The sequence below is a fragment of the Streptomyces sp. NPDC052721 genome (assembly GCF_040678315.1).
Lineage (GTDB): Bacteria > Actinomycetota > Actinomycetes > Streptomycetales > Streptomycetaceae > Streptomyces.
The window spans coordinates 110893-225077 of record NZ_JBFATL010000005.1 but is presented as its reverse complement, the minus strand read 5'-3'; the positions used below and the strand labels follow the sequence as shown (position 1 = coordinate 225077).

Annotated in this window: 93 protein-coding genes, 3 tRNA genes and 4 pseudogenes (2 of these 100 only partly in view); 43 read left to right on the top strand and 57 right to left on the bottom strand. The window is 72.3% G+C overall.

Features of this window, described 5'->3' with window-relative positions; translation table 11 throughout:
• From AB0L21_RS07805 to AB0L21_RS07785, 5 genes are all read left to right on the top strand, one after another.
• Positions 1 to 120 carry the end of an MmcQ/YjbR family DNA-binding protein gene (locus tag AB0L21_RS07805; protein WP_365699470.1) on the top strand. The gene continues 240 nt to the left of window position 1, outside the view, so 120 of the gene's 360 nt are visible here — the last part of the coding sequence; its start codon lies off the left edge, out of view; the stop codon is at positions 118 to 120.
• 47 nt (positions 121 to 167) lie between these two features.
• Positions 168 to 521, top strand: coding sequence for a cytidine deaminase (locus AB0L21_RS07800; protein ID WP_365699469.1), 354 nt, complete (start codon positions 168 to 170; stop codon positions 519 to 521).
• Between the two features lie 236 nt (positions 522 to 757).
• On the top strand, positions 758 to 1234 hold the full coding sequence (locus tag AB0L21_RS07795) for a hypothetical protein (protein WP_365699468.1): 477 nt from the start codon (positions 758 to 760) through the stop codon (positions 1232 to 1234).
• A gap of 171 nt (positions 1235 to 1405) precedes the next feature.
• Positions 1406 to 2734 (top strand): beta-xylosidase, encoded by a 1329-nt coding sequence (locus AB0L21_RS07790; protein WP_365782790.1) that lies wholly within the window; start codon positions 1406 to 1408, stop codon positions 2732 to 2734.
• 59 nt (positions 2735 to 2793) lie between these two features.
• Positions 2794 to 3804 (top strand): DUF916 domain-containing protein, encoded by a 1011-nt coding sequence (locus AB0L21_RS07785; RefSeq protein ID WP_365782788.1) that lies wholly within the window; start codon positions 2794 to 2796, stop codon positions 3802 to 3804.
• Here AB0L21_RS07785 and AB0L21_RS07780 read toward each other — a convergent pair.
• On the bottom strand, positions 3698 to 4036 hold the full coding sequence (locus tag AB0L21_RS07780; RefSeq protein ID WP_030657043.1) for a P-II family nitrogen regulator: 339 nt from the start codon (positions 4034 to 4036) through the stop codon (positions 3698 to 3700). The genes AB0L21_RS07785 and AB0L21_RS07780 overlap by 107 nt on opposite strands.
• Positions 4033 to 5346, bottom strand: a complete 1314-nt coding sequence (locus tag AB0L21_RS07775; RefSeq protein WP_365782786.1) for an ammonium transporter — start codon at positions 5344 to 5346, stop codon at positions 4033 to 4035. Before AB0L21_RS07775 ends, AB0L21_RS07780 begins: the two co-directional genes overlap by 4 nt.
• Positions 5347 to 5520: 174 nt before the next feature.
• On the opposite strand from AB0L21_RS07775, the gene era reads away from it, so the two are divergent.
• Positions 5521 to 6474, top strand: coding sequence for a GTPase Era (era, locus tag AB0L21_RS07770; protein WP_365699464.1), 954 nt, complete (start codon positions 5521 to 5523; stop codon positions 6472 to 6474).
• Here the strand turns inward: era and AB0L21_RS07765 are convergent.
• Positions 6471 to 7325, bottom strand: coding sequence for a helix-turn-helix transcriptional regulator (locus AB0L21_RS07765; RefSeq protein WP_365699463.1), 855 nt, complete (start codon positions 7323 to 7325; stop codon positions 6471 to 6473). The two genes, era and AB0L21_RS07765, sit on opposite strands and share 4 nt — an antisense overlap.
• Positions 7326 to 7460: 135 nt before the next feature.
• On the opposite strand from AB0L21_RS07765, the gene AB0L21_RS07760 reads away from it, so the two are divergent.
• The gene (locus tag AB0L21_RS07760) at positions 7461 to 8306 is read left to right on the top strand and encodes an NAD(P)-dependent oxidoreductase (protein ID WP_365782784.1); all 846 of its coding nucleotides are present in this window, start codon (positions 7461 to 7463) and stop codon (positions 8304 to 8306) included.
• Here AB0L21_RS07760 and AB0L21_RS07755 read toward each other — a convergent pair.
• Genes AB0L21_RS07755 through AB0L21_RS07745 form a run of 3 tightly spaced genes read right to left on the bottom strand, consistent with a single transcriptional unit; the run spans position 8301 to position 11039 of the window.
• Positions 8301 to 9623: a GH1 family beta-glucosidase gene (locus tag AB0L21_RS07755; RefSeq protein WP_365782782.1), complete on the bottom strand. Its 1323-nt coding sequence runs from the start codon at positions 9621 to 9623 to the stop codon at positions 8301 to 8303. The genes AB0L21_RS07760 and AB0L21_RS07755 overlap by 6 nt on opposite strands.
• 57 nt (positions 9624 to 9680) lie before the next feature.
• Positions 9681 to 9947, bottom strand: a complete 267-nt coding sequence (locus AB0L21_RS07750) for a protealysin inhibitor emfourin (RefSeq protein ID WP_365782780.1) — start codon at positions 9945 to 9947, stop codon at positions 9681 to 9683.
• A 21-nt stretch (positions 9948 to 9968) separates the two neighbouring features.
• Positions 9969 to 11039 (bottom strand): M4 family metallopeptidase, encoded by a 1071-nt coding sequence (locus AB0L21_RS07745; protein ID WP_365782778.1) that lies wholly within the window; start codon positions 11037 to 11039, stop codon positions 9969 to 9971.
• A 341-nt stretch (positions 11040 to 11380) separates the two neighbouring features.
• Between AB0L21_RS07745 and leuA the strand changes: the two genes are divergently transcribed.
• The 3 genes and pseudogenes from leuA to AB0L21_RS07730 form a co-directional block, all read left to right on the top strand.
• Entirely contained in the window at positions 11381 to 13102 is a 1722-nt protein-coding gene (gene leuA / locus AB0L21_RS07740; protein ID WP_365782776.1) for a 2-isopropylmalate synthase, read from the top strand.
• 186 nt (positions 13103 to 13288) lie between these two features.
• Positions 13289 to 13984 (top strand): TerB family tellurite resistance protein, encoded by a 696-nt coding sequence (locus AB0L21_RS07735; protein WP_365699457.1) that lies wholly within the window; start codon positions 13289 to 13291, stop codon positions 13982 to 13984.
• Positions 13985 to 13987: 3 nt separating this feature from the next.
• Positions 13988 to 14368 (top strand): annotated as a pseudogene (locus tag AB0L21_RS07730) (sialidase family protein); the annotation flags it as partial.
• A 14-nt stretch (positions 14369 to 14382) separates the two neighbouring features.
• Here the strand turns inward: AB0L21_RS07730 and AB0L21_RS07725 are convergent.
• Positions 14383 to 15345 (bottom strand): dihydrodipicolinate synthase family protein, encoded by a 963-nt coding sequence (locus AB0L21_RS07725; protein ID WP_365699456.1) that lies wholly within the window; start codon positions 15343 to 15345, stop codon positions 14383 to 14385.
• A pseudogene (locus tag AB0L21_RS07720) lies at positions 15346 to 15739 on the bottom strand (ABC transporter ATP-binding protein); the annotation flags it as partial.
• A 420-nt stretch (positions 15740 to 16159) separates the two neighbouring features.
• Here AB0L21_RS07720 and recO point away from each other — a divergent pair.
• Both recO and AB0L21_RS07710 read left to right on the top strand, forming a co-directional pair.
• Entirely contained in the window at positions 16160 to 16906 is a 747-nt protein-coding gene (recO, locus tag AB0L21_RS07715) for a DNA repair protein RecO (protein WP_014672589.1), read from the top strand.
• An 18-nt stretch (positions 16907 to 16924) separates the two neighbouring features.
• Positions 16925 to 17758 carry an isoprenyl transferase gene (locus AB0L21_RS07710; protein ID WP_365699455.1) on the top strand — a complete coding sequence of 278 codons (834 nt, stop codon included), beginning with the start codon at positions 16925 to 16927 and terminating at the stop codon, positions 17756 to 17758.
• 30 nt (positions 17759 to 17788) lie between these two features.
• Here AB0L21_RS07710 and AB0L21_RS07705 read toward each other — a convergent pair whose 3' ends face one another.
• The 4 genes from AB0L21_RS07705 to AB0L21_RS07690 are packed head-to-tail and all read right to left on the bottom strand — an operon-like array spanning position 17789 to position 20929.
• Positions 17789 to 18205, bottom strand: a complete 417-nt coding sequence (locus tag AB0L21_RS07705; protein ID WP_365699454.1) for a transcriptional repressor — start codon at positions 18203 to 18205, stop codon at positions 17789 to 17791.
• Between the two features lie 59 nt (positions 18206 to 18264).
• Positions 18265 to 19167, bottom strand: a complete 903-nt coding sequence (locus AB0L21_RS07700) for a metal ABC transporter permease (protein ID WP_365699453.1) — start codon at positions 19165 to 19167, stop codon at positions 18265 to 18267.
• A complete protein-coding gene (locus AB0L21_RS07695; RefSeq protein WP_365699452.1) occupies positions 19167 to 19937 on the bottom strand; it encodes a metal ABC transporter ATP-binding protein in 771 nt (256 codons plus the stop codon). The genes AB0L21_RS07700 and AB0L21_RS07695 overlap by 1 nt, the downstream gene beginning before the upstream one ends.
• An 11-nt stretch (positions 19938 to 19948) precedes the next feature.
• Complete coding sequence (locus AB0L21_RS07690) at positions 19949 to 20929, bottom strand: metal ABC transporter substrate-binding protein (RefSeq protein WP_365699451.1); 981 nt, start codon at positions 20927 to 20929, stop codon at positions 19949 to 19951.
• A 160-nt stretch (positions 20930 to 21089) separates the two neighbouring features.
• Here AB0L21_RS07690 and AB0L21_RS07685 point away from each other — a divergent pair, with 160 nt between their 5' ends.
• On the top strand, positions 21090 to 22472 hold the full coding sequence (locus AB0L21_RS07685) for a glycine--tRNA ligase (RefSeq protein WP_014672583.1): 1383 nt from the start codon (positions 21090 to 21092) through the stop codon (positions 22470 to 22472).
• A gap of 67 nt (positions 22473 to 22539) precedes the next feature.
• On the opposite strand, the gene AB0L21_RS07680 is transcribed toward AB0L21_RS07685, so the two are convergent.
• Positions 22540 to 23592: a chitinase gene (locus tag AB0L21_RS07680; protein ID WP_365782774.1), complete on the bottom strand. Its 1053-nt coding sequence runs from the start codon at positions 23590 to 23592 to the stop codon at positions 22540 to 22542.
• Positions 23593 to 23695: 103 nt separating this feature from the next.
• Complete coding sequence (locus tag AB0L21_RS07675; RefSeq protein ID WP_365782772.1) at positions 23696 to 25123, bottom strand: MFS transporter; 1428 nt, start codon at positions 25121 to 25123, stop codon at positions 23696 to 23698.
• Between the two features lie 177 nt (positions 25124 to 25300).
• On the opposite strand from AB0L21_RS07675, the gene AB0L21_RS07670 reads away from it, so the two are divergent.
• Positions 25301 to 26173: a helix-turn-helix transcriptional regulator gene (locus AB0L21_RS07670; protein ID WP_365782770.1), complete on the top strand. Its 873-nt coding sequence runs from the start codon at positions 25301 to 25303 to the stop codon at positions 26171 to 26173.
• A gap of 3 nt (positions 26174 to 26176) precedes the next feature.
• On the opposite strand, the gene AB0L21_RS07665 is transcribed toward AB0L21_RS07670, so the two are convergent.
• From AB0L21_RS07665 to AB0L21_RS07655, 3 genes are all read right to left on the bottom strand, one after another.
• A complete protein-coding gene (locus AB0L21_RS07665) occupies positions 26177 to 26860 on the bottom strand; it encodes a DUF6766 family protein (protein WP_365699447.1) in 684 nt (227 codons plus the stop codon).
• 87 nt (positions 26861 to 26947) lie between these two features.
• Entirely contained in the window at positions 26948 to 27394 is a 447-nt protein-coding gene (locus AB0L21_RS07660; RefSeq protein ID WP_365699446.1) for a hypothetical protein, read from the bottom strand.
• A 161-nt stretch (positions 27395 to 27555) separates the two neighbouring features.
• Positions 27556 to 29007 (bottom strand): MFS transporter, encoded by a 1452-nt coding sequence (locus AB0L21_RS07655; protein ID WP_365699445.1) that lies wholly within the window; start codon positions 29005 to 29007, stop codon positions 27556 to 27558.
• A gap of 180 nt (positions 29008 to 29187) precedes the next feature.
• Here AB0L21_RS07655 and dusB point away from each other — a divergent pair, with 180 nt between their 5' ends.
• Entirely contained in the window at positions 29188 to 30318 is a 1131-nt protein-coding gene (gene dusB, locus AB0L21_RS07650) for a tRNA dihydrouridine synthase DusB (protein ID WP_365699444.1), read from the top strand.
• Between the two features lie 102 nt (positions 30319 to 30420).
• On the opposite strand, the gene AB0L21_RS07645 is transcribed toward dusB, so the two are convergent.
• The 3 genes from AB0L21_RS07645 to AB0L21_RS07635 all read right to left on the bottom strand — a co-directional run bounded on the left by AB0L21_RS07645 (position 30421) and on the right by AB0L21_RS07635 (position 35912).
• The gene (locus AB0L21_RS07645; RefSeq protein WP_365782843.1) at positions 30421 to 31989 is read right to left on the bottom strand and encodes a CDP-alcohol phosphatidyltransferase; all 1569 of its coding nucleotides are present in this window, start codon (positions 31987 to 31989) and stop codon (positions 30421 to 30423) included.
• A 297-nt stretch (positions 31990 to 32286) separates the two neighbouring features.
• Positions 32287 to 34224 carry a glycogen debranching N-terminal domain-containing protein gene (locus tag AB0L21_RS07640; RefSeq protein ID WP_365782768.1) on the bottom strand — a complete coding sequence of 646 codons (1938 nt, stop codon included), beginning with the start codon at positions 34222 to 34224 and terminating at the stop codon, positions 32287 to 32289.
• Positions 34221 to 35912, bottom strand: a complete 1692-nt coding sequence (locus tag AB0L21_RS07635; RefSeq protein WP_365782766.1) for a hypothetical protein — start codon at positions 35910 to 35912, stop codon at positions 34221 to 34223. Before AB0L21_RS07635 ends, AB0L21_RS07640 begins: the two co-directional genes overlap by 4 nt.
• Before the next feature lie 120 nt (positions 35913 to 36032).
• Here AB0L21_RS07635 and AB0L21_RS07630 point away from each other — a divergent pair, with 120 nt between their 5' ends.
• The 5 genes from AB0L21_RS07630 (at position 36033) to AB0L21_RS07610 (ending at position 43833) form a co-directional block, all read left to right on the top strand.
• Positions 36033 to 37253: an ROK family protein gene (locus tag AB0L21_RS07630; RefSeq protein WP_365699441.1), complete on the top strand. Its 1221-nt coding sequence runs from the start codon at positions 36033 to 36035 to the stop codon at positions 37251 to 37253.
• Positions 37254 to 37671: 418 nt separating this feature from the next.
• Complete coding sequence (gene ppdK, locus AB0L21_RS07625) at positions 37672 to 40392, top strand: pyruvate, phosphate dikinase (RefSeq protein ID WP_365699440.1); 2721 nt, start codon at positions 37672 to 37674, stop codon at positions 40390 to 40392.
• A 468-nt stretch (positions 40393 to 40860) separates the two neighbouring features.
• Complete coding sequence (locus AB0L21_RS07620) at positions 40861 to 42108, top strand: sugar ABC transporter substrate-binding protein (RefSeq protein WP_365699439.1); 1248 nt, start codon at positions 40861 to 40863, stop codon at positions 42106 to 42108.
• Positions 42105 to 43007, top strand: a complete 903-nt coding sequence (locus AB0L21_RS07615) for a sugar ABC transporter permease (protein WP_365699438.1) — start codon at positions 42105 to 42107, stop codon at positions 43005 to 43007. Before AB0L21_RS07620 ends, AB0L21_RS07615 begins: the two co-directional genes overlap by 4 nt.
• Complete coding sequence (locus AB0L21_RS07610; RefSeq protein WP_365782764.1) at positions 43000 to 43833, top strand: carbohydrate ABC transporter permease; 834 nt, start codon at positions 43000 to 43002, stop codon at positions 43831 to 43833. The genes AB0L21_RS07615 and AB0L21_RS07610 overlap by 8 nt, the downstream gene beginning before the upstream one ends.
• 113 nt (positions 43834 to 43946) lie before the next feature.
• On the opposite strand, the pseudogene AB0L21_RS07605 reads toward AB0L21_RS07610, so the two are convergent.
• From AB0L21_RS07605 to AB0L21_RS07575, 7 genes and pseudogenes are all read right to left on the bottom strand, one after another.
• Positions 43947 to 44075 (bottom strand): annotated as a pseudogene (locus AB0L21_RS07605) (short-chain dehydrogenase); the annotation flags it as partial.
• A 136-nt stretch (positions 44076 to 44211) separates the two neighbouring features.
• On the bottom strand, positions 44212 to 44562 hold the full coding sequence (gene nirD / locus AB0L21_RS07600; protein WP_365699436.1) for a nitrite reductase small subunit NirD: 351 nt from the start codon (positions 44560 to 44562) through the stop codon (positions 44212 to 44214).
• Positions 44559 to 47168 (bottom strand): nitrite reductase large subunit NirB, encoded by a 2610-nt coding sequence (gene nirB / locus AB0L21_RS07595; RefSeq protein ID WP_365782762.1) that lies wholly within the window; start codon positions 47166 to 47168, stop codon positions 44559 to 44561. Before nirB ends, nirD begins: the two co-directional genes overlap by 4 nt.
• Positions 47169 to 48383 (bottom strand): FAD-dependent oxidoreductase, encoded by a 1215-nt coding sequence (locus tag AB0L21_RS07590; protein ID WP_365699434.1) that lies wholly within the window; start codon positions 48381 to 48383, stop codon positions 47169 to 47171.
• Positions 48384 to 48558: 175 nt separating this feature from the next.
• Positions 48559 to 49242, bottom strand: coding sequence for a class F sortase (locus AB0L21_RS07585; protein WP_365782760.1), 684 nt, complete (start codon positions 49240 to 49242; stop codon positions 48559 to 48561).
• A gap of 122 nt (positions 49243 to 49364) precedes the next feature.
• Positions 49365 to 49877, bottom strand: a complete 513-nt coding sequence (locus AB0L21_RS07580) for a hypothetical protein (RefSeq protein WP_365782758.1) — start codon at positions 49875 to 49877, stop codon at positions 49365 to 49367.
• Between the two features lie 268 nt (positions 49878 to 50145).
• On the bottom strand, positions 50146 to 51795 hold the full coding sequence (locus AB0L21_RS07575; RefSeq protein WP_365699431.1) for a M4 family metallopeptidase: 1650 nt from the start codon (positions 51793 to 51795) through the stop codon (positions 50146 to 50148).
• A 150-nt stretch (positions 51796 to 51945) separates the two neighbouring features.
• Between AB0L21_RS07575 and AB0L21_RS07570 the strand changes: the two genes are divergently transcribed.
• On the top strand, positions 51946 to 52374 hold the full coding sequence (locus tag AB0L21_RS07570) for a gamma-glutamylcyclotransferase family protein (protein WP_365699430.1): 429 nt from the start codon (positions 51946 to 51948) through the stop codon (positions 52372 to 52374).
• 1 nt (position 52375) lies between these two features.
• On the opposite strand, the gene AB0L21_RS07565 is transcribed toward AB0L21_RS07570, so the two are convergent.
• The 3 genes from AB0L21_RS07565 to AB0L21_RS07555 all read right to left on the bottom strand — a co-directional run bounded on the left by AB0L21_RS07565 (position 52376) and on the right by AB0L21_RS07555 (position 56599).
• Positions 52376 to 53236 carry an arylamine N-acetyltransferase gene (locus AB0L21_RS07565; protein ID WP_365782756.1) on the bottom strand — a complete coding sequence of 287 codons (861 nt, stop codon included), beginning with the start codon at positions 53234 to 53236 and terminating at the stop codon, positions 52376 to 52378.
• A 53-nt stretch (positions 53237 to 53289) separates the two neighbouring features.
• The gene (locus AB0L21_RS07560; protein WP_365782754.1) at positions 53290 to 55815 is read right to left on the bottom strand and encodes a molybdopterin-dependent oxidoreductase; all 2526 of its coding nucleotides are present in this window, start codon (positions 55813 to 55815) and stop codon (positions 53290 to 53292) included.
• Positions 55816 to 55918: 103 nt separating this feature from the next.
• Positions 55919 to 56599: an ElyC/SanA/YdcF family protein gene (locus AB0L21_RS07555; protein ID WP_365782752.1), complete on the bottom strand. Its 681-nt coding sequence runs from the start codon at positions 56597 to 56599 to the stop codon at positions 55919 to 55921.
• 153 nt (positions 56600 to 56752) lie between these two features.
• Here AB0L21_RS07555 and AB0L21_RS07550 point away from each other — a divergent pair, with 153 nt between their 5' ends.
• From AB0L21_RS07550 to dnaG, 4 genes are all read left to right on the top strand, one after another.
• Positions 56753 to 57541 carry a sirohydrochlorin chelatase gene (locus AB0L21_RS07550; RefSeq protein WP_365699426.1) on the top strand — a complete coding sequence of 263 codons (789 nt, stop codon included), beginning with the start codon at positions 56753 to 56755 and terminating at the stop codon, positions 57539 to 57541.
• A gap of 68 nt (positions 57542 to 57609) precedes the next feature.
• The gene (locus AB0L21_RS07545; protein WP_365782750.1) at positions 57610 to 58884 is read left to right on the top strand and encodes a deoxyguanosinetriphosphate triphosphohydrolase; all 1275 of its coding nucleotides are present in this window, start codon (positions 57610 to 57612) and stop codon (positions 58882 to 58884) included.
• Positions 58885 to 58988: 104 nt separating this feature from the next.
• Positions 58989 to 60254, top strand: coding sequence for an FAD-dependent oxidoreductase (locus AB0L21_RS07540; protein ID WP_365782748.1), 1266 nt, complete (start codon positions 58989 to 58991; stop codon positions 60252 to 60254).
• Between the two features lie 47 nt (positions 60255 to 60301).
• Positions 60302 to 62206, top strand: a complete 1905-nt coding sequence (dnaG, locus tag AB0L21_RS07535; protein WP_365782746.1) for a DNA primase — start codon at positions 60302 to 60304, stop codon at positions 62204 to 62206.
• Positions 62207 to 62212: 6 nt separating this feature from the next.
• Here the strand turns inward: dnaG and AB0L21_RS07530 are convergent, their stop codons facing one another.
• On the bottom strand, positions 62213 to 62578 hold the full coding sequence (locus tag AB0L21_RS07530) for a hypothetical protein (RefSeq protein WP_365782744.1): 366 nt from the start codon (positions 62576 to 62578) through the stop codon (positions 62213 to 62215).
• 147 nt (positions 62579 to 62725) lie between these two features.
• Between AB0L21_RS07530 and AB0L21_RS07525 the strand changes: the two are divergent.
• Positions 62726 to 63923, top strand: a pseudogene (locus AB0L21_RS07525) (RNA polymerase sigma factor).
• A 33-nt stretch (positions 63924 to 63956) separates the two neighbouring features.
• On the opposite strand, the gene AB0L21_RS07520 reads toward AB0L21_RS07525, so the two are convergent.
• From AB0L21_RS07520 to AB0L21_RS07505, 4 genes are all read right to left on the bottom strand, one after another.
• Positions 63957 to 65885, bottom strand: a complete 1929-nt coding sequence (locus tag AB0L21_RS07520) for an ABC transporter ATP-binding protein (protein WP_365782742.1) — start codon at positions 65883 to 65885, stop codon at positions 63957 to 63959.
• The gene (locus tag AB0L21_RS07515) at positions 65885 to 67618 is read right to left on the bottom strand and encodes an ABC transporter ATP-binding protein (protein WP_365782740.1); all 1734 of its coding nucleotides are present in this window, start codon (positions 67616 to 67618) and stop codon (positions 65885 to 65887) included. Before AB0L21_RS07515 ends, AB0L21_RS07520 begins: the two co-directional genes overlap by 1 nt.
• A gap of 106 nt (positions 67619 to 67724) precedes the next feature.
• Positions 67725 to 69164 (bottom strand): FGGY family carbohydrate kinase, encoded by a 1440-nt coding sequence (locus AB0L21_RS07510; RefSeq protein WP_365782738.1) that lies wholly within the window; start codon positions 69162 to 69164, stop codon positions 67725 to 67727.
• 34 nt (positions 69165 to 69198) lie between these two features.
• Positions 69199 to 69504, bottom strand: coding sequence for a YtxH domain-containing protein (locus AB0L21_RS07505; protein WP_365699417.1), 306 nt, complete (start codon positions 69502 to 69504; stop codon positions 69199 to 69201).
• Positions 69505 to 69661: 157 nt separating this feature from the next.
• Here AB0L21_RS07505 and AB0L21_RS07500 point away from each other — a divergent pair.
• The 3 genes from AB0L21_RS07500 to AB0L21_RS07490 all read left to right on the top strand — a co-directional run bounded on the left by AB0L21_RS07500 (position 69662) and on the right by AB0L21_RS07490 (position 70062).
• A tRNA-Asn gene (locus AB0L21_RS07500) sits at positions 69662 to 69734 on the top strand.
• Between the two features lie 6 nt (positions 69735 to 69740).
• Positions 69741 to 69813 (top strand) — tRNA-Asn (locus tag AB0L21_RS07495).
• Positions 69814 to 69988: 175 nt separating this feature from the next.
• Positions 69989 to 70062: transfer RNA gene (locus AB0L21_RS07490), tRNA-Ile, on the top strand.
• A 144-nt stretch (positions 70063 to 70206) separates the two neighbouring features.
• Here the strand turns inward: AB0L21_RS07490 and AB0L21_RS07485 are convergent.
• Positions 70207 to 70830 (bottom strand): hypothetical protein, encoded by a 624-nt coding sequence (locus tag AB0L21_RS07485; protein WP_365782736.1) that lies wholly within the window; start codon positions 70828 to 70830, stop codon positions 70207 to 70209.
• Positions 70831 to 71096: 266 nt separating this feature from the next.
• Between AB0L21_RS07485 and AB0L21_RS07480 the strand changes: the two genes are divergently transcribed.
• The 5 genes from AB0L21_RS07480 (at position 71097) to asnB (ending at position 78462) form a co-directional block, all read left to right on the top strand.
• Positions 71097 to 71882 carry a phytanoyl-CoA dioxygenase family protein gene (locus tag AB0L21_RS07480; protein WP_365782734.1) on the top strand — a complete coding sequence of 262 codons (786 nt, stop codon included), beginning with the start codon at positions 71097 to 71099 and terminating at the stop codon, positions 71880 to 71882.
• Between the two features lie 103 nt (positions 71883 to 71985).
• Complete coding sequence (locus tag AB0L21_RS07475) at positions 71986 to 73866, top strand: NAD(P)-dependent oxidoreductase (RefSeq protein WP_365782732.1); 1881 nt, start codon at positions 71986 to 71988, stop codon at positions 73864 to 73866.
• A 2-nt stretch (positions 73867 to 73868) separates the two neighbouring features.
• Complete coding sequence (locus tag AB0L21_RS07470; protein WP_365782730.1) at positions 73869 to 75275, top strand: MFS transporter; 1407 nt, start codon at positions 73869 to 73871, stop codon at positions 75273 to 75275.
• Positions 75276 to 75320: 45 nt separating this feature from the next.
• Entirely contained in the window at positions 75321 to 76580 is a 1260-nt protein-coding gene (locus AB0L21_RS07465; RefSeq protein WP_365782728.1) for a nucleotide sugar dehydrogenase, read from the top strand.
• Between the two features lie 46 nt (positions 76581 to 76626).
• Positions 76627 to 78462, top strand: coding sequence for an asparagine synthase (glutamine-hydrolyzing) (asnB, locus tag AB0L21_RS07460; protein WP_365782726.1), 1836 nt, complete (start codon positions 76627 to 76629; stop codon positions 78460 to 78462).
• Positions 78463 to 78714: 252 nt separating this feature from the next.
• Here the strand turns inward: asnB and AB0L21_RS07455 are convergent, their stop codons facing one another.
• Positions 78715 to 79479 carry an ANTAR domain-containing protein gene (locus AB0L21_RS07455; RefSeq protein WP_365782724.1) on the bottom strand — a complete coding sequence of 255 codons (765 nt, stop codon included), beginning with the start codon at positions 79477 to 79479 and terminating at the stop codon, positions 78715 to 78717.
• Positions 79480 to 79645: 166 nt separating this feature from the next.
• Between AB0L21_RS07455 and AB0L21_RS07450 the strand changes: the two genes are divergently transcribed.
• Both AB0L21_RS07450 and AB0L21_RS07445 read left to right on the top strand, forming a co-directional pair.
• Entirely contained in the window at positions 79646 to 79987 is a 342-nt protein-coding gene (locus AB0L21_RS07450; protein WP_365699527.1) for an STAS domain-containing protein, read from the top strand.
• Positions 79984 to 80937, top strand: a complete 954-nt coding sequence (locus AB0L21_RS07445; protein WP_365782722.1) for an anti-sigma factor RsbA family regulatory protein — start codon at positions 79984 to 79986, stop codon at positions 80935 to 80937. The genes AB0L21_RS07450 and AB0L21_RS07445 overlap by 4 nt, the downstream gene beginning before the upstream one ends.
• Before the next feature lie 19 nt (positions 80938 to 80956).
• Here the strand turns inward: AB0L21_RS07445 and AB0L21_RS07440 are convergent, their stop codons facing one another.
• The 3 genes from AB0L21_RS07440 to AB0L21_RS07430 form a co-directional block, all read right to left on the bottom strand.
• Positions 80957 to 81994 carry a rod shape-determining protein gene (locus tag AB0L21_RS07440; protein ID WP_365699408.1) on the bottom strand — a complete coding sequence of 346 codons (1038 nt, stop codon included), beginning with the start codon at positions 81992 to 81994 and terminating at the stop codon, positions 80957 to 80959.
• Between the two features lie 159 nt (positions 81995 to 82153).
• Complete coding sequence (locus AB0L21_RS07435) at positions 82154 to 82336, bottom strand: hypothetical protein (RefSeq protein WP_365782720.1); 183 nt, start codon at positions 82334 to 82336, stop codon at positions 82154 to 82156.
• Positions 82337 to 82678: 342 nt separating this feature from the next.
• Positions 82679 to 83170, bottom strand: a complete 492-nt coding sequence (locus tag AB0L21_RS07430; RefSeq protein WP_365782718.1) for a CU044_2847 family protein — start codon at positions 83168 to 83170, stop codon at positions 82679 to 82681.
• Between the two features lie 213 nt (positions 83171 to 83383).
• Between AB0L21_RS07430 and AB0L21_RS07425 the strand changes: the two genes are divergently transcribed.
• Positions 83384 to 86995: a S8 family serine peptidase gene (locus tag AB0L21_RS07425; RefSeq protein ID WP_365782716.1), complete on the top strand. Its 3612-nt coding sequence runs from the start codon at positions 83384 to 83386 to the stop codon at positions 86993 to 86995.
• Between the two features lie 19 nt (positions 86996 to 87014).
• Here AB0L21_RS07425 and AB0L21_RS07420 read toward each other — a convergent pair whose 3' ends face one another.
• The 4 genes from AB0L21_RS07420 to AB0L21_RS07405 all read right to left on the bottom strand — a co-directional run bounded on the left by AB0L21_RS07420 (position 87015) and on the right by AB0L21_RS07405 (position 91695).
• Positions 87015 to 88424 (bottom strand): carboxyl transferase domain-containing protein, encoded by a 1410-nt coding sequence (locus AB0L21_RS07420; protein ID WP_365782714.1) that lies wholly within the window; start codon positions 88422 to 88424, stop codon positions 87015 to 87017.
• Positions 88417 to 89901 carry an acyl-CoA synthetase gene (locus AB0L21_RS07415; RefSeq protein ID WP_365782712.1) on the bottom strand — a complete coding sequence of 495 codons (1485 nt, stop codon included), beginning with the start codon at positions 89899 to 89901 and terminating at the stop codon, positions 88417 to 88419. The genes AB0L21_RS07420 and AB0L21_RS07415 overlap by 8 nt, the downstream gene beginning before the upstream one ends.
• 77 nt (positions 89902 to 89978) lie before the next feature.
• Positions 89979 to 90584: a class I SAM-dependent methyltransferase gene (locus AB0L21_RS07410; RefSeq protein ID WP_365699401.1), complete on the bottom strand. Its 606-nt coding sequence runs from the start codon at positions 90582 to 90584 to the stop codon at positions 89979 to 89981.
• 10 nt (positions 90585 to 90594) lie between these two features.
• Positions 90595 to 91695, bottom strand: a complete 1101-nt coding sequence (locus AB0L21_RS07405) for a MerR family transcriptional regulator (protein ID WP_365782841.1) — start codon at positions 91693 to 91695, stop codon at positions 90595 to 90597.
• A 145-nt stretch (positions 91696 to 91840) separates the two neighbouring features.
• Here AB0L21_RS07405 and AB0L21_RS07400 point away from each other — a divergent pair, with 145 nt between their 5' ends.
• Positions 91841 to 92734, top strand: a complete 894-nt coding sequence (locus tag AB0L21_RS07400; RefSeq protein WP_365782710.1) for a hypothetical protein — start codon at positions 91841 to 91843, stop codon at positions 92732 to 92734.
• Positions 92735 to 92766: 32 nt separating this feature from the next.
• Here AB0L21_RS07400 and AB0L21_RS07395 read toward each other — a convergent pair whose 3' ends face one another.
• Positions 92767 to 93333, bottom strand: coding sequence for a hypothetical protein (locus AB0L21_RS07395; protein WP_365782839.1), 567 nt, complete (start codon positions 93331 to 93333; stop codon positions 92767 to 92769).
• 130 nt (positions 93334 to 93463) lie between these two features.
• Here AB0L21_RS07395 and AB0L21_RS07390 point away from each other — a divergent pair, with 130 nt between their 5' ends.
• Together AB0L21_RS07390 and AB0L21_RS07385 are read left to right on the top strand one after the other, a co-directional pair.
• Positions 93464 to 94237: an IclR family transcriptional regulator gene (locus AB0L21_RS07390; RefSeq protein ID WP_365699399.1), complete on the top strand. Its 774-nt coding sequence runs from the start codon at positions 93464 to 93466 to the stop codon at positions 94235 to 94237.
• Positions 94234 to 95079 carry an SMP-30/gluconolactonase/LRE family protein gene (locus AB0L21_RS07385; protein WP_365699398.1) on the top strand — a complete coding sequence of 282 codons (846 nt, stop codon included), beginning with the start codon at positions 94234 to 94236 and terminating at the stop codon, positions 95077 to 95079. Before AB0L21_RS07390 ends, AB0L21_RS07385 begins: the two co-directional genes overlap by 4 nt.
• A gap of 151 nt (positions 95080 to 95230) precedes the next feature.
• Here the strand turns inward: AB0L21_RS07385 and AB0L21_RS07380 are convergent, their stop codons facing one another.
• The 4 genes from AB0L21_RS07380 to AB0L21_RS07365 form a co-directional block, all read right to left on the bottom strand.
• Positions 95231 to 96625 (bottom strand): FAD-dependent oxidoreductase, encoded by a 1395-nt coding sequence (locus AB0L21_RS07380; protein ID WP_365782708.1) that lies wholly within the window; start codon positions 96623 to 96625, stop codon positions 95231 to 95233.
• Positions 96618 to 97847, bottom strand: coding sequence for an MAB_1171c family putative transporter (locus AB0L21_RS07375; RefSeq protein WP_365699396.1), 1230 nt, complete (start codon positions 97845 to 97847; stop codon positions 96618 to 96620). Before AB0L21_RS07375 ends, AB0L21_RS07380 begins: the two co-directional genes overlap by 8 nt.
• Entirely contained in the window at positions 97844 to 98476 is a 633-nt protein-coding gene (locus tag AB0L21_RS07370) for a toxin-antitoxin system, toxin component family protein (protein ID WP_365699395.1), read from the bottom strand. Before AB0L21_RS07370 ends, AB0L21_RS07375 begins: the two co-directional genes overlap by 4 nt.
• Before the next feature lie 192 nt (positions 98477 to 98668).
• Positions 98669 to 101623 carry a beta-galactosidase gene (locus tag AB0L21_RS07365; protein WP_365782706.1) on the bottom strand — a complete coding sequence of 985 codons (2955 nt, stop codon included), beginning with the start codon at positions 101621 to 101623 and terminating at the stop codon, positions 98669 to 98671.
• 74 nt (positions 101624 to 101697) lie between these two features.
• On the opposite strand from AB0L21_RS07365, the gene AB0L21_RS07360 reads away from it, so the two are divergent.
• The gene (locus AB0L21_RS07360; protein WP_365699393.1) at positions 101698 to 102156 is read left to right on the top strand and encodes an Rrf2 family transcriptional regulator; all 459 of its coding nucleotides are present in this window, start codon (positions 101698 to 101700) and stop codon (positions 102154 to 102156) included.
• Between the two features lie 213 nt (positions 102157 to 102369).
• Positions 102370 to 103020 (top strand): DUF4360 domain-containing protein, encoded by a 651-nt coding sequence (locus AB0L21_RS07355; protein WP_365782704.1) that lies wholly within the window; start codon positions 102370 to 102372, stop codon positions 103018 to 103020.
• Between the two features lie 17 nt (positions 103021 to 103037).
• Here the strand turns inward: AB0L21_RS07355 and AB0L21_RS07350 are convergent, their stop codons facing one another.
• From AB0L21_RS07350 to AB0L21_RS07315, 8 genes are all read right to left on the bottom strand, one after another.
• Positions 103038 to 104696 (bottom strand): histidinol-phosphate transaminase, encoded by a 1659-nt coding sequence (locus tag AB0L21_RS07350; RefSeq protein ID WP_365782702.1) that lies wholly within the window; start codon positions 104694 to 104696, stop codon positions 103038 to 103040.
• 102 nt (positions 104697 to 104798) lie between these two features.
• A complete protein-coding gene (locus tag AB0L21_RS07345) occupies positions 104799 to 105947 on the bottom strand; it encodes an aldose epimerase family protein (protein WP_365782700.1) in 1149 nt (382 codons plus the stop codon).
• A gap of 25 nt (positions 105948 to 105972) precedes the next feature.
• Entirely contained in the window at positions 105973 to 107217 is a 1245-nt protein-coding gene (gene mmsB / locus AB0L21_RS07340) for a multiple monosaccharide ABC transporter permease (RefSeq protein ID WP_365699389.1), read from the bottom strand.
• Positions 107214 to 108764 (bottom strand): multiple monosaccharide ABC transporter ATP-binding protein, encoded by a 1551-nt coding sequence (gene mmsA / locus AB0L21_RS07335; protein WP_365699388.1) that lies wholly within the window; start codon positions 108762 to 108764, stop codon positions 107214 to 107216. Before mmsA ends, mmsB begins: the two co-directional genes overlap by 4 nt.
• A 34-nt stretch (positions 108765 to 108798) precedes the next feature.
• On the bottom strand, positions 108799 to 109908 hold the full coding sequence (gene chvE, locus AB0L21_RS07330; RefSeq protein ID WP_365699387.1) for a multiple monosaccharide ABC transporter substrate-binding protein: 1110 nt from the start codon (positions 109906 to 109908) through the stop codon (positions 108799 to 108801).
• 141 nt (positions 109909 to 110049) lie between these two features.
• Positions 110050 to 111027 (bottom strand): hypothetical protein, encoded by a 978-nt coding sequence (locus AB0L21_RS07325; RefSeq protein ID WP_365782698.1) that lies wholly within the window; start codon positions 111025 to 111027, stop codon positions 110050 to 110052.
• 122 nt (positions 111028 to 111149) lie between these two features.
• Positions 111150 to 112154: an alcohol dehydrogenase catalytic domain-containing protein gene (locus tag AB0L21_RS07320; protein WP_365699385.1), complete on the bottom strand. Its 1005-nt coding sequence runs from the start codon at positions 112152 to 112154 to the stop codon at positions 111150 to 111152.
• Entirely contained in the window at positions 112151 to 113308 is a 1158-nt protein-coding gene (locus AB0L21_RS07315; protein ID WP_365699384.1) for a mandelate racemase/muconate lactonizing enzyme family protein, read from the bottom strand. Before AB0L21_RS07315 ends, AB0L21_RS07320 begins: the two co-directional genes overlap by 4 nt.
• Before the next feature lie 200 nt (positions 113309 to 113508).
• On the opposite strand from AB0L21_RS07315, the gene AB0L21_RS07310 reads away from it, so the two are divergent.
• Positions 113509 to 114185: the 5' portion of a hypothetical protein gene (locus AB0L21_RS07310; RefSeq protein ID WP_365782696.1), read on the top strand. It continues 202 nt past the right edge of the window; 677 of the gene's 879 nt are visible here — the first part of the coding sequence; it begins with the start codon at positions 113509 to 113511; its stop codon lies beyond the right edge, outside the window.

The following is a 114185-nucleotide window of genomic DNA, read 5'->3' as shown; positions in this document are numbered from 1 at the left end:
ACCGTGACGGTCGACGGGGGGCTGCCGGACCGGCTGGTCCGGGAGCTGATCGAGGACTCCTACGACCTGGTGGTGGCCGGTCTGCCGCGGGGCGAGCGGCTGCGGCTCGACCGTCCGTGAGCGCACCCGTGCCGGGTGGGTCTCCCGGGGCTTCGTATGCTCGGGGCATGACCGAGAGCAACGCGCTTGATCCTGAGGACCGCAAGATCGTCACCCTGGCCCGTTCCGCGCGGGCCCGCAACGGTGTGCCCGAGGGGGCGGCCGTGCGGGACGAGACCGGGCGCACGTATGTCGCCGGGTCGGTGGAGCTGGCTTCGCTGAAGCTCAGCGCGCTGCGTACGGCGGTCGCCATGGCCGTGGCGTCGGGGGCGCGGTCGCTGGAGGCGGCGGCCGTGGTGAGCGAGGCGGAGGCCGTACCCGGCGAGGACAGGGCTGCTGTCGCTGACCTGGGTGGTCCCAAGACGCCGGTTTTCCTGGCCTCGCCCGACGGCACTGTGCGGGGCACCGTTTCCGCCGGTTGAGCAGTTCGCCCACCGGCCCACCCGTCACTCTCCGCTGAGAAGGTGCCGACCGAACAGCAGGTCGGCCGGAATTCAACCTTGTTGCGGGCCTCCCGGTGCGCGTCAATGGGCCCATACGATCCGACGGGCCGTCAGATCCGCACCCCCGCGCAGCGTGCCCGCACCCGCCTGCGCAGGCCTCTCGTCCGTCGGCCGTCCCCACGGCACTCCCCACCACGAAAGGGAAGCGGATCCCCATGAGAGGCAAGCGCACGGCAACGGGTGCGGCACTGGTTGCCGGGGCCCTCGCGGTCACCGGACTCGCCTTCGCGCCCACCGCGGCCGCCGTCACCCCCCAGTCGGCGACCATCACCGCGAACTGCGGCATCTTCGGCGGTGGCACGGCCACGCTCACCGCCACCCAGAGCGGCGGCTCGGCCACCCTCACCCTCACCTCCACCGCGATCAAGACGCCGGTCGCGGTGGCCCAGAACTCGATCGCCTCCACGCTCACCATGGTCAGGGCGAGCGGCGGCACCACCGTCTTCAGCGGGACGAAGAACCCGGCCATGGCGAGCGGTGCGGCGGTCACCGTCGGCCCGCTCGGCGGCACCGTGGCCTCCGGTGACAGCCTGGAGGCGTACGGCGGCTCGCTGAAGATGGTCATCTTCGGCATCACCGTGACCTGTACCGCCTCGGCCAAGCAGTCGCCCGGCCCGTTCGTCTTCGACTGACGGAGCCGGTCCACGGCCGGCTGAACCGAGCGATGTGTTCCGGATGCCGCAGAAACTGATGATCCGTCAGATTTCTGCGGCATCTCCATTGACTTCTCACCCCAGCTCCACATCAATGCCCCCTGTCGGCGCAGATGAGCCGCTGCGCCCGCAACCCTCAGGAGGGGGCCCATGGGTCCGACACCCCGAAGAGCCCGACGGTGGCGCTGGGCGCCACTGCTCGGGGCGACCGCCCTCGCGGTCACCGCGGGCGGCGCGCTGGCCTGTCCGGCCGGCGCCGCCGGCACGAACGTGGACTTCGCCACGCACTGCATTCCGCCGGACATCGCCGGCATCCCGCCGATCGACGGCACCACCACCGCGAACGTGTCGGTGGACAAGACCAGTCCCAAGGTCGGCGACACGGTCACCGTGACCTACACCGTGGTCACGGCCGCCGCGAGCAACCCCACCGACCTGGCCCTGCCGGCCGACATCATGACCCCGACCGGGAAGGTGACGCTCGGCGGCGCCCAGAGCGGCGACATCACCGTCGCCGGACCGAAGAAGAACCCGCCGGTGCCGGGGAAGGCCGCCTTCCCGTCCTTCTCCATGACCGGCACCTTCACCGTCACCAAGGCCGGGCGGATCACCCTTTCGCCCGGCGACTACACCATCCACACCAGCTACATCCTGGAACTGGACACCCCCTGCACGGTCATCACCCCGCCCGCCCCGGTGTCGCAGACCGTCACCGCGACCGACGGCACACCCACCAACACCCGGGCCATCTCGCTGGGTTCCGCCTCCGGTGACCCCGGGGCCGGTGTCACCGTCAGCGGGACGAACTTCACGCCGGGCGCCACCGTCACCCTGGCAGGACGAGCCGGTGACACGCAGACCGCGGACACCGCGACCGTGACCGCGAACGCCCAGGGCTCCTTCAGCGGCTCCCTCGTCGTCAAGGACAAGGCGACGACCGGGATCGTGGCCTACGAGGGCGGCTCCTGGAACGCGGACAAGGGCGCCGGGCCCGCCGCCTACGTCGTCAACGACACCACGCCCGTCCCGGCCGGCAGCCAGAAGCTGACCACCACCGTCAAGGCGGGCACCCTGTCCATGTCCCAGGCCGGGGACTCCGTCGCCCTGTCGGCGGTCGACTTCGGCCGGGGCGGGGCCTCGGCCGGCAGCCTGAAAACGGTGACCGTCAAGGACTTCCGCGGCGGGCCCGCGGGCTGGTCCCTGACCGGCAAGGTCACCGACTTCACCGGGCCCGGCGCCAGGATCGACGCCGGAAAGCTGAGCTGGACCCCCGCCTGCACGACCAAGGCGGGCAGCCCCAGCACCTGCAAGGCCGGTTCGGCGGGCACCGTGGGCAGCGCGGGGGCGACCCTCGCGTCGACCCCCAACGGCACGCTCACCGGCGGTGAGTTCACCGTCGACGCCGGGCTGTCCCTGGACGTACCGGCGTTCACGCCTCCCGGCGCCTACTCCGGCGTGCTCACGCTCACGCTCACCTGAGCGTGCGGGCGTCCGCACCCGCCCGTTCCCCTCTCACCCGTCCGTGGGGGTCCGCACCCATGCGCAAGCTGTACGTCCTCCTCCTGGGCCTCGTGCTGGCAGGGCAGGCCGCGCCCGCCCGCGCCGCCGACAACGGCAGCTGGTCCGTGTACCCGGTCGCCTCGCCGATCGCCGCGCGGCCCTACTTCACCCTCTCCGCCGAGCCCGGCCAGACCCTCACCGACAAGGTCGCCGTCCAGAACAGGACCGGCCGGCCGCTCACCTTCCGGCTGTACGCGGCCGACGCCTACAACACCGCCCGGGACGGCGGGTTCGCGGTGCGGACGCTGAAGGAGAGGATGCGCGGGGTGGGCGCCTGGGCGAGGCCCGCGAAGTCCCGGATCACCGTGCCCGCGCACAGGACCGTCACCGTGCCCTTCACCCTGCGCGTCCCGGACGGTGCCGGGCCCGGCGACCATCCGGGCGCCATCGTCGCCCTCGACGAACACGTCGACCCCGGCGGCGGAAAGCTCGCGCTCGGGGTCCAGCGGGCCGTCGGCGCCCGCGTCTACCTGCGGGTCGGCGGGCCCGCGCTGCCCGCGCTCTCCGTCGAGCAGGTGCGGATCAGCCACCACCAGCCGCTGGTCCCGGGCCTCGGCGACAGCACGGCGACCCTCTCCTACACCCTGCGCAACACCGGGAACGTCACCCTCAGTCCCAGGGTGGAGATGAAGGCGCGCGGACTGTTCGGCCGTACGCTGCTCGACCGGCGGTTGACCCGGGTGCCCGCCGAGCTGCTGCCGGGGCAGCGGGTGCGGCTCACCGAGACCTGGCGCGGGGCGCCCCAGTTCGACCGGGGGGACGTCACGCTCACCGCGAGCGCCCAGGACACCCGGGAGTCGGCGAGCGCCGCCTTCCTCGCGCTGCCCCGGCTCCTCGTGGCGCTGGTGTTCGCCGCCGGGGCGCTGACCGGGGCGCTGCTGGTCAGAGCGCGTCGGGCCCGCGCTCGCCGGTCCGCACCCGGACGACCGTCTCCACGGGAACGGCCCACACCTTCCCGTCCCCGATCTTCCCCGTCTGCGCGGCCCTGACGATCGCGTCGATCACGTCGTCCGCCGCCGCGTCCTCCACCACGACCTCGATGCGCACCTTCGGCACCAGGTCGACCCGGTACTCGGCCCCCCGGTACACCTCGGTGTGGCCGCGCTGCCGGCCGTAGCCGCTCGCCTCGGTGACGGTCAGCCCGTGCACCCCCAGCTCCTGCAGGGCGGTCTTGACCTCGTCCAGACGGTACGGCTTGACGATCGCGGTGATGAGCTTCATGCCTGGGACTTGACCTTCTGGGCGGAGGGGGAGAGGACGGACGAGCTGACCGGGGCGCCGTGGCCCAGGACGCCGTGATCGTATGCGGTCTCGGCGTGCACCGTAAGGTCGAGGCCGGTGTGCTCCTGCTCCTCGCTCGCCCGCAGGCCCAGCACCTTGTCGAGCAGCTTGCCCAGGCCGTACGTCACCGAGAAGGCGTACACCGCGACGACGACCACGGCGAGCAGCTGCTTGCCGAGCGGGGCGAGCCCGCCGCCGTAGAACAGGCCCTGAGCCCCGCCGGTCATCGCCTTCTCGGCGAACAGGCCGATCAGCAGGGTGCCGATGACGCCTCCGACCAGGTGGACGCCGACGACGTCCAGGGAGTCGTCGTAGTTCAGCTTGAACTTCCAGCTCACCGCGTAGGAACAGACGACGCCGGCGGCGAGGCCCACGACCAGGGCGCCGAGCAGGGAGACCATGCCGCAGGACGGGGTGATGGCGACCAGGCCGGCCACCGCGCCGGAGGCGGCGCCCAGGGTGGTCGGGTGGCCGTCGCGCCGCTGCTCGACGAAGAGCCAGCCGAGCAGGCCGGTGCAGCCGGCGGCGAGCGTGTTGAGGAACGCGGCGGCGGCCAGGCCGTTCGCGCCGAGCGCGGAGCCGGCGTTGAAGCCGAACCAGCCGAACCAGAGCAGACCGGCGCCGAGGACCACCATGGGCAGGTTGTGCGGGCGCATGGCGTCCTTCTTGAAGCCCAGGCGCGGGCCGAGGACCAGGCACAGGGCGAGGCCGGAGGCGCCGGAGGTGATCTCGACGGGCAGACCGCCGGCGAAGTCCAGGGCGCCCAGCTTGTCGAGGATCCAGCCGCCGGGGCCCCAGACCCAGTGCGTCACCGGAACGTATACCAGGAGGGTCCAGAGCGGTACGAAGACCAGCCACGCCGAGAACTTCGTGCGGTCGGCGACCGCGCCGCTGATCAGGGCGGCGGTGACGATCGCGAAGGTCAGCTGGAAGGTGGCGAACAGGACGGCCGGGACCGAGCCGTGCACGCTGTCCGGGCCGAGTCCGCGCATCCCGGCCTGCTCGAGACCGCCGATCAGCCCGCCGCCGATGTCGTCCCCGAAGGCGAGGGAGTAACCGGCCGCCAGCCACACCACGGTGACCAGGGCGATCGACACGAAGCTCATCATCAGCATGTTGAGGACGCTCTTCGTGCGGACCATGCCGCCGTAGAACAGGGCGAGGCCTGGGGTCATGAGCAGGACGAGGGCGGTCGCGGCGAGCAGCCAGGCGGTGTCACCGGTGTTCACATGGGCTGCGGCGAGGGTCACGGGCGTCTCCAGCGGGTGGGGGCTGCGTCAGAGGGTCACCGGTGTGCGTTTCCGGTCGCGTACGGGTGTGTTTCCGTGACGTTTCGTTGCGTGCGGGTTTCCGGAAGCTCACGGCCCGGGGTGTCCGGTGGCCGTGGTGCGGCACCGCTCTGTGGATCAGGGAGAATGGGCGGCATGAGCGTTCGTACCCAGACTTCCGAGCAGCCGGCCGAGACCGTCCACCGCGCCGGCTTCGCCTGCTTCGTGGGCCGCCCCAACGCGGGCAAGTCCACCCTCACGAACGCTCTGGTCGGGCAGAAGGTGGCGATCACCTCCAACCGGCCCCAGACGACCCGGCACACGGTACGGGGCATCGTGCACCGGCCCGACGCCCAGCTGATCCTGGTCGACACCCCCGGACTGCACAAGCCGCGCACGCTGCTCGGCGAACGCCTCAACGACGTGGTCCGCACCACCTGGGCCGAGGTCGACGTGATCGGCTTCTGCCTGCCGGCGGACCAGAAGATCGGCCCGGGCGACCGGTTCATCGCGAAGGAACTGGCGGGGATCAAGAAGACCCCGAAGGTCGCCATCGTGACGAAGACCGACCTCGTCGACCCCAAGGCCCTCGCCGAGCAGCTGATCGCCATCGACCAGCTGGGCAAGGAGCTGGGCATCGAGTGGGCGGAGATCGTGCCGGTGTCGGCGGTCGGGTCCAAGCAGGTGGATCTCCTGGCCGACCTCCTGGTCCCGCTGCTGCCGGAGGGGCCCGCCCTGTATCCCGAGGGCGACCTGACGGACGAGCCCGAGCAGGTGATGGTGGCCGAGCTGATCCGGGAGGCCGCGCTGGAGGGCGTCCGGGACGAACTGCCGCACTCCATCGCGGTGGTCGTCGAGGAGATGCTTCCGCGCGAGGACCGGCCGGCCGACCGTCCGCTGCTGGACATCCACGCCAACGTCTACATCGAGCGCCCCAGTCAGAAGGGCATCATCATCGGGCCCAAGGGCAAGCGGCTGAAGGAGGTCGGCATCAAGTCCCGCAAGCACATCGAGGCGCTGCTCGGGACGCCGGTCTTCCTCGACCTGCATGTGAAGGTGGCCAAGGACTGGCAGCGGGATCCCAAGCAGCTGCGCAGGCTGGGCTTCTAACCGACGGTTCCCCGGGGGGTCATGTCCTGCGTCCCCACCACCCGCAGCAGCTCCAGCTTCTCGTGCGACTCGGTGCCGGGGCGGGCCGTGTGGATGATGAGGTGATGGTGGCTGTGGTGGCTCAGCAGGACCTCGCAGTCCAGTTCCAGCAGGCCCACCACCGGGTGCAGGAAGCGCTTCGTGCGCGGGCGGCGCAGGGACACCTCGTGTTCCTCCCAGAGCTGGGCGAACTCCTCGCTCTCCGCGCGGAGTTCGGCCACCAGAGCCGCCGGTTCCGGGTCGTCGGGGCGGGCCGCGGCCACCGCGCGGAGGTTGGCCACGTGGTCCCGGGCGTGGGCCGGAAGGTCCTCCGGCGGGAAGAGCGCGCGAGCCGTGGGGTCCAGGAAGAACCGGCGGGTGAGGTTCCGCTCGCGCGGCGGGCGGGCGAACACGTCCCCGACCAGCGCCTTGGCCAGCGCGTTCTGCGCCAGCACCGCACCGAAGTCCGTGACCACCTGCGCCGGTGAGTCGTACAGCCGGTCCAGGACCAGCAGCAGCCCTGGCCGGACATGGGCCGAGGCCGCGTCCCGGCGCGGCGGCTCCTCGCCCACCAGATGGAAGAGGTGGTCCCGTTCGTCGTCGGTCAGCCGCAGCGCCCGCGCCAGCGCCGTGAGCATCTGACGGGAGGGACGCGGGCCCCGGGACTGTTCCAGGCGCGTGTAGTAGTCGACCGACATCCCGGCCAGCGCCGCCACCTCCTCCCGGCGCAGCCCGGGGGTGCGGCGGCGGGCGCCGGGCGCCAGGCCCACGTCGGACGGTTCCAGACGGGTGCGGCCACGGCGCAGGAAGTCGGCGAGTTCGGCTCGGTTCACCCCTCCAGGCTGCGGCAGACCGGCCGGCTTATCCAGGGACTGTCGATCCCCCGATCAGGAGGTCTCTCCCGGCGGCGCCGCCCGTCGCCGAGGCTGGGCGCACCGAACGAGAAGCGACCGAGAAGGAGCACCACCATGCTGACCCTGGTCACCGGCGCCACCGGACAGGTGGGCCGCGGGTTCGTCCCCCGCCTGCTCGCCCAGGCCCGGCCCGGCGAGCGGGTGCGGGTGATCGTCCGCGACGAGGCCCGCGCCGCCGCCCTCGCCGAGCGCGGCGCCGAGGTTGTCGTCGGCGACCTGCGCGACACCGGCGTCCTCGGCAAGGCGCTCACCGGAGTGGACGCCGTCGTGAACATCGCGGCCTCCTTCCGGGGCGTGCCGGACGAGGAGATGCGGGCCGTCAACCGGGACGCCGCGCTGGAGCTGGGCCGGGCGGCCGTCGCCTCGGGGGTGCGGCGGTTCGTGCAGACCAGCACCATCCTGGTGTACGGCACCGGACGCGGCCGGCCGCACGTCGAGGACGACCCCACCGTGCCCGGCGGCCCGATGTGGATGACGTACCCCGAGTCCAAACTGGAGGCCGAGCAGGGGCTGCTGGCGCTGGACGGGCTGGACGTCCGGATCGGCCGCCTCGGCTTCGTCTACGGCGAGGGCGACCCGCACCTGCCGGGCATCACCCGCTGGACCGCGACCCAGCCGGCCACCAAGCGGCACCACCTGGTGCACGTCGCCGACACCGCCCAGGGCCTGCTGCGCCTGCTGTACGCCCCCGGCGCCGACGGTCGCGTCTACAACATCGCCGACGACGCCCCGGTCACCGCGCTGGAGATCCACCAGCTCCTCGGCGCGGAACCGCCGGCGGACGGAGTCGATCCCGACCCCTGGTACGGCATCGCCTCCACCGACCGCATCCGCCGCGAACTGGGGTACCGGCCCTACTTCCCGACCCTGTGGGCCGCGCGGGACGCCGGAGCCCTATGAGGGCAGGCGCTGGGCCCGCAGCAGTTCCCGGAACCAGTGGTAGGAGGCCTTGGGCGTGCGCTCCAGCGTCTCGAAGTCCACGTGCACCAGGCCGAACCGGCGGGCGTAGCCCTCGGCCCACTCGAAGTTGTCCATCAGGGACCACACGAAATAGCCGCGCACGTCCACCCCGGCCTCGATCGCCCGGTGCAGGGCCCGGATGTGGGCGTCCAGGTAGGCGATGCGGTCCTGGTCGTCGACGCCCCCGTAGGAGCAGCCGTTCTCGGTGATGACGACGGGCGGGAGCCGGTCGCCGTACCGCTCACGGAACCCGGTGAGCAGTTCCGTCAGCCCTTCCGGTACGACCGGCCAGCCGAAGTCGGTCACCGGCCGGCCCTCGATCTCCCGTACGGAGAAGGGGAGTCCGGCCGGCACCGCCACGCCGCCGAACTCGGTGTCGGTGCCCTGTGGGGCACCCACCCGCGTCGGGGCGTAGTAGTTGACGCCGTACCAGTCGACCGGCTCGGCGATCACCTTGAGGTCGGCCTCGACGTCCCCCGGCATCAGCTCGCCCGTGCCGTCGGGGTAGGCGCCGAGGATGACCGGCTCGGCGAACAGCCGGTTGAGCAGCAGGTCGTAGAAGCCGGCCGCCTCCAGGTCCGCCTGCTCCCGTGAGGCGGGCCAGGCCGGGCCGTGGGAGTTGGCGATGCCGATGTCCGTGGCGCCGGCCGCGCGCAGGGCCCGTACCGCGAGACCGTGGGCGAGGAGCTGGTGGTGGGCGACCGGGAGCGCGTCGAAGAGCAGCTGCCGGCCGGGGGCGTGGGCGCCGATCGCGTGCCCCAGGAGGGTGTGTTCGGCGGGCTCGTTGAGGGTGATCCAGGTGCGCACCCGGTCGCCGAGCCGGTCCGCCACCACCGGCACGTGGTCGGCGAACCGGGCGGCCGTGTCCCGGTCCAGCCAGTCCAGGTCCGCCGGCAGATCCCAGTGGAAGAGGGTCGGGACCGGCCGTACGCCGGCCGCGCACAGCTCGTCCACCAGGCGGTCGTAGAAGTCCAGGCCGCCGGGGGAGTTCACCCGGGGCCAGGAGACCGAGAAGCGGTAGGCGTCCACGCCGAGGCCGGCGAGGAGGGCCACGTCCTCCCGGTAGCGGTGGTAGTGGTCGCAGGCCACCGCCGCCGTGGAGCCGTCCCTCACCCGCCCGGGCTCGGCCGTGAACACGTCCCAGACGGACGGCTCCCGCTCCTCGGCCGCGCCCTCGATCTGGTGGGCGGAGGTCGACACACCCCACAGGAAGCCGGGCGGGAACCGAGGGATCGCCGTGCCTGCGTCAGTCGCCATGGCCGGATCATCCGTACCCGCGGTAACGGAAGTCAACGCCCCTGCGGCACACGGCCGTTACGCGCCCTCCTTCAGTACCCGCGAGACCAACTCCCGCTGTGCCTCGGTCAGTCGGGGATCGGCCGCGTACACCGTGCGGCCGTCCACCGTGATCTCGTAGTGGAAGCCGTCCGGGACGCCCGCCTCGGGCGCGCCCCGGCCGGACGCGAGGGCGCGTTCGGCCAGGGCCTGCCAGTCCTGGGCGTCGGGCCGGCCCGAGGTGTCCACCTCGGCCCGGCGCTCGATGCCCGCGAAACCGCCCGTGCGCCGCACTCGAATACGCATGGGTCCCTGTGTAGTACGGAACTACAGCGTCCGCACCCCGACCTGTTCCCACGCCTTCTGCACGGCCTGGAGTTCGTCCCCGGCGCCGTACCGCTCCCGGGCCGCCTTCACCGTCAGCGTGGCGAAGTCGGCGAAGAGGGCGTCCTCCTTCAGGTCGCCGCCGGTCAGCACGTCGTACCAGATCTGCCCGGCCTTCTCCCAGGCGTAGCCGCCGAGGGCGGTGGCGGCCAGGTAGAAGGCGTGGTTGGGGATGCCGGAGTTGATGTGCACGCCGCCGTTGTCGCGGCCGGTGCGGACGTAGTCCTCCATCTTCGCCGGCTGCGGGTCCTTGCCGAGGACATCGTCGTCGTACGCCGTGCCCGGGGCCTTCATCGAGCGCAGGGCGGTGCCGGTGACGCGCGGCGCGAGGAGCCCGGCGCCGATCAGCCAGTCGGCCTCGGCGGCGGTCTGGCCGAGGGTGTACTGCTTGATCAGCGAGCCGAAGACGTCCGACACCGACTCGTTCAGGGCGCCGGACTGGCCGTAGTACTCCAGGTTCGCGGTGTGCTGGGTGACGCCGTGGGTCAGCTCGTGCCCGATGACGTCGACCGGGATGGTGAAGTCGAGGAAGATCTCGTTGTCGCCGTCGCCGAACACCATCTGCTCGCCGTTCCAGAAGGCGTTGTCGTAGTCCTCGCCGAAGTGCACGGTGGCGTCGAGCGGCATCCCGTTGTCGTCGATGGAGTGCCGGCCGTACGCCTTGAGGTACAGCTCGAAGGTGGCACCGAGGCCCGCGTAGGCGCGGTTGACCGTGGCGTCGGAGCCGGGCTCGGAGCCCTCCTCGCGGACCGTGGCGCCGGGCAGGTCCTGGGTGTGCTCGGCGTCGTGGATGGTGCGGTGCGGCTGGTCGGCGGCGGCACCCGCGGGCGGGGCGACGGCGGGCGCACCGATCACCGTGGTCAGGCGGCGCTTGGTGCGCTGGAAGGCGTCGTGCTCCAGGGACCGGCGGGCCGGGCCGGAGAGCGCGGGGTCCTCGTTGCGGGCGAGCTTGTCGAGGACGTGCGGCGGCACGATCGTGCAGAAGACGGGCTGGAAGCCCCCGTTGGTCGTCATGCCCCGCACCATCGCACTCTGTGACGTGACTGTCACTACCTGCCACCATGATTGGTGAAATACCGGGACACGAAACGCAACAGAGCGTGACGGTGTGGTACGGCGATGTGGTACGGCGCACTTTTTGTCCCTTTTCGCCGTGCGGTCCCGCATACTGGGACAGGCCCGCGCGCCCCGAACGGCTCGGCTAGGCTGCGCAGCATCATGCGTTTCTGGCTGCTTCTCCTTAGCTGCCGCGGCGAGGGCCTGTAGTCGAGGCCGACTCCCTCCCCGCGGAGCTTGGCGTTGCGTCGTCGGCCGTCCACTCGGATATCCGGACATCCTGAGGAGCCCACGCCATCATGGCCAACCGCCAGCAGCCCAGCCCCATGCCGGTCCACAAGTACGGCCGCTACGAGCAGGTCGACATCCCGGACCGCACCTGGCCCGACCAGCGGATCACCACCGCCCCCCGCTGGCTCTCCACCGACCTGCGCGACGGCAACCAGGCCCTGATCGACCCCATGTCGCCCGAGCGCAAGCGGCGCATGTTCGACCAGCTGGTCAAGATGGGCTACAAGGAGATCGAGGTCGGCTTCCCCGCCTCCGGCCAGACCGACTTCGACTTCGTGCGCTCGATCATCGAGGAAGAGGGCGCGATCCCCGAGGACGTGACGATCTCCGTCCTCACCCAGGCCCGCGAGGACCTGATCGAGCGGACCGTGGAGTCCCTGAAGGGCGCCAGGCGCGCCACCGTCCACCTGTACAACGCCACCGCCCCGGTCTTCCGCCGGGTCGTCTTCCGCGGCTCCAAGGACGACATCAAGCAGATCGCCGTCGACGGCACCCGCCTGGTGATGGAGTACGCCGAGAAACTGCTGGGCCCGGAGACCGAGTTCGGCTACCAGTACTCGCCGGAGATCTTCACCGACACCGAGCTGGACTTCGCGCTGGAGGTCTGCGAGGCGGTCATGGACGTCTGGCAGCCCGGCCCGGGCCGCGAGATCATCCTCAACCTGCCCGCCACCGTGGAGCGTTCGACGCCGTCCACGCACGCGGACCGCTTCGAGTGGATGCACCGCAACCTCTCCCGCCGCGAGTACGTCTGCCTGTCCGTCCACCCGCACAACGACCGCGGTACGGCCGTGGCCGCCGCCGAGCTGGCGCTGATGGCCGGCGCCGACCGCGTCGAGGGCTGCCTGTTCGGGCAGGGCGAGCGCACCGGCAACGTCGACCTGGTCACCCTGGGCATGAACCTGTTCTCCCAGGGCGTCGACCCGCAGATCGACTTCTCCGACATCGACGAGATCCGTCGTACGTGGGAGTACTGCAACCAGATGGAGGTCCACCCGCGCCACCCGTACGTGGGCGACCTGGTCTACACGTCCTTCTCCGGCTCCCACCAGGACGCCATCAAGAAGGGCTTCGACGCCATGGAGGCCGACGCCAAGGCCAAGGGCGTCACCGTCGACGACATCGAGTGGGCGGTGCCGTACCTGCCGATCGACCCGAAGGACGTCGGCCGCTCCTACGAGGCCGTCATCCGCGTCAACTCGCAGTCCGGCAAGGGCGGTATCTCCTACGTCCTGAAGAACGACCACAAGCTCGACCTGCCGCGCCGGATGCAGATCGAGTTCTCGAAGATCATCCAGGCGAAGACCGACGCCGACGGCGGCGAGATCACGCCGAAGGAGATCTGGGCGGTCTTCCAGGACGAGTACCTGCCGAACCCCGCGAACCCGTGGGGCCGCATCCAGGTCAGGACCGGCCAGTCGACCACCGACACCGACGGCGTGGACACCCTCACCGTCGAGGCCACCGTCGACGGCGAGGACCGGGTGCTGACCGGCTCCGGCAACGGTCCGATCTCGGCCTTCTTCGACGCCCTGCAGTCCATCGGCATCGACGTACGCCTGCTGGACTACCAGGAGCACACGATGAGCGAGGGCGCCTCCGCGCAGGCCGCCTCCTACATCGAGTGCGCGATCGACGACAAGGTCCTGTGGGGCATCGGCATCGACGCCAACACCACGCGTGCGTCGCTGAAGGCGGTCGTCTCCGCGGTGAACCGCGCGACCCGATAGACCCCGCCCGACCGGCCCTTCCGGTGCCCTGACCGCTGGACACGGCGGCCGGGGCACCGTCGTTTACCGGCCACCGCGCCCCTCAGGTCACAGAAAGGTCTCTTCCGGGGTACTGACTCCACCTCGGTGATGTGGCTAACATCACGCCAGCACGGCGATGTTGCCGTGCGGTTACGGAGGTGCGACGTGCTGCCAGTACGGGGACGAGACGGCCGTGCCGCCAGGGCTGTGCGCATCCTGGGCACCCGCACCGCATGGACACCCGTGGGAGACGGCGAGTTCTTCTGCCCCGGCTGCGGCGGCGACCGCAACTACCAGCGGCTCACCGGACGGCGCCGGCTCACCCTGCTCGGCGTGCCCGTGCTGCCGCGCGGCACGGCCGGGCCGGTCGTGGAGTGCGCGGCCTGCGGACACCACTTCGGCACCGAGGTGCTGGACCACCCCACGACCCGCCGTTTCTCCGCGATGCTCCGCGACGCCGTGCACACCGTCGCCCTCGCCCTGCTCGCCGCGGGCGGCACCGGTTCCCGTACGGCCCTGGAGACGGCCGCCGCGACGGTCCGCGCGGCCGGCTTCGCCGAGTGCACCGAGGACCAGCTGGCCGCCCTGGTCGACGCCCTCGCCGCCGACACCGGCCGGTACTTCGAGCAGCCGTGCGGGACCGGGCTGACCATAGAGCTGCACGAGGCCCTGGACCCGCTCGCCCCGCACCTGGCCCCGGCCGGACGCGAGGCCCTGCTGCTCCAGGCCGCCCGCATCGCCCTCGCCGACGGCCCCTACACCCCCGCCGAACGCGACGCCCTCGCCACGGTCGGCGCGGCCCTCACCATCGCCGCCGACGACGTGACCCGGCTGCTGGCCGCGGCCCGGACCCCGTCCTGACCCCGGGACCAGAAGGGCACCGCTCCCGGCAACCGGCTCGACACCTACTCCGGCGACGGCGGCCGGACCCTGGACCGCCCCTACGCCGTCCAGCCGGCCCTGGACGCCGTCCCGGTGGTCCAGGGCAGCGTCCTCCAGCCGCGCGGCCCGGGCGCGCCCCTGCTGTTCTCCGCGCCCTCCGAGCCGACCGCCCGCCGTGCCCTGGCCCTCTGGGCGAGCACGGACGCCGGCCGCACCTTCCGCAGGCTGCTCACCCTCTCCGGCCGCCGGGCCGCCTACTCCGACCTGGTCCAGCTCGCCCCCGACACGGTCGGCGTCCTCTACGAGACCGGCGTCCAGGGACCGTACGAGTCCCTGGAGTTCCGCAGACTCCGCCTGCCGTAGGGGACGCGGGACCGTCAGTGCCCGAGCCCCTGGACCTCCTGGCCGTCGAGGCCGAGCAGGCCCGCCGCCGCCAGCAGCTTGCCGATCTGTTCGACCTCCGCGCCGGACAGCGGGACCTGCGGCTCGGCGGTCGCCGGGCAGTCGATGACCCCGCGCAGGTGCAGCGCCGCCTTGAACGCGCCCAGCGCCGCCGAACTGCCGCCCATCCGCGCGGGGTCCCCGACGCCGGTGATCCCGAACAGCGCGCACAGCCGCTCCTGTTCGGCCCGCGCTCCCTCCGCGTCGCCCGCCCGGCACTGGCGGTAGAGGCGCACATAGCCGTGCGGGTCGACGTTGGCCAGGCCCGGCACGGCCCCGTCGGCGCCCAGCGCCAGCGCCGCGTCGGTGATCAGCTCGGAGCCGGTCAGCACGCTGAACCCGGGGTGGGCGCGGGCGCCGGTGACCACGTCCCGGAAGGCCGCCAGATCCCCGCTGGAGTCCTTGACCCCGGCCAGTACGCCGTCCCCGGCGAGCCCCAGCAGCAGGTCGGCGGGGAGCTTGGTGTGCACGGCGACGGGGATGTCGTAGGCGATCACCGGGACCGGACTGGCGGCGGCGATCCGGCGGTAGTGGTGGACGATCTCCGACGGGTGGGTGCGGGCGTAGAAGGGCGCGGTGACGACGACGGCCTGCGCGCCCGCCGAGGTGACCGCGGCGACGTGGTCCAGGACGCGGGGGGTGGTCATGTCGATGGCCCCGGCCAGGACGGGCAGCCGACCGCCCACGTGCGCGGTCACGGCCGCCACCACCCGCTGGCGCTGCGCGTCCGTCAGGAAGGCCGCCTCCGACGTCGAGCCCAGCAGGAACAGCCCGTGCACCCCGGCCTCCACCAGGAAGTCCACCAGGCGGAGCAGCGAGGGCACATCCACCTCGCGCTCCGGTGTCAGCGGCGTGCAGACGGGCGGGACGACACCGGTGAGCGGGGCGGGAAAGGTCATTCACGGCTCCTGGCGCGCTAGGTCTCGGGTCGGCTGGTCCTCCTGAACAGGATGGTGGCACCGGTAGCGGTGTCCGGGCCGTGACGCGGCCGAGAAGTCCGCCATCGCCCCGGCGCAGACCTCGTCGGCCTTCCAGCAGCGGGTGCGGAACGGGCAGCCGCTCGGCGGGCGGGTCGCCGAGGGGACCGGCCCGGTCCCACGATCCGGCCGAGGCGCATGGTGATCACCCGGTCGCTCATCCGCCGTACCGTCGGGTGTCGTGCGAGACGCACACCGGGGCGAGACCGAGGCGCTCCTTCAGGTCGAGCAGCAGGTTGAGGATCTGCGCGCGGACCGAGACGATCAGGGCGCTGGTCGGCTCGTCGGCGACGACCAGGGCCGGGTCCAGGGCGAGCGGGCCGCGGCTTCGCGTACGGCACCGGACCACCGCGTCGGGCGCGCTGCGCTCCCACCGGGGGCACCCGACCCGGCGTGCGGCGAGTTCCCGGGCGGTCCCCGGCTCGCCTCCCTCGTGGTCCGCCTGCGGGAACGCGGTCCGTTCTTCACCGGCCTGTGGGACCAGCACCGCATCAGCGGCGGGTCGGGCGTCACCCAGGCGGTGCGCCACCCCGGTCCGGGCGGGTGTCCCTGAACCAGGGCGACCGTCCCCGCGGTGCCTGCCCGGGCGCCGTCGCGCGGTCGCTCGGTCGGCGGCCCGGGCCGGCAGGTCGCGCAGGGTCGTCTGCTCCTCGTCGGTGAGCCGCCCGAGGGTCCGCCGCGGTGGTGCCGCCCATACGTGCGACGGGACCGCCCCGGCATGGGCGAGAATGGAGCCATGAGTCTGTTCCGCGACGACGGCATCGTGCTGCGCACCCAGAAGCTGGGAGAAGCGGACCGGATCATCACGCTGCTCACGCGCGGCCACGGCCGGGTGCGGGCCGTCGCCCGGGGCGTGCGGCGTACGAAGTCCAAGTTCGGCGCCCGGCTCGAACCCTTCTCCCACGTCGACGTGCAGTTCTTCGCGCGGGGCAGCGAGCTGGTCGGGCGCGGGCTGCCGCTGTGCACACAGAGCGAGACCATCGCCCCCTACGGCGGCGGGATCGTCACCGACTACGCGCGCTACACCGCCGGGACCGCCATGCTGGAGACGGCCGAGCGGTTCACGGACCACGAGGGCGAGCCGGCCGTCCAGCAGTACCTGCTGCTGGTCGGGGCCCTGCGCACGCTCGCCCGGGGCGAGCACGCGCCGCACCTCGTCCTCGACGCCTTCCTGCTGCGCTCCCTCGCCGTCAACGGCTACGCGCCCAGCTTCGGCGACTGCGCGAAGTGCGGGATGCCCGGCCCGAACCGGTTCTTCTCCGTGGCCTCCGGCGGCTCCGTCTGCGTGGACTGCCGGGTGCCCGGCAGTGTCGTACCGTCCCCGCAGACCCTGGTGCTGCTGGGGGCGCTGCTTACGGGAGACTGGGAGACGGCGGACGCGTGCGAGGCGCGGTACGTCCGCGAGGGCAGCGGGCTGGTGTCCGCCTACCTGCACTGGCATCTGGAGCGCGGGCTGCGTTCGCTCAGGTACGTCGAGAAGTAAGAGGGAGACGAGAAGCACATGGTCGTACGCGGGATCCTGGGGCGCCAGCGGCGCGAGTACAAGGCGCCGGAGCCGCACCCGTCCGGTGCCCGCGCGCCCAAGCTCCCGGGTGAGCTGGTCCCGAACCACGTGGCGATCGTCATGGACGGCAACGGGCGGTGGGCGAAGGAGCGGGGGCTGCCGCGCACCGAGGGGCACAAGGTCGGCGCCGAGCGGGTGCTGGACGTGCTCCAGGGCTCCATCGAGATCGGCGTCCGCAACATCTCCCTGTACGCCTTCTCCACCGAGAACTGGAAGCGGTCGCCCGACGAGGTCCGCTTCCTCATGAACTTCAACCGCGACTTCATCCGCAAGACCCGCGACCAGCTCGACGAGCTGGGCATCCGGGTGCGCTGGGTGGGCCGGATGCCCAAGCTGTGGAAGTCGGTGGCGAAGGAGCTCCAGGTCGCCCAGGAGCAGACCAAGGGCAACGACCTGCTCACCCTGTACTTCTGCATGAACTACGGCGGCCGTGCGGAGATCGCCGACGCGGCGCAGCGGATCGCCGAGGACGTGAAGGCGGGCCGGCTCGACCCGTCCAAGGTCAGCGAGAAGACCGTCCAGAGGTACCTGTACTACCCGGACATGCCGGACGTCGACCTGTTCCTGCGGCCGAGCGGCGAGCAGCGGACGTCCAACTACCTGCTCTGGCAGAGCGCGTACGCCGAGATGGTCTTCCAGGACGTGCTGTGGCCCGACTTCGACCGCCGTGACCTGTGGCGGGCCTGCGTCGAGTTCGCCTCCCGCGACCGCCGCTTCGGCGGCGCGATCCCGAACGAGGAACTGCTGGCCATGGAAGGCGAGCGGAGCTGATCGGACGCCGGGTGCCGACGGCGCTCGGCCTCAGCCGGTCAGCGCCGCGCAGTCGGCACAGGTGCCGAAGATCTCCACCGTGTGGGCCACGTTGACGTAACCGTGCTCGGCGGCGATGGCCTCGGCCCACTTCTCCACCGCCGGGCCCTCCACCTCCACCGCCTTGCCGCAGGCGCGGCAGACCAGGTGGTGGTGGTGTTCGCCGCTGGAGCAGCGGCGGTACACGGACTCGCCGTCGGACGTGCGCAGGACGTCGACCTCGCCGGCCTCGGCGAGGGACTGGAGGGTGCGGTAGACCGTGGTCAGGCCGACGGAGTCGCCCTTGTGCTTGAGCATGTCGTGCAGTTCCTGCGCGCTGCGGAACTCGTCGACCTCGTCCAGGGCCGCCGCCACGGCTGCACGCTGGCGGGTCGCGCGGCCCTTCACGGGCGGTCCAGCGGTCGTCACCGTTGCCTCCTCACGTCTGCTGCTGCCCGGGCCATTGTGCCAGCCCGGGCTGTCGGCGGTCAGACGCCGACCTCGTCCCCGGAGCCCCGCGTGGCCGGAATCGCGCACTCCGCGGGGTCCCCGGCGGGCTGGGCCGCGGCGGCCGCGCGGGCGCGTCGCCGGGCCAGCGGGCCGGCCAGCGCGGTCAGCGCGAGGAACGCGGCGATGGTCAGCAGGACGATCGTGGCGCCGGGCGGGACGTCCTGGTAGTACGACGTGACCGTGCCGCTGACGGCCACCACCACGCCGATCGCCACCGCGATCACGAAGGTGACGGTGAAGCTGCGGCTGAGCTGCTGCGCCGCCGCCACGGGGACGACCATCAGCGCGGACACCAGCAGCAGGCCGACGACCCGCATGGCGACCGTGACGGTGACGGCCGCGGTGACCGCCGTCAGCAGGTTCAGCGCGCGCACCGGCAGGCCCGTGACCCGCGCGAACTCCTCGTCCTGGCTGACCGCGAACAGCTGGCGGCGCAGGCCCAGCGTGACCAGCAGGACGAACGCGGCGAGTACACAGATCGCGGTCACGTCGGACTCGGACACCGTCGACAGGGAGCCGAACAGGTACGACGTCAGGTTGGCGGTGGAGCCGCCCGGCGCGAGGTTGATCAGCATCACACCGCCGGCCATACCGCCGTAGAACAGCATGGCCAGGGCGATGTCGCCGCGGGTCTTGCCGTACCAGCGGATCAGCTCCATCAGGACCGCGCCGAGGACGGAGACGGCCGTCGCCATCCACACGGGGGACGTGGACAGCAGGAAGCCGAGGCCGACGCCCGTCATGGCCACGTGTCCGATGCCGTCGCCCATCAGGGCCTGGCGGCGCTGGACCAGGTAGATGCCGATCGCGGGCGCGGTGATGCCGACCAGCACGGCGGCCAGCAGCGCCCGCTGCATGAAGGCGTAGTTCAGGAAGTCCATCAGCTCAGCAGTCCCGTGCGGATCGGTTCGGCGCCCGCCGGTGCGTGCGGGTGTACGTGGTCGTGGCCGGGCAGCGCGTGCTGGCCGACCGCGCGCGGCGGCGGGCCGTCGTGCAGCACACAGCCGTCGCGCAGGACGACCGCCCGGTCGATCAGGGGCTCCAGCGGGCCCAGCTCGTGCAGTACGAGCAGGACCGTCGTACCGGCTTCCACCTGCTGCTTCAGGGTGCGCGCCAGGATCTCCTGGCTGGCCAGGTCGACACCCGCCATCGGCTCGTCCATGATCAGCAGCTCGGGCTCGGCGACCAGCGCGCGGGCGATCAGCACCCGCTGGTGCTGGCCGCCGGACAGGGCGTTCACGGAGTCCTTGGCGCGGTCCGCCATGCCGACCAGCTCCAGGGCCCGGCGCACGGCCTCGCGGTCGCTTTGGCGGAAGACACCGAAGCGGGTGCGGGACAGGCGGCCCGCGGAGACGATCTCGGTGACCGTCGCCGGGACTCCGCCCGCGGCCGTCGTGCGCTGCGGTACGTAGCCCACGCGCGCCCAGTCCCGGAAGGACCGGCGCGGGGCGCCGAACAGCTCGATCGTGCCGCTGTTCACCGGCACCTGGCCGATGATCGCGCGGATCGCCGTGGACTTGCCGGAGCCGTTGGCGCCGAGCAGCGCGACGACCTCGCCGCGGCCGACGGTGAGGTCGATGCCGCGCAGCACGGGGCGTGCGCCGAGTTCGGCGGTCACACCGCGCAGGGCTATGACAGGCTCGCCGGTCATCTCGTCTCCTGTCACTTGGCGCCCAGTGCCTGCTGGAGCGCCTTGAGGTTGGCCCGCTGGACCGCGAAGTAGTCCTTGCCGCGGGACTTGCCGGTGATGCCCTCGATCGGGTCGAGGACGTCGGTCTTCAGGCCCGCGTCGGTCGCGATGGTCTTGGCGGTCTTGTCGCTGACGAGCGTCTCGTAGAAGACCGTGGAGACGCCGTCGGCCCTGGCCATCTTCTCCAGGTCCCGGACGCGGGCGGCGCTCGGCTCGGACTCGGGGTCGAGGCCGTTGATGGCCTCCTCGGTGAGGCCGTAGCGCTCGGCGAGGTAGCCGAAGGCGGCGTGCGTGGTGATGAAGACCTTGCTCCTCGTGTCCGCGAGCCCGTCCCTGAACTCGGTGTTCAGGCCGTTCAGCTGCTCGACCAGGGCCGCGGTGTTCTTCTTGTAGTCGGCGGCGTGCTTCGGGTCGGCCTTCTCGAAGGCCTTGCCGACACCCTCGGCGACCTGGGCGTAGCGCACCGGGTCGAGCCAGATGTGCGGGTCCTTGCCGGTGGCTTCCTCGCCCTCGTGGCCGTCGTGCTCGGCCGCGTGGCCGCCGACCTCGTTGCCGTGGTCCTCCAGTGTGGTCAGGGAGGCCGCGTCGATCTTCGTCCTGACCGGGGACTGGGCCACCGCGTCGTCGACGGACGGCTGGAGGTTCTTCAGGTACAGCACCGCGTCGGACTCCTGGAGCGAGGCGATCTGCTGGGGGCTGATCTCCAGGTCGTGCGGCTCCTGGCCGGGCGAGGTGAGGGTGGTGACGTGGACGTGGTCCCCGCCGATCCGCTCGGCGAGGAAGGCCATCGGGTAGAACGACGCGACGACGTCGAACTTGCTCGTGTTGGCCGCGACCGCCTTGTCGCCGGAGCAGGCGGAGAGCGTGCCGATCCCGAGGGCGGTGGCCGCGGCGACCGCGGCGGCGGGTATGAGGCGCTGCGCGCGGGACCGGATGCGTCGTCGTACGTTCATGACAGTCATTTTCAACAAATATGGAAACCGTTGTCAACAACGCTCGTCAGGCGGTCTGGGCAGGGGCCGATTTGGTCGTGGGGGAGCCTGCGCCGGTAACCTGAATCATTCGCTGGAAGCATCTCGCTTCAACGCCCGTCGTCGTAATGAAGAGAGCACCGTGGCCGCCGACAAGATCGACACCATCGTCAGCCTGAGCAAGCGCCGTGGCTTCGTTTTCCCCTGCAGTGAGATCTACGGCGGACAGCGTGCCGCCTGGGACTACGGACCGCTCGGTGTCGAGCTGAAGGAGAACATCAAGCGCCAGTGGTGGCGCTACATGGTGACGTCGCGCGAGGACGTCGTCGGTATCGACTCGTCCGTCATCCTGGCCCCCGAGGTCTGGGTGGCCTCCGGCCACGTCGCCACCTTCACGGACCCGCTGACCGAGTGCACCGCGTGCCACAAGCGGTTCCGCGCCGACCACCTGGAGGAGGCGTACGAGGAGAAGAAGGGCCACGCCCCGGCGAACGGCCTCGCGGACATCAACTGCCCGAACTGCGGCAACAAGGGCCAGTTCACCGAGCCCAAGCAGTTCTCGGGTCTGCTCTCCACGCACCTCGGCCCGACCCAGGACTCCGGCTCGGTCGCGTACCTGCGCCCCGAGACCGCCCAGGGCATCTTCACCAACTTCGCCCAGGTGCAGACCACCTCGCGCCGCAAGCCGCCGTTCGGCATCGCCCAGATGGGCAAGTCGTTCCGCAACGAGATCACGCCGGGCAACTTCATCTTCCGCACCCGCGAGTTCGAGCAGATGGAGATGGAGTTCTTCGTCAAGCCGGGCGAGGACGAGCAGTGGCAGGAGTACTGGATGGAGCAGCGCTGGAACTGGTACACCGGCCTGGGCCTGCGTGAGGAGAACATGCGCTGGTACGAGCACCCGAAGGAGAAGCTCTCCCACTACTCCAAGCGCACCGCCGACATCGAGTACCGCTTCCAGTTCGGCGGTTCGGAGTGGGGCGAGCTGGAGGGTGTCGCCAACCGCACCGACTACGACCTCTCCGCGCACTCCAAGGCCTCGGGCCAGGACCTCTCCTACTTCGACCAGGAGGCCGGCGAGCGCTGGACGCCGTACGTCATCGAGCCGGCGGCGGGTGTCGGCCGCACCATGCTGGCCTTCCTGCTCGACGCCTACGTCGAGGACGAGGCGCCGAACGCCAAGGGCAAGATGGAGAAGCGCACGGTTCTGCGCCTGGACCACCGCCTGGCCCCGGTGAAGGTCGCCGTGCTGCCCCTGTCGCGGAACCCCGAGCTGTCCCCGAAGGCCAAGGGCCTCGCCCAGGCGCTGCGGCAGAACTGGAACATCGAGTTCGACGACGCCGGTGCCATCGGCCGCCGCTACCGCCGCCAGGACGAGATCGGTACGCCGTACTGCGTGACCGTCGACTTCGACACGCTGGAGGACAACGCGGTCACCGTCCGCGAGCGTGACTCCATGAAGCAGGAGCGCGTGTCGCTCGACCAGATCGAGGGCTACCTGGCCCAGCGCCTCGTGGGCGCCTAGTCACACCGCCGGATGCCGGGCGAGCCGCCAGCGCGGACTCGTCCGGCATTCGCGTGTCCGCCCCCGCTCAGCGGCCCTGGAGCGCCCTGACGTTGTCGCCGAAGGTCCAGTTCTTCGCGCCGTCCCAGTTGACCGACCACGTCATCAGGCCCTTGAGCGAGGTGCCGTAGTGCTTCCAGGCCTGGGAGACCAGGGACGGGGACATGTAGCCGCCGCCCGCGCCGGACTGGGCGGGCAGGCCGGGCACCTGCTTGTCGTACGGCACCTTGATCGTCGTACCCTGCACCACCAGGCCCTTGTTGAGGCAGTCGGTCTGGGCGGTGAAGCCCTGCACCGTGCCGGCCGCGTAGGAGTCGCCGGAGCAGCCGTACATGCTGCCGTTGTAGTACTGCATGTTCAGCCACCACAGGCGGCCGTTGTCCGCGTACTTCTTGATGACCGGCAGGTACGCGCCCCAGATGGAGCCGTAGGTGACGCTGCCGCCGGTGACGTACGCCGTCTCCGGGGCCATGGTCAGGCCGAAGCCCGCCGGCATCTGCGCGAGGATCCCGTCGATGATCCGGATCAGGTTGGCCTGGGACGTGGAGAGCCGGCCGATATTCCCGCTGCCGACCAGGCCCGTCTCGATGTCGATGTCGATGCCGTCGAAGTTGTACTTCTTCAGGATGGGGACGATCGTCGCCACGAAGCGGTCGGCCACGGCGGAGGAGCTGAGGTCGATACCGGCCGCCGCGCCGCCGATGGACAGCAGGATCGTCTGGCCGGACGCCTTGGCCGCGCACATCTCGGCCGGCGTGGCCACCTTCACGCCCGCGTCCATGCCGTCCTCCCACAGGGCCGTGCCGTCGGAGCGGATCACCGGGAAGGCCGCGTTGATCACGTTGTAGCCGTGGGCGGCGATGCGGGAGTCGGTGATCGGGGTCCAGCCGAAGGGCGGGTGGACCCCGTTGGCGGCGCCGTCCCAGTTCTCCCAGTAGCCCTGGAGCACCTTGCCCGCCGGCTTCGGCTTCACCGCGCAGGTGTCGGCGGCGGAGGCGGCGGGCGCGCCGGCGATCGCGAGCGGGGCGAGAACGGCCGCGGCGAGCGCGGCGGTGAGGACGCGCAGGGTACGGCGGAGCATGGGGCCTCCCGGTGGGGGATCGGTGAGGTGTCCTGTCGTAGACATGACAGTGCGCGTGGTCCAGACCTCTCGTCAATAGGTCTGGACCAAAAGCCCGCCGCTCTCAACCCACCGTCCGCGGCAGCCGCAGGCTCAGCAGCCCCGTCAGCACGATCCCGCCCAACTGCACCAGCAACGTGCTGACCAGCGCGTCCCGCATCCCCAGATGCGGCACCAGGGTCAGGAACAGCGTGCCCAGCGTGGCCACCCCCAGCGCCAGCGCCGACTGCTGCGTGGTGACCATCACCCCGCTGCCGACCCCGGCCCGCGCGGGCGGCACCTCGGACATCACCAGCCGCATGATGTTGGGCAGCTGGAGCGCCTGCCCCGCACCGGCCACCGCCGCGCCCGGCAGCAGGGAGACGACGTCCAGCCGAGGCCAGTCCCGCCACGCGGCCAGCACGATCAGCAGCACACCCACGCCCTGGAGCACGGACCCGGCCGTGACCACCCGCGTACCGAAGCGGGCGATCAGCCGGGGCCCGGCGAGGGAGACGAGCAGGAACGCCACGGCCATCGGCGCCAGCGCGAGCCCGGCCGGCACCGGACCGAGCCCGGCACCCTGCTGCAACGCCAGCGCGATCACGAACATGAACCCGCTGAAGCCGATGGAGAACGGCACCATCAGCTCCAGACCGCGCCGCATGGACGGCACCCGGAACAGGCTCGGCGGCACCAGCGGCGTCCGCCCCGACCGGTCCGCCCGCCGCTCCACCACCCAGAACGCGCCCGCCGCGAACGGGAACGCGGCCAGTGACAGCCAGGTCCACAGCGGCCAGCCGGCCGCCCGGCCCTCGGTGAGCGGCGCGAGCAGCGTCAGCAGGGACACCGCGAGCAGCACGGTGCCCGGCACGTCCACGGGCTCGGGGTGCTGCGACCGGGTCTCCGGCACGAACCGCGCGGCGAGCACGAGCCCCAGCACGACCACCGGCACATTGACGAGGAAGACGGCCCGCCACCCGGTCCCGGCGACGTCGGCGGCGACCAGAACCCCGCCGAGGATCTGCCCGGCCACCATGGACAGCCCGGCCGTGGCGCCGTAGAGGCTCATGGCCTTCGCACGGCGGGCGCCGCTCGTGGCGGACTGGATGGTGGCGAGCACCTGCGGCAGCATCGCGGCGGCCGAGGCGCCCTGCGCGACCCGGGCCGCGACCAGGCTCCAGGCCCCGGGCGCGAGCCCGCAGGCCAGCGACGTGAGCCCGAAGGCGGCCATCCCGGCGAGGAACAGCCGGCGCCGGCCGAACAGGTCCCCGAGCCGCCCGCCGAGCACGAGCAGCACGGCGTACGCGACCCCGTACCCGGCGACGACCAGCTCCAGCACCGACTCGCCCGCGGCGAGATCGGCGCCGATGGCCGGCAGGGCGACATTGACGATGAAGAAGTCGACCAGCGGCAGCGCCGCGGCCAGCAGGACGGTGAACAGCCCGGGCCCGCCGAGCGCGGGCGGCGCCGCCGTCGGCCGGACGGCGGGAGCGGTGACGGTTTCCCTCATGCTCCCGAGCCTGGAACACCGCCCAGGCTGGTACCAGAGTCTCCTCATCCTGGTAGCGGAACTACCCGGAACCACCCCGCGACGCACCGGATTCCGGGTCATGCTGGTGGCCGGCGGCCCTTGTCCTGGTACTGGAAGCACCTGGAAACAGGTTGGACCGCCCGGCACCCTGGACCTATGACGACCTCGGTCCAGGAAACCCGGGCGCAGCCCGCCCGGGGAGCGGAGATCCGCCGGCACGAGCTGGCCGCGTTCCTGCGCAGCAGACGGGAGCGCATCACGCCGGAGCAGGTGGGCCTGCCACGCGGGGCCCGCCGCCGCACCCCCGGGCTGCGCCGTGAGGAGGTCGCCCACCTCTCCGCGGTCGGCGTCACCTGGTACACCTGGCTCGAACAGGCCCGTGACATCCAGGTCTCCGTCCAGGTCCTCGACGCCCTCGCGCGCGCCCTGCGCCTGGACGCCAGCGAACGCGCCCACCTCTTCCAGCTGGCCGGCGCGACCGACCCGACCCCGGCGGCGACCTGCCCGAGCGTCACCCCCGCCCTGCGCGAGATGCTGACCGGGCTGGAGCCGATCCCCGCCTGCATCCAGAACAGCCGGTACGACATCCTCGCCTACAACCGCACGTACGGCCGCCTCCTGGGCGACCTGGACGCGGTCCCGCCCGAGGACCGCAACTGCATGCTCCTCGTCCACACCGACAAGGAGTGGCAGGCGGCGGTCGTCCACCTGGAGGAGACCCAGCGCCTGATGGCCGCCCGGCTGCGCGCCGCCCTGGCCGGCCACCTCGGCGAGCCCGCCTGGAAGATGCTCCTGAAGCGGCTGGAGGAGTCACCCGCCTTCCGCGAGAACTGGCAGCGCTACGAGGTGGTCGACACCCGCTCCAAGACCAAGGAGTTCCTCAACCCCTACGTGGGCCACCTCAGCCTGGAGCACACGGACCTGTGGCTCGCCCCCGAGGTCGGCGCCCGCATGGTGACGTACACGCCGAGGAACGAGGAGACCCGGGAGCGGCTGGAGAAGCTGTACGAGATCGCGTGCGGGCGCTGACCCTCAGCCCTCCACCCCGGTCGCGGTGTGGGCCGCGCCGACCGGCTTGGACTCGGGGGAGCCACGCTGGCGCAGATAGACGGAGAGGATGGCCATCGAGGCGACGGCCAGCAGTTCGGACTGCCAGTTCTGCAGGGTGCGGTCCCAGAAGTCGGCGCAGCCCAGGTACGCCCACCAGGAGATCGGCGACTGGAGCTGGCGCAGGTGTTCCTCGTTGTAGGCGGCGACGCCGGTGATGGACTGGGCGAGCCAGGACCAGAGGAAGATGGCGGCCATGACGACGCCCAGCGAGCGGGCGTACATCCGCTGCCGCCAGCCCGTGGCGGCGGCCCAGCGCGGGGACTCCGGGCCGGCGTGCTCGCCGACCTTCTGGTCCCGGTCGCTCTCCACCCCGGCCTTGTGCAGCTCCTTGGACTCGGGTGAACCGCGCTGGAGCAGCCAGACGGTGCCGAAGATGTACAGGAAGAACTGCAGGTACTCCGACTGCCAGTTCTCGGTGACGTCCACGGCGAAGTCGGAGGTCGCGAGGTAGTCGAGGAAGCCGACCGGGTGCAGCCCGTCGGTGGTGAGCCGGTTGTTGAAGTCGGCGTGGCCGGCCACCGCCTGCCCGGCGAGGGTGAGCACGAAGCCGGTGAAGAAGGCGAGGGTCAGGCTGTTGTGCTTCAGGAAGCGGGTGAGGCGGTTCACCGCTGCATCAGCCCCACGGCGGTGAAGTAGCAGAGCCCGGTGCCCACGGTCAGCAGGACCACGGTGAACAGGGTGCGCATGACCGGCTCAGCCCCCTTTCACCTTGCACTGGTACGGCTGCTCGGGCCGCGGCACGCAGCCCGCCGCGGTGATCAGCCAGCCGGCCGGGAAGGCAGACAGGAACAGGGTGTCGCGGTCCAGGACGACCTGTGCCTGCCGGCCGTGGACCCGGACGTCCCGTACGGCACCCCCGTAGGGGAGCTGTTCGCCGGGGAGGGCCTTGGCGCAGGAGGACTCGGCGGACTGCTCGACCTCCTGCCAGGTTGCCGGGGCGAGCGCCGCGCAGCCGCGGGGGCCGTCGGCCCGCCGGACGCTCTCCTCGAAGCGCACGGCGGCCCGGGACGCGGCAGCCTCCCGCTCGCCGAGCGTGGCGCAGCCGGTGAGGCAGACAGCGCAGACGAGCGCGGTCAGGCCCGTACGCCTCCAGCACGGCAAGGAATCCTCCACGGGGTCGGCGGAGCTGCTGCCGGACATCGTGAGCCGGGAACCCCACCGGACCCGGAAGCCGCGCCGCACCCCGCACGGACAACAGGGCGTTCGGACCAGGGACACGTGCGGCGGGGCGGGTGCCGGGCCTCAGCCGGGCGTCCGGGACCGGAGCAGGAACCTGAGCGGCGTCCCGCCGGGCTTTGGGGCTACGCCCGTTCTGCGGTTTCCGCGATCTGGCGTACCTCCGGTGACCGCAGGCTCTCGGCCGTGCGTTCGGCGGTGCGGCGGGCCCAGTGGCCGCTGGTCAGGAGGCCCAGGGTCAGGACGGCCAGGCCGCAGGCGGTGAGGATCCACCAGCCGGGGCGGGCCGCCGACACGAACACCTGCCGGTACGGGGACGAGCCGATGCCGGAGGCCAGGACGGCGCCGATGACCGCGACGCCGAGCGTCTGGCCCAGCTGCCGGCTGGTGGAGGCGACGGCGGCGGCGACACCGGCCTGGGCGCGCGGCATGCCCGACACGGCCGTGTTGGTGATCGGCGCGTTCACGAAGCCGAAGCCGATGCCGAAGAGGACGTAGCCGAGGAGGAGGGTGGCGTTGGAGGTCTCCGCCTCGAACGCGGCGAACAGGACACCGCTCGCGGTCATCGCCGTCCCCGCCACCAGGAGCGGCAGGCGCGGGCCGCGGCTGCCCACCAGGCGGCCGGACAGCGGGGCGCACAGGAACGTCGGCAGGGCCATCGGGAGCATCCACAGGCCCGCGTGCAGGGCGTCCAGGCCGCGCACGTTCTGCAGGTACAGGGTGGACAGGAACAGGAACCCGCCGAGGGCCGCGAACGCGCTGATGGCGATCACCGTGGCGCCGCTGAACGGGGCCGAGCGGAAGAAGCGCAGGTCGATGAGGGGTTCGTCGCGGCGGGGCTCGTACCGGAGGAGGGCCAGCAGCGCGGCCACGGCGACCACGGCGAACGGCGTCACCGGGCCGGCGCCCGACTCCGGTGCCTCGATGATCGCGTACGTCAGCGAGCCGAACAGGGCGATCACCAGCAGCTGCCCGACCGGGTCGGGGCGACGGGCCTTGGGCGCGCGGGACTCGGGGACGAAGCGGAGGGTGAGCAGCAGGGCCGCGAGACCGACCGGGAGGTTGACCCAGAAGATGGCGCGCCAGCTCACCGACTGCACCAGCAGCCCGCCGACCAGCGGACCCGCCGCCATGGAGATGCCGACCACCGCGCCCCACACGCCGATCGCGCGGGCGCGTTCCCGGGCGTCGGTGAAGGTGTTGGTGATGATCGACATGGCGACCGGGTTGAGCATCGAGCCGCCCACCGCCTGGACCATGCGGAAGACGATCAGCAGTTCCAGGTTCGGGGCGACGGAGCAGAGCACGGAGCCGACGGTGAACACCACCAGGCCCGCCATGAAGACGCGTTTGCGGCCGATCCGGTCGGCCGTGGAGCCCGCCAGCATCAGCAGCGAGGCCAGCACCAGCGTGTACGCGTCGATCGTCCACTGCAGGCCGGAGGTGGTGGCGTGCAGGTCGCGCTGCATCGAGGGCAGGGCCACGTTCAGCACGGTGTTGTCGAGGCTCACGATCAGCAGGCTCATGCAGCAGATCGCGAGCACGAGCAGGCGTCGGCGAGGGCTCAGCTCTGGCATGTGTCCCATCGTACGCCGAACTCAATAGTGCGTCTAACTAATGATTCATGCATGATCTTCGGGTGCCGGCCGGCGGAGCCGAGCCGGCGGACCGGGCACGGGACGCGTGAGGGACAATGGGTCCTTGCCCAGCGTTCCCGTGTCCGTCCTGTGCCGTAGATCCGTCCCGGAGTCCTGACGATGACCCACCCGCTCTCCATCGGCCCGCACGCCGTGACACCGCCCGTCGTGCTCGCACCCATGGCGGGGATCACCAACGCCCCCTTCCGCACCCTGTGCAGGGAGTTCAGCGGCGGCAAGGGACTGTTCGTCAGCGAGATGATCACCACCCGGGCGCTGGTCGAGCGCAACGAGAAGACCATGCAGCTGATCAAGTTCGACCCGAGCGAGCAGCCGCGCTCGATCCAGCTGTACGGCGTCGACCCCGCGACCGTCGGCAAGGCCGTCCGCATGATCGCGGAGGAGGGCCTGGCCGACCACATCGACCTGAACTTCGGCTGCCCCGTGCCGAAGGTCACGCGCAAGGGCGGCGGCTCGGCCCTGCCCTACAAGCGGAACCTGCTGCGGGCCATCCTGCGCGAGGCGGTCAGCGGGGCCGGTGACCTGCCGGTGACCATGAAGATGCGCAAGGGCATCGACGACGACCACATCACCTACCTCGACGCCGGCCGGATCGCCGTGGAGGAGGGCGTGACGGCCATCGCCCTGCACGGCCGCACCGCCGCGCAGCACTACGGCGGCACCGCCGACTGGGACGCCATCGCGCGGCTGAAGGAGCATGTGCCGGAGATCCCCGTGCTCGGCAACGGTGACATCTGGTCGGCCGAGGACGCGCTGCGGATGGTGCGGGAGACCGGGTGCGACGGGGTGGTCGTGGGGCGCGGGTGCCTGGGGCGGCCGTGGCTGTTCGCGGACCTGGTCGCCGCGTTCGAGGGGCGGGACGATTTCCTGCGGCCCACGTTGCGGGAGGTCGCCGACGTCATGGTGCGGCACGCCACGCTGCTCGGGGAGTGGATCGGTGACGAGTCCAAGGGCGTGGTCGACTTCCGTAAGCACGTCGCCTGGTACCTGAAGGGGTTCGCGGTCGGGTCCGAGATGCGTAAGCGGCTCGCGATCACGTCGTCCCTGGAGGAGTTGCGGGCGGGGCTGGACGAGCTGGATCTGGATCAGGCGTGGCCGGTCGGTGCGGAGGGGCCTCGGGGGCGTACGTCCGGCAACAACCGGGTGGTGTTGCCGGACGGGTGGCTGAAGGATCCGTACGACTGCGCCGGGATCACCGAGGAAGCGGAGCTCGACACGTCGGGTGGCTGACCGGCCCTGGCGCTCCGCCCCAGACCCCGCCCAAGGGGCTCCGCCCCTGGACCCCGGCCTCGCCCACCCACCACTCGACTCGGTCGGCTGGAAGGCGCCGCGTCAGTTCTTCTTCGGGTGGGGAGTCGAGCCGTAGGCCGTCAGGAAGCGGTCGCGGAAGGAACTCATCTTCCATACCGGGGCGTCGTGGGCGGGGCGGAGCCCGTCCGTCCAGTTCCAGTCGACGATCTTGTCCAGCATCCTGGGATCCTTGGCGACGATCGACACCGGCACGTCACGGCTGGCGTGGTTGCCGCTGACCCGGGCGATCGGCTGGTGGTCGCCGAGGAAGACCAGCACCGTGTCCTCGGTGCCGTACCGCTCCAGCCACTCGGTCAGCGCGGTCACCGAGTACCGCACCGACTTGCCGTACTCCTCGCGGGACTTGGTGGTGTCGGCGATGACGTCGGCCGGCTTGTTCCCCGCCGCCTGGATGCCCTTGAAGACCGAGCCGTCACCGAGCTGGTCCCAGCCCACCATCTTCGGGACGGGCGCCCAGGGCTGATGACTCGACGTCAGGATGAGCAGGGACATCCGCGCCTTGCCGTCGGCCGGCCGCTTGCTGTGCACCCGCTCCTGGTACTGCTGGAGCGCGTACTGGTCGGGCATGGTCGACCAGCTGAACTTCGGCCCCCGGTAGCCGAGTTGGAAGGCGTTGTAGACCTTGTCCAGGCCGTACCACTTCTGCTCCGGCCATCCCTTCTGCACACCCGGCATGACCCCGACGGTGTCGAACGCGCCGGTCTTCTTGAACGCCTCCGTCAGGCTGAGGTGGTCGCTGGCCATCACCGTGCGGTAACGCTGCTGATTGCTGATCCACAGGCCCGACATGGTGGTGGAGTGGCCGAGCCAGCTGCTCCCGCCGTACGTCGCCGAGGTCAGCCAGCCGCTCTTGGCGTGGAAGCCGGCCTTGGCCAGCGCCTTGGTGCGGACGTCGAGCGTGCGGTCCACGCCGGGCGCCATGATCGGGTCCTCGATCGCACTGCGGCCGTAGCTCTCGATGAAGGTGAAGATCACGTCCTTGCCGCGCAGATCGGGGACCAGCTGACTGCCCGGCGTGTTCCCGAACGCGTCGGCCCGGGCCACCTTCCGGAACTCCGCCTCGTCCTTCAGCGTGGCCGACACCCGGCGGGCCTGGACCTTCAGCGCGGTCGCGGTGCGGTCGGAGGCGATCGGCACGCCCGCTATCTGGAGCCCGAGCGAGGAACAGGTGATCCAGACGACCCCGGCGACCAGGGTGCCGCGGGTCGCGGTGCCGGGGTGCCGGGCGAGGAGGTCGCTCAGCCGCACCATCGCCAGCGCCAGCAGCACGAAGAGCAGCAGGACGACCACGATCAGTCCGGCCACCGCGGCGAGGGTGGCCGTCCGCCCGAGGGAGTCCTCCAGATACGACTCCGCGTCCCCGAACAGACTCCAGTCCAGTACGACGTTGAAGCTGCGGCCGAGGTACTGGTTGAACCCCATGTCCAGCGCGTTGAGCACGGTCATGGCCCCGAGCAGCACCCCGGACACCGCCGCCACCGCCACCCGGGGCCGCCGCGGCAGCGCGAGCAGCACGGCCGCCCCGATGACGGCCTCGGCGGGTATGCGGAAGAACTTCGCGGGACCCAGCCGGACGACCGTGTTGGGCATCACCAGCGCCGCGACGACAAGGGCCGCGGCGAGCACGGTGACGGTGACGGACAGGGCCCGCGCGACCTCCGGATGCCCCGCCCGCCAGCGCCTCCGCCACGCCGACCATGCGGCCCAGGGACGGCGGAACGTGCGTGCGGCGGGTTCGGAGACCTCTTCGGCCACGTCCTCCGCAGAGGCAGACTGGAGCGCGCTCATGCCTTCCCGTACGGCCCGCGGGAAGGCACCGTTCACGACGACTGGGCAAACACCTGGTCAATCCGGTCGGCGGTACGACAGTGCCCGGAAGACCACCCCTCAGGCGCCCCCGACAGCCGTCAGCAAGGCAAGCGGTGCGGCAGCCGACCGCGCCCCCCGCCCGCACGCATGCGGATACGGCACCGGCGAACCGTGCGGAGTACGCCCGTACCCCGCCAGCACCTCCGGCAACCGGTGCCCGCCCACCGTCGCCGCGTCGATCAGCGCATGGGCGACCGTACGGGCCTCGTCATGCAGCCCGTACCGCGCCAGGCCCAGGGCGATCAGCGCGTTGTCGTGGGGCCAGACGGACCCCCGGTGATGGGACAGCGGATGGTACGCGGCCTGGCCGGAGGCCACCGTGCGGACGCCCCAGCCCGAGAAGAAGTCCGGCTCCAGCAGCCGCCGGCCCACCTCCTCGCCGTACTCCTTGTCCAGCAGCCCCGACCACAGCAGATGCCCGGCGTCGGACGCCAGCGCGTCGATCTGGCGGCCCTGCTCGTCCAGCGCCAGCGCCGGGAAGGACTGCTCCCGCATCCAGAAGTCCCGCTGGAAGCGGTCCCGCAGGTCGGCCGCGGCCTGTTCCAGCAGTGCGGCGTACGTCTCGTCGCCCCACACCGTCCGCGCCACCCCGGCCGTGCGGCGCAGCGCGTCGTACGCGTAGCCCTGGGCGCCCGCCGCCATCACCGCGCCGGTGGGCCGGGTGCCGTCGGCGCGGCAGATCGCGCCGGGGGAGTCCTTCCAGTTCTGGTTGGCCAGGCCGCCCTCGTCGGCGCGGTAGACGAGATAGCCGCGCGAGGTCAGGCCGCCGTGGTCGAGCATCCAGCCGATGGCGGCCCGGGCGTGCGGCTCCAGACGCCGGGCCGGCTCCGTGTCCCCGGTCTGCTCGACGTACGCGCCGAGCAGGATCAGGAAGAGCGGAGTGGCGTCGACCGAGCCGTAGTAGCGGCCGAACGGCACCTGGCCGAAGTGGGCCAGCTCGCCGTGCCGTACCTCGTGCACGATCTTGCCCGGCTGGGCGACCGGGGACCGGCCGGTGCCGGTGGCCTGCGTGGCGGCCAGGGCGAGGAGCGTGGCGGCGGCCGGCCGGGGATGGTACGGCAGGACGAACAGGGAGGTGAGGAGCGCGTCGCGGCCGAGCAGGGTGAGGAACCAGGGCGCACCGGCCGCCGGTACGCGCAGGTCCTCGCCGTCCGGCCCGGTGGCCGGGACCTGGAGCGCCGCCAGGTCGGCGAGGCCCCGGGCGCAGGCGGCGGCCAGCTCCGGCCAGCCGGTCGGGAAGGCCACGCCCTCCATGAACCGGGCTTCCTCGGCGAGGAGTTGTTCCTGTACGGCGGCGGGGTCGCGGGGTACCCGCAGGGCACGCTTCTCGCCGTGCGGGCGGGCGATCACCCGCAGCAGCAGCTCGGTCGTGCCGTGGGGCGCGAGGTCGAGGGTCCACACCAGGCGGCGGGCGCCGGTGCCCGTCTCCTCCACGGCGTCGGGGGCCGGGTCGGCCGTGATCGTCGTACAGGACCGCCATTCGGCGCGCCGGTAGGTGAACTCGATGCCGTCGGGGAGGACTTCACGGGAGCGCAGGGCACCGGCCTTGGCGTAGGTGCGGTGGTCGGAGCGCAGTTCGAACTGGTCGGTGAAGTCGGCGTCGACGGTGAGCGCGAGCCGTACGGTGGTGGGCACCGGGCGGTTGCCGGTGACCTTCACGGACTCCACGAACGAGCTGTCCCCGACGGCCTGTTCACGGAAGAGGGTGTACGCCGGGGGCTCCTGCCGGCCGCCGCGCGGGACCAGCACACAGCGGGCCTCGTCCCCGTCCGTGACCGGGGTGAGCACCTCGGGCACCGCGCCGTCGAGGGTGAGCTGCCAGCGGCTGAGGTGCCGGGCGTCCCGGACGAACAACCCGTCCGGGGAGCTGCCGCCCCGCACCCCGCTGATGTCGCCACGGTCGCCCACGGCGGCGAAGGTGGCGCCTTGCACGAGCAGATGATGCCGGTCCGTCATCCCCGGTCCCCTCCTCTGTCACTCCTGTCGAACGTTCCGGTGTTCGTGGGGGGTACGACTCTTTGTGCGCTCTTGTCCAGATTTTGACGCGCGGGGTGTGCGGCCGGCCGGTGGCACAGGTCGAGCGCGAGGGCCGCCGTCCAGCTGAAGCCGGTGGCTCCGCAGGGTTCGCCGGTGTACGGGTCGACGTACTCCGCGAAATCGGTGGCGCCGGCGAGGTCCAGCACCGCCTGACGCAGGGCGTCGGCCGCCGCCGTCTCACCGTGTGTGCGCAGCCCGCGCTCCAGCAGCCAGCTCGTGTTGAACCAGGCCGGTCCGCGCCAGTAGCGGTGCGGGTCGAAGGCCTCGCCGAGGAGGTCGTAGCTGGGCACGAGCCGGGTGCGGTCACCGACCGAGAAGTGCGGCCCGCGCACGGTACGGACGAGGGCCGCGGCGATGCCGTGGGGGAGCCCGGGCAGGATCAACGGCACCAGACCGGAGACACCGCGCTCGGGGAGGAGACCGGAACCGTTGACGCGCGGCTCGCCCCCGGGGCCGGAAGGGGAGGCGCCGCGTTCGGCGACGGGGCCTGGCCCGGAGGCGCCGCGTTCGGTGACGAGGCCGGAACCGGAGGCACCGCTCCCCGCGGTGGAGGCACCACGCCCGGCGACCCGGCCGGACTCGGAGGGCCCGCGTCCGGACTCGGAGGCCCCGCGTTCGGCGGTGGCGCCCTCGCCCCGCAGGTCCCGGCACAGGAACATCCCCGCCTCCGCGTCCCACAGCCGCTCCACCAGCGTCGCCGTCAGCCGCTGCGCGCGGGCCCGGCGGGCGGAGCCGGCCGCGCCCAGTTCCTCGGCGATCCGCGCGAGCGCGTACTCGGAGGCGATGAGGAGGGCGTTGAACGCCGGATCCTCGACGGCGAACTCCCCGCCCCCGTCGGCGTACCCGGCGTCCCGGTAGTCCGCGGCCAGCCGCACGTACCGCCCGTAGTCCAGATCCGTCGGCCGGTCCCCGGCCGCGCCGTGGTCGAGGTCGGCGCGGCGGAAGGAGCGGGCGGGGGCGGGGCTGATCCGGGCGAGCGGGGCGTCCCAGCAGGGGCTGTTGTCCATGCCCTGCTCCCAGGGGTGGACGACGGACACCAGCCCGGCGCCGCCCAGGTCCCGGCGGTGCAGCAGGTACCGGTGCCAGGCGGCCAGCCGTGGGTGGACCCGGGCGAGGAAGCCGCGGGCCCTGGACAGCCCGGGGTCGGCGCGGTGCACCAGCCAGGCCGCCAGCGCGTGCACCGGTGGCTGCACGATGCCGGAGGTCTGTAGCGTGCGCGGGGCACCCGCGGTGCGCCCGGCGGTCGAGGAGCGCCAGAAGTCGGGGCTCGGGAAGTACGCGTCGAGCGGTACGGAGGGGTTGAACACGATGTGCGGGACGCGACCGTCGGCCCACTGGGCCGCGAGCAGCGTCTCCAGCTCCGTCTGGGCCCGCCGCGGCGCGACGTGCCGCAGCCCGATGGCGATGAACGCGGAGTCCCAGGACCACTGGTGCGGATACAGGTCGCGGGAGGGCACCGTCGACGCGCCGGTCCAGTTCGCCTCCAGCACCCGGGCGGCCCGCGCGTGCAGGGACGTCGTCGCGGCCGGGGCGGTGGCCGTGGGCGGTGGATCGTATGCCGTCTGGTACGGGGTGGAACGGGCAGTGAGCTGGGCGGTGCGATCCACTCGGGGCTCCCCGAAGACGTCCGGCCGACGCGGTTCGGCCCCGGCCACCGTAGGGTTACGTCTATTTAACACGCAAAACTCAGCATGTAATGCAAACTGGAGAAACACAAGGGGGTGCGCATGACCGGACGTCCGGGGAGGACCGGCAAGAGCGGAAGCCAGGCGGGTGCCGGCGATCTGCTCGAACTGGTGCGCAGCGGACGGGCCGTGACGCGCGGCGCGCTCCAGCAGGCGACCGGACTGTCCCGGGCCACCGTCGGCCAGCGCCTGGACCGGCTGTTCCGGGCGGGCTGGCTGCGCGAGGGCGCCGGCGGCCCGGTCGACTCGCCGCTCGGCGGACGCCCCTCCATCACCCTGGAGTTCGACGACTCCCACGCGGTGGTCCTCGCCGCCGACCTGGACACCCGGCACGCCCGCGCGGCCGTCCTCACCCTGACCGGCGAGATCCTCGCCGAGCACGCCGGCACGCTGGCGGTCGAGGACGGCCCCGACGCCGTCCTGGGCGAGCTGGGACACTGGTTCGCCGAGCTGCTGACCAAGGCCGGGCACCACGCCCGGGAGGTGTGCGGGATCGGGCTGGCGGTGCCGGGCCCGGTGGACAGCGAGACCGGCCGGGTGGTCCAGCCGCCGATCATGCCGGGCTGGGACGGCTACGACATACGGGGCCGCCTCTCCCGCGCCCTCACCGACCACACCGGGGCCCCCGCGGTCCCGGTCCTGGTCGACAACGACGCCAACCTCATGGCGTACGGCGAACAGCGCACCGGACACCCCGACTGCACGGCCTTCGTGCTGGTCAAGGTGTCGACGGGCATCGGCGCCGGGGTGGTCGTGGACGGCTCGATCTACCGGGGCGTCGACGGCGGCGCGGGCGACATCGGGCACATCCGGGTCGGCGCCGACGCGCTGTGCCGGTGCGGCTCGTACGGCTGTCTCGCGGCGGTCGCGAGCGGCGGTGCCGTGGCCCGGCGGCTGGCCGCGTCCGGGGTGCCGGCCGCCTCCGGCGCGGATGTGCGGGACCTGCTGGCCGCCGGGCACCCGGAGGCCGCCGCGCTGGCCCGGGAGGCCGGGCGGCAGGTCGGGGACGTCCTGGCGACGGTCGTGACCCTGCTCAACCCGGGCGTGCTGATGATCGCGGGCGACCTGGCCGGAACGCCCTTCCTGACCGGCGTCCGCGAGCTGCTCTACCAGCGGGCGCTGCCCCGCTCCACGGCCCACCTGGACGTGGTCACCTCGCGGCTCGGCGAGCGCGCCGGGCTGATCGGCGCCGGCGCGCTGGTGGTGGAGCACCTGTACGCGCCGGACCGGGTGGAGCAGCGGCTGTCGGAGATGGGTGTGTGACAGGGCTGTTTCCGCCGTCGGCCGGCGTCCGCCGAGCGGTCCGCATGGTGAAACGGAGCGGTCTGTGGCAGCGTGATTCTCGCCACCCTTGATAAGGGTTGCGCTCAGATGAGCGGATCAAGCGCGGCTGCACTTCCTCAAGGGGTGGCACTCGGTGCCACCCCTTGATCGTTCATCGATCGAAATCAGTCGTGCCGCGACCTGCTCATCTGAGCAGAAAACTGCACCTGTGGGCACTGCTGTCTTCAAGAAGTGAAAACATACGGCTGGCTTCGCTTGCCAAGCCTTGACTTTCGATCCGCTGGCGGACGGGTGGTTACAGGCGCATGACGCGCAAGTGCACGTACCCAGGAACCTTCGATCTGGGTATGTTCCTCGCCATCAGGGCAGCCACCGTGGCCTCAAGGAGTCGAGACCCGTGTCGGAAAACAAAGAACCCCAGGCAGCGAAGTTCGTTTACGACTTCACCGAGGGCAACAAGGACCTCAAGGACCTGCTCGGCGGCAAGGGTGCCAATCTCGCCGAGATGACCAACCTGGGTCTCCCGGTCCCTCCCGGCTTCACGATCACCACGGAGGCCTGCAAGGTCTACCTGGAGAGCGGCGAGGAGCCCGCGGCACTCCGTGACGAGGTAAGTGCGCACCTCGAAGCCCTCGAAGCGAAGATGGGCAAGAAGCTCGGCCAGGCCGACGACCCGCTGCTGGTGTCCGTCCGCTCCGGCGCCAAGTTCTCCATGCCCGGCATGATGGACACGGTCCTGAACATCGGCCTGTCGGACAAGTCCGTGCAGGGCCTGGCCGCCCAGGCCGGCGACGAGCGGTTCGCCTGGGACTCCTACCGCCGCCTCATCCAGATGTTCGGCAAGACCGTCCTCGGCGTCGACGGCGACCTCTTCGAGGAGGCCCTCGACAAGGCCAAGGCGGCCAAGAAGGTCACGGTCGACACCGACCTGGAGGCCGCGGACCTGAAGAAGCTGGTCACCACCTTCAAGAAGATCGTCAAGAAGGAGGCCGGCCGGGACTTCCCGCAGGACCCGCGCGAGCAGATGGACCTCGCCATCAAGGCGGTCTTCGACTCCTGGAACGGCGACCGCGCCAAGCTCTACCGCCGCCAGGAGCGCATCCCGCACGACCTGGGCACGGCCGTCAACGTCTGCTCGATGGTCTTCGGCAACCTGGGCCCCGACTCCGGCACCGGTGTCGCCTTCACCCGCGACCCCGCCTCCGGCCACCAGGGCGTCTACGGCGACTACCTGCAGAACGCCCAGGGCGAGGACGTGGTCGCGGGCATCCGCAACACCGTGCCGCTCGCCGAGCTGGAGCAGATCGACAAGAAGTCGTACGACCAGCTCATGCAGATCATGGAGACCCTGGAGAACCACTACAAGGATCTCTGCGACATCGAGTTCACCATCGAGCGCGGCCAGCTCTGGATGCTCCAGACGCGCGTCGGCAAGCGCACGGCGGGCGCGGCCTTCCGCATCGCCACCCAGCTGGTGGACCAGGGCCTCATCGACGAGACGGAGGCGCTCCAGCGCGTCACCGGCGCCCAGCTCGCGCAGCTGATGTTCCCGCGCTTCGACGAGCAGGCGAAGGTCGAGCAGGTCGCCCGGGGCATCGCGGCCTCGCCGGGCGCGGCCGTCGGCAAGGCGGTCTTCGACTCGTACACGGCGGTGAAGTGGTCCCGCTCGGGCGAGAAGGTGATCCTGGTCCGCCGGGAGACCAACCCCGACGACCTGGACGGCATGATCGCGGCCGAGGGCATCCTGACCTCCCGCGGCGGCAAGACCTCCCACGCGGCCGTGGTCGCCCGCGGCATGGGCAAGACCTGTGTCTGCGGCGCGGAGGAGCTGGAGGTCGACACCAAGCGCCGCCGCATGACGGTCCCCGGCGGACACGTCGTGGAGGAAGGCGACCTGATCTCCATCGACGGCTCGACCGGCAAGGTCTACCTGGGCGAGGTCCCGGTCGTCCCCTCCCCGGTGGTGGAGTACTTCGAGGGCCGCATGCACCCGGGCGCCGACGACGCCGACGAACTGGTCGAGGCGGTCCACCGCATGATGGCCTTCGCCGACCGCAAGCGCCGCCTGCGGGTGCGCGCCAACGCGGACAACGCCGAGGACGCGCTGCGCGCCCGTCGCTTCGGCGCCCAGGGCATCGGCCTGTGCCGCACGGAGCACATGTTCCTCGGTGACCGCCGAGAGCTGGTCGAACGCCTCATCCTGGCCGACACGGAGGAGGAGCGCGAGGAGTCCCTGAAGGCGCTGCTGCCCCTGCAGAAGAAGGACTTCGTCGAACTCTTCGAGGCGATGGACGGCCTCCCGGTCACCATCCGTCTCCTCGACCCGCCGCTGCACGAGTTCCTCCCGGACATCACGGAACTCTCCGTCCGCGTGGCCCTGGCGGAGTCCCGCCAGGAGCCGCACGAGAACGAGCTGCGCCTGCTCCAGGCCGTGCACCGCCTGCACGAGCAGAACCCGATGCTCGGCCTGCGCGGCGTACGCCTGGGCCTGGTCATCCCCGGCCTGTTCACCATGCAGGTGCGCGCCATCGCCGAAGCGGCGGCCGAGCGCAAGGCGGCCAAGGGCGACCCGCGCGCGGAGATCATGATCCCGCTCGTCGGTACGGTCCAGGAGCTGGAGATCGTCCGCGAGGAGGCCGACCAGGTCATCGCCGAGGTCGAGGCGGCGACGGGTACGAAGCTGAAGCTGGCCATCGGGACGATGATCGAGCTGCCCCGAGCGGCCCTCACGGCCGGCCAGATCGCGGAGGCGGCGGAGTTCTTCTCCTTCGGCACGAACGACCTGACCCAGACGGTGTGGGGCTTCAGCCGGGACGACGTGGAAGCCTCGTTCTTCACGGCGTACCTGGAGAAGGGCATCTTCGGCGTCAGCCCCTTCGAGACGATCGACAAGGACGGCGTCGGCTCCCTGGTGAAGGCGGCGGCCGAAGCGGGCCGTCGCACCCGGCCCGACCTCAAGCTCGGCGTCTGCGGCGAACACGGCGGTGACCCGGAGTCGGTCCACTTCTTCCACGAGGCCGGCCTGGACTACGTCTCCTGCTCCCCGTTCCGCATCCCGGTCGCCCGCCTGGAAGCGGGCCGCGCGGCCACCCAGTCGGCGGGCAGCGACCACCGCTGACCCACCCGGTCCCCGGAGCCGCCGTCGGTCCCCGACCCTCACCGATCGACGGCGGCTCCGGCGCACGAAAGAGGAGGGGCGACATCCCAGTGCGGGGGGTGTCGCCCCTCCGGTGCGTCCGCGTCACACACTCTGCTCGACGGCCTGGAAGATGCCGGCGTCGGTGTCGCACCGCCACTCGGGAAGCTCGCCCCAGCCGGCGACACACCCGGGCCTGAACGACAAAGGAACACCGGCCAGTCCTTCCGCGACACGGATCTGCTCCGGTCGGCGCTGACCGCGGCCCGACCGGCAGATCCCAACCCGGAGTTGTCGGCCGCCGGTTGGACCAGCCGGCGGGCGTGTGTGCCTGGGCCGGCGTCACCTTCGGCTCCGCACCGGCGACACACGGCCGCAACTCGTCTTTCGTAATCGGGCGGCATGGTTGATCGTTGGGCCGTGCATCGATGACGGACGTCAGGGGGCACGATGACGATCAGGCGTAGGGATCTGCTGGCCGCAGGGGTGGGTGCCGGGGTGCTCACGGCCTGTGGGTCCAACACCGGCCGGGGTGGCGGGGGTTCGGGGCCGGGGCTGGTGCAGTGGTACCACCAGTACGGGGAGCCCGGTACCGAGCGGGCCGTGCGGCGGTACGCCGCCGGCTTCGAGAAGGCGCGTGTCTCGGTGCAGTGGCGGCCGGGGAACTACGACCAGCAGACCGCCGCCGCGCTGCTCACCGACTCCGGGCCCGATGTCTTCGAGGTCAATGGACCCACCCTCGACCAGATCCGGGGCGGGCAGGTGCTCGACCTCACCGAGCTGGTGGAGGAGGTGAGGGACGACTTCCATCCGGCCGTGCTCACGCCGAAGACCCACGACGGCAGGGTCTACGGCATTCCGCAGGTCATCGACATGCAGATGCTCTACTACCGCAAAAGCCTGCTGAAGGACGCCGGTGTCGAGCCGCCCACCACCCTCGACGCCCTGGTGGACGCCGCACGCCGGCTCACCGGCGACAAGGTGAAGGGGCTCTTCCTCGGGAACGACGGGGGAGCGGGCGTGCTCGGGGGGACTCCCCTGTACGCGGCCGGATTCCAGTTCGTCGGCGACGACGGCAAGGCCGGCTTCGACGATCCCGCCGCCGCCCGCACCCTCGGCAAGCTGCACCGGCTGTACGCCGACAAGTCCCTGCTCCTCGGCGCGCCCAGCGACTGGTCGGACCCGTCCGCCTTCGTGCAGGGGCTGACCGCGATGCAGTGGACCGGGCTGTGGGCGCTGCCGCAGGTCCGCAAGGAACTCGGTGACGACTTCGGGGTGCTGCCCTTCCCGCGGGACGGCAGTCAGGGGCGGCCTTCCGTGCCCGTCGGGGCGTTCGGCGCCGCCGTCAGCGCCCGCAGCCGGCACAAGGAGGCGGCCAAGGAGTACGTGAAGTGGCTGTGGGTGGAACGCACCGACCTCCAGGAGGACTTCGCGCTGTCGTACGGGTTCCACATCCCCGCCCGGATCTCCCTCGCCGAGAAGGCCACCGCGCTCAAGGACGGTCCCGCCGCCGACGCCGTCCGCTTCACCACCGACCACGGCTACGCCCAGCCGCTGCTGTGGACCCCGGCGAGCCAGACCGCCTACCAGGACGCGCTCAGCCGGATCATCAAGGACGGGGCCGGTCCGGAGCGGGAACTGCGGGCCGTCGTACGGAAGGTGTCGGCCGAACTCGACCGTGTGAAGAAGACGTCGTGAGGCGGCGCGGGGCGCTCTGGTTCTGGGTGTTCGTCGGGCCGTTCGCGCTCGGGCTCGCGCTGTTCACGTACGTCCCGCTGCTGTGGAGCGTGTCGCTCAGCTTCTTCGACGCGCACAACACGGTCACGCCCACGCACTTCGTCGGGCTGGACAACTACACGGCCATGCTGCGGGACCGGGCGTTCGTGGACAGTCTGAGGACGTTCCTTCTCTTCACCGCCTTCATCGTGCCCGTCACCTACCTGTTCTCCCTCTCCCTCGCCCTCATGGTCAACCGTCTCAAGACCGCCCGGGCCTTCTTCCGGTCCGTGTTCTTCCTGCCGGCCGCGTGCAGTTATGTCGTGGCCGCGCTCATCTGGAAGATGTCGCTCTTCAACGGGGTGCGGTTCGGGCTCGCCAACACCGTACTGGGGTGGTTCGGCGGCGATCCCGTCGCCTGGCTGTCCACCACCGATCCGCCCTGGTACTGGCTGGTCGTCGTCACCGTACGGCTGTGGCTCCAGGCCGGGTTCTACATGATCCTGTTCCTCGCCGGGCTCCAGCGGATAGACCCGGCGCTGTACGAGGCGGCGGCCGTGGACGGGGCCCGGCCCGGCTGGACGGTGCTGCGGCACATCACCCTGCCCCAGCTGCGGGCCACCTCGGTCGCGGTGGTGCTGCTGCTCGTCGTCAACGCCTTCCAGGCCTTCGACGAGTTCTACAACCTGCTGTCCGACGCCCGGGGCTATCCGCCGTACGCCCGGCCGCCGTTGGTCTACCTCTACTACACCGCCCTCGGGCAGGGACAGAACCTCGGGCTCGGCAGCGCGGGCGCGGTGATCCTCGCGCTGGTCATCGCCGTCGTCACGGTGGGGCAGGCGCGCTGGCTGCGGCTGGGGAGGACGGACGCCGATGGATGACGCCCTGGTACGGGCCGGGCGGGCGCTGCGGCTGGTGCTGCTGATCGCGCTCGCCCTGCTCTTCCTGATCCCCTTCTACCTGCTCGTGCGCAACGGGCTGGCCAGTGAGAAGGACATCACCTCCCCCGAGTGGACCTTCTTCCCCCGGCAGGTGCGGTGGGGAAACGTCGGCGAGCTGTTCGGTGATCCGTCCGTGCCGTTCGCCCGGTCCCTGCTCAACTCCGCGCTGATCGCCGTCGCCACCACCCTCGGCACCCTCCTCCTCGCCTCCCTCGCGGGCTACGGCCTCGCCCGCATCCCCTACCGCCACGCCGACAAGGTCTTCTACGCCGTCCTGGGCACCCTGCTGGTCCCGGCGGCCGTCACCTTCGTGCCCAGCTTCGTGCTGGTGTCGTCGCTGGGCTGGATCTCCACCCTGCGCGGACTGATCGTGCCGACCCTGTTCCCGGCCTTCGCCTGCTTCGTCTTCCGGCAGTACTTCCTCGGCTTCCCCCGTGAGCTGGAGGACGCGGCGCAGGTGGACGGGCTCGGGTACTGGCGGACGTACTGGCTCGTCGTCGTACCCAACGCCCGTCCGGTGTTCGCGGCCGTCGGGGCCATCGTGTTCCTCGGCGCGTGGAACTCCTTCCTGTGGCCGCTGGTGATCGGGCAGGACCAGAGCGCCTGGACGGTGCAGGTGGCCCTGTCCTCGTTCACCACCGCCCAGGTCGTGCGGCTGCACGAGCTGTTCGTCGCGGCGGCCGTGTCGATCCTGCCGTTGCTGCTGGTGTTCCTGTGCTTCCAGCGGTGGATCGTGGCCGGGGTGGAGCGGTCCGGGATCGACTGAGGCGGCCGGACTCGGGACGTGGAGCCGCCGTCGCTCGACGGTGGAGACCCGGCCGAGCGGCACCACGGTGCGCACGCGCGCGGCCCGGCCGGCGGTGCCGGGCAGCCGGCCGGCACGCCGATCCGGGAGACGATGTTCACGATGGCGCCGCCGCTCGGCTGGGTGCGCATCCGCGCGATCTCGGCCTGGAGGGCGAGGAGGACACCGGTGACGTCGGTGTGGAGCATCCGGCGCCACTCCTCGCCGGGCGCCGCCGCCGAGGCGCACGCGCGGAGGGAGAACGGGGAGCTGCGGGGGCGCCGGGTGGTGCTGCGCACGGACCTGACCTGACCTGCGGCCGGCGGTCCGGTCCGTACGCCCCGCCCTGTCACGTCACCGCTACAGCGCCCGTACCTCGTACGCGGTCACCCGTACCGACTCGTCGTCCAGGCACTCCCCGGTGACCAGGTCGAAGCGCTGCTTCAGCAGCGGGGACGCCACGAACGGGCGGCCCTGGTGGGTGCCGGTCAGGCCGCGGGAGAGGACGGCCGCGCCGGTGAAGGGGTCGCGGTTGTCGACGGCGTACAGCCGGTCCGCGCGGTCACGGAAGAGGGCCACCTGGCGGCCGTCCGGCAGCAGGGCCGCCACTCCGCGGCCCGGGACCAGCAGGCTCAGGTCACAGACCGTGAACCAGCCGTCCGCCAGCTGGAGCTGGACCTTCAGGTCGGTCGTCTCAACTGCCAGGGTCATCGCTGGGCGCTTCCTTCCAGGACGTCGTCGGCGGGCCGCAGGCCGATGTTCAGCAGCGGCAGGTCGGGCTTGATCTGGTCGCGCTCGGGGACGAAGGAGACGACCGGGTCCGGGGTGTCCGGGGCGTTCACGAAGGACACGAACCGGGCCAGCTTCTCGGGGTCGCTGACGGTCTCCGCCCACTCGTCGCGGTAGTTCGCGACGTGCGCCCGCATCAGCTTCTCCAGTTCGTCGCAGATGCCGAGCGAGTCGTGCACCACCACGTCCCGTACGTGCTCCAGGCCCCCCGGGATGCGTTCCAGCCAGGTGCTGGTGCGCTCCAGGCGGTCGGCCGTACGGATGTAGAACATGAGGAACCGGTCGATCAGCCGGACCAGTTCGGCGTCGGACAGGTCCTGGGCCAGCAGGTCGGCGTGGCGCGGGGTGGCACCGCCGTTGCCGCCGACGTACAGGTTCCAGCCGTTCGAGGTGGCGATCACCCCGAAGTCCTTGGACTGGGCCTCGGCGCACTCGCGGGCGCACCCGGACACCGCCGACTTCAGCTTGTGCGGGGACCGCAGGCCGCGGTAGCGCAGCTCCAGGTCGATCGCCATCCGGACCGAGTCCTGCACGCCGTACCGGCACCAGGTGGAGCCCACGCAGGACTTCACCGTGCGCAGCGACTTGCCGTAGGCGTGGCCGGACTCGAAGCCGGCGTCCACCAACCGGGCCCAGATCAGCGGAAGCTGTTCGACGCGGGCGCCGAACATGTCGATCCGCTGGCCGCCGGTGATCTTCGTGTAGAGGCCGAAGTCCCGGGCGATCTCACCGATCACGATCAGCTTCTCGGGTGCGATCTCCCCGCCGGGGATGCGCGGCACGACCGAGTACGAGCCGTTCTTCTGGAGGTTGGCGAGGAAGTGGTCGTTGGTGTCCTGGAGCGCGGCCTGCTCGCCGTCCAGGACGTAGCCGCTCGCGCCGATCGTCGGGGCGAGGGAGGCGATGATCGAGCCGACCGCCGGCTTGCACACCTCGCAGCCGTCGCCGCCCCGGGCGCCCTCGCGGCCGTAGTGGTCCAGCAGTTCCTGGTACGACGTGACGCGCAGGGCCAGGACGATCTCGTACAGTTCCTCGCGGGTCTGCGCGAAGCAGCCGCACAGGCCCTTGTCGACCTCGACGCCGGACGCCTCCAGTTCGGCGGTGACCAGCTGGCCCAGCACCTTCACGCAACTGCCGCAGCCGGTACCTGCCTTGGTGCACTTCTTCACCTCGGGCACGGTCGTGCAGCTGTGCTCGGTGACCGCGCCGCGGATCGTGCCCTTGCTGACGTTGTGGCAGGAGCAGATGATCGCCTCGTCCGGCAGCGCGGACGGGCCGAGCTGGGCCCCCGAGCCCGCTCCGGCGGGCAGGACGAGCGACTCGGGGGAGATGGGCGGCACCGAGCCGGTGAGCGCGCGCAAGGTGCCGTACGCCTCCGCGTCGCCGACCAGGATGCCGCCGAGCAGCGTGCCGTCCGCGCCGATGACCAGCTTCTTGTACAGGCCCGCGCGGGAGTCGGAGTAGACCACGTCCAGGCAGTTCTCGGTGGTACCGTGCGCGTCGCCGAAGGAGGCCACGTCCACGCCGAGCAGCTTCAGCTTGGTGGACAGGTCGGCGCCGGTGAAGGAGGCCTCGTCGGCGGCGATGGTGGCCGCGGCCGTCTCGGCCTGCTCGTAGCCCGGCGCCACCAGGCCGTAGACCCGGCCGTCGGCGGCCAGCGCGCACTCGCCGATCGCGAAGACGTGCGGGTCGGAGACGGTCCGGCACTGCTCGTCCACCGCGATGCCGCCGCGCTCGCCGACCGTGAGGCCCGAGGCGCGGGCCAGCTGGTCGCGGGGGCGGACACCGGCGCTGAACACGACCATGTCGGTGGCGAGTTCGGAGCCGTCGGACAGCTTCATGCCGGTGACGGCACCGTCCGCGTCCGTCACGATCTCCTGGGTGCCCACACCGGTGTGGACGGTCAGGCCCATGTCCTGGATGGTCCGCAGCAGGGCCGCGCCACCGCCGTCGTCCACCTGCACCGGCATCAGGCGCGGCGCGAACTCCACGATGTGGGCGTTGAGTCCGAGCCCCTTGAGCGCGCCGGCGGCCTCCAGGCCGAGCAGACCGCCGCCGACCACGGCACCCGTCGTCGCCCGGGTCTTCGCGTACTCCTCGATGGCCAGCAGGTCCTCGATGGTCCGGTACACGAAGCAGCCGGTGGCGTCCTTGTTCGGCACCGGCGGCACGAACGGGTAGGAGCCGGTGGCCAGGACGAGGACGTCGTACTCCACGACCAGACCCGAGCGGGCGGTCACCGTGCGCGCCTCGCGGTCGATCGTCTCCGCCGGGTCGCCGATGTGCAGCTCGATGCCGTGGTCCTTGATGAACTCCCTGTCGGTCAGGGAGAGGTCCTCGGGCGTCCTGCCGGAGAAGTACGAGGTGAGCTGGACGCGGTCGTACGCCGGACGCGGCTCCTCGCACAGTACGACCACGCGGTGCGTGGCGGTCAGGCCGCGCTCGGCGAGCGCTTCGAGGAAGCGCTGGCCGACCATGCCGTGGCCGACGAGCACGATCGTGGGGGTGGCCCCCAGGGTGGCGGTCATTCAGGAGCCTCCATCGTTGGTGAGCAGGTGGAGCAGGGGGCCGTCGTCGGGGAGCGGCTCCGCTCCCTCCCAGGCGCGGGCGAGCGCGCCGACGGTGCCGAGTTCGCCGACGAGGACCCCGCCGACCAGACGGTCGTCGCGGACGACGACCTTGCGGTAGGTGCCCCGGGTGGCGTCGGCGATCCGCACGACGTCGTCGCCGGGGCGGGGTTCGGTCTCGCCGAACGCGGCGAGGTCGAAGGGGGAGTCGGGACCGGTGAGGGTCAGCCGGGTCAGGGAGCGGGTGCCGGTGTAGCGGGCGCGGGCGTCACCTGCCAGCAGCTCGGCGAGCGCGTCGGCCTGTTCCAGGGCCGGGGCGGCCAGGCCGTAGACCGTGCCGTCGTGCTGGGCGCAGTCGCCGATGGCGTGGATGCGCGGATCGGAGGTGCGCAGCTCGTCGTCCACGAGGACGCCCTTGTGGACGGCGAGGCCCGCCTGCTCGGCGAGACCCGTGCGGGGCCGTACCCCGCAGGCGAGGACCACGAGGTCGGCGTCGAGCGCGTATCCGTCGGCCATCTCGACCGAGCGGACCGCGCCGCCGACGCAGCGCACGTCCCGCACCCGGCACTCGGTGTGCACCTCGACGCCCAGCTCGGTCAGGTGCCGCAGCACCAGCCGGGAGGCGTCCGGGTCCAGCTGGCGCTCCATGAGCCGCTCGGCCTGCTGCGCGAGCACCACCTGGGCGCCGCGTACGGCGAGCGCGCGGGCCGCGGAGACGCCGAGCAGCCCGCCGCCGATGACGACCGCCCGCACCCCGGGCCGCACCGCCTTGGCGAGGCCCAGGCAGTCGTCCATGGTGCGGAACGCGTGGACGCCCTCGGGCAGCTGGTGGTCAGGAGTGAACAGGCCGCGCAGCGGGGGCAGCACCGGGTTGGAGCCGGTGGCCAGCACCAGCGCGTCGTAGGCGATCGACGTACCGTCGGCGCAGGCGACGGTCCGGGCGGCCCGGTCGATGCCGGTGACCCGGGTGCGCAGCAGGCCGGCATGCGGCGGGAGGGTGATCACCTCCGGGGCGTACCGGCCGGCCAGTACCTCGGCCAGCAGCACCCGGTTGTACGGCGCGTGCTCCTCCTCGCCGACGAGCAGCGCGGGCGTGCCCAGCTCGCCGAGCCGCCGGGCGAGCCGTACGCCCGCGAGGCCGGCGCCGATCACCACCACACGCGTATTCGAGGTCATGTCCCGAGCGTGCGGCCCCGACGTTACCCGGCAGCATCGCGTCTGTTTCCCGGGAGGAACGCTGCCCTCAGCGGACCGGGGCGGGGAGTGTGAGGGGGTTGCGCGGGGGCGGGGGAGGGTGTGAGGCGGCCGTTCGTGCCGTGTCCGGTGCCGGTGGAGACCTTGGTGACCGCCGTCAGCGGCTCGCCGTCAGGTGGGCGAACACCACCACGTTGCCCTGGTAGCCGGTGGTCTTCGAGTAGCCGCCGCCGCAGGTGATGACGCGGAGTTCGGGGCGGGGGGCCGCGCCGTACACCTTCTCGTCGGGGAAGTCGTGGGCCGAGTACACCTCCACCGCGTCGACGGTGAACACGGCCACGCTGCCGTCCCGGCGGTCCACTTCGATGCGGGCGCCCCGCTTCAGCGCGCCGAGGTCGTAGAAGACGGCGGGGCCCTCGGTGTTGTCGACGTGGCCGGCGACGATCGCGGTGCCCGTCTCGCCGGGGGTGGTGCCGGCCTCGTACCAGCCGGCCAGGTTCTTCTCCTTGGCGGGCGGCGCGTCCAGGCTTCCGGAGCGGGTGAGGGCGAGGCCCATGAGGGGCGCGTTCACCCGGATCGCGGGGATGCGGATGCGCAGGGGCGGGGACGGCGCGAGGCCGGGCGCCGCGGCCCGCGCACCGCCCGGGTCGGGACGGCCCTCGGCGGCGGACGGCTGCGGTGGGGTGTGCGGGCCGGTGCCGCCGCCCAGCAGCCACACGCCCGAGCCGAGGGCCACGACGGTGACGGCGGCTATGGCGGTGTCGCCGAGCCGGGCGGCCCTGGCGCTCCGAGCGCTCCCGCGGTTCCCGGCGGCCTCGCGGTTTCCGGCGGCCTCGCGCATGCCAATCCCCTCTCCCGGGGGCGCACCCCCAAAAGCCCCTTCCCCCTCCGGGCCGCGAGGGGCGTCGGACCCGGAGGGGGCGGGATGTGCGGTACCGGCGGACGGACAGCGGAGGGTGTCCGTCAGATCCCGTCGCCTCTCGCCCGGCGATGCAGGAGCCAGGTACCGCCCGCGGCGGCGACGGCCAGTGCCGCCACACCCGCCGCGGTCTGTACGGGGTCGGGGCCGAGTCCGCCGCCGACCCCCGTCTTCACGCTTCCTCGCGGCAGCACCTGCTGCTCGTGTGCCGCGGTCAATGCCACCACCAGGTCGCCCGCCACCTGCCGGTCGCCCTCGGCGCACCGGGCGACGATCTCGTACGTCCCCGGCTGCGCGCTCGGCGGCACCCGGAACTGTCCGATCGCCTCGCCCTCGTGCGCGGTGGGCGCCAGCATGAACGTTCCGGCACCGACCGCGCCCGCGTCCCCGGTCGCGGCCCCTGTGTCCCCGCACGCGGCGGTGTTCACCGTGACCTGGCCACCGGGTGCCACGGTCGCCGGGTACAGGTCCAGACGGCCGGTTCCGGCCGCGTGGGCGGGCGCCGCGGCGGTCACGGCGAGCGCGGTACCGGCCAGCAGACGGGCAGTGCGTCGCATGGTGCTCCCCAGAGCTTGTCCGACTCGTCCAGGGGTGCGCCCCTGCCCTACCGAGGTAAGTCGCAGTCGCGGGGATCCGCTTCCCGAGGCTGCGCCGGGAATGCGGTGAACGGGTGGCGCGAAAGGCCCCCCACACGGCCTAGCCGGAGCGCTTTCCGGCAGGTCAGGGCCGTGTGAGGGGCCGGGTGCGAAGAGCACACGATTGGCCCCCACCCGCCGGCCGCACCCCGTGCGCGGGGCGGCGGCCGGCCGGGGAGGCCGCGTCGGTTCAGTTGACGTTGACCGCGCTCCAGGCGGCGGCCACCGCGTTGTACTCGGTGCTGCCCGCGCCGTAGAGGTCCTTGGCCGCGTTGAGGGTGGCCGTGCGCGCGCCCGCGTAGTTGGTCGAGGAGGTCATGTAGACCGTCAGCGCCCGGTACCAGATCTTGCCGACCTTGTCCCGGCCGATGCCGGTGACCGTGGAGCCGTTGTACGTCGGCGAGTCGTAGCTGACGCCGTTGACGGTCTTGGCGCCGCTGCCCTCGGCGAGCAGGTAGGCGAAGTGGTTGGCGACGCCCGAGGAGTAGTGGACGTCCAGGTTCCCGACCGACGAAGTCCAGTAGTCCGCCGAACTCCCGTCCTTGGACGGCTTGTCCATGAAGCGCAGGGCCGCCTGGCCGAAGCCGGGCTTCACGATCTTCTCGCCGATGAGGTAGTCACCGGTGTCGGAGGAGTTGTTCGCGTACCACTCGACCATCGTGCCGAGGATGTCGGAGGTGGCCTCGTTCAGCCCGCCGGACTCGCCCGAGTAGGTCAGCGCGGCGGTCTTGGACGTGACGCCGTGGGTCATCTCGTGTCCGGCGACGTCGAGGGCGACCAGCGGTCCGAAGGTGGTGCCGTCACCGTCGCCGTACGTCATGCAGAAGCAACTGTCGTCCCAGAAGGCGTTGTTGTAGTTGCTGCCGTAGTGGACGCGGTTGTACGAGCCCTTGCCGTCGCCCGCGATGCCGCTGCGGCCGTGGATGTTCTTGTAGTAGTCCCAGGTCTCGTTGGTGCCGTACTGGGCGTCGACGGCGGCCGAGGCGCGGTCCGCGGTGGCGCCCGAGCCCCAGTGGTTGTCGGCGTCCGTGAACAGGGTCGCGGGGGCCCGGTTGAAGCAGATGCCGAAGACGCACAGGTCGGTCTTGTTCTCGGCGTCACCGGTGTAGGTGTTGCCGCGCGTCGGGTCCTTCAGCTGGTACGACGACCCGGACTGGGTCGACTCCAGCGGCACCGTCCCGCTGTACAGGGACTTGCCGTCGCCGGTGGCCGTCTCGATGCTGTCCCAGGCGTCGATCTGCGCTCCGGTGCGCGCGTCGGTCAGCACGGTCCGGGCGACGGGGTTGCCGAGCGAGTCCAGGCCGGCCGCGTCGGTGCGCCAGGCCAGCTTCGGGCTGCCGTGCAGGGCGTCGACCACCAGCACCGGCTTGGCCTTGGCCTGCTTCAGCGTGGTGCCGGGGTTGGCCGCGCGCAGGGCGCTCACCGCGAGACCCGCGGCCTTGGGACCGGAGACCCGCGGGGTGACGGAGGGCACGGAGATCGCCTGCCGGGTGGCGCGGTCGGCGCTGCGGTAGGTGCCGTCGGGAGCGAGATGGACGACGAAGTCGCCGCCGAGCACCGGGAGCTGACGGTAGGTGCGGTCGTAGCGGACGTGCTGGGTGCCGTCCTTGTCCACGACCACGTCCCGGACGCTCGTGTCCTGCGGGGCGGTGAGGCCCAGGGACGCCGCGTGGGCCAGGAGGGCCGACGCCGCGTTCTCGATCGCGGTGGCCCGGGCCGGTCCGGCGTCGGCGTGGGCGGCGGGGGAGAGGCTGACGGCCAGCAGGGTCGCGGTGGTCAGGGCGACTGCGGCGGTGGCTGTGCGGCGGGTTCCTCGGACGTGCTGCCGTATCCGGCTCATCTGTCTCCTCGGGGAGGCGCCAGGCTGGGTGTGGGGGTGGCGCTGACGTGTCACCGAGATTTAAGAGGCCATGACATGTCATGTCCATAGCGCGTTCATGGATCTTCGGGGAGATGTGTGGGGAGCCGGCGAGGGTCCAGAATCGTTTCCGTGATCGCCGAGGACCGCCGCCCCCTGCCCTTCTTCGTCTACGGCACGCTCCGCCCCGGCGAGGCCAACCACGACCTCTTCCTGCGCGGTCGCACCCTCGCCGAGGAACCGGCCCGCCTCACCGGTGCCGTGCTGTACGACGGCCCCGGCTACCCCTACGCCGTCGAGGAGCCCGGCGGTACCGTGCGCGGAGAACTGGTGACCGCCCGGCCCGAGGCGTACGAGGAGCTGCTGGCCGCCCTGGACCGGCTGGAGGAGTACGTGCCCGGCGACCCCCGCAACCTCTACGAACGCCTCGCCCGGGACGTCGTCCGCACCGCCGGCGGCACCGTCCGCGCCTGGGTCTATCTGGCCGCCCCGCGCGTCGCCGCCCGGCTGCGCGCCACCGGCACCCGCATCGCGGACGGCGACTGGCTCTCCCGCCGCTGAGTCAGGGCAGCAGGGTGACCCCCTCGGGCACCTCGATGCCGAACTCCTGCTCCACCACGCGCCGCGCCCGCGCCTCCTCGGTCAGCGTGCGCTCGGTCACCGTGCCGTCGGCGAGCGTCTCGGTGAACCGGGCGCCGTCCAGGGCGAGATGGCGGTCGGCGGTGGTGCGCTGCAGATAGGGACGGCGGGTGAACGGAGACCGGGGGTGGGTGCCGACGAACCAGTTGAACACCTCCAGGTCGGACGCGGCGAACGGCTCCTGGGTGAACGCGTACTGACCGGCCCACGGCCCCTCGCCCGGACCGCCCCGGGGGTCGTGGGCCTGCAACTCCCACAGCTCCAGCGGCCCGTCGTGCGGCAGCCGCACCAGCCGGTGCCGGCGACCGGCGCCCTCGAACTCGGTGCCGGTCACCAGCGGCACCGGCAGCAGCAGCGCGCCGGGCGCGCCGAAGCCGACGTCCGCGAGATACGGCAGCGGCTCGTCCGCCACCTCGACCCGGAGCATCGCGTGCGTCCGGGGCCGGCTCTCCGGCGTCTGCGCGCCCACCACGACCCGGCCGGCCAGGTGGGTCACCCGGAAGCCGAGCGCCTCCAGCGCCAGCCGGAGCAGGATGTTGTGCTCGTAGCAGTAGCCGCCGCGCCGGCCGTGGATCATCTTGGCCATCAGGTCGGCGGGCGCGAGGGAGGGAGCCGTGCCCCGCACCGGGTCCAGGTTCTCGAAGGGCAGCGACAGCGCGTGCGCCAGGTGCACCCCGCGCAGGGTGGCCAGGCCGGCCCGCCGCTCGCCCTTGAAGCCGATGCGGTCCAGATAGGCGTCGAGGTCGTACGGCTCGCTCTGCTCGGTCAGGTCGGTGTCGGACATGCTCCGAACCTATGCGAGCCCCGCCGCCCGTGCCGCGTCCGGCGGACCGGACCTCACTGGTCCGCTGGACCTAGGACCTCCACCCGCACCGCGCACGACTTGAACTCCGGCATCCGGGAGGTCGGGTCCAGGGCCGGGTTGGTGAGCGTGTTGGCGCGGCCCTCGCCCGGCCAGTGGAAGGGCATGAAGACGGTGTCCGGCCGGATGGCACCGGTGATCCGCGCCGGCGCGACGGCCCGGCCGCGCCGGGACACCACCGCCACCGGGTCGCCGTCGGCCGCCCCCAGCCGGGCCGCCAGCCGGGGGTGCAGTTCCACGAACGGGCCGGGCGCCGCCGCGTTCAGCTCCGCCACGCGCCGGGTCTGCGCCCCCGACTGGTACTGCGACACCACCCGCCCCGTGGTCAGCAACAGCGGATACTCCGCATCCGGCTCCTCGGCCGTGGCCCGGTGCACCACGGGCACGAACCGGGCCCGGCCGTCGGGCGTGGCGAAACGGTCGAGGAAGAGGCGGGGGGTGCCGGGATGCACGGCGGCCGGGCCGGGGCTTGCCACGGGGGTGCCGGGCAGCGAGCGGGCGTCGGCAGGGGCGCCGGCGGCGGTCGTCGGGTCGTCGGTCGCGGCATCGGCAGTGGTCCCGGCGTCCGCGGTGGGGTGGGCGGGCGCGGTGTGGCGAGCGATGTCGGCGGCTGTCGGGTGGGCGGGCGTGGTGTCGTGGGTGGTGCGGGCGGTGGTCGTCGGGTCGTCGGCAGTGGTCCCGGCGTCCGCGGTGGGGTGGGCGGGCAGCGTGTCGACGGTGGCGTCGGCGTTCCTGAAGTGGGCCGGCAGGGTGTCGGCGTCCGTCGCCGGGTCGTCCGGCAAGGTGTCCAGGATCGCGTCCTCACCGTCGGCCGTGGCGGAGCCGTCCTGCCCGGCCGCCACGTTTCCGTACGCGCCCGGTGCCGTTCCGTCGGCGGTGACGGGTGTCTCACCCGAACCCTCCGGACACGGCCAGAAGACGCCGTTCTCCTCGGTCAGGCGGCGGTAGGTGATGCCGGAGTAGTCCGCCGGGCCGCCGGCGCTCGCGCGGCGGAGTTCCTCGAAGATCTCCTCCGGGTCGGTCGGGAAGCCCTTCTCCACCCCGAGGCGGTCGGCCAGCTCATGGAGGACGTACAGGTCGCTGTGGACGCCGGGCGGCGGAGCGACGGCCTGGCGGCGCAGCAGCACGCGGCCCTCCAGGCTGGTCGTCGTGCCCGTCTCCTCCGCCCACTGGGTCACCGGCAGGACGACGTCCGCCAGTTCCGCCGTCTCCGAGAGGACGACGTCGGCCACCGCGAGGAAGTCCAGCGAGCGCAGGCGCTGCTCGATGTGGGCCGCGCGCGGGGCCGACACCACCGGGTTGGAGCCCATCAGCAGCAGCGCCCGGACGTCGGTACCGAGGGCGTCGAGGAGTTCGTACGCGCTGCGCCCGGGCCCCGGCAGGCTGTCCGGGTCCACGCCCCACACCCCCGCCACGTGCCGCCGCGCCGCCGGGTCGTCCAGCTTGCGGTAGCCGGGCAACTGGTCGGCCTTCTGGCCGTGTTCGCGTCCGCCCTGCCCGTTGCCCTGCCCGGTCAGACAGCCGTACCCGGAGAAGGGGCGGCCCGGACGGCCGGTCGCCAGGCACAGGTTGATCCAGGCGCCGACCGTGTCCGTGCCCTTGGACTGCTGCTCCGGTCCGCGCGCGGTGAGCACCATCGCCGCCTCCGGCTCGCAGAACATCCGTACCGCCTGGCGGAGCTGCGGCACCGGCACCCCGGTGATCCGCTCGACGTACTCCGGCCAGTGCGCCATCGCCGCGGCACGGGCCTCCTCCCATCCGGTGGTCCGCTCCCGGATGTACTCCTCGTCCGTGCGCCCCTCGGCCACCACCAGGTGCAGCAGGCCCAGCGCGAGCGCGAGATCGGTGCCGGGCCGGGGCGCGAGGTGCAGGTCGGCCTGCTCGGCGGTCCGCGTCCGGCGCGGGTCGACGACGATCAGCGTGCCGCCGTTCTCCCGCAGTTCCGTGAAGAACCGCAGCGACGGCGGCATGGTCTCGGCCAGGTTGGACCCGACGAGGATCACACACCCGGTCCTCGGGACGTCCTCCAGCGGGAACGGCAGTCCCCGGTCGAGACCGAACGCCTTCGTGCCGGCCGCAGCCGCCGACGACATGCAGAACCGGCCGTTGTAGTCGATCTGCGAGGTGCCCAGCACCACCCGGGCGAACTTGCCGAGCGCGTACGCCTTCTCGTTGGTCAGTCCGCCCCCGCCGAACACCCCGAGCGCGTCGGCGCCGTACCGCTCCCGGGTCGCCCCGAGCCGCTCGGCGATCCGGTCCAGCGCCTCTGGCCAGCTCGCCTCCACCAGCCGGCCGCCGTCGCGCACCAGCGGCGCGGTCAGCCGTACCGCGGGCGACAGCACCTCGGCCGCCGTACGGCCCTTGCCGCACAGCGCGCCCCGGTTCACGGGGAAGTCGGCGCGCTCGGTGATCTCGACGCCCCCCTGGGGCAGGGGCGTGATGTTCATCCCGCACTGCAGGGCGCAGTACGGGCAGTGGGTGGGCGTCGAGGTGTTCTCCATGCCGCCCAGCGTGCGTCGTACGTGTTACGGCCCCGGGTCGCCTCCGGTTACACCCCCGGCACGGCGACCTCCCCGCGCCGGCCGGCCGGCCGTGAGGCCGCGGTCACCGCCCGGCGGCCAGCGCCCGCGCCACCCCCGGCTCCTTCGGCCCCAGGAACCGCGGGTCCGGCCGGAAGACGGCGTCCAGCGCCGCCTTGCCCGCCGCGAACACCTCCCGCGTCCCGCCGTAGTACCAGGTCGCGTCGTGCTCGGCGTCGACCCCGACCCCGTACGACTCCACCCCCGCCGCCTGGCACAGCGCCACCGCCCGCCGGATGTGGAAGCCCTGGCTGATCAGCACCGCCCGGTCCACCCCGAAGATCTTCTTCGCCCGGACACAGGAGTCCCAGGTGTCGAACCCGGCGTAGTCGCTGACGATCCGCGCGTGAGGCACCCCGTGCTTCGTCAGGTAGGCGCGCATGGCGTCGGGCTCGTCGTAGTCCTCCCGGCTGTTGTCCCCGGTGACCAGCACCACCTCGATCCGTCCCGCCCGGTACAGCGTGGCCGCGGCGTCCAGCCGGTGCGCGAGGTACGGCGTCGGCTGCCCGTGCTTCCACAGCCCCGCCCCGAACACCACCGCGACCTCGGTGCGCGGCACGTCCGCCGTGGTCCGCAGCCGGTCCGCCGTCGACACGTACAGCCAGGCCGACGGCAGCAGCGCCAGCACACACCCGGCCATCACGGCCTGCACCAGCCGCCGCTGCCCGGTCCGCGTGCGCGGCCATCGCGGTCGACGGATCCTCATACGGCCCCCCAGTGATCGCTCCCGACCAAGGAGGACGCCACCGGCGCGGCTCCGGTTCACCTCACATCGGACGTCCGTGCGAGGTGAACCCGCGGTAAATACCCGTGACGGCCACGCAACGGGCGCGCAACGTGCTCCGGCCAGGATCGTTCCATGACGGCGTCGATCCCCCTCCGCACCAGCAGCCGGCTCGTCTCCCCGCTCGGCCGCCGCCGCCCGGCCCCGCCGGCCCTCGTGCTGGTCGCCCACGGCAGCCGGAACCCCCGGGCCCTCACCACCGTACGGGCCCTCATGGACCGGGTCCGCGCGCTGCGCCCCGGCCTCCCGGTCCACCTGGGCCACATCGAGCTGAACGAGCCCCTGCTCCCCGACACCCTCGCCGCCCTCGGCAGCACCCCCGCCGTCCTCGTCCCGCTCCTCCTCGGCCGCGGCTACCACGTCAAGCAGGACATCCCCGAGATGGCGGCGGCCTCACCGGTACGCGCACACGTGGCCACCCCGCTGGGCCCCCACCCCCTCCTCGCCGAGGCCCTGCACGCCCGCCTCCTGGAAGCCGGCTGGCCGGCGGCCATGGACGACACCGCCCGCCGTGAAACCGCGGTCGTCCTCGCCGCGGCCGGCTCCCGCGACCCGGACTCGGCCACGGACACCCACCACACGGCCCGCCTCCTCTCCGCCCGCCTGGGCGTCCCGGTGATCCCCGCGTACGCCTCGGCGGCGACCCCGACGGTGACGACGGCTCTGCGTGCCTTGGCGGCAAGGGGCCGCCACCGAGTGGCAGTGGCGTCCGGTTTCACGGCCCCGGGCCGCTTCGCGACGCAGTGCGCGCAAGCAGCGCCGTGGATCGCCTCGGCCCCTCTTGGCGCCCACGATGCGATGGCTCGTCTGGTCGTGCACCGCTACGACCAGAGCCTGGCAGAAGGGTCCACGGCAGCTGCCTGAAAGCCACCACGCACCCGCACCCGCCGGCGGAACCGAACATGGCAGACGATTAGGCTTACTGTCGACCCATGGAAGGCACCGCACTCTCCACGGCATACGACCCGACGTCAGTCGACCGCTGGGCCCCCGAACCCGACAAACGCCCGGGCCGCACAGCCTTCCAGCGCGACCGTGCCCGCATCCTCCACTCCGCCGCCCTGCGGCGTCTCGCCGGCAAGACGCAGGTGGTGACCCCGGGCACCAGAAGCCAGGTCTGGGACGCCAGTCCCCGGACACGGCTCACCCATTCCCTCGAATGCGCCCAGGTCGGCCGGGAGCTGGGCGCCGCCCTCGGCTGTGACCCCGACCTGGTCGAGGCGGCCTGCCTCGCCCACGACCTCGGTCACCCGCCCTTCGGCCACAACGGCGAGACCGCGCTGAACGAGTTCGCCGACGACTGCGGCGGTTTCGAGGGCAACGCCCAGTCCCTCAGGCTCCTCACCCGCATCGAGCCCAAACGGTTCACCGAGGACCGCTCCGTCGGCCTCAACCTGACCCGCGCCACCCTGGACGCCGCCACCAAGTACCCGTGGCCGCGCGGCACGCACCCCACCGACCCGGCGTCGCGGAAGTTCGGCGTGTACGAGGACGACCTCCCGGTGTTCGACTGGGTCAGACGGCACGCCCCCGGCACCCGCACCTGCTTCGAGGCGCAGGTCATGGACTGGTCGGACGACGTCGCCTACTCGGTGCACGACGTCGAGGACGGCCTGCACGCCGGCCACATCGACCCCAACTGCCTGCACGCCGAGCCGGAACGGCGGGCGGTGTTCGAGGTCGCCATCGGCCGGTACGTCCCCGTGGACACCGACCCCGCCGAACTCGACGCCGCCCTGGACCGCCTCCAGGACGAGGAGTGGTGGCCGCACGGCTACGACGGCACGGCGGTCGCCCAGGCCCGTCTGAAGGACGCCACCAGTCAGCTCATCGGCCGGTTCTGCCTGGCCGCCGAGGCCGCCACCCGCGCCGCGTGGGGTACCGGCCCGCTCACCCGCTACGACGCCGAACTCGTCGTCCCCCGGGGGACCCGCATGGAGTGCGCGGTGCTCAAGGCGGTCGCGGACCGGTACGTGATGCAGCGCGCGGAGCAGGAGCAGCTCCGCGCCGACCAGCGGGTCATCGTCGCGGAGCTGGCCGAGGCGCTGACCGCCCGCGCGCCCGAGGGCCTGGACCCCCAGTTCCGGGCGCTGTTCGACGCGGCGGACGACGACCGCGCGCGCAAGCGGGTGATCGTGGACCAGATCGCGTCCCTGACCGACGCCTCGGCGCTCTCGCTGCACGCGAGACTTACGGGGCATATGTGAGAGGAACATGACCCTGCGTGGCCTGATCGGGTCACACCCTCTTCCCGCATCACGCCGCGTGCGGGACGCTCGCATGTGGCGGCACCCTTACGAGGAGGCATCAAGTGGTCGACGCGGATCAGACATTCGTCATCGTGGGAGGCGGTCTCGCCGGCGCGAAGGCGGCCGAGACGCTCCGGACGGAGGGCTTCACCGGCCGCGTGATACTGATCTGCGACGAACGCGACCACCCCTACGAGCGCCCGCCGCTGTCCAAGGGCTATCTGCTCGGCAAGGAGGAGCGGGACAGCGTCTTCGTGCACGAGCCCGCCTGGTACGCCCGCAACGACGTCGAGCTGCACCTCGGCCAGACCGTGGACCGGATCGACCGTACGGCGAAGACGGTCCGCTTCGGCGACGACGGCACGATCGTCCGCTACGACAAGCTGCTGCTGGCCACCGGCGCCGAGCCGCGCCGTCTGGACATCCCCGGCACCGACCTGGCGGGCGTCCACCACCTGCGCCGCCTCGCGCACGCCGAGCGCCTCAAAGGCGTCCTGCACCACCTCGGCCGGGACAACGGGCACCTGGTGATCGCGGGCGCCGGCTGGATCGGCCTGGAGGTCGCGGCGGCGGCCCGGGGCTACGGCGCGGAGGTCACGGTGATCGAACCGGCGCCGACCCCGCTGCACGGTGTGCTCGGCCCCGAGCTGGGCAACGTCTTCGCCGAGCTGCACCGCGAGCACGGCGTCCGCTTCCACTTCGGCGTCCGGCTCACCGAGATCGTCGGCCAGGACGGCGTGGTCCTCGCGGCCCGCACGGACGACGGCGAGGAGCACCCGGCGCACGACGTCCTCGCGGCGATCGGCGCGGCACCCCGGGTCGCCCTCGCGGAGGCGGCCGGCCTGGAGATCGCCGACCGGGCGCACGGCGGCGGCATCGTCGTCGACGAACGCCTGCGCACGTCCGACCCCGACATCTACGCGGCCGGCGACGTGGCGTCCTTCCCGCTCGCCCTGTTCGACACCCGGCTGCGCGTCGAGCACTGGGCGAACGCCCTGAACGGCGGCCCGGCGGCGGCGCGCGCGATGCTCGGCGAGGAGGTGGTCCACGACCGTGTGCCGTACTTCTTCACCGACCAGTACGACCTGGGCATGGAGTACAGCGGATGGGCGCCGCCGGGGTCGTACGACGAGGTGGTGATCCGGGGCGACGCCGGGAAGCGGGAGTTCATCGCGTTCTGGGTGAAGGAGGGCCGTGTGCTGGCCGGGATGAACGTGAACGTGTGGGATGTCACAGAGCCGATCCAGAAGCTGATCCGTTCCCGGGCCCAGGTGAACACCGAGGCGCTCTCGGACCCGCACGTCCCCCTCGACAGCCTCACCTCATGACCTCCGCGAGCACCGGGACTGTCACCGCACCCCCGTAGAATTCACGCGTGGCAGGACGGATCAACGACGAGGACGTGAAGGCGGTACGGGACGCGGTCCCGATCGACGCCGTGGTCTCCGAGTACCTCCAGCTGCGCAACGCGGGCGGCGGCAACCTCAAGGGTCTGTGCCCGTTCCATGACGAGAAGTCGCCGTCCTTCCAGGTCAGCCCCAGCAAGGGTCTCTTCCACTGCTTCGGCTGCCAGGAGGGCGGCGACACCATCACCTTCGTGATGAAGGTGGACCACCTCTCCTTCTCGGAGGCGGTGGAGCGGCTGGCCGCGCAGGCCGGCATCACGCTGCGGTACGAGGAGGGCGGGTACAACCCGGCCCACCAGCGCGGTGAGCGCATCCGCCTGGTCGAGGCCCACAAGATCGCCGCCCAGTGGTACGCCGAGCAGCTCGCCACCAGCCCCGAGGCCGAGACCGGCCGGATCTTCCTCGCCGAGCGCGGCTTCGACCAGGCCGCCGCCGTCCACTTCGGCGTCGGCTACAGCCCCCAGGGCTGGGACCACCTGACCCGCTATCTGCGCGGCAAGGGCTTCACCGACAAGGAACTGATCCTCTCCGGCCTGGCCCAGGAGGGCCGCCGGGGCCCCATCGACCGGTTCCGGGGCCGGCTGATGTGGCCGATCCGGGACATCGGCGGCGACGTCGTCGGCTTCGGCGCCCGCAAGCTGTACGAGGCCGACACCGGCCCGAAGTACCTCAACACCCCCGACACGGCGATCTACCGCAAGAGCCAGGTGCTGTACGGCATCGACCTGGCGAAGAAGGAGATCGCGAAGAGCAGCCGAGCGGTGGTGGTCGAGGGCTACACCGACGTCATGGCCTGCCACCTCGCCGGCGTCACGACGGCCATCGCGACCTGCGGTACGGCCTTCGGCGGCGAGCACATCAAGATCCTGCGCCGGCTGCTGATGGACAACGGCTCGGCCCGGGTGATCTTCACCTTCGACGGTGACGCGGCCGGGCAGAAGGCCGCCCTGCGCGCCTTCGAGGACGACCAGAAGTTCGCCGCCGAGACGTACATCGCCGTCGCGCCGGACGGCATGGACCCGTGCGACCTGCGCCTCGCCAAGGGCGACGAGGCGGTGGCGGACCTGGTCGAACCGCGCACGCCCCTCTTCGAGTTCGCGCTCCGTCAGATCGTGAGCCGCTACGACCTGGACACCCCGGCGGGCCGCGCGGCGGCGCTGGACGAGGCCGCGCCGATCGTCGCCCGGATCAAGAACAGCGGCGCCCAGCACGAGGTCGCCGTCGAGCTGGCCGGCATGCTCGGCATCCTCGACACCCAGTTCGTGGTCCGCCGGGTGGCGCAGCTGGCCCGCTGGGCCCGCGACGGCAAGGGCCCCCAGCAGCAGGACCGGCGCCGCCCGGCCGACCGCCAGTGGACCGAGGCGCCCAGCCCCGCGAACTCCGGGCCGGCCCTGACCCTGCGCAACCCGGTGTTCGCCGCCGAACGCGAACTGCTCAAACTCGCCCTGCAGCGCCCCGAACTGGTCTCCCCGGCCTTCGACGCCTACGGCGTGGACGAGTTCACCGCCCCGCCGTACGCCGCCGTGCGCCAGGCCATCGCGGAGGCGGGCGGCGCCGAGTACGGCGTACCCGACCCGCAGGAGTACCTGGTCCGCGTCCGCGAGGCCGCGCCCGACGACACCGTGCGCGCGATGGTCACGGAGCTGGCCGTCGAGCCGATCCTGCGCCGCACGGTGGACGAGACGTACGCCGGCACGGTCCTCGTCCAGATCCGCCGCCGCGCCGTGGAACGCCGCATCCGCGACATCCAGTCCCAGATGACCCGCCTGTCCACCGCCGGCGACCCGGCCCAGCTGGCCGCCGTACAGAACGAACTCTGGGTCCTCCAGCAGTACGACCAGGCGTTGCGCGAGCGGGGCGCGGAGGCGCTGTGAGGGGGGCTAGCCCTGTTCGCGGGGCGGCTCGGGCGGGGTGACGCCGAGGTGGTCGGTGATCGCTCCGACCTGCGAGGTGAGCGTTCCGAGATGTTCCATCATCGCCACCTGACCGGACACGAGGGCACCGAGCAGTTTGCCGTGCTCCTCCAGGGTCTTGGTGTGTGCTTCCAGCACCTTGCCGTGCTCCAGCTGCGTATCCCGCAGGGCCCGGATCACCTGCATGTCCGCGCGCCGCTGCACCTGGAGAGCCGCGACGTCGCTGTCGGAGCCCACGGCCAGGTTCCGGGTCGTGGTGTGCTCCGCCATGACCTCGTCCACCCGCGCCTCCAGCGCCTCCAGACGCCGCCGCAGCTCTTCCATCTCGCTCATGCCTTCCATCTTCCCCCAGATCCACGCGGACCAATGGCCCGCAGTTGCCAATCGCATAGTCCAACGAGACGAGTAACCGACCGGTGACGGACCGGACGCAAAAAGTCACGGCACGACCCTCGTGGCGGGCTTGTGTCGTACTCCACACTGGGGGCGGTGCCCGAGCCTCGGAGCGCACGCTGCCGCACACCTTCAGCAGCGATCATCCTGGAGGTCGCCCCCCGTGCAGACCCAGACCCTCACCCAGACCGACAGCAGCACCAGCGCCACCGGCATCACCGCGGACGAGACGGACGCGGAGGCGGACGTGCTCGCGGCCGTGCCCCCGCAGAGCCGTGCCGCCCTGCATCCCGAGGAACCCCCGGAGCCGGCGGAGACCGAAGAGGCCGCCGAGCCGATCGAGATCCCGCCCGTCGCCCGGGTCGAATCCGGCGGGCCCTCCGCGGACCTGTTCCGCCAGTACCTGCGCGAGATCGGCCGCATCCCGCTGCTCACCGCCGCCGAGGAGGTGGAACTGGCCCGCCGGGTGGAGGCCGGCCTGTTCGCGGAGGAGAAGCTCGGCACCACCCCCGACCTGGACAGCGAACTCGCGCTGGACCTGGACCGGCTCGTCGTCATGGGCCGGATGGCCAAGCGCCGCCTCATCGAGGCGAACCTGCGGCTCGTCGTGTCCGTGGCCAAGAGGTACGTCGGCCGCGGCCTGACCATGCTCGACCTCGTCCAGGAGGGCAACCTCGGGCTCATCCGGGCCGTGGAGAAGTTCGACTACGCGCGCGGCTACAAGTTCTCCACGTACGCCACCTGGTGGATCCGGCAGGCCATGTCCCGGGCGCTCGCCGACCAGGCCCGCACCATCCGGGTCCCGGTCCATGTCGTGGAGCTGATCAACCGGGTCGTGCGGGTCCAGCGGCGGATGCTCCAGGAGCGCGGCTACGAGCCGACGGCGGAGGAGGTCGGCGCCCAGCTGGACCTGCCGCCCGAGCGCGTCGGCGAGGTGCTGCGGCTCGCCCAGGAGCCGGTGTCGCTGCACGCCCCGGTCGGCGAGGAGGACGACGTCGCCCTCGGCGACCTCATCGAGGACGGCGACGCGACGAGCCCCGTCGAGTCCGCCGCCTTCCTGCTGCTGCGCGAGCACCTGGAAGCGGTGCTGTCCACGCTGGGGGAGCGCGAGCGGAAGGTCGTCCAGCTCCGGTACGGCCTGGTCGACGGCCGCCCGCGCACCCTTGAGGAGATAGGCCGCATCTTCGGCGTGACCCGCGAACGGATACGGCAGATCGAGTCCAAGACCCTGAACAAGCTCCGGGACCACGCGTTCGCGGACCAGCTGAGGGGCTACCTGGACTGAGGGGCCGCCACCGTGCGACGGCCCCCCTCGTGCCTAATCGACCTCGGCCACCGCCTGCGCGAACTGGGCCTTGTACAGACGGGCGTACGCCCCGTCCGCCGCCAACAGCTCCGCGTGCGCGCCCTGTTCGACGATGGACCCGTTCTCCATCACGAGGATCGTGTCCGCGTCCCGGATGGTCGACAGCCGGTGCGCGATCACGAACGACGTACGGCCGGCCGCCAGCTTGGCCATGGCCTTCTGGATCAGCACCTCCGTCCGCGTGTCCACGGAACTCGTCGCCTCGTCCAGCACCAGGATCACCGGGTCGGACAGGAACGCCCGCGCGATGGTGATCAGCTGCTTCTCACCGGCGCTGACGCCCGTGCCCTCGTCGTCGATCACGGTGTCGTAGCCGTCGGGCAGGGTGCGGATGAAGCGGTCCGCGTGGGCCGCCCGGGCCGCCTCCTCGATCTCCCCGCGCGTGACCTCGCGCGAGGCGCCGTACGCGATGTTCTCCGCGATGGTGCCGCCGAACAGCCAGGTGTCCTGGAGCACCATGCCGATCCCGGCCCGCAGTTCGTCCCTGGTCATCTTCCGGATGTCGACCTCGTCCAGGGTGATCCGGCCGCCGGAGACGTCGTAGAACCGCATCAGCAGGTTGACCAGCGTGGTCTTGCCCGCGCCGGTCGGGCCGACGATCGCCACCGTGTGGCCCGGCTCCACCGTGAGCGACAGGTCCTCGATCAGCGGCTTGTCGGGGTCGTACCGGAACGACACATGTTCCAGGCGTACCCGCCCGCGCAGTTCCTCGGGCCGCTCACCCGGCACCGGATCCGCCTCCTGCTCCTCCGCGTCCAGGAGTTCGAAGATCCGCTCGGCCGAGGCGACGCCCGACTGCACCAGGTTCGCCATCGACGCGACCTGCGTCAGCGGCATGGAGAACTGCCGCGAGTACTGGATGAAGGCCTGCACATCGCCGATGGAGAGGGCACCGGACGCGACCCGCAGACCGCCGACGACCGCCACCAGCACGTAGTTCAGGTTCGACACGAACATCATCAGCGGCTGCATGACACCGCTGTGGAACTGGGCCTTGAACGCGGCCTGGTACAGCGCCTCGTTCTGCTCGGCGAACTGCTGCGCCGACTCCTCCTGCCGCCCGAACACCTTCACCAGGGTGTGCCCGGTGTACATCTCCTCGATGTGCGCGTTCAGTTTGCCGGTGGAGCGCCACTGCTGCACGAAGTGCGGCTGCGACCGCTTGCCGACCCGGGTGGCGACCACGAACGACAGCGGTACGGTGACGAGCGCGACCAGCGCCAGCAGCCAGGAGACCCAGAACATCACCACGAGCACGCCGACGATGGTGAGCACCGAGTTGATCAGCTGGCCCATCGACTGCTGGAGCGTCTGCCCGATGTTGTCGATGTCGTTGGTCGCCCGGGACAGCACCTCACCGCGCTGGCGTTTGTCGAAGTACGACAGCGGCAGCCGCGACAGCTTTCCCTGCACGTCCTCGCGCAGCCGGTACATGGTGCGGTTCACGGCCCGGTTGACCAGCCGCGTCGCGACCGCCATCAGCAGGCCGGCGACCAGGAAAACACCGAGCGCGAGCAGCAGGACGTGCCCGACGGCGTCGAAGTCGATGCCCTTGCCGGGCGTGAAGTCGGTGCCCCTGAGCACGTCCGCGATGCGGCCCTGGCCACGCTCGCGCAGGGAGTCGAGGACCTGCTCCTTGGTGGCGCCGGCCGGGAACCGCCGGCCGACGATGCCCGCGAACACCAGGTCGGTGGCCCGGCCGAGGATCTTCGGGCCGACCACGCTCAGGCTCACGCTGATGACCACGCACAGCAGCAGGGCGTAGATCGTGAGGCGTTCCGGTCTGAACTGGGCGACGAGCCGTTTGCCCGACCCCTTGAAGTCCATCGAGCGCTGGTCGGGGCCGCCCCCGGCCATCATGCGTCCCATGGGCCCGGCCATCAGGCGGCCTCCGCTTCCGTCAGCTGGGAGAGCACGATCTCCCGGTAGGTCTCGTTGGATGCCATCAGCTCGGCGTGCCGGCCGGAACCCACCACCCGGCCCTCGTCCAGCACGATGATCCGGTCGGCGTCCCGGATGGTCGCCACCCGCTGGGCGACGATCACGACGGTCGCCTCGGCGGTCTCCCGGGCGAGCGCGGCGCGCAGGGCCGCGTCCGTGGCGTAGTCCAGGGCGGAGAAGGAGTCGTCGAAGAGGTAGATCTCCGGGCGCTGCACCAGCGTGCGGGCGATGGCGAGCCGCTGCCGCTGGCCACCGGAGACGTTGGTGCCGCCCTGTGCGATCGGCGCGTCCAGGCCGCCCTCCAGGTTCCGCACGAAGTCCTCGGCCTGCGCCACCTGCAGCGCGTGCCACAACTCCTCGTCCGTGGCGTCCGGATTGCCGTACCGCAGGTTGGTCGCGACCGTACCCGCGAACAGGTACGGCTTCTGCGGCACCAGTCCGACCGTCCGGGCGAGCAGGTGCGGCTCGACCTCGCGGACGTCCACGCCGTTCACCAGGACCTCGCCCTCGGTGGCGTCGAACAGCCGGGGGACGAGACCCAGCAGGGTCGACTTGCCGCTGCCGGTGGAGCCGATCACGGCGGTCGTCCGCCCCGGCCGGGCCACCAGGTCGATGGACCTGAGCACCGGCTCCTCGGCACCCGGGTAGCGGAAGCCCGCGCCCCGGATCTCCAGGTGCCCGTGCGCCCGCAGCTCGGTGACGGGGGCGGTCGGCGGTACGACGCTGGAATCGGTCTCCAGGACCTCCTGGATGCGCTCGGCGCACACCTCCGCGCGCGGCACCATCATGAACATGAAGGTGGCCATCATCACGGACATGACGATCTGCATCAGATAGGCGAGGAACGCGGTGAGGTCACCGATGGCCATCCCGCCGCTGTCGATCCTGTGGGCGCCGAACCACACGACCGCGATGGACGACAGGTTCACCACCGTCATGACGATCGGGAACATCAGGGCGAGCAGCCGGCCGGTGGCCAGCTGCATGTCCGTCAGCTCGCCGTTGGCCTTCCCGAACCGGCCCTGCTCGTACTCGTCGCGGACGAAGGCGCGGATCACCCGGTTGCCGGTGATCTGCTCGCGCAGCACCCGGTTCACCGTGTCCAGCCGGACCTGCATCGCGCGGAACAGCGGGCGCAGCCGGCGCACGATGAGCGTCACGGAGATGCCGAGCACCGGTACCACCGCGACCAGTACCCCGGACAGCGGCACGTCCAGACCGAGGGCCAGCACGATGCCGCCCACGCACATGATGGGTGCCGAGACCATCAGGGTGAACGTCATCAGGGCCAGCATCTGGACCTGCTGCACGTCGTTCGTCGTACGGGTGATGAGCGAGGGCGCCCCGAAGTGACCCACCTCACGCGCGGAGAAGGACTGCACCCGGTCGAAGACGGCACCGCGCACATCCCGGCCGAGGGCGGAGGCGGTCCGGGCGCCGTAGTACACGGCACCGATGTTGCACACCACCTGCACCACAGAGATGCCGATCATCAGGGCACCGAAGGACAGGATGTAACCGGTGTCACCCTTCACGACACCGTTGTCGATGATGTCGGCGTTCAGAGTGGGCAGGTAGAGGGTGGCGCAGGTCTGCAGGAACTGCAGCACCACCAGCAGAGCGATGGGTTTCTTGTAGGGCCTGAGACAGGTCCGCAGAAGTCGTATGAGCACGCTACGTCTCTCGGAGTCGGCGACAGGGGCTTGGTCGGTTGCCCTTGGCCCCTATCGTCGGACACTCCACCGGCGTTACCTCAACTGTTTATCGGTCCGCCGGTCTTCAGGCACGGAACGCCCCCGGATGGGTCTGCTCCCGCACCGCCGTGAACTGCTGCCGCACCGCCTGCCCGACGGCCAGCTCCTCGCCGGGCTCCAGCACCTGGGCCGCCGCGCCCTGCCAGGCCGGCGGGGTGCGCGGATCGAGTGTGCCCTGCGACACACCGAGCGCCCAGGCCGCCTGCCGGGCCGCGCCGATCGCCGTGTAGTCCGCGGGCTGCGGTACGACGACCTGCGTGCCGAACAGCGAGGGCGCCGAGGCCTGCACGGCGGGCAGCTCGGCGGCCGGTCCGAGCAGGAAGATCCGGCGCACGTCCACACCCCGCCCGCGCAGCACGTCCAGCGCGTCGGCGAGGCCGCACAGCATGCCCTCGAACGCGGCCCGCGCCAGATGCTGCGGCTTCATCGACTCACGCCGCAGTCCCGCGAGGGTCCCCGCGGTGTGCGGCAGGTTCGGCGTCCGCTCACCCTCCAGATACGGCAGCAGCACCAGCCCGTGCGCGCCCGGCGTGGACTTCATCGCCAGCTCGGACAGGCTCTCCAGATCCGGCAGACCGAGCAGCTCGGCGGCGCCGCGCAGGACGCGGACGGCGTTCAGGGTGGTGACCACCGGCAGGTGCATGCCGGTGGCGTCGGCGAGGGAGGTGATCATCCCGGACTGGTCGGTGAGCGCCTCCGGGTGCACGGCCATCACCGAGCCGGAGGCCCCGAGGGACACGACCGCGTCCCCCAGCCCGATCCCGAGCCCGAACGCGGCGGCCATGGTCTCCCCGGTGCCGGCGGAGATCAGCAGGCCCTCCGGGGTCGTACCGGCCGCGTCGGACGGGCCGATCACCTCCGGCAGCATCGCCTGGTGACCGAGGGCCAGCTCGACCAGGTCGGGCCGGTAGGCGCCGGTGGCCGCCGACCAGTACCCGGTGCCGGAGGCCCCGCCGCGGTCGGTGGTCCGCCGCACGGGCCGCCCGAGCAGCTGCCACACCAGCCAGTCGTGGGCCTGGAGCAGGGCGGCCGTCCGCAGCGCGTTCTCGGGCTCGTTCTTCGCGAGCCAGCGCAGCTTGGTGACGGGCTGGGCCGCCTGCGGGACGCAGCCGACCGCCTGCGCCCAGGCCTCCCGGCCGCCGAGCGCGTCCACGAGATCGGCCGCCGCGACCTGGGCGCGCTTGTCACTGCCGACCATCGCGGGGCGGACGGTGTTGCCCTGGGCGTCCAGCGGGATCACCGCGTTCTGCTGGGCCGACACGCCGATGGCCTGCACGCCCTCCAGCAGGCCGCCGCCGGCGGCCTCACCGAGCGAGAGCAGCCAGGCCTGCGGGTCGATGTCGCTGGGCCGGCCCTCGACCGGGTGCGGGGCGTACCCCTGCCGTAGTACGGCACCGGTGTCCGTGTCGCAGACCACGATGCGTGTGAAGTCCGGTGAGCTGTCCAAGCCGGCGACTATCCCCATGCGGAGAATTTTGCCGCATGGGGAGGAGTGGCCCTTACGTGTTGCTCGTGCCCCAGTCGTCCTCGGTCCTGCCGTGGGCGTTGCGGTCGCGCAGGGAGCGGACTCGGTGGGCCACGGACTCCGGGACCCGGTCGCCGACCTTGTCGCTGACCGTGTGGAAGGCCCGGCCGGCGTAGACACGGCCCTGCTGGGCGGCCGTCTCCGCGGTGTTGCGCACCGCGGGGTTCTGCGCGATCTGCCGGGCCGACTTCTTCAGCTGCTCGTAGCGCTCACGACCGGCCCTCGTGCCGAGTACGTAACCGAGGGCCAGTCCGGCGAGGAACGTGAGCCGGTAGCGCATGGCTGCCACCCTTCCCGTGCGTAGGTTTCTGGTGCCGCGCTGGCGCCGAGGGTACCGATTGGCGGAGCACCCCCCTGCTTGCGCTAATGTATGTGTCGCAGCGAGCGCCCGCCCCCTGGCGAATACCCAGGTAGGTACGTTCGATGCAACGAGGCGATCCTCCGTAGCTCAATTGGCAGAGCAGCCGGCTGTTAACCGGCAGGTTACTGGTTCGAGTCCAGTCGGGGGAGCTTCGGTCCTCCGTAGCTCAATTGGCAGAGCAGCCGGCTGTTAACCGGCAGGTTACTGGTTCGAGTCCAGTCGGGGGAGCGCTGAACGAGGACCCCTCCGGGGTCCTTTTTCATGTCCCCGGGAACCGCCGCGGCCTGCGGCGCTGTCCTCGAGGTCATGAGCAGCTCGGAAGCCGACCATCCGAGGCAGGAGATCGTATGAGCGGCTATGCTGCGGCAGACGGCGCGCACACTTGTACGCGACACGCCGCTATGGGGCGGTAGCTCAGCCGGTTAGAGCAGCGGACTCATAATCCGTCGGCCGTGGGTTCGAGTCCCACCCGCCCCACCGGACCCCGCGGGCGCAGAATCGATGCGACCTGTGGGGGGTGAAGAAGGGTGGCCGCCACGTCGAGGCGGCGGTCACCGTTCACCGGCGCAGGCCGGGATCGCGGGACGGCCAGGGGCCTGAACTTCCTTTTCCGGCCGGGCCTTACGCGGACGGTTCGGGGAACCAGGCGACCATCTGCGCGTACACCTGTGGCGGTTCCCCGGTGCCGGTGAGCCAGTCGGTCTCGCCCTGGTTCCACTCGTGGGCGCGGTGGCGGACGCCGAGTTCCTCGACGAGTTCGGCGGCCAGCCGGGAGGCTTCGTAGAGGTCCTGGTCGGTGGTCTGGGAGCTGGCGGCGACGATCAGCCCGCGCACCTCGGCCGAGTGGCCGTAGCGGAAGGCGCCGGTGCCGAGCAGGTGCGGATCGGTGTGCACGGAGGTGCCGTTGTTGCCCCCGAGGCGCCGGTGGGCGGCTGCCTTGGCCGCGGCCTTGGGGAGGAAGCGGCGCGCCTCGTCCCCGACCGTGATCGCGCCCAGGACCGCGTCGGCGGGTGCGGTGCCCGCCTCCGCCGTCGGGTCGAGGACGACGAAGCCCATCGCGGGGCGCGGGTAGGGGCCGCGCGGCGCCTTGCCCTCGGGGGCGGTGTGGTTGCGCAGGATGCTCTCGGCCCGGCGGCGGCCGAGGTCCGCCAGCAGGGCGGTCAGTTCCCCGTCGGTGAGCATGTACGTGTAGGGGTTGCGGCGCACCGCCGCCTCGACGCGGAGTGTGCCGGCCGTGCTCGTCACGCCTGTCTCCTCCTTGCTGCGCTGACCGCTGTCCGCGCCCGGTGGCGCGGCCCGGCACACCGTAGCGGCTTGATCATCCACGGGCTATAGGTCTGGACCAATTTTCTGATCACTGTTGACCTTGCGGTGTGCCGCCCCGTAGATTTCCGTCCCGTCTTGATCAATGGTCCAGACCAGCTTCGAAGGCTCGCTGGGCTTTCCATTCGACGATCCCCCTTCTCGGGGTGCGCTGTGCTCTCAGGCTGCTGGGAGAAGGGGCGAAGGGGATGTTTGTCTTGACGACGCAGGTGCTTTCCGACCTTGCGCAGAAGTTCGCGGCCGACGGATTCGCCACCGTCGGAAAACTCGTTTCCCCCGGTGAACTCTCTGTTTACCGGGACATCTACGACCGTTTCCTCAGCGGTGACATCGAATCGGGTGACAAGCGGTCCGATCTCGGTTCCCACCTCCCGCGCAAGGACGGCGTACGCGAGAACATCACGCAGATCATGTGGCCGTCGGCCCTCCACCCGCCGCTGCGGGAACTCCCCCTGCACCACAAGGCACTCGCCGTCGCCCGGGAACTCATCGGCGCCGACGCGGAACTCGACTTCGACATGATGATCCACAAGGCTCCGCACACCGCCGTCCCCACGCCCTGGCACCAGGACGCGGCCTACTGGATCGACATGCCCGACCACCGGGCGGTCTCCATCTGGGTGGCGCTGGACGACGCCGAGGTCGACAACGGCTGCATGTGGTACGTGCGCGGCTCGCACGAACAGCCGCTGCGCCCGCACCGGCCCACCAGCGACGGCAAGAACATCGAGTGCGACTGCTCCGAGGACGAGCCGGGAGCCACCGCGGTGCCACTGCGGGCGGGGGAAGCAGTGGCCCACTCCGGCTTCACGCTGCACTACTCCCGGGGCAACACCACGGACGGCACGCGCCGCGCGTACATCCTCAACTACCGCCCCGCCGCGATGATCCGGCACGAACGGGCGCAGGGCGCGGACCACGGACTCAACGAGAACGTACGGCAGGTCCGCAACCCGGGCGCCGTCGAGGACTGACCGCCCGGCACCACCCCCGCCACCGCCGGGCCGGCCACCACCGGCCCGGCCCCGACAGTCAGATGGGAAAGCCGTGAACGCTGTCATTCTGACGGGTGCCGTCATGACCCACCCGCGACGCCGCGCGGCGGCCGAGGCCATCGCGGCGAAGGACCCGCGGGGCCGCGTCCGCGTCGTCACCGACCCGGACCCCTCCGGCCCGCCCACCGCGCTGCGCACCGCGAACCCGTCCTGGAGCTGTGTCGGTGCGGACGCCACCCACCACGTGGTCTTCCAGGACGACGTCCTCGTCGCCGAGGACTTCTTCCCCTGTGCCGAAAAGGTCGCCGCCGCCGTTCCCGGCGAGGCCGTCGCCTTTTACGAGGGCTGGGAAGGCAGAAACAGCGGTGTCGTACGCCTCGGGGCCCTCACGGGTGCGCAATGGGCCTATGCAATCGACGAACACGTGCCGTCACTGGCGCTGATGCTGCCCGCCGACGTCGCCCGCGGATACGAGCGATTCGCGGCGGAACACGGCAATGGCTGGCCGTACGACGTGGTGATCCAGCGGTATCTCAAGGCGCTGGACGTTCCGGTGCGGATCGCCGTGCCCAGTACGGTCGACCACGACGACGTGCCGAGCATCGCCGGAAACAGCACCCACGGATGGCGCCGTGCCACATTCTTCACCGACCGGGCGGAATTCTCCCCCGAACACGACGAGTGCGCCGCATTCTCCGTGGTGCCCTTCTACCAGTACGGCGAGTCGAAATGCGCGGTACGGCAGGAGGACCGCTGGGAATACCTGGACACCGATCGCTATCTGCGGCGCATCGGCCTGCTCGACACGTGCGAGGACGGCTTCGCCGCGGCGGACCGGCCCGACCTGCCCGACACCGTGTGCCGGCAGGTGTGGCTCACCGCCTTCGCGACGGGCGTCGCGGTCGCCGGCCTGACGGACCGTGACCCGGAGCCCGCCGTGGCGGCGGCGGTGATGGACTCCCTCGGCCCCGGCGGCCTGTGCGAGGAGTACACCGGCGCCGAACTCGTGCCGATGATCCCGCTCGTCCGCGACCTCGCCCTCGCCGCCCTCGACGCCGGCCGGGCCGCCCACCGCGCCACCGCCGGCACCCCCCGCCCCGCCCCCGCGCCCGGCGTCGTCGTCACCGGCGGCGACCCCGCCTTCGGTGCCCAGCTGGCGCGGCTGCTGACCGACGCGGGCCGCACCGCCGTACACGCCGAGCGGCTCGACCCGGCCGCGCACGCGGTGCCCGGGGCACCGGACGCCGTGATCCACCTCGGCATCCCGCACGACACCGGGTATCCGCTGGCGGACCTGTTCGCCGACGCCGAGAAGCTCGGTGCGCGGCGGCTGGTGCACGCGAGTTCGGCCGCCGTCTACCGGGGCGGCGCCGCCGAGGACCGTACCGAGGACTCCGTCCGCGAACGGCCCGAGGACGCCGAGGCCCGGCTGTGGTGGGACGCGGAGGAGCAGTGCCGGGCCTGGGGCCGGAAGACCGGTACGCCCGTGCAGATCGTGCGGTTCGCCGAGCCGGTCGGCCCGCACGCCCCGCTGAACGGGGTCCTCGCCGACTGGATGCTGCGGGCCTGGACCCGGCGCCCCATGACCCTGGTGGAGGGCCGCCGGCACCAGATCGTGGACTACCGCGACATGGCCGGCGCGCTCGCCGCGCTCCTCGCCCGCCCGGCCGGGCCCGAGGTCTGCAACGTCGCGTCCGCCGGCTACGACGAGACCGCGTTCGCCGAACTGGCCGCGGAGACGGCCCGCCGCACCCCCTGGGAGTGGGCGGACGCCCCCGCACCGCACACCCCGCTCATGTCCACCGCCCTGATCACCTCCGAGACCGGCTGGCGCCCCGCGGCACCGGTCCGCAACGGCGCCCGGGCGCAGGCCCAGTGGCTGGCCTGCGACACCCACGACGACCTCGCCGGGCTGTCGTGGACCCCGGCCCCCGGCGACGGCACCGGCGTACGGCGGGCCTGACGATGGCGGAGAAGGCGGAGAAGCAGGCGGTGCCCGGGACGGGCGGCGGCGCGGAGGGCGGGATCTTCTCGCCGCCGTACCTCGCCGCCACCGTGACGTTCGCCGTGGTGATGTTCCTGACCGGGTTCGCCGCGCTCGCCGTGGTGCCCACCCTGCCGACGGCGGCCCGGGAACTGGACGGCGTGTCCCTGTTCCCCTTGGTGGCGGGCTGCTTCGTCGCCGCCAGCCTGTTCGGCGGGGTGCTGGGCGGGCACTGGGCGGACCGGGCGGGCGCCCGGCGGCCCCTGGCGCTCGGCATGGTCCTGTCGGTGCTCACCCTGCTGGTGTCCGCGTCCAGCGGGTCCGTCTGGCAGCTCGCCGCCGGCCGGTTCGTGGACGGCCTGGCCGCCGGCATGGTCGCGGTGTCGGTGACCACCGCCATCGGCCAGGCCTACCCCGAGCAGCTGCGGCCCCGGATGCTCGCCATGATGAGCGCCAGCTGGGTCATCCCGTCGCTGCTCGGGCCGCCGCTCGCCGGTGTGGTCGTCCAGTGGTGGTCCTGGCGCGCGGTGTTCTACGGCCTCGCCGCCCTGACGGCGCTGCCCGCCGTCGCCCTCGTCGTCGTCCTGGGCAGACCCGCGGACGGCGACCCGGCCGGCGTACCCCCCGCGGCGGAACGGGCCGCCCGCCCCCCGCTGCTGGTCGCGGCCATGCTCAGCCTCGGCGCGGCGCTCGGCCAGTACGGCGTCTCCGACTGGGACCCGCGCCACCTCGCGTTCGTCGCCGCCGGCCTCGTCCTCCTCGTCGTCTTCGCACCCCGGCTCCTGCCGCGCGGGACCTGGCGCAGCGCCCGGGGCCTGCCGACCGCGGTGCTGCTGCGCGGCCTGACCTCCGGCACGTACTTCACCGTCGAGGCGCTGGTGCCGCTGATGCTGATCACCGAACGGCGGGTCGCCGCCGTCGTGGTCGGTGTGGCGTTCACCGCCTCCGCGGTGCTGTGGGCCGGCGCCTCCTGGGTACAGGGCAAGGCGCTCCAGCACGTCGCCCGGCACCGCCTCGTCACCGTGGGCGCCCTCATCATGACGGCCTCCGTCGCCCTCGCGGTGGCCGGCTGCTCCGGCGGCCTGCCCGCGGTCACGGCCGCCGCCGCGATGCCGCTGTCCGCCATCGGCATGGGGCTGCTCGACCCCTGCGTCACCGTGCTCTCCCTGAAGCACAGCGAGCCGCACCGGCAGGGCCACACCACCAGCGCCATGCAGACCAACATGAACCTCGGCCAGGTCGTCGTCCTCGCCCTGGCCTCCGCAGTCCTCAACGCCTGCCTGGCCGCCGGCGCCGGCCCGCTCGACGGCTACCGCACGGCGTTCGCGCTGCTGCTCCTGCCGACCCTGCTGGTCGCCCTGCTCGCCGTCCGCGCCCGCGGCGACTGACCCCCTCCCTCTCCTTCCGCACCCTCCCATCCGAAAGGGACCGTTGTGCGCAGTGACCTTGTCGTCATAGGCCTCGGATACGTGGGCCTGCCCCTCGCCGTGGAAGCCACCCGCTCCGGGATGACCGTCGTCGGCCTCGACAACAACGCCGAGATCGTCGCCCGGCTCAACGCCGGTGTCTCGCACGTCGACGACATCGACGACGCCGCCGTCGCCGGCGTCCGTGCCCAGGGCTTCACCGCGACCACCGACGAAAGTGCCGTCGCCGGCACGGACACCGTCGTGATCTGCGTCCCCACCCCGCTGTCCGCGCACGGTGGACCCGACCTGACCATGGTCGAGAGCGCCTGCGCGGCGATCAGCCGCCACCTGCGGCCCGGGACCCTCGTCGTCCTGGAGTCGACCACCTACCCCGGCACCACCGACGAGGTCGTCCGTCCCCTCCTCGAACGCTCCGGACTCACCGCCGGCCGCGACTTCCACCTCGCCTTCTCACCGGAACGCGTCGACCCCGGCAACCAGGTCTACGGCATCCGCAACACCCCCAAGGTCGTCGGCGGCCACACCCCCGCCTGCGCCGCCGCCGCCGCGGCCTTCTACGGCAAGATCGTGGACACCGTCGTCCAGGCCACCGGCACCCGCGAGGCCGAGATGGCCAAGCTCATCGAGAACACCTACCGGCACGTCAACATCGCGCTGGTCAACGAGATGGCCATCTTCTGCAACGAACTCGGCATCGACCTGTGGGACGCCATCTCCTGCGCCGCCACCAAGCCCTTCGGCTACCAGGCGTTCCGGCCCGGCCCCGGCGTCGGCGGCCACTGCATCCCGATCGACCCCAACTACCTCGCCCACAAGGTCCGTACGCTCGGCTACCCCTTCCGCATGGTCGAACTCGCCCAGGAGATCAACACGCGCATGCCGCGCTACGTCGTGGAACGCGCCCAGCACCTCCTGGACCGGGCCGGCAAGACCCTCACCGGCGCCCGCGTCCTGCTGCTCGGCGTCACGTACAAGGCGGACATCGCCGACCAGCGGGAGACCTCCGCCCGCGACGTCGCCAAACGGCTCCGGGCCCGCGGCGCCGACGTCTCCTACCACGACCCGTACGTGCCCGAGTGGTCCGTCGACGGTACGGCCGTCCCGTCCGCCGCCGACCTGCCGGCCGCCCTGGAGACCGCCGACCTCGCCATCCTCCTCCAGCGGCACCGGGTGTTCGACCTGGACGAGATCCAGCGGCGCGCCCCGCTGCTCCTCGACACGCGCGGCGCCGCCCGCCCGCAGCCGCACGTCGAACGCCTCTGACCGACGGCCCCGCCATCTCCCGTTCTCACACCCCAGGAGTGCTTCCATGTGCGGTATCGCCGGGTGGGTCGACTACGCCCGCCCCGTCGACCACGACATCGCGCGCGCCATGACGGACACGATGGCCCGGCGCGGCCCCGACGCGGAAGGGGTCTGGAGCGACGGCCACGTCGCCCTCGGCCACCGGCGGCTGTCCGTCATCGACCTCGAAGGCGGCTGCCAGCCCATGGCCGCCGACGAGGGCCCCGGCGCCCGCGCCACGCTCACCTACAGCGGTGAGACGTACAACTTCCAGGAACTGCGCACCCAGCTGACCGGCCTCGGCCACCGCTTCACCACCCGTAGCGACACCGAGGTCGTCCTGCGCGCCTACCTGGAGTGGGGCCCCGCGTTCGCCGACCGGCTCGAAGGCATCTACGCCTTCGCGATCTGGGACCGCGACCGCGACGAACTCCTGCTCGTCCGCGACCGCATGGGCGTCAAACCGCTCTACTACGCGCCGACCCCCACGGGCGTTCTCTTCGGCTCCGAACCCAAGGCCATCCTCGCCCACCCGGCGTTCCGGCCCGTGCTCGACGCCGACGGCCTGCGGGACATCCTGTCCGTGGCCAAGGTGCCCGGACACGCGGTCTTCCGCGGCATGCGCGAGGTCCCGGCCGGCTGCCTGGTCCGCGTGAACCGCACCGGCCTCACCGAGGAACGCTACTGGCAGCTCCGGGTCGCCGAGCACACCGACTCCCTGGACGACACCATCCGCACCGTGCGGGAACTCCTCGCGTCCACCGTGGACCAGCAGATGGTCTCCGACGTCCCCCTGTGCACCCTGCTGTCCGGCGGCCTCGACTCCAGCTCGCTCACCGCGCTCGCCGCGCACGCCACCCGCACCAAGGGGCTGGGCCGCATCCGTTCCTGCTCGGTCAGCGACCCCGACCTCGACGGCACCGCCGGCCCCGACGCCAACGAGGACCACGTCTACGCCCGTCTGCTCGCCGAACACGTCGGCTCCGACCACAGCGAACTCCCGCTCAAGGCCCCCGACCTGCTCGACCCGGCACTGCGCGCCTCCGTCCTGCGCGCCTACGACCTGCCCCTCGCCAAGGGCGACGAACACGCCTCCCTGCACCTGCTGTTCGGCATCGTCCGGCAGCACTCCACCGTCGCCCTGTCCGGCGAGTGCGGCGACGAGGTGTTCGGCGGCTACCGCTGGCAGCGCGACCCCGACGCGGTCTTCTCCACCACGTTCCCCTGGGTCCACGAAGGCCGCCACAACTACCAGGGCAACGACGTCGTCTTCACCCCCGACCTGCTCGCCAAGCTCGACCTCGACACCTACGAACGCGACTGCCACAGCGCCGCCGTCGCCGAGATCGACGCCCGCCGGCACCTGGACGACCCCGCCGAGGCCCGCTACCGCGAGGTCACCTACCTCGCCCTCACCCGCCACGCCCAGGTCCTCTTCGACCGCAAGGACCGCATGAGCATGGCCTGCGGACTGGAGGTCCGCGTGCCCTTCGCCGACCACCGGCTGGTCGAGTACACCTTCAACGTCCCCTGGGCGATGAAGAGTTTCGACGGCCGGGAGAAGAGCCTGCTGCGCGCGGCCATGAAGGACCTGCTGCCCACGGCCGTCGCCCAGCGCGTCAAGACGCCCTACCCCTCCATCCGGGCCGAGGCCTACAACCGGACCCTGCGCGAGCGCCTCGCCGACCTCGTCCGCGCCGGCACCGGCCCGCTCGACCCCTTCTTCGAGCCCGGCCTCAAGACGCGGGTACGGCGGGACGGAGCCGCGGCGCTGGAACAGGGCATGAGCCGGGCCGCCCTGGAGACCACCCTCCAACTCGACGCGTGGCTGCGGGCCTACGACGTGGACGTCGTGCTCTGAACCGCACCGGCCGCCGGATCCGGACCGGGCATGGACGGGCCGGGTCCGGCGGCCATACTGGACCGCATCGACCCGCTCCTCGCCCGCTACCTCACCCGCTAGCCGGTCCGGGTCAACCACCCGGCCCACCAGACGACTTGAGGCGGTCCAGGCTTGAACCGGTCTGGTCCTGGGCACGCACCTCCTACCGGTGTGCAGCCGGGCGGTGCCGGCAGGAGGAGGGCGTCATGGACCGTCGGATCCGGGTACGTGTCAGCCGGCGGCCCGCCGCGCCGCGCGGGCAGGAGATCGACCGCAGGACTCCCTCGGGGCGCGTCCTGCCGTACTGACCGCCGTACCGGCCCGGCGGACCGCGGCGGCCAGAGCCGTCCGCAGCGGCTCCGGCGGGGCCGGGCCGTCCGGCGCCGCGCTCGCCGTGACCGCCGACGCCACGTGCCGCAGCTTGGTGTTGGACCGCTGGGACGCCTCCCGCAGGATCTCCCACGCCTGGTCCGGGGTGCACGCGTGCGCCGCCATCAGGACGCCCCGGGCCTGGTCGATCACCGGGCGGGAGTCCATGGCACGGCGCAGCTGCCCGATCTCCAGACGCAGCAGGTTCAGTTGCTCGGTCTGCTCGGCGTGCTCACGGGCCACCGCCGAGGCCGTACGGGCGAAAAGCCCCGCCGGCAGGACGGCGCCCAGCGGGTCCACGGGGTCCAGACCGGCCAGTTCCAGCACCCGGCGTGGCTGCCCCCGCCAGCCGGTGGTCCGTACCGGCACCTGGCGCCGGTGGCCGTACTCGCTCAGCGTGTCCAGGGCCGCCAGCCCCGCCGTGTCCAGGAAGGTCACCCCGGACGCGTCCAGGTCGACCCCGGCCACGCCCGCCGGCAGAGCCGCCAGCGCCCTGGTGAGGGGCTGCGCACACCCACGGACCAGCTCGCCGCGCACGGTCAGCAGCACCCGGTCGCCCTCTGTACTGCCGTCGACGGCCAGGGCGTCCAGCCGCCCGGTGTGCGGTGCGCGTGCAGCTGAAATCATCTCTCTCGTCTCGCTCCGCCGTCGGTCGCTCACCGTTCGCCTGCCCCCGGCGAAGGGGCCTACACACCATCCGGGGGAGCCAAGGCGCATACTGGGCACTCATGTATTCGTGCGGCTGGGAGACGGCGTGAACGCAGCTGAACCGGCGCGGCCCCGACCGGCCGTCGTGCCGAGGCCGGCGGGGCCGACGCCCGCGGCGCCGCGGCTCGACGTGTCCCCGTTGCCCGGGCGGACCGGATTCCGGGCGGCGGGCGAGGTGAGCCTGCGCACGCGCGGCATCTGGGAGCGCGCGCTGGAGCGGGCCGTTCGCGAGGGCGAGGACGTGTATCACTTGGAGCTTTCCGCGCTGACATTCGTCGACGTCGCGGGCGCCGGCGCACTGGCGGACGCCGCCCGGAACCTCGGCGGGCAGCGGCGTCTGGTGCTGGACCGGCCTCCGGACGCCCTGCCACGGATACTGGACCTGCTGTGGCCCGGTCTGCCGGGGATCGAGGTGTGGACGTCATGACCGCGACCGCCGAACCCGTGGACCCGTTCGTGCATCCCGCGCTGTTCTACGCCGACGCGCGGGAGTACGTCGCCGGCACCGTGCCGTTCGTCCGGGCGGCACTGACGGCCGGCGAGCCGGTCGCGGTCGCCGTCCCCGGCGAGAACCTGCGGCTGATCCAGGACGAGCTGGGCGCCGACGGCGCCGCCGTACGCTTCCTCGACATGCGGGAGGCCGGACGCAACCCCGGCCGGATCATCCCCGGTGTGCTGCGCGCCTTCGCCGACGCCCAGCCGCCCGGCCGCCGGGTCCGGATCATCGGCGAGCCGATCTGGGCGGGCCGCAGCCCGGCCGAGTACCCGGCCTGCGCCCAGCACGAGGCGCTGATCAACGCGGCGTTCCGGGGCCGTGAGGTCACCATCCTGTGCCCGTACGACACCACCCGCCTGGACGAGCGGGTGCTCGCCGACGCGCACGCCACCCACCCGGTCGTCATCCCGGCCGGCTCCGGCGCCGAACGGACCAGCGCGGCCTACGACCCCGACGGCGTGGTCGCCCGCTACAACGAGCCGCTGCCGCCCGCCCCCGACGCCGGCCCCGACGTGCTGCGCGTCTCCTTCGACGAGGACTCCCTGTCCGCCGTCCGGCATCTGGCCACCGACCACGGCGCCCGGCTGGGCCTGACCGGCCTGGGCCTGGAGAACCTGGCGCTGATCACCGCCGAACTGACCACGAACAGCGTCATCCACGGCGGCGGCACGGGTGTCCTCACGGTGTGGCCCGAGGGCGGACACGTGCTGTGCGAGGTCCGTGACAAGGGCCGCCTCGCCGACCCGCTGGCAGGCCGCCGCCCCGCGGCCCGCGACCAGCGGGGCGGACGCGGGCTGCTGCTGGTCAACCTGGTGGCGGACCTGGTCCGCGCGCACACCGGCCCGGAGGGCACGGCGATCCGTTCCTACCTGCGCCGCTGAGGCCGCCCGCCGAGCGGGCTCACGCCGCGAGCGGGTTCAGGACCAGCGGTTCGATCCGGCCCTCCAGCATGGCGCCCAGGCCCTGCGCCGCGCACACGTCGGGCCGCTCGGCGATGTGCACCGGCATCCCGGTGGCCTGCCGCAGCATCTGGTCGAACCCGGGCAGCAGCGCCGAGCCGCCGACCATCACGATCCCGCGGTCGGCGAGGTCGGCCACCAGGTCCGGCGGGCACTCGCGCAGCACCTTGCCGATGGCGTCCAGGACGGCCGTCAGCGGGGTCTGGATCGCGTCGCGCACGGCGGCGGTGTCCACCCGCACACTGCGCGCCAGCCCCGTCGCCACGTCCCGGCCGTGGATCTCGGTCGACGCCGGACCGTGCGGGGTCAGCCCGTTGCCCGACAGGGCCAGTTGCAGCGGCCGTACCGCCTGACTGGGCAGCATCAGCGCGTGCTCGTGCCGCAGATGCTGCACGATCGCGTGGTCCACGGCCTCGCCGCCCACCGGGATCCGCTCGGCGGTGACGATGGAGCCCAGCGAGAGCACCGCGACCTGGGTCGCCGCCGCCCCGCACACCATGACCATGGTGGCCTCGGGCCGCTCCACCGGCAGCCCGCACCCCACGGCGGCGGCGATCAGCGTGTCGACCAGCTCCACCCGCCTGGCCCCCAGCCCGACCAGCGTCTCGATCGTCGCGCGCTGGGCCAGCGGATCGGCGTCGTGCGGGGCACAGGCCGCCGCCCGCAGCCGGGGCTTGCGGCGCAGCGCCCGGCGCATCTTGTCGCCGAGCAGATGCCGCAGCATCCGCTGGGCCATCTCGATGTCCACCACCGTGCCTCCGGCGATGGGCCGTACGACCCTGATGTAGTCCGGGGTGCGCCCCGTCATCTTCTCCGCGAACTCGCCGACGGCGATCAGCGCGCCGGTACGGGTGTTCACGGCGGCGACCGAGGGCTGGTCCACGACCAGACCGGAGCCCTTCACATACACCCGGGTGCGGGCCGCCCCCAGGTCGACGGCGAAGTGACAGCGGCGCAGCTGCTCCAGGCTGACGGTCACGGCGGATCCTCCCGAGTGCGCAGGCCTTGAGGTGCCCCGCCTGTCCGGCGGGCTCACTGGCATCCTGCGCGGGGCCGGGCGCGGGCGCCTTTCCTGGGCGGCCGGGCGGGGCGCCGCTGAACGGGCGTACTTTCCGGCCGTCCCGGAGTGTCGACGGGGTCAGCGGGCGCGGATGGCCTCCACCAGCGGTTCGAGGGAGGAGACCGTGACCTCGCTGCCGCCCTCGGCCATGCCCGCCACCCTGCCGTCCGGGAACGTCGCCGCCGCCCCGCCGAACCCGTCCACGAGCGGCTGCCCGTGTCCCTGCCACGCCACCAGCTCCAGCCACTCCCCGGCGATCAACCGGCCGGAGACGGCCTGGCACCCGGCCGGCGTGCTGGGTACGGCTCGGTGGACGCGGCGTCGGGCGGTGCGAATCCGGCCGGGGCGGGCCGGACGTCACGGTCCGGTTCGAGTACGGCGACATCGCCGGGGTCGGTGACCTCGCCCGTCCGGCCGCCGTGCGCGACGACCGACGCGGTCAGCCCGCCCAGCGCCCTGGCGTGCGGGAAGGCGACGGTCAGCGCTGCCCGGTCGCTCCGCCTGACGACGCCGGCGCAGGTGAGCAGCCGGCGGCCGGGACCAGGAATCCGGCGCCCACCGCGTCGCCCCAGGCGATCGGGGCCTGTCAGGCAGCGCTGCCCCTCACCGGTCGGCGGACTCCGGGCCGGGCACGGTCCGGTCGGGAGAGGCCTGGCCGGGCAGGGCCGGCGGTGACGCGTGCTGCCCGGACGCGGCGCGCGCCGGCGGGTGCTGCCCCGGGGCGGCCTGGTCCGGCGCCTGCCCGGGGGACCAGCTGAGCTTGACGACCAGGTGGCCCTCCGCCGATCCCTTCGCGATGACGGCACCGGCCTCCGCGGACAGCCGCACACCGAACTCGATCTCCACCGCGTCCGGGCGCAGGCTGCCGTCCCGGAAGACCCGCAGCGCGGCCGCCGCGGCCGCCCGTACGCCGTCGAGCGCTCCCTCGAAGGTGCGCGCGGCCTGCGCCGGTCCGTCGCCGCGCGAGACGAGGCGGGTCCCCGACCGGGTGCTGCCGGCACCCTCCACCACGACGAGCGCGCCGTCCTCGGTCCTGAACTCCACCCATTCGTCCACGGTGACGCTCGCTCCCCGTCGTACCTGACCAGTGACCACCGTCCATGGTACGGACGGTGCTGCCTGAGTCACACATGCGGCGGTGCGGGGCGGGACGTGTTCTGAGACTGGCGAAAACCCGCCAGGGCGCTTTTCCGTCAGTACCCGTCAACTCCCGTGCCGGAAACGGCACATCACACTCGTCCCAGCACTCGACGCACTCGGCACACACGACTCGACGACACGACTCGCCACACACGAGAAGAGGCGTGGATGAGCACAGGACCAGTCAGACGCGGGGCCGCCCTGCTCGCTGCGGGGCTGGTGAGCGCCCTGCTCCCGGCCGGCCCGGCGGTCGCGGCGCCGCATCCCCAGGGCCCCGGCGCGAGCGGCACCACCACCGTCACCCTCGTCACCGGCGACAAGGTGACCGTCACCGACCTCGGGCACGGCAGACAGACGGTCACCGTACGGCGGCCCGTGGGCGCCACCGGTGCCGTACGGACGCAGCGCGGCGACGGCCACCTCACCGTCGTACCGGACGAGGCGCTGCCGTATCTGCGGGCCGGCACCCTGGACCGGCGGCTGTTCGACGTCAGCGGGCTGATCCGGCAGGGACTCACCGACGCCGAGACCGACGCCCTGCCGCTGATCGTCACCTACGACAAGAGCGCGCGGGCCGCGACCCCGGCCGGTGCCGAGCGGACCCGCGCGCTGCCCAGCCTGCGCGGCGCCGCCGTGGAGGCCGGCAAGGGGCGCGCCTTCTGGCGGTCGTTCACCCGGACGCCCGGCATCGACAAGGTGTGGCTCGACGGGCGGGTGCGGGCCGAACTCGCCGAGAGCAACGCCCAGATCGGCACGGCGGCGGGCTGGGACGCGGGGCTGACCGGCAAGGGCGTCACCGTGGCCGTCCTGGACACCGGCGCCGACCTCGGCCACCCCGACCTGACGGACCGGGTGAGCACCGCCAAGAGCTTCATCGACGGGCAGGAGACCGCCGACCGCAACGGCCACGGCACCCATGTCACCTCCACCGTCGGCGGCAGCGGCGCCGCCTCCGACGGCAAGGAGAAGGGCGTGGCGCCGGGCGCGACCCTCGCCGTCGGCAAGGTGCTCAGCGACCAGGGCTCGGGCAGCGAGTCCCAGATCATCGCCGGGATGGAGTGGGCGGCACGGGACGTGCACGCCCGGATCGTCTCCATGAGCCTGGGCTCCACGGAGCCGAGCGACGGCACCGACCCCATGGCGCAGGCGGTGAACACCCTCTCGAAGGAGACCGGCGCGCTGTTCGTCGTCGCCGCCGGCAACACCGGTGCCCCCTCCTCCATCGGCTCACCGGGCGCCGCCGACGCCGCCCTCACCGTCGGCGCGGTCGACTCCGCCGACCGGGCGGCCTGGTTCAGCTCCGCCGGACCCCGGTACGGCGACAACGCCCTCAAGCCCGACCTCACCGCCCCCGGCGTGGACATCCTCGCCGCCCGCTCCGGGCTCGTCGGCGGCACCGGCCACTACACCTCCATGAGCGGAACGTCCATGGCGACCCCGCAGGTCGCGGGCGTCGCGGCGCTGCTCGCCGAGCGGCATCCGGACTGGACCGGCGCGCAGCTGAAGGACGCGCTGATGTCCAGTTCGAAGCAGCTCGACGCCTCCGCCTACACGCTGGGCGCGGGCCGGGTGAGCGTGCCGGACGCGGTGCGCGCGACGGTCACCGCCACCGGCGGCGCCGACCTCGGCTTCCACAGCTGGCCGTACGAGGCGGACAAGCCGGTCACCCGGACCGTCACCTACACCAACTCCACCGGCTCGCCTGTCGAGTTGAGGCTGTCGGTGCGGGGCGCCCCGGACGGCGTCGCCGCCCTCGCCGACGACACCCTCACCGTCCCCGCCCACGGCACGGCCTCCACCACGGTCACCGGCGACGCGTCCAAGGCACCGGTCGGCGAGACCAGCGGACAGATCGTGGCCACCGACCGGGCCGGCGCCACGCTCGCGCACACCGTGTTCGGGCTGGTCAAGGAGGAGGAGCGGTACACCCTCACCGTCCACGTCAAGGACCGGTCGGGCGCGCCCGCCGCCGCCGACCTCACCGTGCAGCGGCTCGCCGAGGGCGCGGACGCCGAGCCCGTCCACGTCGGCGACTCGGGCACGCTCCGGCTGCGTCTGAAGCCCGGCACCTACTCCCTCGCCACCTTCCTCGACGTGCCCGGCAGCCACGGCGCCGACTCCCTCGGCCTCGGCTTCCTCGCCGCCCCCGAGATCACCCTCGACCGGGACCGCGACATCACCCTGGACGGCCGCACGCTGCGGGAGATCCGCGCGGACGTGGACCGGCGCACCGAGACCCACCAGCTCGTCATGGAGTACGACCGGAAGGCGAACGGAGCCGGCCTGTTCGGCGCGGTCCAGGTACCCCTCACCTACGACAGCGTCTTCGCCGCGCCCACGCCCAGGGTCGCGCAGGGCACCTTCGAGTACCGGACCGTATGGCGGCTGGCCGAGCCACAGCTGGAGGTCAAGGGCGTCGGCGAGGCCACCGTCCAGCCGGGCGGCACCCTCATCGCGGGCCGTACGCGGCTGCCCCTGGTGGACGTCGGCGACGGGCCCGTCACCGGGGTGTCCGGCAAGGCCGTCCTCGCCCGCCTCACCCCCGGCGCCGACCCGGCATCGCTCGGCCGGGCCGCGCAGGACGCGGGCGCCAGGGCCCTGTTCGTCACGGACGAGGCGCCCGGCCGGCTGATGGCCTGGTGGGGCACCGACGACAACGCCGACCGGCCCCTGCTGATCGCCACCGTGAACCGGGCGGACGCGGCACGCCTCAGGGCGGCGGGCCGGGCCGACATGACCGGCACCCCCGACCCGCCGTACGTGTACGACCTCTCCGAGGGCCACCGGGGAGCCATCCCGGACCGGGACCTCACCTACGCGCCCGGCAACCGCCAACTGGCCGCCGTGCACGTCACGTTCCACGCGGCACGGCCACAGAGCGGCGGCGAGTTCCGGTACTCGGTCACCGACACCTTCCCGGTCGGCCTCGGCTTCCAGGAGCGCGTCGCCCTCCCCGCCGAGCGCACGGACTACGTCTCCACCGGCCCCGGCCAGCTGTGGCACGAGTCCGTCACCGCCGCCGACGGCGCGCTGGAGCAGCGCGGCGGGCTCGTCCGCTACGACGGCGGGACCCGGCCGGCGCTGCACTGGTTCCGGCCGGTGTGGCACCCGTGGCTGGGCACCGGGCTCGGCTGGGGCCAGCAACGCGCCGGGAACCAGATCCAGGTGAACGTGCCCGGATGGGGTGACTCCGGGCCCGACCACACCGGCTTCGGCGACGTGTGGAGCGAGGACAGCGGGATGCGCCAGACCACCTCCGTGCGGCTCGACGGCACCCTGGTCGACCAGAACACCGGTTCCGCCGCCTACGTCCGGGACGCGCCCGCCGACGAGCACACCTACCAGGTCGTCACCGACACCGCCCTCGATGCCGGCCGGTGGCCGCTCGCCACCCGGGGCCACACCGAGTGGACCTTCCGCTCGGCGGCCACCCCCGAGGACCGCTGGACGTACCTGCCGCTGATCAACCTCGCCTACGACCTCGACACCGACCTCGCCGGTGCCGTGCCCGGCGGGCAGCGGGTACCGGTCGGGCTCGGCGCCGCGTACGTGGCGCACGCCTCGGGCACCGGCAGGCTCCGCGGCGGCCGGCTGGAGGTGTCGTACGACGACGGCACCACCTGGCGGACGGTCCCCCTGAGCACCGGCCGGGACGCCTTCTGGCGCGGCACGCTGACCGTGCCGCGCGGCGCGTCGTCCGTCTCGCTGCGGGCCTCGGCCCAGGACGACAAGGGCGGATCGGTGACGCAGGAGATCATTCGGGCGGTGGGCGTCCGGTAGCGCTCCGGGGCGGGGGCGCTCAGACGATGCCCTGGATCACGCCCAGCTCCACCAGGTCCTGCGGGCGGACGCGGAGCTGGTCCGCGGTCGGCCGGACCTCCTCCGGCGGGCGTTTCAGGATGGCTGCGGCCAGTTCCGGCGCGATCACCGAGAAGTAGCTGTCCGGCGTGGCCCAGGTGTTGCCGGGCGCGGCCAGCGCGAGGGCGCCGCCCGAGCCGCCCTCGCCGATGACGAGGGTCGTCACCGGCACCCGGGCGGCGGCCACCGCGCCGAACACCTCGGCGACGGCCGCGCCGACGCCCTGCCGCTCCGCCTCCGCGTCGTTCGCGGCACCCGGGGTGTCCACCAGCGTCAGCACGGGGATGCCGAACCGGTCCGCCAGCCGGATCAGCCGGGCGGCGGTGCGGTACCCGGCGGGGCGGGTCGCCGTCCCGGTCTGTGCCGCGTAGGCCACGGTACGGCCGTTCCGCTCACCGAACCCGCACAGCATCCCGTCGGGATCGGTGCCCCCGCACCGGTCACCGCTGACCGGCAGCCGGTCGTCGAAGTAGGCGTCCAGGTAGGCGTGCGCCCGTGGCCGTTCGGCCGCCCGGGCCCGCTCGACGGCCTCCCACCCGGTCCCGGGCAGCCCGCCCCGCCCGAGCGCGCCCGGCACAGGAGCGGGCTCGGTCCCCCGGGCGGACGCCGGGGCGGGGGCGGCGGCCGGCCCGCTGCCGTCCGGCGTGCCACCCGCGTTGACCCCCGCCCCGGGCCCGGTCAGCAGCCGCAGCCACCTCCCGAGCACCCCCTTCAGCTCGGCCGGCGCCACGACCGCGTCCGCCGAGCCCGCCGCCAGCTGGGCCTCCGCCGTGTACGCGGTCGGGTCGGCGGCGGGCGGGCGGACCCGGGAGCCGGCGAAGCCGACCTGGGCGCCGGGGAGGGCCAGGACGATGTCCGCGCCCGCGCCGAGGGTGGCCCAGCCGCCGCCGGTCGTCGGGTCCCGCAGGACCGCGATCTGCGGCAGGCCGGCCTCACGGGTGAGCGCGGACTGCCGGGCCACCCGCTGCAGCTGGGTCAGCGCGAGCATGCCCTCCTGCATCCGGCTGCCCCCGGTCGCGGTCAACGGCACGACCGGCAACCGGTGTTCGCGGGCATGGGTGTACGCCGCCTCCAGCAGGTCCCCGGTGCGCTCGCCCAGCGAGCCGCCCAGGAAGCCGAACTCGAAGGCGATCAGGACGGCCCGGGTGCCCTCGACGCGCGCGGTGCCGCAGACGACGGACTCCTGCTCGCCGGTGCGGGCTGTGGCACGGGCGCGGGAGGCGTCGTAGCCCTGCCAGCCCAGGGGGCCGTCGTCCCGCTGCGACTCCCGTGTCGGAGCACGCAGTTCACGGAAGCTGTCCGCGTCCGCGACCAGCGCGAGTATCCGGCGCGCCGAGAGCCGCTCAGGCATCGGCCAGAGCCCGCTTCATGATCTTCCCCATGTCGTTGCGGGGGAGCGCCTGGAGGTAGCGGACGACCCGGGGGCGCTTGTGCGGGGCCAGCCGCAGGGCCACGTGGTCCGCCAACTCCTGGGCGCCGGGCGGGTCTTCCGGGTCCGCTGGGACGATCCAGGCCACGATCCGCTCGCCCAGGTCGGCGTCCGGCTCCCCGGTGACCGCCGCCTCCCGCACCCCCGGGTGCTCCAGCAGCGCGTTCTCGATCTCACCGGCCCCGATCTTGTACCCCCCGCTCTTGATCAGGTCGGTGGCCTTGCGGCCGACGATGCGGACATAGCCGTCGGGCTCGCGCACGGCCATGTCCCCGGTGCGGAACCAGCCGTCGGCGGTGAACGCGGCGGCGGTGGCGTCGGGCCGGTTCAGGTACTCGGTGAACAGGTTCGGGCCACGCACCTGGATCTCCCCGACGCTCTCCCCGTCGTACGCGGTGATCTGCGTGCCGTCCTCCTCCACCAGCCGCAGCTCCACGCCCGGCAGCGGCACCCCGACCGTCCCGGCCCGGGCCTGGCCGTCGGCCCGCACGCTGGTGTTCATGAGGGTCTCGGTCATGCCGTACCGCTCGATCACCCGGCGTCCGGTCGCCGCCGCGATCCGCTCGTGGTCGTGGACCGGCAGCGCGGCCGAGCCCGAGACCAGCAGCCGGGCCCCGGCGAGCGCCTTGGCCAGCTCCGGGTCGCCGGGCAGCGCCTCCGCGATCCGGTGGTACATCGTCGGCACCCCGAACATCATGGTCGCGCCGGCGTTCAGCTCCCGGGCCACGCCCTCGGGGGAGAACCGCCCCAGGTGCCGCACCGAGCCGCCGCGCCGCAGCGGGCCCAGGACGCCCAGCACCAGCCCGTGCACATGGAACAGCGGCAGCCCGTGCACCAGCACGTCGTCGCCGGTCCACCGCCAGGCGTCGGCGAGCGCGTCCAGGGTGGTGGCGAGGGCCCGGCGGGGGAGGACCGCACCCTTGGGCGGGCCGGTGGTGCCCGAGGTGTAGACGATCAGCGCCGGGTCGCCGTCCGAGGCGCGCTCCTGAGGGACGGCACCGGTGGCGGACGCGTCGACGTCGATCCGCGTCAAGTCCCCGAACACCGCCGGCAGTTCCGCGCCGGGCGCGGCGAGCACGAGCGACGGCGCGCTGTCGGACAGGATGTGCGCCAGTTCCCTCTCGCCCGACTTCGGGTTGAGCGGCACCGCCGCCACCCCGGCGAGCAGCGCGCCGGTCACCGCGACGGCGGTCTCCAGCTCAGGGGTGGCCCACACGGCGACCCGGCCGGCGCCCTCGATCCGCGCGGCGAGGGCACCCGCGGCGCCCGCCAGCCCGCCGTACGTCAGGGTCCGTGGCCCGAACCGCAGGGCGACCCTCCCCCGGACTTCGTCCGGGGGGACCCCCATCTCGCTGCGCTCACCTGGACCGTCCGTCAGAGCGGGGAAGAGGGAGGACACGCGGCGCACTCCTTACTGTCGGCGGTGCCGACTGCACTGTCGGGCGGTGCCGACTGCCGGGGACGACAGCACCCTTCCTACACCAGGACCCGGGTCCCGACGACCGCGCTCAGATCGGCCGCGAGCCGCAGCTCGACCGCCCGCAGCGCGGGATGCTCCAGCCAGTGCAGCCGGGCCCGGTCGACCCGGCCCTCGTGCAGCGGCGGCCACCCGGCCGCGGGCGTGAAGTCGTCCACGACGACCGTCCCGCCGGGCACCAGCAGCCGCTCCACACCGGCGGGCGCGTCCCCGGGCGCCTTGCCCTGCCCGCCCCCGTCGAGGACGAGCAGGTCGAAGGGGCCGTACTCCTCGATCCGCCGCCAGTCGCCGGTGAGCACGGTGACCTCGGGCCGGCCGGCGAAGACCTCGGCGGCGCGCCGCGCCCGCTCCGGCTCCCGCTCGACGCCGACCAGCCGCACACCGGGGGCGGCCCCCGACGCGAGCCAGGCCAGGCCGACGCCGAGCCCGGTGCCGGTCTCCCCGATCCGGAGCCGGGCGCCGCCCGCGAGCGTGTGCAGCAGGCGGCCCTGTTCGGGCCGGCAGGAGAAGGGGAAGCCGTGCGCGCGTGCGGCGGCCAGGGCGTGCCGCACGAGCGGCGGCAGCCCGTCCGCACCGGTGTACGCGTCGGTACCGTGCTGTGCCATACCGCCAGTTCTAGCCGAAGGGGACGGGCGGGCGGGCGGACCGCACCACATCGGCGACGACACAGCTGACGTTGTCGGGCCCGCCCGCCGCGTTGGCCGCGCCGATCAGGGACCCCACGACGGCCTCCGGGTCGGACTCGGCGGCCAGCAGCCGCTTGATCAGCGCGTCGGGGACGACCCGGGTCAGCCCGTCCGAGCACACCAGGTACCGGTCCCCGTCGCGGGCCTCCCGCACCCGCAGATCCGGCACCGGCGGCGCACCCGAGGTGCCCAGCGCCTTCAGCAGCAGGGCCCGCTGCGGATGGCTCTCGGCCTCCTCCTGCGACAGCCGTCCCTCGTCGATCAGCGACTGGACCACACTGTGGTCGTGGGTGATGCGGAACAGCCCGCCGTCCCGCAGCAGATACGCCCGCGAGTCCCCGATGTGCACGAGGGCCAGCTTCGACCCCGTCCACAGCAGCGCGGTCAGCGTGGTCCCGCTCTCCTCGCCGCCCTCCGCCCCGGCCCGCGCGAGGTCCTGTACGGCCTCGTTCCCCCCGTGCACCGCCTCCTCCAGCAGGTTCAGCACACTGCCGGCGGCCGGTTCCTCCTCCTCGTCCAGGAACCTCAGCGCCGCCACCGCGGCTTGGCTCGCGGGCGCCCCCGCCGGGCCCCAGCCGTCGGCGACGGCGAGCAGCCTGCGGCCCGCGTACACCGTGTCCTGGTTGGCCGGGCGGACGTGCCCGCGGTCCGAACGGGCCGCGTAACGCAGTTCCAGCATGATGGTGTGTTCCCCTCTCGACTCGCCGGTCAGCTGGTCGACGAGGAACGCGGCGAGGTCCCGCCGTACGGCCGTCTCCGCCTCCACCCGCGCCCAGTACGCCCGGATCTCCCGGGCCGCGCCCTTTGCGTCCAGGGCGCACACCGCCCGGATCTCCGCCAGGGGCATGCCCAGGCGGCGCAGCCAGGCCACGAGCCGGGCCCGTTCCAGCTGGGCGAGGGTGTAGTAGCGGTAACCGGTGTCCGGGTCGACCCGGGCGGGCCGCAGCAACTCCAGCTCGTCGTACAGGCGCAGGGCCTTCGGCGACAGCCGGCTCGCCTTCGCGAACGCCCCGATGGTCAGCAGTTCCATGCGCACCTCGCGCGTCTCGTCGTCCGCCACCGATGCTGGGGCTTGACCGAAGGGGAAGGTCAACAGGGCTGTCCCGGTTCCCGCGGCGCTTGTTAGCCTCACAGCCGCACCGACCGTCGAACCCGCGTACGCCAGGGAGTCCGCCGTGCCCCGCATAGCCCTCGCCACCTACGACCCCGGAGCCGAGCCCAGCAAGGACGCGGACCTGCCGGTGCTGGTGCGGGCGCTCGCGGACGCCGGCGCCGAGGCGGAGGCCCGGCACTGGGACGACCCGGCGGCGGACTGGGGCGGGTACGACCTCGTCGTCATCCGCTCCACCTGGGACTACAGCTGGCGGGCCACGGAGTTCGCCGCCTGGGTGGACCGGGTCGGCGCGCTGACCCGGCTGGCCAACCCGGCCCCCGTGGTGCGCTGGAACGCCGACAAGCGTTACCTCGGGGAGCTGGCGGCGGCCGGCGTGCCCACCGTCCCCACCCGCTACCTGGCCCCCGGCGAGCCGGCCGGCCTGCCGACCGGCCACGACTTCGTGATCAAGCCGACCTCGGGCGCGGGCGCCCGGTTCGCCGCCCGCTACACGCCCGCCGAGCACGACACGGCGGTACGGCACCTGGCGCGGATGCACGCCGAGGGCTTCACCGCGATGGTGCAGCCGTACATGCCGGGCATCGACGTGCGCGGTGAGCGGGCGCTGCAGTTCTTCGGCGGGCGGCTGCTGCACGCCAGCCGCAAGGGCGCCGTTCTCTCACCCGGCACCCCGTACCACGCCGACAAGGTGGCCCACCCCGACCTGGAGCGCTGGCAGCCCACGGACGCCGAACTCGCCGTCGCCGAGAAGGCGTTGGCGGCCGTACCCGACGCGCCCGGGCTGCTGTACGCGCGCGTGGACCTGGTGGACGGCGACGACGGCGAGCCCCGTCTGATGGAACTGGAGCTGGTGGAACCGAACTTGTTCCTGTGGCTGCACCCGGACTCGCTGCCGCGCGTGACGGAGGCGATCCTCGCGGCGGCCGGGGACCCGGCGGCGTCCCTGCCGGGCTGAGGTCCGTCACGCCCGGCACGGCCGGATGCGGCTCAGGCGACGACAGCCGTCCGCTGGAGCAGCCCCCAGGTGAACTCGGCGACCAGTTCGTGCGGTACGCCCTCCCGGTCGGGGGCGGTGAGGGCCAGGCCCCACCGGGTGGGGGCGGTGCCCTCCAGCGGACGGGCCGGCGGGAAGGCGCGGGCGGCCTCGTCCACCGTGCAGCACCAGGGCGTCAGATCCTCCAGGGTGCGCAGCAGCGGCGCCGGCGCGCCGGGGGCCCGGACCAGCCACTCGTTCCACACCCCGCCGTCGGGCCCGACCAGCACCTCGAAGCGCAGCCCCGGCCAGAGGGGCAGCGCCCACCGCCGGGCCTCGCAGTCGACGTCGCCGAGGCGGCGGGGCACGACGGACTCGGGCTCGCCGAGGACCGAGCGGTACCGGGCGGCGGCACCACGGGCCCGTGGCGAACGGACCATGGCCTGCCACCGCTTGTTGGCCTCCCGCATGTCCGCGGCCGACGCCCCGAGCCGCCGCCGGGCCTCCTCGACGAGGTCCGGGTTGTGATCGGCCATGCGGCGCAGCAGCACCAGCTGGAAGTCGAGATCCATGGCCTCCATGGTGCCCGTGACCACGGGTGTCCTTCCCGACCCATTGCCCGCACCACCCACCATGACTAGCCTGTGTTCGTCATGCCGATCGTCTGTTGAAATCTCGAACGGACGCTTAACCCAAGGGAGGGGGCCGGACGTGGGACGCCTAGTGCCTGCCGTGACCCGGGCTCTCGACATTCTGGAGCTGTTCCTCGACGGGGACGGGACGCTCTCCGCCCCCGACATCGTGCGCAAACTCCAGCTGCCCCGCACCACCGTGCACGAGCTGGTCACCACGCTCGCCGCACGGTCGTACATCGTGCCGGTGCCCGGACAGCCCGGACGGTACCGGCTCGGCGTACGCCCGTACCAGCTCGGCAGCCGCTACGCCGAGCAGCTCGACCTCGCCGCCGAGGGCCAGCAGGTGGCCCGCTCCGTCGCCGAGACCTGCGACGAGACGGTGCACGTCGCCATCCTGGAGGGCACCGACGTCATCTACATCGCCAAGGTCGACTCCACGCACGCCGTCCGCATGGTCTCCGCCGCCGGCCGCCGGCTGCCCGCCCACTGCACCTCCGTCGGCAAGATGCTGCTGGCCTCGCTGCCCGAGCCCGAGCTGGCCGCGCGGATCCCCGACGGGGCCGAACTGGCCGCGATGACCCCGAACAGCATCACCGACCCGGCCGCGCTGCGCGAGGTCCTCGCGGACATCCGGCAGCGCGGGATCGCCGTGGAGAACCGCGAGTCCAACCCCGACGTCTCCTGCGTGGCCGCGCCGGTCCGCGACCGCACCGGCCAGGTCGTGGCCGCGCTGTCCATCTCCGTCCCGATGATCCGCTGGAGCGACGAGCGCCGGGCCGAGCTGGAGCAGCTGGCCGCCAAGGGCGCGGCGGAACTGTCGGAGCGGCTGGGCCACCGGAGCGCGGCATGACGGCGTACGAGGTCGCGGTGCGGGCGGAGGCCGCACTCGGCGAGGGCCCCACCTGGGACCCGGCGACGGGCCGGCTGATCTGGCTGGACATCCTGGGCATGCGGCTGCACACCTACGACCCCTCCTCCGGCCGGCGCACGATCCGTACGGCACCGCAGCACGTCGGCGCGGCCAAGCCCCGGGCGGGCGGCGGCCTGGTGCTCAACCTGCGGGACGGCGTGGGCCTGCTGGACCCCGACGGCACGTTCCGCTGGCTGCACCACGAGCCGGTCGCGGGGCGCCGCGCCAACGACGCGGCGGTGGCGCCCGACGGGTCGTTGTGGGCGGGCACCATGCGGTACGACGAGGCGCCCGGCGGTGGCACGCTGTCCCGGCTGACCGGGGACGGCGCCGTGCGCACGGTCCTGCCGGACGTCACGGTCAGCAACGGCACGGGCTGGAGCCCCGACGGCCGCCTGATGTACTACATCGACAGCCCCACCCGGCGCGTCGACGTCTTCGACCACGACGAGGACGGCATCCGTGATCGCCGCACGCTGGTGGAGATCGAGGAGGGCGCGGGCTTCCCGGACGGGCTGACCGTCGACGCGGAGGGCTGCGTGTGGGTGGCGCTGTGGGACGGGGGAGCGGTCCGCCGCTACACGCCCGCCGGCGAGCTGGACCGGGTGATCACCTTGCCGACCCCCCGCACCACAGCCTGCGCGTTCGGCGGCACCGCCCTGACCGACCTCTACATCACCACAGCCCGCACGGGCCTGCCGTCCCCCGACCCCCTGTCGGGCTCGCTCCTGGTGATCCCCGGCGCCGGAGAGGGCCTGCCCCAGCCGGCGTTCACAGGCTGACCGAGGAACAGATCGCCGCTCACCTGCCGAGTGGGCGCCTCCTCAGCCGACGGCGACCGCGGTTCCCCAGGGGCGCGGGGAACTGCGCGACCAGCCACGACGACCCGCAGCCGGCGGACGGCACAAGCCACCCCCCACCCCCCACCGCGCCCTACAGCCCCGCTGACTTCCGTTCCTCCCGCGTCAGCGGCGGAGCCGTGAGCGCCGGCTTCAGGGGTCCCGCCACCGCGGCCACCACCACACTCGGCGCCAGCAACGCCTCCGCCCCCCGCTCCAGCGCCGTCACGTCCGTCACCCGCCGGGCCACGCGCCCGTTGCCCGTGGCGGTCCGCAGCAGGCGGCCGACGTACGCGGCCAGCACCCGGTCCCGCAGCGTCGGCCCCTGCTCGGTCGCGCCGGGGTAGAACACGTCCGCTCCGACGGCGAGATCCCATGCCGCCCGGACCGTCCGCCCGACCGCCTTCTGCGCCTCCCGGGCCACCCCCCGGCTCCCCAGCCCCTGACGTCGTACCACGTCCCGCAGGGCCAGCGCCGATCGCGCGGCCACCGCCATGCCGTGCCCGTACAGCGGGTTCAGCGCACACACCGCGTCGCCGACGACCACGAAGTTCTCCGGCCACACCGGCATCCGTTCGAAGAAGTGGCGCCGGTTCGCCGTCGTACGGGTGACCGCGACCTCGCCGAGCGGCTCCGCGCCTCCGCCCAGCAGCTCCCCGATCAGCGGATGCCGCAGCTCCTCACGGGCGTAGCGCTCGAACTCCCCGGCGGAGGACGGCGGTTCGTCACCGCGGCCCCCGAACAGCGTGACGATCCACTTGCCGTCCTCCACCGGCATCAGCACGCCACCGCGCCCGGTCCCGGAACCCCGCGGATCGGGCTCGATGTTGACGACCGGGAAACCGGCCCGCGCCGCCTCCGGTGCCCGGTACAGCCGGCTGGCGTACACCAGCCCGGAGTCGACCTCCCGCCGTTCGACGGCGGGCAGCCCCAGCCCGGTCAGCCACCCCGCCGCCCGCGATCCGCGCCCGGTCGCGTCCACGACCAGGTCGGCCGTCAGCGCCCGCTCGGCGCTGTCGTGGGCGCGGATCCGCACCCCCGTCACCGTGCCGCCCGCGCCGGTGAGCCCCGTCGCCTCGGCCCGCTCCACCAGTTCGATGCGTCCGTCGGCCAGCACCAGCCGCCGTACCACCCAGTCCAGCAGGTCCCGGCTCGCGGGCAGCATGAACGCGGACTCGGCCCAGCGCCGGTACCAGCCGTACGGCGACAGCGCCACCATGTCGGTGGTCATCGGCACCCGGCTCACCCCGGCCGCGCGCAGCCGTCCGATCGCCCCGGGCAGCAGTTCCTCCAGCGCCCGCGCCCCGCCCGACCACAGCTGATGCACGTGCCGGGCCTGCGGCAGCCCCTTGCGGGGCGTGGGCCCGTCGGGCAGCGCGTCCCGCTCGACCACCGTCACCCGGGCGCCGCCGGCCGCCAGGGCGCGGGCCGTGAGCAGGCCGGCGAGGGAGCCGCCGAGGACGACGGCGGTGGGTCTGTGCTCAGTCATGTACGGCAACGCTCTCTGCCGGGACGGCCGCACGCGCGCGCACCGCCGCGATGGCGTCGGGACGGCGGAGGGCTCGGGAGACGGCCCCGATCTCCTGGAGCAGGTTCGTGGTGTCGGGCCCGGCGGCCGGTTCGGGCGGCTCCGGCGTACGGGCCCTGGTCTCGATGGCGTCGAGGATGCTCACCGCGCCCGCCAGCGCGCGGGCCCGCTCGGGCGGGTGGCCGAGGCCCAGCGCGGCGTCGTACGCGCGCCGGCCGAGGCCGGTGTCGATGTGCCGGGCCAGCGGCAGCAGCACGTCCCGGATGAACGTCTCACGCCGGGTGAGCCGCAGTTCGGGCGTGGCCCGCAGCACGAACGGCACGCCTTCGCCGCTCGCGGTGCGCATCAGCTGGTAGAGGGGCCGCAGTTCGCGGTGGGCGAGCCGGACCCGCCAGCGGTCGTGCAGGTACTGGCCGGCGTGCGGCAGGATGAAGCCGACGGCGATGAGGATGGCGGAGAGCGCGGCCACGGGCGGGGCCAGATTGGTGCTCAGCCAGTCCAGGTCCTGGCCGAACCAGCGGGCGACGACGGCGATCAGTTTGACCGCGTCGAAGATCAGGTTCAGCACGTAGCCGGCGCCCAGCAGCTTCAGGCCCCAGCGCAGCCAGGCGTCCAGGCCCTCGGTGCGCACCCAGTTCCAGATGAGCCGGGAGGTGATCAGGCAGGCCACGGCGTGCGCGACGAGGTAGAGCAGGATCTCCTCGCGCATGAACGGGGTGGTGGCGTAGTGGGTGTCCAGGTCCCGCAGCCGCTCCTCGGGGGCGTCGGCGAGCAGGAACAGCACCCACAGGGCGACGATCACCCCCGAGTACACCGAGATCACCCAGCGCATGGCGCGGCGGGTGGCGGCCGAGCGGTCGGACAGGCCGTTGCGCCAGGTGATGATGAGCAGCAGACAGGAGCCGCAGAACGCGGTGATCAGCGAATAGCACCAGGGCGCCGAGATGTTGGGCACACCGGTCAGCCGGTTGACCCGGGCGATGGTGGACGGGGTGCAGAACACGAACACCGCGCAGGCGAGCAGCAGCAGTCCGCCGACGGCGCGCAGCAGCGGGTCCCGCCACAGCCGGATGATGGTGGGCAGCTTGATCACCAGGGCGGCGGTGAGCACGGCCGTGGGGATCCAGAAGGAGATGTAGAACTCGCTGAGGAGTCCCGAGGGGTTCAGCGCCAGCCGGGTCACCGGGCCGTTCCTCCACGTCCCCGGTATCCGAGGGAACGTTGCACCGGGTCCAGCGGGGCGGTGCGGGTGCCGGTGAGGTGGCCCCGGAACAGGGTGGCCAGGCGGTGCCCGAAGTCGTCGGCCTCGGCCTCGTCGGTCTCCCGGGAGCCGTCGCGGGCGGCCACGGTGAGGGCCGCCTCCCGCCAGCCCGGCGTGTCGGTGAGGGCCCGGGCGGCGGCGGCCCCGGCCAGGTGGTGGTGCCGGTGCCCGGCGTGCAGATGCCACAGCTCGTGCCCGAGGATGACCAGTTGCTGCACGGCCTCGGCCCGCTCCTCCACGATGACCAGGTCGAAGTCGGCGAACTCGACCCACAGGCCGGTGACCTCGATCTCGTCCGGGAAGCGTTCGAAGCGCAGCTCCACCGGCCGTCCGCCGCGCAGCGCGCTCATCTCCTCGCACAGTGCCCGGCACACCGCCCGTACGCCGGCGGGTGGTTCGGGCCGGGCGCGGACGGCGGCGGCGAGGTCGCCGGCCAGGGTGCGCATCGCCGAGCCGGGGCCGGAGCGCCGTGTGCGGGCCGGGCCGGAGCGGGAGCGTCGCAGTCGTGAGGCCAGGCGTGCCGCCTGCTCCCGCGCGCCCCCGAAACTCATCTGTCTCCCTTCCCACCGCCGGCTGCGGCTGGTCCGAGCGTACGCGCCTGGATGTGTTCGCGTCATGCGATCCCGCGACCGTTGTTCAACGAGGAACCACCCCGACCGCGTCACCCCGCACCTCGTCGAGGGCACCGCCCCGAGGGACCGGCACCCTCACCGCCGTACTGGAACCGCTGTCCTGGAACGTGATCAGACCGGCTTGACCGGCACGCCGCCGGTCGCCTTGCCGAGCAGCGTCAGCCGTACCGACCCGGGGCCCGACAGCGTGGTGAACTCCGAGAGGACCGCCAGCGCGAGGGTGTTGGTGCCCCGGGTGCGCAGGATGCCGTTCGGCAGGACGAAGGTGTGCTGCGGGCCGACGTTGTTGATGTACTGGCCCAGGTTCCAGCCGTTGAGGAAGATCTGGGCGCGGTAGGCACGGTACGGGTCGTCGTCCAGGGTCAGGCCGACCGACGCGTCGACATCGGCCGGCACCGACAGCCGGAACGTGGTCCGGTACCAGGTCACCCCCTGGTACCGCGCCGCGCGCGGGAAGGTCACCTTCTCCCAGTCCCGGTCCCGGAAGCCGGGCAGATGCCAGCCCTTCCGCTCGCCGTACAGGCCGCCGTTGTTCATCGGTCCGCGCACGGGGTCGGGAGCGCCCGCGCCCTGGACGCGCCACCGCACCTTCGGCGACGCCCCCTTGAACGTGACCGCCGTCAGCCCCCGCGCCGCCTTGTGGGTGTCGAGCGCCTTGCCGTCCTGGTCGTGCTGCATGCGCCGGACGAGAACCGACAGCACATGCCGGCCGGGGGAGCGCAGCTGCTCACGCACCGGGAAGACCGCCGTCGCCGCCCAGCTGCCCTTGCGGATGGTCACGTTCTTGTCCGGTACCGGCATCCGGTGCGTGCCCAGCGGCTCGCCGTCCAGCCAGGCCATCAGCAGGCCCTGCGTGCCGGTGCTGTAGGCGAGCGAGACCTCCTCGACACCGGTGGTGTCGGTGAAGCCGCCCCGGTACCAGACGTCCCCGTAGTGGAAGCCGTAGTCGTCGGCGAAGAGGACCGGCTGTCCGTCCGGGACGGCCGTGGTGCTGTACGACGACGTCTTGTCGGCGAGCTTCCACGACGAGTCGTCGAAGCTCGGGCCCGCCTCCGGGTTCTCCGCGCGCATCCGCCAGCCGCCCAGCTCGGGCAGCCGTACCTCGGGCGCGTCCGGCAGCATCCCGGTGGTCAGCAGGCTCCCGGAGAGCGTGACCCGGGTGGGCAGCTTCCGCCCGTTCCAGACCAGGGTGTCGATCCCGCGCGGGCCCCACACCTCCATGCTCGTCCGCTCGGTGATGTCACCGGTCAGACGGACCTCCGAGCCACGCAGCTCCGCGTGCCGCAGCAGCGCCGGGCCGTAGACGAGGAGGGTCCCGGACGGGGTGTCGTACGGGAAGAGGCGTACGGCGGTGGCGTCATCGGCGAAGAGCAGCAGCAGCGGGATGTCCGTCTCGCCCCTCTGCACCAGCACCCGGGTCAGCCCGCCCTCGCCGAGGGGGGCGTTCACATGGAGTTCGTTCCGGTCGTAGGCCCAGCCGGCCTCCGGGTCCAGCCGCTGTACAGAAGGCTCTTGCGGGCACTTCAGCACCAGCTCCGCCATCTCGCCGCGCCGTCCGGCGAACACGGCGATGTCCTGCCGGCCCGCCGTCAGGACCGTCATGGGGGTGGCGGTGGCGTACTTCAGGGTCCGCTTGCCCAGCGGCAGCCCGGTGGTGAGCAGCTTGGCGTCCTTGCCGGGCACGGTGATCGGCAGCTTGCCGGCGTCGGTGGGCAGGTCGGTGGTGACCGGGTCGGTGCCGTCGTTGCGGGCGACGTACACATGGGTGCCGGTGTCCGGGTTGGTCAGGTGATAGACCCTCAGCCCGTCGGCCGTCACGTCCGCCGCCCGGTCCAGCTTGGCGAAGTCGGGCACGCGCTGCAGCAGATGGCCGAGCTGGTGCATCGGCGCGATCTTGTCCGTGACGTTCCGGCCCTCGTCGATGGCGGCGCCGTAGTCGTACGACGTGTAGACGACCGGCGCGGGCAGCCAGCCCCACGACGTCCCCCCGAACGTCATGTACACGTTGTGCAGGGTGAGCCCGTTGGCGAGGTTCGTCAGATAGAACCGCCGCTCGTACGCGGCGTCCCGGGTGCGCCGCGACTCGGCGTACCCCTTGCCGTCGAACCAGGCCCCGCCCCACGGATCGAACCAGCCGCCCCCGAACTCGGGCACGAAACCGGGCGTGGCGGGGGAGGCGGTGGCCCCGCCCTTCGCCCCGCCGGGCCCGTAGTGTCCCCAGTCCGGCGGGGTCTGGGACGGCGACGGATACCCGTCGAACCCGTACAGCCAGCCGCCCCGCTCCCCACCGGTGTCGAACGACCCCGGGACCCAGTACCCGTTCCGCCCCTTGTCGTTGTGGAACAACGGAACGTCGATCCCGTCGCCCCGCACCTTCCGGTACAGATGCGACATGTAGTTCCGCCCGGTGGCCTCGTCCACATGGGCGTCGTACTCGTTCTCGATCTGGTACAGCAGGATCGTGCCGGTGCCCTGCGTGAACAGATGCCGGCGGGCGATCCGGTTCACCTGGGTCAGCCACTCGTCCACGTACGCCAGATAGGCCGGGTCGTCGGTCCGGGCCGTGCCCTCGGTCGCGGTCAGCCACCCGGGGAAGCCCCCGCCGTCCACCTCGGCGTTGATGTAGGGACCGGGGCGCAGGATGACGTACAGCCCCGTCTCGGCGGCCGTCCGCAGAAACAGATCGAGGTCCCGGATGCCGCTGAAGTCGTACTCGCCGGGCGCGGGAGAGTGATAGTTCCACGCCACGTAGATGCTCACGGCGTTGTACCCGTGCGCCCGCATCTTCTGCAGCACGTCCCGCCACAGGGACGGGCTCGGCAGCCGGAACGGATGCATCTCGCCGGACCACACCACCAGCCGGCGCCCGTCCACGAGCAGCGAGTACCGGTCGTACCCGATGGAGTGCCGCTCGCCGTCGGCGCTCGGCGGCAGCGGTGCCGGACCGGTCGGCGCGCTGCTCCCCGCGTACGCGGAGGGCGCCCCGGGGCCGCCGCTGCCGCCCAGGGCGAGACCGAGCGCGGCGGAGCCGGCCAGGGCACTGAAGGTACGTCTGCTGAGCGCCAAGGTGGATCCTCCCGGCGATCTTACGGGGGCGCGGTCCGGCCATTCTCCCCACGGACACGCCCCACAATGGACCCATGAGGATCTCGGCACGGGCGGATTACGCGGTACGGGCGGTACTGGAGCTGGCCGTACGGCAGGGTAACGGCCCGGTGAAGGCAGAAGAAATCGCCGCCGTGCAGGAGATCCCGCACAAGTTCCTGGAGGGGATCCTCGGCGACCTCCGGCGGGCCGGGATCGTCGACAGCCGGCGCGGCGGAGGCGGCGGCTACCGGCTGGCCAGGGACGCGGCCGCGATCACCGTGGCCGACGTCATCCGGGCGGTCGACGGCCCGATCGTGTCGGTACGCGGCGAACGCCCGACGGCCCTCGCCTACACCGGCACGGCCCAGCCCCTGCTGCCCCTGTGGATCGCCCTGCGCGCCAACGTCCGCCGCGTCCTGGAGGGCGTCACCCTCGCCGACCTCGCGGCCGACGCCCTCCCCGAGCCGGTCCGCGCCCTGGCGGCGGAACCGGCGGCCTGGGAGAACCCGTGAGGCGGAACGCGGGGGTGATCGGGAAGGACGTGAAAACCCCGATGTGAATGGCCGGAGTTCGCTCTCCCGGCGCCGGGCGGGGCTTCCTACGCTACCCACGCCTCCACGCTCTGTTCACACCGGACGCACAGCTCCTTCAAACTTGAACGGCTTGAGCGGCCCGGAACGGATGCGGCGGGAGGCGCACCCCCCACTCGACAACCGGGAGAAACCATGGCTGGTGGAGTCCTCCTGAGCGGCGCCGTGGCCGCTCTGCTCACCACCGCACTGACCGCACAGAGCCCCTCCTCCGTCTTCGACGACCCGCCCCCGGACAAGATCGTCATCGATGTGGCGACGGTCAACGGCTCGGGCTGCCCCGCCGGTACGGCCGCTGTGGCGGTCTCGCCGGACAACACGGCCTTCACCGTGACCTACAGCGCCTACCTGGCCCAGGCCGGCGGCAACTCCGACCCCACGGCCTTCCGCAAGAACTGCCAGCTCAACCTGGTGGTCCACGTCCCGCAGGGCTTCACGTACGCGATAGCCAGCGCCGACTACCGGGGCTTCGCCTCGCTTCAGCGGGGCGCCACGGGCACGCAGAAGGCGTCGTACTACTTCCAGGGCTCGTCGAACACCGTGCCCAGGACCCACCCGTTCAGCGGCCCCTACAACGACGACTGGCAGGCCACCGACTCCACCGACTGGGCCCAACTGGTCTGGGCGCCCTGCGGTGTGCTGCGCAACTTCAACATCAACACCGAACTGCGCGTGAACGCCGGCACCGCGACCCCCGACAAGGTCAGCTTCATGACGATGGACTCGACGGACGGGGACATCAGTACGGTGTACCACTTGGCCTGGAAGGAGTGCCCGACCTCCTGAACGGGGCCGGCGCTCGCTCAGACGGCGGCTTGGCCCGCCCCCGCCGCGTTGGGCCAGCTCTGCGCGTTGGGCCAGCCCGTCGCGGGGGCCGGGGTCAGGCCGGTGGCGGGTGCCGGGGCCGTCATCCCGCGGACCTGGGCGGCGGTGAGCCCGCCCCGGGCCGGAACGCCGGGCGGGGTGGGGGCGACGGCCGCTGCGGGCGCGAGCGGTGCCGGTGCCGGTGCAGGGGCCACCGGTGCCGGTGCGGGAGCCGGTACGGGGGTGGGGGCCGGTACCGGGGCGGGGGCCGGCGGTACGGGTGCCGGTGCGGGCATCACGGCCGCCGCCGGGGCCGCCGCCGGGGCCGGCGTGGGCAGTGGCTGGGCTGCCGCCGGCATCGGCATCCCGCCGCCGGCCGGTGCCACGGCGGCGGGGAGCGGCATGCCGGTGCCGGCGGCCGGAGCGGGGCCGGCCGGTGTGAGCCGCATGCCGGCCCCGTTGGTCTCGCTGACCAGCCGGTCGACCGCCGCCGTACCCGAGCTGTAGCTGGTCCCGGTGCCCGGCTCGGGTACGGCGGCTCCCCTCCTGGACCCGTAGAGCACCTGTTCCAGGCCGGACACCAGGCGACGCACGTCGACCTGGGGGCGCACCACGAGCCGCAGGAAGCGGCTGGAGGATCCGATCTTGTTGCCGCACTCGCGGACCAGGATCCGGTGCTCGGTGAGCATCCGGTCCCGCACCACCGTGCCCTCGGCGCCGACGGGCAGGCGCACGAAGAGGAAGTTGCCCTGGGAGGGGTAGACGGTGAGGCCGGGGAGCGCGGAGAGGTGGCTGGCCATCTCCAGGCGGTCGCGGCGGACCTGCTGGAGGCTCTGCGCGTACGCGGGGCCGTGCTCCTTCAGCATGAACACCACGTGCTCGGCGAAGGAGTTGAGGTTCCACTTCGGCAGCATGGAGCGGACCTTGCCCGCGAGCGCGGGGTTGGCGACGAGGTAGCCGAAGCGGATGCCGTGCAGGCCGAAGTTCTTGCCGAGGCTGCGCAGCACGATCACGTTGGGGCGGAGCATGGCCTCCTGGACGACGCTCGGCTCGGCCTCCGCGTCGGCGAACTCCAGGAAGGACTCGTCCACGATCACCAGATCGAGGTCCGCCATGGTGTCCATGAACTGCACGATCTGCCGGCGGCGCAGATAGCCGCCGTCGGGGTTGTTGGGGTTGCAGATGACGGCCACGCGGGTGCCCCGGGCGCGGATGAACTCGGCGTACTGGCCGAGGTCCAGGGCGAAGCCGTTCGCTTCCTGGAGCGGGAACATGTCGACCCGCTTGCCGGTCTCCATCGGCTGGTCGGTCCAGCGGCCGAAAGTGGGCACGGGGACGGCCAGGGACTCGCGGACCAGGAGGTGGTCGATCCAGGTGATCAGCTCGGTGGAGCCGTTGCCCATCGCCACGCACTGCGGCGGGAGCTGGAGCAGGTCGCACAGCTCCGCGGTGATGGTGTCGGCGCTGCTGGGGTAGTACGTGACGATCTCGCGCAGCCGGGCGCCCATCTCCTCGAACATGGCGGGAGTGGGGAAGTAGGGGTTGCACGGGATGCAGAAGTCCACCGGGCCCGACCCGTCGCTCTCCCGCGTCAGCGCCGCCATCGAAGGGCTGTGCGCGGCGGTGCCGCGGAACAACGAGGTGACGTTGCCGGCCAAGGGAACCTCCGTCGAAGGATGGCCCGTGCGGGGGAGCACGGGCCACCCTTCGATACGGAGGAGACGGCAGTGGCGTTCAACTCGCCCGCCGTGTGAGCCGGTTCACGCCCCGAAGGTGTGGAGGGTCGACGTCCGGTACGTCTGCCCCGGCCGCAGCACCGTCGACGGGAAGTTCGCGTGGTTCGGCGAGTCCGGGAAGTGCTGCGTCTCCAGGCACAGGGCGTCGCCCTGCCGGTAGGTGCGGCCGCCGGTGCCGGTGAGCGTCCCGTCGAGGAAGTTGCCGGAGTAGAACTGCAGCCCCGGCTCATTGGTGGCGATCTTCAGGGTGCGGCCGGAGCGCGGGTCGCGCAGGGTGGCGACGTGTTCGGGCTTCGCCGTGATCCCCTTGTCCAGCACCCAGTTGTGGTCGTATCCCTTGGCCTGCACCTGCTGCTCGTGGCCCGCCCGGATGTCCCGGCCGATCGGCTTGGCGTGCCGGAAGTCGAACGGGGTGCCCGCGACCTCGGCCAGCTCGCCGGTGGGGATCAGGCCGGAGTCGGTGGGGGTGTAGCGGGAGGCGGCGATCGAGAGTTCGTGGTCCTCGATGGTGCCGCTGCCCTCGCCGGCCAGGTTCCAGTAGACGTGACTGGTGAGGTTGACGACGGTGGCCTTGTCGGTGGTGGCCTCGTAGTCGATGCGCCAGTCGCCGTGCCGGGTGAGGGTGTACGTGACCGTCGTGCGCAGCGTGCCCGGGTAGCCCATCTCGCCGTCGACGCTGGTGTAGTGCAGGCGCAGGCCGACGTCCGAGCCCTTGGTGAACGGCTCGACGTGCCACACGTGCTTGTCGAAGCCCTGGGCCCCGCCGTGCAGGCTGTTGACGCCGTCGTTCACGGAGAGCTGGTACGCCTTGCCGTCCAGCGTGAACTGTCCCTTGCCGATGCGGTTGCCGTACCGGCCGATCAGGGCGCCGAAGTACGGGCTCTTCGCCACGTAGTCGGCGATGTTGTCGAACCCGGCCACGACGTTGGCGTACCGGCCGTGCCGGTCGGGCAGCTCCAGGGTCTGGACGATGCCGCCGTAGGACAGCACCTTCAGCCGGGTACCGCCGTTCTCCAGCGACCAGCGGTACACCTTCGTGCCGTCGGCGAGCGTGCCGAAGAGTTCCTTCACCGGCTTCCTTCCCGAAGCGGCTTCGGCAGTGCCGCCGAGGGTGGTGGCGGCGAGACCCGCCGCGGCGGCTCCCGCGATGACCGTGCGTCTGTTCAGTTCCATAGGTGCGGCTCCGTTTTCTGGGCGCTTACGAACCGGACTTGCGCTTGTTCCACACGTCGAACCCGACCGCCACCAGCAGGGCGAGGCCCTTGATGACCTGCTGCCAGTCGGTGCCGACGCTCAGGAGGTTCATGCCGTTGTTCAGCACACCGAGGACGAGACCGCCGATGATGGCGCCGAGGACGGTGCCGACACCGCCGCTCATGGACGCGCCACCGATGAACGAGGAGGCGATGGCCTCCAGTTCGAAGTTGACGCCCGCCTTCGGCGAGGCCGCGTTCAGCCGGGCGGCGACCACCAGACCCGCCAGGGCCGCGAGCACGCCCATGTTCAGGAAGACGTAGAAGGTGACCTTCTTGTCCTTCACGCCGGACAGCTTGGCCGCCGGCAGGTTGCCGCCGATCGCGTAGATGTGCCGGCCGAAGACCGCGTTGCGCATGACGTAGCCGTAGCCGACGACCAGCGCGCCGAGGATGATCAGCACGATCGGGGTGCCCTTGTAGCTGGCGAGCAGCAGGGTGAGCACGAGGATCGCGGCGACCAGGGCGGTCAGCTTGAGCAGGAACAGCCGGGTCGGCAGCACGTCCAGGGAGAACTCCTGCTGGCGGCGGCGGTCCTGGAACTCCTGCCACACGACGGCGGCGATCAGTACGAGCCCGAGCAGCAGGGTGAGGTTGTGGTAGTTCGTGTGCGGGCCGACCTCGGGCAGGAAGCCGTTGCCGAGCTTCTGCAGACCGTCGGGGAACGGGCCGAGGGTCTGCCCCTTGAGGAGGATCTCGGTGAGGCCGCGGAAGAGGAGCATCCCGGCGAGGGTGACGATGAAGGACGGTATGCCGAGATAGGCGATCAGATAGCCCTGGACCGAGCCGGCGACGGCGCCGACCACCAGGCACAGCACCAGCGCGATGGGCCAGGAGATCCCGTGTTGCACGGTCAGTACGGCCGCGAAGGCGCCGACGAACGCGGTGAGCGAGCCGACCGACAGGTCGATGTGCCCGGCGATGATCACCAGCATCATGCCGATCGCGAGGATCAGGATGTAGCTGTTCTGCAGCACCAGGTTGGAGACGTTGCGCGGCAGCAGCAGGTCCCCGTCCGTCCAGATCGCGAAGAGGACCACGATCAGGCCGAGCGCGATCAGCATGCCGTACTGGCGCATGTTGCGGCGCAGACCGGCCAGCATCACGCCGAGCAGTCCCCCGTCGGCAGCCGGTCCGCTCTTGCCCGGCGGCGCGGGGGCCGGGCTCTTGGCGGTCACATCCGTGCTCATCGCGTTACCTCTTTGTCCTTTGTCATATGGCGCATCAGCACTTCCTGCGTGGCCTCGGCCCGCGGCACCTCGCCGGTCAGCCGCCCGGCGGCCATCGTGTAGATGCGGTCGCACATGCCGAGCAGCTCGGGAAGCTCGGAGGAGATGAAGACGACCGCCTTGCCCTGGGCGGCGAGCTGGTCGATGACCGTGTAGATCTCGTACTTGGCGCCCACGTCGATGCCGCGGGTCGGTTCGTCGAGGATCAGCACGTCGGGACCTGCGAAGATCCACTTGCTGAGGACGACCTTCTGCTGGTTGCCGCCGGAGAGCTTGCCCACCGGCTCGAAGACCGTGGGCGCCTTGATGTTCATGGACGTCCGGAAGCCCTCGGCGACCTGCCGTTCCTCGTGCTCGTCCACCACACCCCGCTTGGCGACCTTGTCCAGCGCGGTCAGCGAGATGTTCCGGTTGATGGTGTCGATGAGGTTGAGGCCGTAGTGCTTGCGGTCCTCGGTGACGTACGCGATGCCGTGCCCGATCGCCTCCGCCACGGTCTTCGTACGGATCTCCGTGCCGTCCTTCAGGACCGTGCCGGCCGCGTACCGGCCGTAGGCCCGGCCGAAGACGCTCATCGCGAGTTCGGTGCGGCCCGCGCCCATCAGGCCGGCGATGCCGACGATCTCGCCGCGGCGCACGCTCAGGGACACGTCGTCCACGACCTTGCGCTGCTGGTCGATCGGGTGGAACACGGTCCAGCCGCGGATCTCCAGCGCCGGTGCCGCGCCCTCCTCCGGCTGGTGCGGGGTGCGCTCGGGGAAGCGGTGGTCGAGGTCGCGGCCGACCATGCCGGCGATGATCCGCTCCTCGGTCGTCTCCGGCGCCTTCACATCGAGGGTCTCGATGGACCGCCCGTCCCGGATGATCGTCACCGAGTCGGCGACCTTGCGGATCTCGTTCAGCTTGTGGGAGATGATGATCGAGGTGATGCCCTGGCTCTTCAGCTCCAGGATCAGATTGAGGAGCTTGTCGCTGTCCTCGTCGTTCAGGGCCGCCGTCGGCTCGTCCAGGATCAGCAGCTTCACCTGCTTGGACAGCGCCTTGGCGATCTCCACGAGCTGCTGCTTGCCCACGCCGATGTCGGCGACCCGCGTCTCCGGGTGCTCGTCCAGACCGACCCGGCGCAGCAGCTCGGTGGCGTGACGCAGGGTCTCGCGCCAGTTGATGAGTCCGCGCGTGGCGTGCTCGTTGCCGAGGAAGAGGTTCTCCGCGATGGACAGATGCGGCACCAGCGCCAGTTCCTGGTGGATGATGACGATGCCGTGCTGCTCGCTCGCCCGGATGTCCTTGAACTGGCAGGTCTCTGACTCGAAGAGGATGTCCCCCTCGTAACTGCCGTACGGGTGGACGCCGGAGAGCACCTTCATCAGGGTGGACTTGCCGGCGCCGTTCTCCCCGCAGATGGCGTGGACCTCGCCCTGCCGGACGGTCAGGGTGACGTCCGACAGCGCCTTGACACCGGGAAAGGTCTTGACGATCGAGCGCATTTCCAGGACGGGTCCCGCCATGGTCGTGCCTTCCAATCCGTAGGAAATGGGCGGGTTACTTGAGGTCGGCCTCGGTGTAGTAACCGCCGTCGACCAGCACCTGCTTGTAGTTGCTCTTGTCGACGCTCACCGGCTGGAGCAGGTAGGCGGGCACGACCTTGGTCCCGTTGTCGTAGGTCTTGGTGTCGTTGACCTCGGGCTTCTTGCCCTTCAGGGAGTCGTCCATCATCGAGGCGGCGACCTCGGCGAGCTTGCGGAGGTCCTTGTAGACGGTCTGCGTCTGCTGACCGGCGATGATCGACTTCACGGAGGCCAGCTCGGCGTCCTGGCCGGTGATGACCGGCAGCGGCTTGCTGCCCGAGCCGTAGCCGTCCGACTTGAGGGCGGACAGGATGCCGATGGAGATGCCGTCGTACGGCGAGAGGACCGCGTCGACCCGGCCGCTCTTGTAGGCGGAGGTGAGGATGTCCTCCATGCGCTTCTGCGCGGTGGTGCCGTCCCAGCGCAGGGTGACGACCTTGTTCAGCGCGGTCTGGCCGGACTTGACCACCAGCTGCTTCTTGTCGATGTACGGCTTGAGGACGCTCATGGCGCCGCCGAAGAAGTACTTGGTGTTGTTGTCGTCGTTGGAGCCGGCGAACAGCTCGATGTTGAACGGGCCCTTCTTGCCCTTGCTCAGCCCGAGCTTGTCGACGATGTACTGGCCCTGCAGCTTGCCGACCTTCTCGTTGTCGAACGAGGCGTAGTAGTCGACGTTCTCGGTGCCGAGGATCAGCCGGTCGTAGGAGATGACCGGGATGTGCGCGTCCGCGGCCTCCTGGAGCACGTTCTTCAGCGACTTGTTGTCGATCGCCGCGATGATCAGGCCCTTGACGCCCTGCGTGATCAGGTTCTCGATCTGCGAGACCTGGGTCTCCGGGTCGTCCTCGCCGTAGACCAGCTTGGTCTTGTAGCCCTTGGCCTCCAGGTCCTTGACGACGTTCTTGCCGTCGGAGATCCAGCGCTCGGAGGACTTGGTCGGCATGGCGATGCCGATGGTGGCGCCCTTGACGTCGCCCGTCTTCTCCTTGCTGCCGCCCTCGCCGCTCTGGCCGCAGGCGGTGAGGGTGAGGGCGAGCGAGGCCGCTCCGGCTATGACGGTGAGGGCGCTTCTGCGAGTGCGCATAGTGATCGTCCCTGTTCTTCTCTTCGTCGAGATGTTTGGCGAGGTCGGTTGAAGCGCCCCGGAAGGGCGCGGGACTGCGGTCGGTGTGCGGCTACGCCGCGTGGGCGCGCGGCCGGCCACACGGCCCGCAGCCCCCGTCGGTCATCCAGTGGCACCTTCGGTGGGGAACCGGTTCAAGGACCCCGGCAGTCGGGAGCCCAGCGGCGCCATGTCGCCGTCCGCGCCGTGCCGGGCGAGCAGGTCCAGGGCGAGCCGGCCGCGCCGCACCCGCTCCCGGGCGGTGTCCAGGGTGACGTCCCGCAGGTGGGTGCCCCACGGGTAGATGCCGGGGGCCTTGGACAGGCCGAACTTCAGGTAGAGCGGTGCGCCGCGCCGGATCAGCTCGGCGACCTCGTACATCCGGACGTAGCCGCCGAGGTCGTCGGGGGCCTCGATGTACATGTCCATGGGGGCGCCGGAGACCCGGCGGATCTCGGTGAGGTGGTCCAGCGTCAGATCGCTGGGCACGTTGACGGAGTCGGCGCCGAGCCGCTCGTAGACGGCGTACGAGGCCGGGTTGACCGGGCCGATGAGCGCCGAGACCTTCAGCGTGGTGTCGGCCGGGATGATCCCGGCCCGGCGGGCCCGGTGCAGGGTCCACAGCACGCCCTCGTCGGCGACCAGCAGGCACTTCACGCCCAGTTCGGTGGCCCGGACGGCGTCCTCGACGCAGCCGGCGACGGCGTCGTGGCCCCGGGCGCGCAGTCCGGCCCCCCGCGAGTCGGACCGCACCGAGCCGCCGATGTCCCAGGTGCCGCGCGGGCCGGTGAACAGGCAGAGTTCGATGTCGCGTTCGTTGGTGGCGTCGACCATCTCGGTGATCTCGGCGTCGGTGAGCATCCACACGCCGCTGCCCTGGCTGATCCGGTGGATCGGTACGTCGAGGCGCGAGGCCTCCTTGAGGACGACCGCCAGCGCTTCGGGGCCCTCGCACGAGGGGATCTCGGTGCGCCAGCGCCCGCCGCCCGGGAAGCTGTGGGCGGAGGCGTCGGCGGGGTCGAGGGCGGGCGCGCCGAGGCCGAGTGCGGCGAGCACCTGCTCGCCGGGCCTGCGGGCTGCCGGGGCGGAAGCGTCGGTCACAAGCTGTCCTTAGGGTCCTGAGTGTTCGGTATTTCGGACAAGGTTCGCGGCTCTGGGTGTGAAAAAGCGCTGGGTGTACGCCGGTCAGGGCGCCGTCAGCTCACGCCCTGACCGGCGTACGGTCAGGGGCGGAGCAGCACCTTGCCCACCTTGGGGTCGCCGGCCCCCACCAGCTCGATGGCCTGCGGGAACTCGGTCAGCGGCAACTCGTGGGTGACCAGCGGCAGCGGATCCAGCAGCCCGGCGCCGAAGACGCGCACGGCGTGCGCCCAGGCGTCCGGCGGCGCCCCGAAGACGGTGTGCACCTCCAGCTGCCGTACGACGAGATCGGTCGGGTCGAGCCCGTCCGCGCCCGGCGCCGGGATCCCGGTGAGGACCAGCCGCCCGCCGCGCCGCAGCAGCGCGGCGGCGGTGCGCGCGGCGGACGCCGACCCGGCGGTCTCGATCACCGCGTCGAAGTCGCCGGGCAGCTGCTGGTCCTTCAGCCGGAAGTCGCTCGCCCCGAACTGCCGGGACAGCGCCTCCCGGTCGTTCCGCGTGCCCACCACGAGCAGCTCCACCGGCGAGATCGCCTTCAGGAACTGCACCGCGAACATGCCCAGCGTGCCCGTGCCGACCACCGCGACCCGCTCACCGGGCCGGGCGTTCGCCTTCAGCGCGGCGGCCGCGATACAGGCGGCCGGCTCCAGCAGGGCGGCGGCGGTGAGGTCGGCGTCGTCCGGCAGGACGTGCAGCAGCCGGGCGGGCAGGGTCAGCGTGGCGGCCATGGCGCCCGGCTGGGTGAAGCCGGTCTCCTCGTACCCGGCCGAGCACAGCGTGGTCTCGCCCGCGTGACAGCGCTCGCACACCTGGCAGTTGCGGAAGCCCTCGCCGACGACCTTGCGGCCGACGAGCGAGCCCGGCACCCCGGCACCCACCGCCGTGACCGTCCCCGACCACTCGTGTCCGGGCGTGAGCGGATACCGCACGTACCCTTCGGGCCGGTTGCCCTGGTACACCTCGCGGTCGCTGCCGCAGATGCCGGCCGCGTGCACCGCGACCAGCGCCTCGCCGGGACCGGGCTGCCGAGGCGTGTGGGCCTCGACCCGGTGCACGCCTGGCGCCTCGATCAGGACCTGGGAACTCACTTCGTGCCCTTCGGTTTGCGCTGCTCCCAGCCCTCGGCCCACAGGTCGAACCGGGCCTGCTGCTGCGGGAACTCCGCCGCCGCGTCGACGTCCAGCTCGACCCCGAGGCCGGGCGCGTCCGAGAGGTGGAAGTAACCGTCCACGACCTGCGGCGCCCCCTTGACCACCTTCTTGATCTCCGCGTCCGCGAAGTCGTTGAAGTGCTCAAGGATCTTGAAGTTCGGGGAGGTGAACCCGACCTGGAGGGAGGCGGCGGTGAGCACCGACCCGCCCACGTTGTGCGGGGCGACGAGCATGTAGTGCGTCTCGGCGGTCGCGGCCAGCTTCCGGGTCTCCCAGATGCCGCCGATGTGGCCGACGTCGGGCTGGATGATGTCCACCGCCTGGCTGTCGAACAGCTCCCGGAACTCGATCCGGTCGTGGATGCGTTCACCGGTGGCCACCGGGATGTCGACCTTGGCCGCGACCTTCTCCAGCGCCTTCAGGTTCTCCGGCGGCACCGGCTCCTCCAGCCAGGCCGGCTTGAAGGGCGCCATCTCCTTGGCCAGCCGGACGGCCGTGGCGGGGGAGAAGCGGCCGTGCATCTCCAGCATCAGCTCGGCGTCCGGGCCGATCGCGTCCCGCACGGCCTCGATGAGCGAGACCGCGTACAGGGTCTCCTGGTGGTCCAGCTCGAAGTGCCCGGTGCCGAACGGGTCGATCTTCAGCGCCTTGTAGCCGCGCTCCATGACCCCCTGCGCCGCCTTGTGGTACGCCTCCGGGGTCCGCTCGGTCGTGTACCACCCGTTGGCGTACGCCTTGACCTTGTCGGTCACCTTCCCGCCGAGCAGCTGCCACACCGGCACGCCCAGCGCCTTGCCCTTGATGTCCCAGCAGGCCATCTCGATGACCGCGATGCCGGACATGACGATCTCACCGGCGCGGCCGTAGTCGCCGTACTTCATCCGGCGCGTGAGGTCCTCGACAGCGAACGGGTCCGATCCGAGAATGTGGTTGGCCTCGGCCTCCCGCAGATAGCCGATCAGCGCGTCGGTGTGCCCGAGCATCCGGGTCTCGCCGACTCCCGTGATGCCCTCGTCGGTGTGCACCTGGACGTAGGTCAGGTTGCGCCACGGCGTGCCGACCACGTGCGTGCTGATTCCGGTGATGCGCACGGCAGTTGCCCCTCAGCTGTTCGAGATTTCGTCACACGTTCGAAATGCTGGCGTGACAGTAAGGACGGTCCGGCGGGGGTGTCAATGGGTCGAACAGGTAACGGTTTCGGCACGGCTTCCGAGAACCTTTTCGACCCCGCACCAAACCTTCACAATGACGCCTGGAACCGGAACCGCGCGGACTCTAGTCTTCCCGCGTCATGAACTACTGCCTCCCGTGCCAACGGCACCTCAATGGCGCCCTGGCCTGCCCGGGGTGCGGAACTCCGGCCGACCGGCTCGCGGCCCCCACGGCCGCGCCGGCCACGCACGCGCGCGGGCGCGAGCACGGGTATGCGCAGACACCGACGACGTACGAGCCGACGTACGAAGAATCGTACGAAGAGCCGTACGAGGAGCCGCACGGCCCCGGGGAGCCGGAGCGGACGGAACGGCAGCAACGGGCGGAGGCGGGGGCCGACGAAGCGGACGAGGCCGAGGCCGAGGGCGAGGGCGAGGGCGACGACGTCGGCGACGTCGGGGCCGCCCCGGCCGGGCGGCGGGCCCGGGGCGGGGCCGAGGGCAGCCGCCGTGACCGCAAGGCCGCCGCACACCGCCGCCGGCGCCGCCGTACCGTCCTGGTCGCCGCCGGTTTCGTCCTCGCGGCGGGCGGGCTCAGCCTCGCCGAACTGGGCACGGACGCGCCCTTCTCGCCCTTCTCCGGCGACGCCCCGGCCCCGGTCGGGGACACCTCGGCGGACGGCGCCGCCGCCTCCGTCGCGCCGGACCGCACCGCCGGCCCGATAGGCGCCACGTCCGGCGCCACGCCGCGCGCGGGCGAGTCCGCCTCCCCGGGCGACTCGGCCTCCGCCTCCCCGTCGAAGTCCCCGAAGGACAA

Bases quoted from the DNA above. Each gene is read 5' to 3' on its own strand.
- AB0L21_RS07575 (WP_365699431.1), bottom strand. From the start codon at position 51,795: ATGAGCCGGATACGGCAGCACGTCCGAGGAACCCGCCGCACAGCCACC.
- AB0L21_RS07480 (WP_365782734.1), top strand. From the start codon at position 71,097: ATGTTTGTCTTGACGACGCAGGTGCTTTCCGACCTTGCGCAGAAGTTC.
- chvE (WP_365699387.1), bottom strand. From the start codon at position 109,908: ATGCGCACTCGCAGAAGCGCCCTCACCGTCATAGCCGGAGCGGCCTCG.
- AB0L21_RS07675 (WP_365782772.1), bottom strand. From the start codon at position 25,123: ATGAGGGAAACCGTCACCGCTCCCGCCGTCCGGCCGACGGCGGCGCCG.
- AB0L21_RS07545 (WP_365782750.1), top strand. From the start codon at position 57,610: ATGGAAGGCACCGCACTCTCCACGGCATACGACCCGACGTCAGTCGAC.
- AB0L21_RS07580 (WP_365782758.1), bottom strand. From the start codon at position 49,877: ATGCGACGCACTGCCCGTCTGCTGGCCGGTACCGCGCTCGCCGTGACC.
- AB0L21_RS07520 (WP_365782742.1), bottom strand. From the start codon at position 65,885: ATGGCCGGGCCCATGGGACGCATGATGGCCGGGGGCGGCCCCGACCAG.
- AB0L21_RS07760 (WP_365782784.1), top strand. From the start codon at position 7,461: ATGCTGACCCTGGTCACCGGCGCCACCGGACAGGTGGGCCGCGGGTTC.
- AB0L21_RS07790 (WP_365782790.1), top strand. From the start codon at position 1,406: ATGGGTCCGACACCCCGAAGAGCCCGACGGTGGCGCTGGGCGCCACTG.
- AB0L21_RS07700 (WP_365699453.1), bottom strand. From the start codon at position 19,167: ATGGACTTCCTGAACTACGCCTTCATGCAGCGGGCGCTGCTGGCCGCC.
- AB0L21_RS07630 (WP_365699441.1), top strand. From the start codon at position 36,033: ATGACCGGACGTCCGGGGAGGACCGGCAAGAGCGGAAGCCAGGCGGGT.
- AB0L21_RS07655 (WP_365699445.1), bottom strand. From the start codon at position 29,007: ATGCCAGAGCTGAGCCCTCGCCGACGCCTGCTCGTGCTCGCGATCTGC.
- AB0L21_RS07695 (WP_365699452.1), bottom strand. From the start codon at position 19,937: ATGACCGGCGAGCCTGTCATAGCCCTGCGCGGTGTGACCGCCGAACTC.
- AB0L21_RS07445 (WP_365782722.1), top strand. From the start codon at position 79,984: ATGACCGCGACCGCCGAACCCGTGGACCCGTTCGTGCATCCCGCGCTG.
- AB0L21_RS07560 (WP_365782754.1), bottom strand. From the start codon at position 55,815: ATGGAGAACACCTCGACGCCCACCCACTGCCCGTACTGCGCCCTGCAG.
- AB0L21_RS07380 (WP_365782708.1), bottom strand. From the start codon at position 96,625: ATGACTGAGCACAGACCCACCGCCGTCGTCCTCGGCGGCTCCCTCGCC.
- AB0L21_RS07470 (WP_365782730.1), top strand. From the start codon at position 73,869: ATGGCGGAGAAGGCGGAGAAGCAGGCGGTGCCCGGGACGGGCGGCGGC.
- AB0L21_RS07660 (WP_365699446.1), bottom strand. From the start codon at position 27,394: ATGTCCGGCAGCAGCTCCGCCGACCCCGTGGAGGATTCCTTGCCGTGC.
- era (WP_365699464.1), top strand. From the start codon at position 5,521: ATGAGCGTTCGTACCCAGACTTCCGAGCAGCCGGCCGAGACCGTCCAC.
- AB0L21_RS07755 (WP_365782782.1), bottom strand. From the start codon at position 9,623: ATGGCGACTGACGCAGGCACGGCGATCCCTCGGTTCCCGCCCGGCTTC.
- AB0L21_RS07355 (WP_365782704.1), top strand. From the start codon at position 102,370: ATGGCTGGTGGAGTCCTCCTGAGCGGCGCCGTGGCCGCTCTGCTCACC.
- recO (WP_014672589.1), top strand. From the start codon at position 16,160: ATGAGTCTGTTCCGCGACGACGGCATCGTGCTGCGCACCCAGAAGCTG.
- AB0L21_RS07585 (WP_365782760.1), bottom strand. From the start codon at position 49,242: ATGCGCGAGGCCGCCGGAAACCGCGAGGCCGCCGGGAACCGCGGGAGC.
- AB0L21_RS07645 (WP_365782843.1), bottom strand. From the start codon at position 31,989: ATGCCCAACACGGTCGTCCGGCTGGGTCCCGCGAAGTTCTTCCGCATA.
- AB0L21_RS07745 (WP_365782778.1), bottom strand. From the start codon at position 11,039: ATGACGACCAACGGGGGCTTCCAGCCCGTCTTCTGCACGATCGTGCCG.
- nirB (WP_365782762.1), bottom strand. From the start codon at position 47,168: ATGACCGCCACCCTGGGGGCCACCCCCACGATCGTGCTCGTCGGCCAC.
- AB0L21_RS07610 (WP_365782764.1), top strand. From the start codon at position 43,000: ATGGATGACGCCCTGGTACGGGCCGGGCGGGCGCTGCGGCTGGTGCTG.
- AB0L21_RS07420 (WP_365782714.1), bottom strand. From the start codon at position 88,424: ATGCCTGAGCGGCTCTCGGCGCGCCGGATACTCGCGCTGGTCGCGGAC.
- leuA (WP_365782776.1), top strand. From the start codon at position 11,381: ATGGCCAACCGCCAGCAGCCCAGCCCCATGCCGGTCCACAAGTACGGC.
- AB0L21_RS07405 (WP_365782841.1), bottom strand. From the start codon at position 91,695: ATGGAACTGCTGACCATCGGGGCGTTCGCGAAGGCGAGCCGGCTGTCG.
- nirD (WP_365699436.1), bottom strand. From the start codon at position 44,562: ATGACCCTGGCAGTTGAGACGACCGACCTGAAGGTCCAGCTCCAGCTG.
- dusB (WP_365699444.1), top strand. From the start codon at position 29,188: ATGACCCACCCGCTCTCCATCGGCCCGCACGCCGTGACACCGCCCGTC.
- AB0L21_RS07800 (WP_365699469.1), top strand. From the start codon at position 168: ATGACCGAGAGCAACGCGCTTGATCCTGAGGACCGCAAGATCGTCACC.
- AB0L21_RS07345 (WP_365782700.1), bottom strand. From the start codon at position 105,947: ATGGAACTGAACAGACGCACGGTCATCGCGGGAGCCGCCGCGGCGGGT.
- AB0L21_RS07690 (WP_365699451.1), bottom strand. From the start codon at position 20,929: ATGAACGTACGACGACGCATCCGGTCCCGCGCGCAGCGCCTCATACCC.
- AB0L21_RS07455 (WP_365782724.1), bottom strand. From the start codon at position 79,479: ATGATTTCAGCTGCACGCGCACCGCACACCGGGCGGCTGGACGCCCTG.
- AB0L21_RS07530 (WP_365782744.1), bottom strand. From the start codon at position 62,578: ATGAGCGAGATGGAAGAGCTGCGGCGGCGTCTGGAGGCGCTGGAGGCG.
- asnB (WP_365782726.1), top strand. From the start codon at position 76,627: ATGTGCGGTATCGCCGGGTGGGTCGACTACGCCCGCCCCGTCGACCAC.
- AB0L21_RS07555 (WP_365782752.1), bottom strand. From the start codon at position 56,599: ATGAGGATCCGTCGACCGCGATGGCCGCGCACGCGGACCGGGCAGCGG.
- AB0L21_RS07410 (WP_365699401.1), bottom strand. From the start codon at position 90,584: ATGGCACAGCACGGTACCGACGCGTACACCGGTGCGGACGGGCTGCCG.
- AB0L21_RS07780 (WP_030657043.1), bottom strand. From the start codon at position 4,036: ATGAAGCTCATCACCGCGATCGTCAAGCCGTACCGTCTGGACGAGGTC.
- AB0L21_RS07680 (WP_365782774.1), bottom strand. From the start codon at position 23,592: ATGCTCCGCCGTACCCTGCGCGTCCTCACCGCCGCGCTCGCCGCGGCC.
- mmsA (WP_365699388.1), bottom strand. From the start codon at position 108,764: ATGGCGGGACCCGTCCTGGAAATGCGCTCGATCGTCAAGACCTTTCCC.
- AB0L21_RS07590 (WP_365699434.1), bottom strand. From the start codon at position 48,383: ATGACCTCGAATACGCGTGTGGTGGTGATCGGCGCCGGCCTCGCGGGC.
- AB0L21_RS07670 (WP_365782770.1), top strand. From the start codon at position 25,301: ATGACGACCTCGGTCCAGGAAACCCGGGCGCAGCCCGCCCGGGGAGCG.
- AB0L21_RS07620 (WP_365699439.1), top strand. From the start codon at position 40,861: ATGACGATCAGGCGTAGGGATCTGCTGGCCGCAGGGGTGGGTGCCGGG.
- AB0L21_RS07370 (WP_365699395.1), bottom strand. From the start codon at position 98,476: ATGAGTTTCGGGGGCGCGCGGGAGCAGGCGGCACGCCTGGCCTCACGA.
- AB0L21_RS07795 (WP_365699468.1), top strand. From the start codon at position 758: ATGAGAGGCAAGCGCACGGCAACGGGTGCGGCACTGGTTGCCGGGGCC.
- AB0L21_RS07425 (WP_365782716.1), top strand. From the start codon at position 83,384: ATGAGCACAGGACCAGTCAGACGCGGGGCCGCCCTGCTCGCTGCGGGG.
- AB0L21_RS07565 (WP_365782756.1), bottom strand. From the start codon at position 53,236: ATGTCCGACACCGACCTGACCGAGCAGAGCGAGCCGTACGACCTCGAC.
- AB0L21_RS07725 (WP_365699456.1), bottom strand. From the start codon at position 15,345: ATGACCTTTCCCGCCCCGCTCACCGGTGTCGTCCCGCCCGTCTGCACG.
- AB0L21_RS07710 (WP_365699455.1), top strand. From the start codon at position 16,925: ATGGTCGTACGCGGGATCCTGGGGCGCCAGCGGCGCGAGTACAAGGCG.
- AB0L21_RS07640 (WP_365782768.1), bottom strand. From the start codon at position 34,224: ATGACGGACCGGCATCATCTGCTCGTGCAAGGCGCCACCTTCGCCGCC.
- AB0L21_RS07395 (WP_365782839.1), bottom strand. From the start codon at position 93,333: ATGGAGGCCATGGATCTCGACTTCCAGCTGGTGCTGCTGCGCCGCATG.
- AB0L21_RS07785 (WP_365782788.1), top strand. From the start codon at position 2,794: ATGCGCAAGCTGTACGTCCTCCTCCTGGGCCTCGTGCTGGCAGGGCAG.
- AB0L21_RS07750 (WP_365782780.1), bottom strand. From the start codon at position 9,947: ATGCGTATTCGAGTGCGGCGCACGGGCGGTTTCGCGGGCATCGAGCGC.
- AB0L21_RS07510 (WP_365782738.1), bottom strand. From the start codon at position 69,164: ATGGGGATAGTCGCCGGCTTGGACAGCTCACCGGACTTCACACGCATC.
- AB0L21_RS07550 (WP_365699426.1), top strand. From the start codon at position 56,753: ATGACGGCGTCGATCCCCCTCCGCACCAGCAGCCGGCTCGTCTCCCCG.
- AB0L21_RS07475 (WP_365782732.1), top strand. From the start codon at position 71,986: ATGACCCACCCGCGACGCCGCGCGGCGGCCGAGGCCATCGCGGCGAAG.
- AB0L21_RS07505 (WP_365699417.1), bottom strand. From the start codon at position 69,504: ATGCGCTACCGGCTCACGTTCCTCGCCGGACTGGCCCTCGGTTACGTA.
- mmsB (WP_365699389.1), bottom strand. From the start codon at position 107,217: ATGAGCACGGATGTGACCGCCAAGAGCCCGGCCCCCGCGCCGCCGGGC.
- AB0L21_RS07360 (WP_365699393.1), top strand. From the start codon at position 101,698: ATGAGGATCTCGGCACGGGCGGATTACGCGGTACGGGCGGTACTGGAG.
- AB0L21_RS07385 (WP_365699398.1), top strand. From the start codon at position 94,234: ATGACGGCGTACGAGGTCGCGGTGCGGGCGGAGGCCGCACTCGGCGAG.